The organism is Herbiconiux oxytropis (assembly GCF_024979315.1).
GTDB classification, from domain to species: domain Bacteria; phylum Actinomycetota; class Actinomycetes; order Actinomycetales; family Microbacteriaceae; genus Herbiconiux; species Herbiconiux oxytropis.
Genome location: NZ_JANLCK010000005.1, coordinates 171,475 through 260,521, shown reverse-complemented (window position 1 = coordinate 260,521; position 89,047 = coordinate 171,475). Strand labels below are relative to the sequence as shown.

At 69.4% G+C, this 89,047-nt stretch carries 80 protein-coding genes; 42 read left to right on the top strand and 38 right to left on the bottom strand.

The window, feature by feature from the left end; all coding sequences use genetic code 11:
• The 3 genes from N1028_RS11725 to N1028_RS11715 form a co-directional block, all read left to right on the top strand.
• Positions 1-477: cell wall-binding repeat-containing protein (locus N1028_RS11725; protein WP_259529091.1), on the top strand; the 477-nt coding region annotated here is incomplete at its 5' end.
• A 94-nt stretch (positions 478-571) separates the two neighbouring features.
• Complete coding sequence (locus tag N1028_RS11720) at positions 572-1,042, top strand: hypothetical protein (RefSeq protein WP_259529087.1); 471 nt, start codon at positions 572-574, stop codon at positions 1,040-1,042.
• A 50-nt stretch (positions 1,043-1,092) separates the two neighbouring features.
• Positions 1,093-2,370: an MFS transporter gene (locus N1028_RS11715; protein ID WP_259529085.1), complete on the top strand. Its 1,278-nt coding sequence runs from the start codon at positions 1,093-1,095 to the stop codon at positions 2,368-2,370.
• A gap of 200 nt (positions 2,371-2,570) precedes the next feature.
• Here the strand turns inward: N1028_RS11715 and N1028_RS11710 are convergent, their stop codons facing one another.
• Together N1028_RS11710 and N1028_RS11705 are read right to left on the bottom strand one after the other, a co-directional pair.
• On the bottom strand, positions 2,571-2,795 hold the full coding sequence (locus N1028_RS11710) for a hypothetical protein (protein WP_259529084.1): 225 nt from the start codon (positions 2,793-2,795) through the stop codon (positions 2,571-2,573).
• Positions 2,786-4,429, bottom strand: a complete 1,644-nt coding sequence (locus N1028_RS11705) for an MFS transporter (RefSeq protein ID WP_259529082.1) — start codon at positions 4,427-4,429, stop codon at positions 2,786-2,788. Before N1028_RS11705 ends, N1028_RS11710 begins: the two co-directional genes overlap by 10 nt.
• A 124-nt stretch (positions 4,430-4,553) precedes the next feature.
• Here N1028_RS11705 and N1028_RS11700 point away from each other — a divergent pair, with 124 nt between their 5' ends.
• The 4 genes from N1028_RS11700 to N1028_RS11685 all read left to right on the top strand — a co-directional run bounded on the left by N1028_RS11700 (position 4,554) and on the right by N1028_RS11685 (position 7,525).
• Positions 4,554-4,958: a VOC family protein gene (locus tag N1028_RS11700; RefSeq protein WP_259529080.1), complete on the top strand. Its 405-nt coding sequence runs from the start codon at positions 4,554-4,556 to the stop codon at positions 4,956-4,958.
• Entirely contained in the window at positions 4,955-5,236 is a 282-nt protein-coding gene (locus N1028_RS11695) for a winged helix-turn-helix transcriptional regulator (RefSeq protein WP_259529078.1), read from the top strand. Before N1028_RS11700 ends, N1028_RS11695 begins: the two co-directional genes overlap by 4 nt.
• Before the next feature lie 277 nt (positions 5,237-5,513).
• Complete coding sequence (locus N1028_RS11690) at positions 5,514-6,500, top strand: putative oxygenase MesX (RefSeq protein WP_259529076.1); 987 nt, start codon at positions 5,514-5,516, stop codon at positions 6,498-6,500.
• The gene (locus tag N1028_RS11685; RefSeq protein ID WP_259529074.1) at positions 6,497-7,525 is read left to right on the top strand and encodes a methionine synthase; all 1,029 of its coding nucleotides are present in this window, start codon (positions 6,497-6,499) and stop codon (positions 7,523-7,525) included. The genes N1028_RS11690 and N1028_RS11685 overlap by 4 nt, the downstream gene beginning before the upstream one ends.
• A gap of 16 nt (positions 7,526-7,541) precedes the next feature.
• Here the strand turns inward: N1028_RS11685 and N1028_RS11680 are convergent, their stop codons facing one another.
• From N1028_RS11680 to N1028_RS11670, 3 genes are all read right to left on the bottom strand, one after another.
• A complete protein-coding gene (locus N1028_RS11680) occupies positions 7,542-8,006 on the bottom strand; it encodes a hypothetical protein (protein WP_259529071.1) in 465 nt (154 codons plus the stop codon).
• Positions 8,007-8,847: 841 nt separating this feature from the next.
• Complete coding sequence (locus N1028_RS11675) at positions 8,848-11,457, bottom strand: DUF3696 domain-containing protein (protein WP_259529070.1); 2,610 nt, start codon at positions 11,455-11,457, stop codon at positions 8,848-8,850.
• Between the two features lie 506 nt (positions 11,458-11,963).
• Positions 11,964-12,461 carry a CGNR zinc finger domain-containing protein gene (locus N1028_RS11670; protein WP_259529069.1) on the bottom strand — a complete coding sequence of 166 codons (498 nt, stop codon included), beginning with the start codon at positions 12,459-12,461 and terminating at the stop codon, positions 11,964-11,966.
• Positions 12,462-12,666: 205 nt separating this feature from the next.
• Here N1028_RS11670 and N1028_RS11665 point away from each other — a divergent pair, with 205 nt between their 5' ends.
• The 3 genes from N1028_RS11665 to N1028_RS11655 are packed head-to-tail and all read left to right on the top strand — an operon-like array spanning position 12,667 to position 14,589.
• Positions 12,667-13,476 (top strand): alpha/beta hydrolase, encoded by an 810-nt coding sequence (locus tag N1028_RS11665; RefSeq protein WP_310795589.1) that lies wholly within the window; start codon positions 12,667-12,669, stop codon positions 13,474-13,476.
• 54 nt (positions 13,477-13,530) lie between these two features.
• Positions 13,531-13,992, top strand: coding sequence for a helix-turn-helix domain-containing protein (locus N1028_RS11660; protein ID WP_259529068.1), 462 nt, complete (start codon positions 13,531-13,533; stop codon positions 13,990-13,992).
• 21 nt (positions 13,993-14,013) lie between these two features.
• Positions 14,014-14,589 carry a PIN domain-containing protein gene (locus N1028_RS11655; RefSeq protein WP_259529067.1) on the top strand — a complete coding sequence of 192 codons (576 nt, stop codon included), beginning with the start codon at positions 14,014-14,016 and terminating at the stop codon, positions 14,587-14,589.
• Positions 14,590-14,666: 77 nt separating this feature from the next.
• On the opposite strand, the gene N1028_RS11650 is transcribed toward N1028_RS11655, so the two are convergent.
• Positions 14,667-15,986: a serine hydrolase domain-containing protein gene (locus N1028_RS11650; protein WP_259529064.1), complete on the bottom strand. Its 1,320-nt coding sequence runs from the start codon at positions 15,984-15,986 to the stop codon at positions 14,667-14,669.
• Between the two features lie 10 nt (positions 15,987-15,996).
• A complete protein-coding gene (locus N1028_RS11645; protein WP_259529062.1) occupies positions 15,997-17,298 on the bottom strand; it encodes a M23 family metallopeptidase in 1,302 nt (433 codons plus the stop codon).
• Between the two features lie 284 nt (positions 17,299-17,582).
• On the opposite strand from N1028_RS11645, the gene N1028_RS11640 reads away from it, so the two are divergent.
• The gene (locus N1028_RS11640; protein WP_259529059.1) at positions 17,583-18,938 is read left to right on the top strand and encodes a serine hydrolase domain-containing protein; all 1,356 of its coding nucleotides are present in this window, start codon (positions 17,583-17,585) and stop codon (positions 18,936-18,938) included.
• Positions 18,939-18,964: 26 nt separating this feature from the next.
• Here N1028_RS11640 and N1028_RS11635 read toward each other — a convergent pair whose 3' ends face one another.
• Together N1028_RS11635 and N1028_RS11630 are read right to left on the bottom strand one after the other, a co-directional pair.
• Complete coding sequence (locus N1028_RS11635; protein WP_259529057.1) at positions 18,965-20,134, bottom strand: low temperature requirement protein A; 1,170 nt, start codon at positions 20,132-20,134, stop codon at positions 18,965-18,967.
• A complete protein-coding gene (locus N1028_RS11630) occupies positions 20,131-20,934 on the bottom strand; it encodes an SDR family NAD(P)-dependent oxidoreductase (RefSeq protein ID WP_259529055.1) in 804 nt (267 codons plus the stop codon). The genes N1028_RS11635 and N1028_RS11630 overlap by 4 nt, the downstream gene beginning before the upstream one ends.
• A gap of 122 nt (positions 20,935-21,056) precedes the next feature.
• Here N1028_RS11630 and N1028_RS11625 point away from each other — a divergent pair, with 122 nt between their 5' ends.
• From N1028_RS11625 to N1028_RS11615, 3 genes are read left to right on the top strand one after another with little or no spacing between them, the layout of a single operon-like run.
• Positions 21,057-21,950 carry an AraC family transcriptional regulator gene (locus N1028_RS11625; protein ID WP_259529054.1) on the top strand — a complete coding sequence of 298 codons (894 nt, stop codon included), beginning with the start codon at positions 21,057-21,059 and terminating at the stop codon, positions 21,948-21,950.
• Positions 21,951-21,983: 33 nt separating this feature from the next.
• Positions 21,984-22,340, top strand: coding sequence for a type II toxin-antitoxin system RelE/ParE family toxin (locus N1028_RS11620; protein ID WP_259529053.1), 357 nt, complete (start codon positions 21,984-21,986; stop codon positions 22,338-22,340).
• Positions 22,333-22,650 (top strand): XRE family transcriptional regulator, encoded by a 318-nt coding sequence (locus N1028_RS11615; protein ID WP_259529052.1) that lies wholly within the window; start codon positions 22,333-22,335, stop codon positions 22,648-22,650. The genes N1028_RS11620 and N1028_RS11615 overlap by 8 nt, the downstream gene beginning before the upstream one ends.
• 96 nt (positions 22,651-22,746) lie before the next feature.
• Here the strand turns inward: N1028_RS11615 and N1028_RS11610 are convergent, their stop codons facing one another.
• Both N1028_RS11610 and N1028_RS11605 read right to left on the bottom strand, forming a co-directional pair.
• On the bottom strand, positions 22,747-22,956 hold the full coding sequence (locus tag N1028_RS11610) for a hypothetical protein (protein WP_259529051.1): 210 nt from the start codon (positions 22,954-22,956) through the stop codon (positions 22,747-22,749).
• Positions 22,957-22,998: 42 nt separating this feature from the next.
• On the bottom strand, positions 22,999-23,274 hold the full coding sequence (locus tag N1028_RS11605) for a hypothetical protein (RefSeq protein ID WP_259529050.1): 276 nt from the start codon (positions 23,272-23,274) through the stop codon (positions 22,999-23,001).
• A 214-nt stretch (positions 23,275-23,488) separates the two neighbouring features.
• Between N1028_RS11605 and N1028_RS11600 the strand changes: the two genes are divergently transcribed.
• The gene (locus tag N1028_RS11600; protein WP_259529049.1) at positions 23,489-24,454 is read left to right on the top strand and encodes a formate/nitrite transporter family protein; all 966 of its coding nucleotides are present in this window, start codon (positions 23,489-23,491) and stop codon (positions 24,452-24,454) included.
• A 26-nt stretch (positions 24,455-24,480) separates the two neighbouring features.
• On the opposite strand, the gene N1028_RS11595 is transcribed toward N1028_RS11600, so the two are convergent.
• Genes N1028_RS11595 through nirB form a run of 3 tightly spaced genes read right to left on the bottom strand, consistent with a single transcriptional unit; the run spans position 24,481 to position 29,133 of the window.
• Entirely contained in the window at positions 24,481-25,647 is a 1,167-nt protein-coding gene (locus N1028_RS11595; protein WP_259529048.1) for a uroporphyrinogen-III synthase, read from the bottom strand.
• A gap of 1 nt (position 25,648) precedes the next feature.
• Positions 25,649-26,464 (bottom strand): uroporphyrinogen-III C-methyltransferase, encoded by an 816-nt coding sequence (gene cobA / locus N1028_RS11590; RefSeq protein WP_259529047.1) that lies wholly within the window; start codon positions 26,462-26,464, stop codon positions 25,649-25,651.
• Positions 26,461-29,133, bottom strand: coding sequence for a nitrite reductase large subunit NirB (gene nirB, locus N1028_RS11585; RefSeq protein WP_259529045.1), 2,673 nt, complete (start codon positions 29,131-29,133; stop codon positions 26,461-26,463). Before nirB ends, cobA begins: the two co-directional genes overlap by 4 nt.
• A 178-nt stretch (positions 29,134-29,311) precedes the next feature.
• Here nirB and nirD point away from each other — a divergent pair, with 178 nt between their 5' ends.
• Both nirD and N1028_RS11575 read left to right on the top strand, forming a co-directional pair.
• Positions 29,312-29,692, top strand: a complete 381-nt coding sequence (nirD, locus tag N1028_RS11580) for a nitrite reductase small subunit NirD (RefSeq protein ID WP_259529044.1) — start codon at positions 29,312-29,314, stop codon at positions 29,690-29,692.
• Positions 29,689-30,465 (top strand): sirohydrochlorin chelatase, encoded by a 777-nt coding sequence (locus tag N1028_RS11575; RefSeq protein WP_259529043.1) that lies wholly within the window; start codon positions 29,689-29,691, stop codon positions 30,463-30,465. The genes nirD and N1028_RS11575 overlap by 4 nt, the downstream gene beginning before the upstream one ends.
• Positions 30,466-30,499: 34 nt before the next feature.
• On the opposite strand, the gene N1028_RS11570 is transcribed toward N1028_RS11575, so the two are convergent.
• Genes N1028_RS11570 through N1028_RS11555 form a run of 4 tightly spaced genes read right to left on the bottom strand, consistent with a single transcriptional unit; the run spans position 30,500 to position 32,994 of the window.
• Positions 30,500-30,895 (bottom strand): type II toxin-antitoxin system death-on-curing family toxin, encoded by a 396-nt coding sequence (locus N1028_RS11570; protein WP_259529041.1) that lies wholly within the window; start codon positions 30,893-30,895, stop codon positions 30,500-30,502.
• Positions 30,892-31,107 carry a hypothetical protein gene (locus tag N1028_RS11565; protein ID WP_259529040.1) on the bottom strand — a complete coding sequence of 72 codons (216 nt, stop codon included), beginning with the start codon at positions 31,105-31,107 and terminating at the stop codon, positions 30,892-30,894. Before N1028_RS11565 ends, N1028_RS11570 begins: the two co-directional genes overlap by 4 nt.
• A gap of 59 nt (positions 31,108-31,166) precedes the next feature.
• Positions 31,167-31,898, bottom strand: coding sequence for an NADPH-dependent F420 reductase (locus tag N1028_RS11560; RefSeq protein ID WP_259529034.1), 732 nt, complete (start codon positions 31,896-31,898; stop codon positions 31,167-31,169).
• Positions 31,891-32,994: an LLM class flavin-dependent oxidoreductase gene (locus N1028_RS11555; protein ID WP_259529033.1), complete on the bottom strand. Its 1,104-nt coding sequence runs from the start codon at positions 32,992-32,994 to the stop codon at positions 31,891-31,893. The genes N1028_RS11560 and N1028_RS11555 overlap by 8 nt, the downstream gene beginning before the upstream one ends.
• 357 nt (positions 32,995-33,351) lie before the next feature.
• On the opposite strand from N1028_RS11555, the gene N1028_RS11550 reads away from it, so the two are divergent.
• On the top strand, positions 33,352-34,890 hold the full coding sequence (locus N1028_RS11550; protein WP_259529032.1) for a hypothetical protein: 1,539 nt from the start codon (positions 33,352-33,354) through the stop codon (positions 34,888-34,890).
• A 13-nt stretch (positions 34,891-34,903) separates the two neighbouring features.
• Here the strand turns inward: N1028_RS11550 and N1028_RS11545 are convergent, their stop codons facing one another.
• The 3 genes from N1028_RS11545 to N1028_RS11535 all read right to left on the bottom strand — a co-directional run bounded on the left by N1028_RS11545 (position 34,904) and on the right by N1028_RS11535 (position 38,858).
• Entirely contained in the window at positions 34,904-37,255 is a 2,352-nt protein-coding gene (locus N1028_RS11545) for a CocE/NonD family hydrolase (protein ID WP_259529031.1), read from the bottom strand.
• 170 nt (positions 37,256-37,425) lie between these two features.
• The gene (locus N1028_RS11540) at positions 37,426-38,217 is read right to left on the bottom strand and encodes an SDR family oxidoreductase (RefSeq protein WP_259529028.1); all 792 of its coding nucleotides are present in this window, start codon (positions 38,215-38,217) and stop codon (positions 37,426-37,428) included.
• Positions 38,214-38,858: a TetR-like C-terminal domain-containing protein gene (locus N1028_RS11535; RefSeq protein ID WP_259529027.1), complete on the bottom strand. Its 645-nt coding sequence runs from the start codon at positions 38,856-38,858 to the stop codon at positions 38,214-38,216. The genes N1028_RS11540 and N1028_RS11535 overlap by 4 nt, the downstream gene beginning before the upstream one ends.
• Positions 38,859-38,973: 115 nt before the next feature.
• On the opposite strand from N1028_RS11535, the gene N1028_RS11530 reads away from it, so the two are divergent.
• Entirely contained in the window at positions 38,974-39,420 is a 447-nt protein-coding gene (locus tag N1028_RS11530; protein WP_259529026.1) for a DUF6069 family protein, read from the top strand.
• Positions 39,421-39,456: 36 nt separating this feature from the next.
• Here the strand turns inward: N1028_RS11530 and N1028_RS11525 are convergent, their stop codons facing one another.
• Positions 39,457-40,410 (bottom strand): NADP-dependent oxidoreductase, encoded by a 954-nt coding sequence (locus N1028_RS11525; protein ID WP_259529024.1) that lies wholly within the window; start codon positions 40,408-40,410, stop codon positions 39,457-39,459.
• Positions 40,411-40,515: 105 nt separating this feature from the next.
• On the opposite strand from N1028_RS11525, the gene N1028_RS11520 reads away from it, so the two are divergent.
• The 8 genes from N1028_RS11520 to N1028_RS11485 all read left to right on the top strand — a co-directional run bounded on the left by N1028_RS11520 (position 40,516) and on the right by N1028_RS11485 (position 53,099).
• Positions 40,516-41,052, top strand: a complete 537-nt coding sequence (locus N1028_RS11520) for a MarR family winged helix-turn-helix transcriptional regulator (protein ID WP_259529023.1) — start codon at positions 40,516-40,518, stop codon at positions 41,050-41,052.
• Between the two features lie 82 nt (positions 41,053-41,134).
• Positions 41,135-42,784 (top strand): DUF4407 domain-containing protein, encoded by a 1,650-nt coding sequence (locus N1028_RS11515; RefSeq protein ID WP_259529022.1) that lies wholly within the window; start codon positions 41,135-41,137, stop codon positions 42,782-42,784.
• A gap of 187 nt (positions 42,785-42,971) precedes the next feature.
• Positions 42,972-46,718: a cell wall-binding repeat-containing protein gene (locus tag N1028_RS11510; RefSeq protein ID WP_259529021.1), complete on the top strand. Its 3,747-nt coding sequence runs from the start codon at positions 42,972-42,974 to the stop codon at positions 46,716-46,718.
• Between the two features lie 195 nt (positions 46,719-46,913).
• Positions 46,914-47,489, top strand: coding sequence for a PadR family transcriptional regulator (locus tag N1028_RS11505; RefSeq protein WP_375163431.1), 576 nt, complete (start codon positions 46,914-46,916; stop codon positions 47,487-47,489).
• 5 nt (positions 47,490-47,494) lie between these two features.
• Complete coding sequence (locus N1028_RS11500) at positions 47,495-49,210, top strand: ABC1 kinase family protein (RefSeq protein ID WP_259529011.1); 1,716 nt, start codon at positions 47,495-47,497, stop codon at positions 49,208-49,210.
• A gap of 73 nt (positions 49,211-49,283) precedes the next feature.
• The gene (locus tag N1028_RS11495; protein WP_259529009.1) at positions 49,284-50,108 is read left to right on the top strand and encodes an IclR family transcriptional regulator; all 825 of its coding nucleotides are present in this window, start codon (positions 49,284-49,286) and stop codon (positions 50,106-50,108) included.
• Between the two features lie 87 nt (positions 50,109-50,195).
• The gene (locus N1028_RS11490) at positions 50,196-51,908 is read left to right on the top strand and encodes a thiamine pyrophosphate-binding protein (RefSeq protein ID WP_259529002.1); all 1,713 of its coding nucleotides are present in this window, start codon (positions 50,196-50,198) and stop codon (positions 51,906-51,908) included.
• 48 nt (positions 51,909-51,956) lie between these two features.
• Entirely contained in the window at positions 51,957-53,099 is a 1,143-nt protein-coding gene (locus N1028_RS11485; RefSeq protein ID WP_259528999.1) for an LLM class flavin-dependent oxidoreductase, read from the top strand.
• A 69-nt stretch (positions 53,100-53,168) separates the two neighbouring features.
• Here N1028_RS11485 and N1028_RS11480 read toward each other — a convergent pair whose 3' ends face one another.
• On the bottom strand, positions 53,169-54,761 hold the full coding sequence (locus N1028_RS11480; RefSeq protein WP_259528993.1) for a carboxylesterase/lipase family protein: 1,593 nt from the start codon (positions 54,759-54,761) through the stop codon (positions 53,169-53,171).
• On the bottom strand, positions 54,755-55,912 hold the full coding sequence (locus N1028_RS11475; protein WP_259528991.1) for an LLM class flavin-dependent oxidoreductase: 1,158 nt from the start codon (positions 55,910-55,912) through the stop codon (positions 54,755-54,757). The genes N1028_RS11480 and N1028_RS11475 overlap by 7 nt, the downstream gene beginning before the upstream one ends.
• Before the next feature lie 165 nt (positions 55,913-56,077).
• Between N1028_RS11475 and N1028_RS11470 the strand changes: the two genes are divergently transcribed.
• The 3 genes from N1028_RS11470 to N1028_RS11460 are packed head-to-tail and all read left to right on the top strand — an operon-like array spanning position 56,078 to position 59,802.
• A complete protein-coding gene (locus tag N1028_RS11470; protein WP_259528990.1) occupies positions 56,078-57,217 on the top strand; it encodes a sugar ABC transporter substrate-binding protein in 1,140 nt (379 codons plus the stop codon).
• 3 nt (positions 57,218-57,220) lie between these two features.
• Complete coding sequence (locus N1028_RS11465; RefSeq protein ID WP_259528988.1) at positions 57,221-58,753, top strand: sugar ABC transporter ATP-binding protein; 1,533 nt, start codon at positions 57,221-57,223, stop codon at positions 58,751-58,753.
• Positions 58,750-59,802: an ABC transporter permease gene (locus N1028_RS11460; RefSeq protein ID WP_259528986.1), complete on the top strand. Its 1,053-nt coding sequence runs from the start codon at positions 58,750-58,752 to the stop codon at positions 59,800-59,802. The genes N1028_RS11465 and N1028_RS11460 overlap by 4 nt, the downstream gene beginning before the upstream one ends.
• A gap of 55 nt (positions 59,803-59,857) precedes the next feature.
• On the opposite strand, the gene N1028_RS11455 is transcribed toward N1028_RS11460, so the two are convergent.
• Together N1028_RS11455 and N1028_RS11450 are read right to left on the bottom strand one after the other, a co-directional pair.
• The gene (locus N1028_RS11455; protein ID WP_259528984.1) at positions 59,858-60,334 is read right to left on the bottom strand and encodes a flavin reductase family protein; all 477 of its coding nucleotides are present in this window, start codon (positions 60,332-60,334) and stop codon (positions 59,858-59,860) included.
• On the bottom strand, positions 60,331-61,017 hold the full coding sequence (locus N1028_RS11450; RefSeq protein WP_259528981.1) for an MBL fold metallo-hydrolase: 687 nt from the start codon (positions 61,015-61,017) through the stop codon (positions 60,331-60,333). Before N1028_RS11450 ends, N1028_RS11455 begins: the two co-directional genes overlap by 4 nt.
• 127 nt (positions 61,018-61,144) lie before the next feature.
• Between N1028_RS11450 and N1028_RS11445 the strand changes: the two genes are divergently transcribed.
• From N1028_RS11445 to N1028_RS11400, 10 genes are all read left to right on the top strand, one after another.
• Positions 61,145-62,020, top strand: a complete 876-nt coding sequence (locus N1028_RS11445; RefSeq protein ID WP_259528979.1) for an alpha/beta hydrolase fold domain-containing protein — start codon at positions 61,145-61,147, stop codon at positions 62,018-62,020.
• Between the two features lie 113 nt (positions 62,021-62,133).
• Positions 62,134-63,357 carry an FAD-dependent monooxygenase gene (locus tag N1028_RS11440; protein WP_259528977.1) on the top strand — a complete coding sequence of 408 codons (1,224 nt, stop codon included), beginning with the start codon at positions 62,134-62,136 and terminating at the stop codon, positions 63,355-63,357.
• Positions 63,354-64,835 carry an aldehyde dehydrogenase family protein gene (locus tag N1028_RS11435; RefSeq protein ID WP_259528969.1) on the top strand — a complete coding sequence of 494 codons (1,482 nt, stop codon included), beginning with the start codon at positions 63,354-63,356 and terminating at the stop codon, positions 64,833-64,835. The genes N1028_RS11440 and N1028_RS11435 overlap by 4 nt, the downstream gene beginning before the upstream one ends.
• A gap of 39 nt (positions 64,836-64,874) precedes the next feature.
• A complete protein-coding gene (locus N1028_RS11430) occupies positions 64,875-65,630 on the top strand; it encodes an SDR family NAD(P)-dependent oxidoreductase (protein ID WP_259528967.1) in 756 nt (251 codons plus the stop codon).
• Complete coding sequence (locus N1028_RS11425) at positions 65,627-66,325, top strand: class II aldolase/adducin family protein (RefSeq protein ID WP_259528965.1); 699 nt, start codon at positions 65,627-65,629, stop codon at positions 66,323-66,325. Before N1028_RS11430 ends, N1028_RS11425 begins: the two co-directional genes overlap by 4 nt.
• A gap of 39 nt (positions 66,326-66,364) precedes the next feature.
• Positions 66,365-68,491, top strand: a complete 2,127-nt coding sequence (locus N1028_RS11420) for a hydantoinase/oxoprolinase family protein (RefSeq protein ID WP_259528963.1) — start codon at positions 66,365-66,367, stop codon at positions 68,489-68,491.
• On the top strand, positions 68,488-70,806 hold the full coding sequence (locus N1028_RS11415; RefSeq protein ID WP_259528961.1) for a hydantoinase B/oxoprolinase family protein: 2,319 nt from the start codon (positions 68,488-68,490) through the stop codon (positions 70,804-70,806). The genes N1028_RS11420 and N1028_RS11415 overlap by 4 nt, the downstream gene beginning before the upstream one ends.
• Before the next feature lie 164 nt (positions 70,807-70,970).
• A complete protein-coding gene (locus tag N1028_RS11410) occupies positions 70,971-72,242 on the top strand; it encodes an MFS transporter (RefSeq protein ID WP_259528959.1) in 1,272 nt (423 codons plus the stop codon).
• Between the two features lie 49 nt (positions 72,243-72,291).
• Positions 72,292-73,317: an NAD-dependent epimerase/dehydratase family protein gene (locus tag N1028_RS11405; protein WP_259528956.1), complete on the top strand. Its 1,026-nt coding sequence runs from the start codon at positions 72,292-72,294 to the stop codon at positions 73,315-73,317.
• Complete coding sequence (locus N1028_RS11400) at positions 73,314-74,807, top strand: flavin-containing monooxygenase (RefSeq protein ID WP_259528948.1); 1,494 nt, start codon at positions 73,314-73,316, stop codon at positions 74,805-74,807. Before N1028_RS11405 ends, N1028_RS11400 begins: the two co-directional genes overlap by 4 nt.
• An 8-nt stretch (positions 74,808-74,815) precedes the next feature.
• Here N1028_RS11400 and N1028_RS11395 read toward each other — a convergent pair whose 3' ends face one another.
• The 11 genes from N1028_RS11395 to N1028_RS11345 form a co-directional block, all read right to left on the bottom strand.
• Positions 74,816-75,259, bottom strand: a complete 444-nt coding sequence (locus N1028_RS11395) for a MarR family winged helix-turn-helix transcriptional regulator (RefSeq protein ID WP_259529105.1) — start codon at positions 75,257-75,259, stop codon at positions 74,816-74,818.
• 36 nt (positions 75,260-75,295) lie between these two features.
• Positions 75,296-76,045 carry a maleylpyruvate isomerase family mycothiol-dependent enzyme gene (locus tag N1028_RS11390; RefSeq protein ID WP_259528946.1) on the bottom strand — a complete coding sequence of 250 codons (750 nt, stop codon included), beginning with the start codon at positions 76,043-76,045 and terminating at the stop codon, positions 75,296-75,298.
• Positions 76,046-76,048: 3 nt separating this feature from the next.
• Positions 76,049-76,885 carry a fumarylacetoacetate hydrolase family protein gene (locus tag N1028_RS11385; RefSeq protein WP_259528944.1) on the bottom strand — a complete coding sequence of 279 codons (837 nt, stop codon included), beginning with the start codon at positions 76,883-76,885 and terminating at the stop codon, positions 76,049-76,051.
• A gap of 32 nt (positions 76,886-76,917) precedes the next feature.
• Positions 76,918-77,994, bottom strand: a complete 1,077-nt coding sequence (locus tag N1028_RS11380) for a cupin domain-containing protein (RefSeq protein ID WP_259528934.1) — start codon at positions 77,992-77,994, stop codon at positions 76,918-76,920.
• 121 nt (positions 77,995-78,115) lie between these two features.
• Positions 78,116-78,835: a DUF6199 family natural product biosynthesis protein gene (locus N1028_RS11375; protein WP_259528932.1), complete on the bottom strand. Its 720-nt coding sequence runs from the start codon at positions 78,833-78,835 to the stop codon at positions 78,116-78,118.
• Between the two features lie 35 nt (positions 78,836-78,870).
• Positions 78,871-79,518, bottom strand: a complete 648-nt coding sequence (gene otnC / locus N1028_RS11370; protein ID WP_259528917.1) for a 3-oxo-tetronate 4-phosphate decarboxylase — start codon at positions 79,516-79,518, stop codon at positions 78,871-78,873.
• Positions 79,515-80,837, bottom strand: a complete 1,323-nt coding sequence (gene otnK / locus N1028_RS11365) for a 3-oxo-tetronate kinase (protein ID WP_259528907.1) — start codon at positions 80,835-80,837, stop codon at positions 79,515-79,517. Before otnK ends, otnC begins: the two co-directional genes overlap by 4 nt.
• On the bottom strand, positions 80,834-81,541 hold the full coding sequence (locus N1028_RS11360) for a hypothetical protein (protein WP_259528905.1): 708 nt from the start codon (positions 81,539-81,541) through the stop codon (positions 80,834-80,836). Before N1028_RS11360 ends, otnK begins: the two co-directional genes overlap by 4 nt.
• Positions 81,542-81,606: 65 nt before the next feature.
• Positions 81,607-83,079: a citrate:proton symporter gene (locus tag N1028_RS11355; protein ID WP_259528903.1), complete on the bottom strand. Its 1,473-nt coding sequence runs from the start codon at positions 83,077-83,079 to the stop codon at positions 81,607-81,609.
• A 52-nt stretch (positions 83,080-83,131) separates the two neighbouring features.
• Positions 83,132-84,547, bottom strand: a complete 1,416-nt coding sequence (locus tag N1028_RS11350) for an NAD(P)H-dependent oxidoreductase (protein ID WP_259528901.1) — start codon at positions 84,545-84,547, stop codon at positions 83,132-83,134.
• A gap of 163 nt (positions 84,548-84,710) precedes the next feature.
• Entirely contained in the window at positions 84,711-85,508 is a 798-nt protein-coding gene (locus N1028_RS11345) for a FadR/GntR family transcriptional regulator (RefSeq protein WP_259528892.1), read from the bottom strand.
• Positions 85,509-85,598: 90 nt separating this feature from the next.
• On the opposite strand from N1028_RS11345, the gene N1028_RS11340 reads away from it, so the two are divergent.
• Together N1028_RS11340 and N1028_RS11335 are read left to right on the top strand one after the other, a co-directional pair.
• Positions 85,599-86,294 carry a hypothetical protein gene (locus N1028_RS11340; RefSeq protein ID WP_259528890.1) on the top strand — a complete coding sequence of 232 codons (696 nt, stop codon included), beginning with the start codon at positions 85,599-85,601 and terminating at the stop codon, positions 86,292-86,294.
• A gap of 10 nt (positions 86,295-86,304) precedes the next feature.
• The gene (locus N1028_RS11335; protein ID WP_259528887.1) at positions 86,305-87,522 is read left to right on the top strand and encodes a cobalamin-independent methionine synthase II family protein; all 1,218 of its coding nucleotides are present in this window, start codon (positions 86,305-86,307) and stop codon (positions 87,520-87,522) included.
• Here the strand turns inward: N1028_RS11335 and N1028_RS11330 are convergent.
• Entirely contained in the window at positions 87,513-89,015 is a 1,503-nt protein-coding gene (locus tag N1028_RS11330; protein ID WP_259528884.1) for a PucR family transcriptional regulator, read from the bottom strand. The genes N1028_RS11335 and N1028_RS11330 overlap by 10 nt on opposite strands.
• Between the last annotated feature and the right edge of the window lie 32 nt (positions 89,016-89,047).

Below are 89,047 nucleotides of genomic sequence, written 5' to 3'. Positions count from 1 at the left end.
CTGTCGGCGGGTGCGGCGATCGATGGTGAGGGTCCGGTGATCCTGGTGAAGGGCACGGCGTCGGCGCTGGATGCGGCGACGAAGAAGCTGCTGGCCGAGCTCGATGTGAAGAGCATCGCGATCGCCGGCGGGCCGGCATCGGTCTCGGCGGGCATCCAGACGGATGCGGCCGCGATCACCGACACCGTCCGTTTGGGTGGTGCCGACCGGTATGAGGCGTCTCGCAGCATCAACGATCACTTCTTCGACACCGCGGATCACGTGCTGCTCGCGACCGGTCTGAAGTTCTCCGACGCCCTCGCGGGCTCGGCCTTCGGCCCCCGTCTCGACGCGCCGCTGTTCACGGTCAAGACGGACTGCGTCCCGGCGGCGACGCTGGCGCAGATCGAGGAGCTGGGGGCCACGAAGGTCACCCTGCTCGGTGGAACCGCGTCCCTTTCGGCGGGCGTGCAGGACCTGGTGGCCTGCACCCCCTAGCGATTCCCCCTGCCGAACCGTCACTTTCCACACGACCCCGAGGGGTTTCTCGTGGAAAGTGACGGTTCGGCACAGCCGTGGTTGGATCTTAGGCATGGATCTTCAGGGGGCAGGGGCAGGGGCGGTTGCGGCGGCGGGTGGCCCGGTGCGGCCGCTCACGCCGTGGACGATCGTGGTGGGCCTGCTCGTCGCCGGCCTCGGGGCCGTCGTGGCGATGCTGCCGTTGGCCGCCGCGGCCACGATCCTCGCCGTCTTCGCGCTCGTCGTGCCCGACTACGCCGCGGCCCTCGTCATCGTGCTCGTCTGGCTGGCCTGCACGGCGGGCTTCGTCGAGGCGATCGCCGCGGGCATCCGGGGCCGGGCGTGGTCGCGCATCCTGCTCGCGGCCATGGCCGTCGTGGTGGGAGCGCTGGCCGTGGCGACGTCGCAGGTGCCGGTGGGGTCGATCATCGTGGTGGCCGCGGTGGGGCTGCTCTGGCTGGTGCCGTCGCGCTGGTGGTTCGCGGCCCGGGCCGACCACCGTTCGCGCACGAAGGCGGAGGCCGCTCTTCCTCCTGCCTCGTGAGGCGACGAGCAATCGGGAAGGATGTGGCGCGAGGCTCGTTGTACTCCGGCATGACCTCGAACGAGTTCGCCGCGACCGGCGCGACCGCAGCCATCACCCTTCCGTCCCCGTCCGGGCCGAAGGCGCCCACGGCTGCGGGCGCCCGCACGAGCACGAACCCCGACGGCCCCGAGCGCGCCTCGTGGCTCGGCGTCGTGTCGCTGGGCCTCGGCGTCTTCGCCATCGTGATGGCCGAGTTCCTCCCCGCGAGCCTCCTCACCCGCGTCGCCTCCGACCTCGGCGTCACCGAGGGAGTCGCCGGACAGTCGGTGAGCATCACGGCCATCGTCGCCGCCGTCGCCGGACTCACCATCCCCGTGCTGCTGCCCCGGGTCGACCGCCGTCATCTCATGCTCGGACTCTCCGCGCTCGCCGTGGTCTCCGACGTGCTCGTGGCCCTCGCCCCCAACTACCCGGTGCTCCTCGCCGCCCGCGTGCTCCTCGGCATCTCGCTCGGAGGCTTCTGGGCGCTCGCGATCTCGATCACCGCCCGCCTCGTCCCCGCCGACCGTCTGGGTCGCGGCCTCACCGTGGTCAACATGGGGGTGTCGCTCGCCACCGTCGCCGCCATCCCACTGGGCACCTGGCTGGGGGAGCTGTGGGGCTGGCGCGCCGTCTTCGTGCTCGCGGCCGGGGTCGGCGTGGTCGCGGTCGTTGTTCAAGCGCTCGTGCTCCCGTCGGTGCGCTCCATCACCGCCACCGGATTCCGCCCGCTGCTCGCCACCCTGCGCTCGCGCCTCATCCTGATCGGTCTCGTCGCCACAGCGCTCATCGCGGCCGGCCACTTCACGGGCTTCACCTACATCCGCCCGGCAGCCACCGACATCGGCGGCCTCGACGCGTCGCAGCTCGCCGTGCTGCTCGTGGTCTACGGAGCAGCGGTCTTCGCGGGCAACCTCGTGGCGGGCCCCCTCGCCGACAAGCGGATGCGCGTGGCGGTGCTCGTCTTCCCCGTCGCGATCGCGGCCGCGATGCTGACCTTCGCGCTGGCGGGTTCCACCACGGCGGGCATCGTGGTCGCCGTGGCTCTGTGGGGCCTCGGCTTCGGAGCCGTGCCCACGACGCTCACGACGTGGCTGGCTCGGGTCGAGCCCACCCGCCTCGAGAGCGTCGGCGGGCTCCAGTCGGCCACCTTCCAACTCGCGATCGCGCTCGGCGCCGTCGTCGGCGGACTCCTCGTCGACGGGATCGGGGTGCAGACGGCGTTCCTCGTGGGAGGAGCCTCGGCGCTCCTGGGCGCGATCCTGCTCGTGTCGATCAAGCCGCGGCCGGCTGCCTTCCGGGCCTGACGGGGACTGCTGCTGCGGGCCGCTGCCGGCCTCGCTCGAGACGGTCGACGCCGCTCGGGGTGGCCGGCGCGGGATGGATGATCCGGTCGAGGCGCGATCCCGCATCCGCTTCGCGGACGCCCGCCAGACCCGAGCCAGCGCCTCGACCGGATCACCCATCCCGCGCCGGCCGGTACAGTCGGGTGCTGAGTGGTCGGGGCTTAGGCTGCTGCTCGGGTGGCTTCTTTGAGGAGCTGGCCAGCGCGCTGCTTCGAGATGTGGAGGACGGCGCCGATGTCGTCGAGGGTGAGTCCGCCCGCTCGGAGCTCGAGCACCGCTGCTCTGGCCTTGGTGGCCGCGAGGGCATTGTAGTGGCGGGAGAGTTCGCGGGCCTCGTCGGCGCTCTCGATCTCCGTGGCGGCGGCCTCAGGAACGATCAGTCGCAATCGATGTCGCTCTCGCGATCTGTCGTAGGGAACGACTGCACTCTATCCGCGGAGCGCTTGCGGGTCGGGGTCCCCCCGAGCGAGAGGGTCGCGGCGAAGCCCACGGCGAGGAAGCCTGCCGCCGAGAATGCGGCGAGACGCGTGCCGTCCGAGAAGGCGGTCTTCGCATCCGCCACCACTCCGCTCATCGACGGATCCTCTTCGAGTCCCATGATCGCCGCCCCCGAACTGTCGACGACTTGCGACACGAGCTGCGACCGGGTGTCGTCTGCGACTCCGCTCTCGGCGAGCAGGGAGTCGAACTGCACCGCCGTCGACGTGAACAGCACGGTCCCGAGCACGGCGATGCCGAGCGCCGAGCCGATCTGCCGCGCGGTGCTCTGCGTGCCGGAGCCCTGCCCGCTCTGTTCCACGGGAACATCCTTCAGCACGACACCCGTGAGCTGAGCGGTCGCGAGTCCCACGCCGAACCCGTAGACGAAGAGGAGCGGGATGAGCACCCACCATTCGGTGGAGGGCCCGATCACGAAACCGAGCCCCGCGACGCCCACGATCTCGGCGGCGAGTCCCACCCGCACGATCGCCACGGCGGGGATCCGGTTGCCGAACGCGCCGGCGAATCCGGAGGCGACGAACGACCCCACGGCCAGTGCCACGAGGATGAGCCCCGTCTGCAGGGCGTCGAACCCCAGCACGTTCTGCAGCCACAGCGGCAGCGACAGGATGATGCCGAACTCGCCGAGCGACACGATCATGGCGGCCAGGTTGCCGTTGCGGAAGCTCGGGATGCGGAAGAGGTCGAACGCGAGCATCGTGCTCCGGCCTCGTCGCATTCGGTGCCGCCCCCAGAGCACGAACCCGACGCCCGCGACGATCGTGACGGCGAAGGCCACGGGGACGGGGGAGAGGGCGAACGGCCACGTCCACCCGCCGATCGTGGGTGCCGTCTCGGTCAACCACCAGCCGTAGGTGCGCCCCTGGATGAGCCCGAAGACGAGGGCGGCGCTCGTGACGACGGAGAGGACGGCGCCCACGACATCGATCCGCTGCGTCGCATCGCCCGCCGTCGACTCGCGCGACTCGCGCACGAAGACGAGCACGCCCACGATGATCACGATCCCGAGCGGGATGTTGATGCCGAACGCCCAGCGCCACGAGAAGTAGGTCGTGAGCCACCCGCCGAGCAGGGGTCCGACCGCGGTCATGCCGCCGATGGTCGACCCCCACACGGCGAAAGCGATCGCGCGCTCGCGGCCGCGGAAGGTGGCATTGATGATCGAGAGCGTGGTCGGCAGGACCATCGCTCCGCCTACGCCCTGCACCACCCGGGCGGCGATGAGCAGGTCGCCCGTGGGGGCGATGGCGGCGAGTACGCTCGCACCCGCGAAGATCGTGACGCCCAGGATGAGCATGCGGCGCCGCCCGAAGCGGTCGGCGAGCGTTCCGAACACGAGCAGCAGCGCGGCGAACACGAGCGTGTATGACTCCTGCACCCACTGCACCTGGGTCGACGAGATGCCGAGGTCGTCGATGATCGACGGGATCGCGACGTTGACGATCGTCGAGTCGACGATGATCAGTGCCACCGCGATGCTGGTGAAGACGAGGCCGAGCCACCGTGTTCTCGACGACATCGCAGTTTCCCTTCGCTCACGTTAACTAGATCGCTAACCAGCTTAGCTACTTTTCGCGCGATCGAGACGGTACCAGCCTGAAACCGCCCTTGACGCCGTACTTGCATTTTGCAAGTGTTGAGCTATGAGCCTCTTCATCACCTGCCCGGTCGAGAGCGTCGACCGCGCGACCGCCTTCTACACCGCCCTCGGCTGGACCCTCAACGCCGAGATGTCCGATCACAACGTGTCGTGCTTCTCGATCGCGCCCGAGCAGTACGTCATGCTCGGCAGCCGCGAGATGTACGCGAGCGTCGGCGCCACCGAGGCGTTGATCGGCGGGCCCGACACCCCCTCGAAGGTCACGGTCTCGTTCGATCTCGGCAGCCGCGAGGCCGTCGACGAGCTCGTCGAGCGCGCAGGCGCGGCGGGCGGGCGGATCGGCGACACCGACGACTACACCTTCATGTACCAGCGCCAGTTCGACGACCCCGACGGCTACCACTACTCACCGTTCTGGATGAAGCCGGACGTCGATCCGGCCGCGTGAGCGATCTCGCCGCAGCTCTCGAGATCGTCGGGGCGCGGTGGGCCCTGCTCATCGTGGGGCGCCTGATCGACGGGCCGCAGCGCTACGGCGACCTCCAGCGCGACCTCGGAGTGCCCACGAACATCCTCGCCACCCGCCTGCGCGAGCTCGAGGCGGCGGGCGTCCTCACCCGCCTGCCCCTCCACCACAACACCCGCGCCTACGCCCTCACGCCCCGCGGCCTGGCCCTCCGCGACGCCATCGCGGCGCTCGAGCGCTGGGGCGCCGACCAGACGTGATGGTCCTGCCTCGTTCACGGACGAGCTCCGCCACCCACCCAACACACCCCGTAACGGGAGGTCATCCGCCCCGCAGATCCCGCCACCCTGCCCTAGCCTGGTGGAGCAGTGCGCACAACGAAGCCTCGCGTCCCCACCAGGACACGCCTGCGACACCCCCAGTCCGTGGAGTCGCGCCGTCGTGGCTTCCAGAATCGAGGAGCACCGCCATGGTCACCATCACGAACACCCCCATCGTCGGCGGAGGCCCCGCCCGAGCCCGGGGAGGATTCTGTCGATGACGAACCTGACCTTCTCCCTCGACAGCACCCGTTTCGACGAGGACTACCGCCCCCTCGCCAACTCCCGCATCACCACGAACTTCGCCAACCTCGCCCGCGGCGAGAAGCGCCAGGAGAACCTCCGCAACACCTTCGCCATGATCGACGGCCGCTTCAACGACCTGGCCCGAGACGGCAGCGAAGACGGAGCGCGATACTCGCTCGAGCTCGACATCATCTCGGTGAGCGTCGACATCGACGGCGAGGGCCTCCGCGACGCCGTCCCGATCATCGAAGTGCTGCAGACCACCATCGTCGACAGCCGCTCCGGCGAGCGCACCCCGGGCATCGTCGGCAACAACTTCTCCTCCTACGTGCGCGACTACGACTTCAGCATCGTCCTCCCCGCCGGCCGGCCCGCCGACTTCGGAGACCTGCACGGCAACCTCTTCAAGGCCTTCCTGGCCTCGGATGCCTACGCACAGCACTTCGACAAGCCGCCCGTCATCTGCCTGAGCGTCTCGACCAGCAAGACCTACCGGCGCACCGAGAACGAGCATCCGGTGCTGGGTGTCGAGTACCGCCAGAGCGAGTACTCGCAGACGGATGCCTACTTCGCCAAGATGGGCCTCGGCGTGCGCTTCTTCATGCCGCCGAACAGCGTTGCCCCTCTCGCCTTCTACCACCTCGGCGATCTGCTCGCCGACTACAGCGACCTCGAGCTGGCGGCCCTCATCAGCACGATGGAGACGTTCCAGAAGATCTACCGACCTGAGATCTACAACGCGAACGAGACGGCGGGGGAGTCCTACCAGCCGAGCCTCACGAACCCGGACTTCACGCCCCTCCCGATCGCCTACGACCGCGAAGAACGCAGCCGGCTCGCGCGAGAGCAGGGCGCGTTCGCCGAGGAGCACTTCATCACCCCGCACAAGACGGCCCTCGAACAGTGGTCGACGGCCTTCGCGGCACAGGATCTCGCACTGCAAGGAGAACGTTCATGACCAAGCTGCTCCCCACCTCCACCGCCGGCAGCCTGCCCAAGCCCTCCTGGCTCGCGGAGCCCGAGAAGCTCTGGTCGCCATGGAAGCTCGACGGCGACGTGCTGGCGGAGGGCCGGCACGATGCCCTGCGACTGTCGCTGACGGATCAGCAGCAGGCGGGCATCGACATCGTGAGCGACGGCGAGCAGACCCGCCAGCACTTCGTCACCACCTTCATCGAGCATCTCAGCGGTGTGGACTTCGAGAAGCGCGAGACGGTCCGCATCCGGGATCGCTACGACGCCTCGGTGCCCACGGTCGTGGGTGCGGTCACGCGTGAGAGGCCGGTCTTCGTCGACGACGCCCGCTTCCTCCGCTCGCAGACCGACCAGCCCATCAAGTGGGCGCTGCCCGGCCCCATGACGATGGTCGACACCCTCTACGACGCCCACTACGGCAGCCGCGAGAAGCTGGCGTGGGAGTTCGCGACCATCCTCAACCAGGAGGCCAAGGAGCTTCAGGATGCGGGGGTCGACATCATCCAGTTCGACGAGCCCGCCTTCAACGTCTTCTTCGACGAGGTGAACGACTGGGGTGTGGCCGCGCTGGAGAAAGCGATCGAGGGCCTCACGTGTGAGACGGCGGTGCACGTCTGCTACGGCTACGGCATCAAGGCCAACACCGACTGGAAGGAGACCCTCGGGGCCGAGTGGCGCCAGTACGAGGAGATCTTCCCCAAGCTCCAGGCGTCCGACATCGACATCGTCTCCCTCGAGAGCCAGAACTCCCACGTGCCCATCGACCTGATCGAGCTCATCCGCGGCAAGAAGGTCATGGTGGGAGCCATCGACGTGGCCACCACCGACATCGAGACCCCGGCGCAGGTGGCCGACACCCTGCGCCAGGCCCTCCAGTTCGTCGACCCTGAGAACCTCTACCCCTCCACCAACTGCGGCATGGCCCCCCTGCCCCGCAGCGTTGCCCGCGGCAAGCTCGCGGCACTGGGAGCGGGAGCGGCCCTCCTGCGCGCGGAGCTTCAGGCGTAGGCCTCCTCAGTCGTCCTCACTCCCCGGGTGGTTCGGGGTAGAAACCCTTGGGAGGGCTGTAACTGACCCGGACGGCGATCTCTGTGCCGTTGGCGACACACTGCAGGTTCAGCAGCGCTTGAGCCGACTCGATCGTCTTGACCCCTGTTGAGTCGCCATCGCTGAGCGGGGGGATCGACTGAACTGCGGTCGCGAGGGCCTGGGCTGCGGGAAACGACGCGTACTCGTTGAGGACTGACGCGGCCACCTTGGCCTCGGCCACGCGTTCACCCCACCTGGCAGCCGTGTCGTATCCGTACATCAGGGCGAGATCGGCGTTGGTGATCTGTGACGCCAATTCGCCCGCGTCGCTGCACGCGGCAGCCAGCACGTCCGGCCACGCAGTGGCCGTCGGGTGTGACGGTTCGCTCGCCGAAGCAGTCGTCGTACGTTCGGGCGTCGCGTCGCCTGCGCAACCGCAAAGGCTCACCACGATGAACATCCCGGGGATGGCTAGGGATCGAGAGTTCACATGGTTCCTCAATAGACGATCCGGCCGGAGAAGTACATCTCGCTGGAAGGGACTGCGCTGCACGTGCCGATGAGTCGGCCGTTGAGGTAGAACGTGGTTGCCGTGATAGTCGACGACCCGTTGCTAGACATGTAGAAGCTCTTCGTGTTGAGACCATTCCAGGCCTGAGAATGCGTGAACTGGGTCCCATTCCCGTAACGCAGTCCCAGGCGCATCTCGCCGCCACAAGGCTGAAGATGGGTCATTGAGAACGTGACACCAGTGTTCGTCCTGTGCCCGTACGCGTAGCTGAATTGGTACAGAGTGCTCGGAGACGCGGTGCCCTGCCAGACGGCGGCGCTGGCGGCGCTCGCGGAGATCGTGGGAGTCAGAGCTATCGCGAGGGCCAAGGTGCCGGCGGCGATCAGCTGACTTAGTTTCGTGCGCCCCATCTTCAGTACACCCTTCCGTTCTCCGCGGAGTAGATTCCGCAGTTCGACCGATAGTCGAGCTTGATCGCCTCTATATCGCCGCTCTTGGCGGCTGGCACGATGACAGCTGTTACAAACTAGAGCGGGGTTAGCGATGCGAATGCGGCCTTCGGAACGGAGTTGGGCGAGCACCGCTTGCCAGTTCCGCTGCTCAGTAGGACTGAGGCTTTCATCTCGGGCAAGAGCGGCGACTGCACTCACATCCTCCCGCGTGGCGAAAACAATCGAGCCATGGGCTCGCAAGGCGTTCCACAGACTGTGGTTTAGCGTCTTCGATGACGGCCCCCGAAGTTGCGCAGAAATTTCAACGAGCGTGCGGGGTGACAATCCCACCTCCACTATCATGCGAAGTCTCCGAACAACTCATCGAATCGTTCAACGAAGAACCCGTGCGGCCAGTTATCAATGAAGTCGCCCTCGTTATCCAGGCGTAGCTCTCGGATCAGCGCCGATCCGTCTTCGCTTTGGTCAACGTACAGGACAGCTACAGAACTCGAGTCGAGCACTCCCTCCCGAATTCGGCGTTGAATCCTGAGCATCAGATTCTCGCTATGTGTCTCCGCGATCACCTGATTTGCCCGACCATTTTCGTCCACCGACTCAATCAGAAGATCGGCGAGGTCAGCTTGCATCGCCGGGTGCAGATGAATCTCCGGCTGCTCTATAAGAATGACGGACTTTGATCGCGCCGAGAGCTCGGTGACTATCGGTAACACCTGAGAAATGCCAAAGCCGACGTCGGCCGTACTCATTTGAATTTTCGTACGCGTGTCCGTCAACACCAGCGCCGCCATGTCACCGAACAGGTTTCGGTCGTTCGGGTCTGAGACAGTGACCGCGTCGAGCTCGTACCGAACACCAAGACGCTGAAGTCGTTTGGACACTTCCTCGCGTTCGGATGTGTTGTCCAGGAGGAAGAACGGGATATCCAGTCCGGATCCGGTCTGGTCGCGCAAACTGATTCGTTCTGGAGCGTGGCGGAGGGGTCCGAGGTAAACGACTCGATCTAGCACATGGCGAAGCTCGTCACCGACCGCGCCGAATAGGGTTGCGGAAGTGCGAAGGGCTCCTTCTACTAGACCGGAGCGACTCGTTCCGGTCGTGCGTTGGCCGATATCGGCCAACATTTGCAATGAAACGGGCCCGGGAAGCAGGCCTTGCGAATCGAACGCGACTGATTCGAAGCCTGCGCGGATGAGTTCGCGCATAACGCGCGAGCGTTGCTGATCGGAAGGTCGGCGTGGTGGATATACCGAGTCGGCTTCATACGCGAGGGCAACCATTTCGCCCACCTCCTCGACCGGCATGACGTATGTAGAAGAGCCATCTGATGAGCGGCGCCAACTGAGACGATGCTCGCCCAGCGCTATGTCAGTGCGTAGAACAATCCCATCGCGACCGCTATTAGCTGCTCCGAAGGAGAAGTCGATCGATCGCATGCGACGGGGGTCCGGGAGCACCGAGCTCGAATCGATTTCTGCCCCCGAGGCGAAGGTCACTCCAATGCCGATATTGCGTTCCTCCTCATGATTATGAACGAGGCTGGAATAGCTGCCCAGGTTCATGAGAGGCCCGTTTACGTTGAGCGTCGGCCCGGCTAAGGATTGTTTTAGCAACAGGAGGGACTGTATAAGCGTGGATTTGCCGGCCGAGTTCTTTCCGTAGATCAGAGTCAGTGGTCTTAATGTAATCGCGGCGACATTGTCGACGCTCTTAAAACTGGACAACCGCAACTCGGCGAGAAGTCTTCCAGGCGCGGCCGTTCTTGGCTTAACTTCGTTTGGGGGAACGCCCAAGTGCCGAAGTGGGCTGGCGTCTCCGTCATTCAACAAAGTCTCTAGGTCAACGACTCGCGCAAGCCATCCGTCGACATCAGGTGCTTGGCCGTGGTCTAGCCATTGATTACAGATTTGACCCAATGCGCTGGCGAGGTCGGAGGGGACTTTGTCTTTTCCCGAAACCGGGCTCGCTCCATTCACGAGAAGGACGCGCGAGCGCTTTGCTGCGTCAATTGCCCCGCTCACGACCCACATGCTGGTTGCAATGCCGGAATAGGCGAGGGCCCCAGCTGGAATGGAAATTATCGCTTCGACTCGACCGCTTCGGAGGAGCTGAGCCCTGCTTTCGCCGACTCGGCCACGACGGCTGGCGAAGCTGCTCGGTAGCAGAACTACACCCCGACCGATTGGTGACAGCGAATCGACAACCGACTGCAACCAAATCGTGTCACCGTCGGTCATGCTCGGCCGCGGGCTTTGTCCAGTTGATACGGCCGTTGAGGTCGGAGGCGGCAGCTTCATGCCCATCGGCGGCTCCGCTACAATCGCGTCCCAGATGGGCTTGTGCTCCGCCGCAAGCCAGTCGGCTACCTCGATTTCCGCATCGACTCCGGCAAGGGAGAGTCGCCTCATCGCAAAGGTGGCTGCCTCCGCGCTGATATCCACGCCGGCCACCACTAGGCGTTCCCTCTTATCAGCGACTGCAGAAAGGGACCCGCCAAAGCCGCAGGCAGGATCCAGCACCCGTTCGCCTCGCCCGACAATCGTGGCCATCAGGTTGCTGATCTGTGACGAGCTTGAGAAGCTGAGTCCAGCGCGGGCTAAGCGGATTGACCGAACCGCTAAGAGTTCTTCAAAAACCGCATGATGCTCGTCCCGGCCGTGCTGCACATTCCGGCGAATAGCCTCTGCGATATCTCGGGCACCCTTTCGTGAAACGAGGCGCAGCGGATCAGTTTGACCGTCAGACGATCCCCATCGGTCAAGTACGTCTTGCACATTGCCATGATTCAGCCAGTCAAAGTAGATCAATTCGCACGAGGCTGCAATCGCAGCCTCGATGGACTCTCCACGTACGGCCTCAAGAATTCGAAATGCAGCTTTTCGCGGTTCTACGTCGGGTCTTGACCCGAAGAATCCGCCGTCGTCAAGTTTATTCTCGTCATCGAACACATGGGCAGTCTGTCATTGTTCAAGTTGCGGCGCGAAGACGAGACCGATGACAGCGCTCGGGTCGCACACCGCCCTCGATAGGGGCACGTGACGGAGTTGGCCGAAGAGTTGGTGCCCATCTTTCGGTTGGCGAATGGGCGAGCGCCGAGGGCTTGAGTGAAGTTCACTAGCAAGACGGCTTCCAAGCACTCCGAGTCGTAGAGCGGGGTTTCGAACCACGCCACGAGCAGCTTCTCGGTGTCGGCGAGCTGCCAGAGGTAGCGTCCACCCCAATGGCCGACCGGAAGGCCAGCGCCATGCTTGCGGTACTCGTCGAGCCGCTTTCGGAGTCCTCGGCGACCGGAGGTGCCCGCCGCTGCTTTACCGATGTGGAGGACCTCGGCTTCTCCGACCCATGCTGCGCGCAACTTATCCGCCGTCACTGAGGGGCCAAACTCAACACAGTGAGCTGACCCGCAGCAACCCTACCGGCGGAACCATCCCCACTCGGTGACGAGCGGTTCCGTTCAGCTCTTCGCGCGGCGGGCGTGCGTGCGGGCCTTCATCCTGTTGCCGCAGACTGCCATGGAGCACCACTTCGCGGTGCCGGGGCGACTGTGATCGACGAGGAACTGGCTGCATTCGTGATTCGCGCAGGCACGGAGGCGACCGGGGAACTCGGTGATGACGGCCGACCACGCCAGCACGGCCCCCGCCGCAAGCCGGTCGTCTTCGGGGACCTGGAGTTCCCAGATCACGCCATCCGGGGTCACGCGTGGCGTGCGCACGGCATCGTCGAGGATGCCGGCGAGCTCGCTGACGGCTCCTCCATCACCGTCACGGACGATGGTCTGCAGCGCCTGTCGCACACGTCTCAGGCGCGCTAGCTCGTCCGCGGATCCTGTGCCGCCCCAGCTGCGCGCGAGGTCTTGCCCAGCTGCGCCATCGAGACCGTCTGTCGGCACGCCCTCGATGACGGGCGCGCTGTTCAGCAGGGTCAGCAGCAGCTCCTCGTCTCGAAGCATCTTTCTCCGTTCTCTCGCGCCGTCTGGCGCCGTGTATCCATGCTACCGTCTTGCTAACCAGTAAAACAAGTCAAAGAGGTTAGTAATAGTCACTGTCCATCACCGCACCGTCTCCGTCGACGGGCTCGACGTCTTCTACCGCGAAGCCGGCCCCGTCGACGCCCCCGTGCTTCTGCTCTTGCACTGGTACCCGACCAGCTCCCACATGTTCCGCCACCTCATCCCGGCGCTGGCCGACCGCTACCGGGTCATCGCTCCGGACCACATCGGCTTTGGTCGCTCCTCCGCCCCCTCGGTCGACGAGTTCGAGTACACCTTCGAAGCTCTGGCGCGCATGACCGCTCAGTTTCTCTCGACCATCGGGGTCGCGCAATACACGATCTACGTCCAGGACTACGGCGCTCCTATCGGCTGGCGTCTGGCCCTCAACGACCCCACTGCCGTCGTCGGAGTGATCTCCCAGAACGGCAATGCCTACGAAGAGGGCTTCGTGCCGAGCTTCTGGAACCCGATCTGGGCCGACGCCACCGAGCGGACCACCGAGACGCGTGACGCGCTCCGTCCAGCCCTCGGCCGGGATGCGGTCGAATGGCAGTACACCCACGGCGTGCCGGACCCGACGACCGTCGATCCCGACGCCTGGGAGCACGACCTCGCACTCCTCGCCCGTGCCGGACAGGACGATGTGCAGCTGGCGCTCTTCCGCGACTACACCACCAACCGAGACCTCTACCCGGCGGTCCACGCCTGGCTCCGCACCTCCCGCGTGCCGGTCCTTGCCATCTGGGGCGCAACGACGAGATCTTCGACGCCGCCGGCGCGAGGGCGTTCACCCGCGACGCCCCCGATGCTCGCATCGAGCTCATCGACGGCGGACACTTCCTCCTCGAATCCGACCTCGACCACGTGGCCGCCACGATCAAGAACTGGCTCGGGTAGTGAGTGGCGAGTGCGAACGGGAGGGTGGGGCTGGAGATGCATCCGGTTGGTTGCACTTATAACTGCAACAAACTAAGGTTGGGGGACACCGGATTCTCGGTGGTTACCTCGGTCTATTGGAGTCGATCCCATGTCTGCCACGCTCCTGTCGAATGGAACCGTTCTGGTTGACGACGATCTTCGTCACCAGGCGGAGACCCTGGTTGCCGAGGCTCGAGATCGAACCCTCACGGGGCTGTTCGTCGCGTTGGATGATGGGCAGCAGATCAGGGTGAGTGCCGATCTCGGACGGTTCTTCGTCGGAGTTCTCGAGCGGCTGGCTCACGGCCCTGTGTCGGTCACGACGCTCCCAGACGCACTCACCACGACGACCGCGGCCGAAATGCTCGGGATCTCGCGACCGACGTTGATGAAGCTCGTCGCTGCGGGAGATATCGCGTCCACGAAGGTCGGGTCTCACACGCGCCTCGCAACGGCTGACGTGCTCGAGCTGAAGAAGATCCGAGACCATCGGCGCGCTGCGTCGTTCGACGCGCTGCGCGCAGTGGACGACGAGATCGATGACCTTGGGGATATCTCCAACGGCGTCTAGCGTCCTACTACTGTGTGGCGCGTGCCTCAGCGAGTATTTGTCGACAGCAACGTTCTCTTCAGCCGGACCCAGAGGGACTGGCTCTTCTTGTTGCGCAACGAAGCCGGCGGCATGTTCCAGGTTCATTCGTCGATCGATGTCGTTGTCGAGGTCGTGCGGGCAGTAAGGCGACACAAGCCTCACCTTGATGGAGCAATCACACGAAAGCTCCATGACCTCTTGATCGCCAATCTCGACGAGATCCTGCCGGACTACGACGCAAGTGTGGAGTTCGCGGGGACTGATCCGGATGACCGTCACGTTCACTCAGCCGCGGTCGCCGCGCGCGCAGATCTTCTTCTCACCTCCAATCAACGTGATTTCGGGGATCCAGGGGCTCTCCCGTACGAGCTCTATGAACCTGACGCGTTCTTCGTGCTCGTGGATGACGGTTCGGAAGCCACGGTGCGCCGAACTGTGATGAAGCAGCTTGCGTATTGGAGGAGTCGGTCTGAAGCGGGTCGGCAGGTCAAAGGCCTCGTGCAGGCGCTCGACGAAGCACACTGCCCGCAATTCGCTGGGCGAGTGCGTGGTCATCTGCAGCGTCTCTCCGGCTAGTCGAAGCGGGCTACGTTGCGGTCGAGGGGCATCTCCTTCTCGCCGTCGGTCGGTTCGGTGGGGCTGACCCACCCGGGCTACCGCTTCTGGCCCGGGCCGACGTAGGGGTTGCCGAGAGCCGTCGTGATTGCCGTCGCCACTCGCAGTGCGGGCGAGGAGCAGGGGAGGTCGGCCGTCGGGTTGTCGGTGATCGTGGCACCCTCCGGGCAGTCGCCCGAGGCGATGTCGCTGTTCGTCATGGTGATGAGGGTGATGTCGTTCGCCGTGTCGTAGAGCATCACGGTGTTGAAGCCGGGCAGCTCGCCGGTGTGGCCGATCCAGCCCCCGGCGCACGTGATCGCCAGGCCGTAACCCGAGTAGTCGTCGAACCCGGTGAGGCGCTCCCGCTGCAGCTCGGGTGACACCAGGCCCGATCCGGTGGCCTGGTGGCGAGCATAGGTGGCGAGGTCGGCGGCGGTGGTGATCAGCTCGCCGGCGGTCCAGCCCCACGACGGGTTCCAGTCGGTGGCGTTCGCGGGCGCATCCGGTGTGGCCGTCTCGCCCTGCAGCGTGAAGCCCTGCGCGTGCGGCTGGGGGAAGTCGGCTGAGGCACCGGGCCAGTTCGTGTTCATGAGACCGAGCGGCTCGATGATGCGCTCGTCGATCACCTCGTCGAAGGTCTTGCCCGTGATCTTCTCGATCACCTTGCCGATCAGCAGCGTGTTGGTGTTGGAGTAGTCGAAGCTCTCGCCGGGCGCGAACACGGGCGGCAGTGCCAACCCGGTCGAGATCAGCTCGTCGGGCTCCCACACCTTCAGCGGGTCGCCGAAGAACGATGCCTGCCAGGCCTCGTCCTTCGTGTAGCTGGCGAGCCCGCTCGACATGTCGGCGAGCATCCGGAGCGTCACCTCGTCGCCGTTCGGAACGCCCTCGAGGTAGTCGGAGACGGGATCGTCGAGCCCCGCCTCGCCCTCGTCGACCAGCTGCAGCAGCAGGGTGCCGGTGAACGTCTTGGAGATCGAGCCGACCCGGTGGTGCATGTCGGTGGTCATCGGGGCGCCGGTCGCCGGGTCGGCTGTGCCATAGGCCTGCAGGAACAGGCCGTCGGGCGACTGCACGGCGACGATCGCGCCGGGCGCAGCCGCATCGGCGAAACCCTGGCGGGCGGCCTCGTCGATGGCGGTTGTCGCGGCCTCCGGCATCGGCGAGGTCGGCAGCTCCGCGGTGCGGGCCATCACGGCATCCGGGTCGGTCACGCAGTCGGATGCTGCGGCAGGGGTGGCGCCCGTGTCGGCGGTTGCCGGGCTGCTCGTCGCCGGCGCGGGGGAGGAACTCCCACCGCCGGCCGAGCAGCCCGCCAGGAGGAGCGATCCGACCATCAGAGTGACCAGCGAGGCCGTCGTTCTCGTCAGCGTCATCGTCGTCTTCCTAGTCGAGCCGCACGACGTCGCGGTCGAGGGGCATCTCGTTCGTGCGGTCACTGGGGTCGGTGGTCTCGATGGGGAGCCGGCCCGTGGGCTGGAGGCCGAGGTCGTCGTCCCAGATCCGCTCGGTGATGGTGCCGAGGAGGGTGAACTCGTCGAACGCCCACGGCAGGCTGTCGGTGGGGAAGAACGTGGGCTCGGTCTGCAGCTGGAAGTGCAGGTGCGGGGTGGTCGAGTTGCCGCTCGTGCCGATGAGTCCGAGCTCCTGCCCCACCTCCACGGTGTCGCCGACCTTCACGGTCACCGACCCCGGGTCCATGTGCCCGTAGAGCAGGTACTTGCCCGGCTCGATCTCGACGACGACGTGGTTGCCGACGGTCTCGATGATCGGCGGGATGGGCGGCGGCTCGGGGAGCGAGGTGCTGTTCTCGAACTCGTCGACCGCTCGCACGACGGTTCCGGAGGTCGCCGACACGATCGGCTCGCGGTAGGAGAAGTAGCTCTCCGGCTTGCTCGGGTCGCCCTCCCAGGTGACGCCCTCGGCATCCACCTTGTAGAAGTCGACGGCGAAGCGCTGCGGCACGAGGCCCTGGCCGTTGATGGGCGCGAAGCCGTTGCGGTGGTGGGTGTAGTTGCTGCAGCATCCCTCGCTCATCAGCCAGTCGCCCGCGGCCACGGGTGAGGAGACCATTTGCGCCTCCGCGTCGCTGATGGTGGTGGTGTTGATGACGGCGTCGACCGGGACGGTCTGGCCGTCGGGGCGCTGGATGGCGCCGTTCGCGGTGTGCTGCAGGCGTGTGGGCACGGCATCGGGGTCGACGGCGACGTCGATCCAGGCGATCCACGTCTCGGACTGGTCGATCGTGATCGGGCCGGTCTCATCGGTGCCCTCCGCGTCGTCTCCCAGGCGCGTGATGGAGCTCTGGATGTCGTCGGGGCCGATGGTGAGGAGTGTGTCGCCGGTCTCGGCATCGGCGATGTCGAGCGAATCGACGGCATAGGGCAGCGAGACGGCGTTCGTGAGGAACAGCTCGTAGGCGAGGTGCACCTTGCCGTCGGTGCCGAGCACGGGGGCCGGGGTCGTGGTCGTCGAGGCCATCAGGGGGGTGAACGAGGTGTCGGGCGTGAGGTCTTCGCCGTCGGCGACGGGTGTCGGGGTCGGCGCGCCGGGCGAGGGCGTTGCTGCGGCCGGCTCCGATGCGGGGCTTCCGGCCGTGCAGCCTGTCAGCAGCAGGATGCCGGAGAGCCCCAGCGTGAGCGCGCTTGCGGCGGCCGCACGCGGTGGGCGGAGGGGGGTGCGACGCATGGCGACTCCGATGTTCGGCCCGACGAAGACGGGTGCTGGTGGTGGATGCGGACGGCCCGCGGAGGCGGGCTCGACTCCCTCCACGACAACTGTGGCGTGCGGGCCGAGGCGGCACCATGGACCTGAGTCCCTCTTGGCGGGAGTGACATGACCTGGGTCTATGGACTGCCTGCCGGGCCGCGATCAGACTGGCGTCGCCGCACTCCACGGCCGTGCGCGACACCTCGCGTTGCGCGCCCGGGAAGGCCTGCGCTGCCACCACGAACCCCGATCGAAGGACCACCGTGATCGCTCCCACGACCACCGCCCGCGCCGCCGCTCTGGTTGCCGGGGTGCTGCTGCTGGCAGGCTGCACCAGCTCGACGCCTTCGGATCCGGCCGGCACGGCCGACGCATCCGCCTCCACCCCGTCCTCCTCGTCGACTGCGGATGCTGCGCTCGCCGCGTCGACCTGCGTCGCGGATCCCGATGCGGCGATCGCGGCCGGCAAGACCGCTCAGCCGACCGGGGAGCTGCCCGCCGATCTGGTGAGCTCGCTGGACGCCGCAGCTCAGGCCGCGTTCGATCTCGGCGCCTCGCCCGGCGCCATCGTGGGGGTGCAGACCCCCGAGGGGAAGTGGACGAAGGCCTACGGGCTCGCCGATCCGGTGGCCGGCACGCCGATGGAGGTGGGCATGCACACGCGCATCGCGTCGCTCACGAAGATGTACACGGGCACGATCCTGCTGCAGCTGGCCCAGGAGGGGAAGCTGTCGCTCGACGACACGATCGACACGTACGTCGACGGCATCCCGAACGGCGACAGCATCACGCTCACCGAACTCGCGAACATGACGAGCGGGGTCAACACCTACACCGCGAACGAGGCCTTCATCACGGAGTACTTCGCCGACCCGACGGCGAGTTTCACGCCCGATGAGCTCGTGACGGCGACCGTGGACGTGTCGCCGGCGGCTGAGCCGGGGGAGCGGTTCCTCTACTCCAACGGCAACACGGTCATCCTCGGCGAGGTCATCGAGGAGGTCACCGGGCGGGCGTTCGCCGACGAGCTGCAGGAGCGCATCCTCGACCCGTTGGAGCTGACCTCGACGGTCTGGCCGGGGGAGTCGGCGGCCATGCCCGAACCTTTCGCTCGGGGATTCACCCTGAATGGGGATGAGGCGGAGGCCACCGGAGCGCCCACGGACTCGACCGACTGGAACCCCTCGTGGGCCTGGACGGCCGGCGAGCTCATCTCGACCACCGACGACCTGCTCACGATGGGGCGTGCCCTCGGGACAGGGGCCGGCATCCTCGACGACGCGACGCAGAAGCTGCGGCTCGAGAGCTTCCTCGATCCGTCGCAGAGTCCGCCGGCGCCCGGTGCGGGTGGGTACGGGCTGCAGATGGGATGCGGTCAGGGGTGGGTGGGGCACGCGGGGGAGCTGTCGGGGTACAACACCACGCAGTTCTACGACACGGCCACGGACACGACGGTGAGCGTGCAGACCAACAGCGATGTCGCATCCGGTGGATGCGAGAACTCGCCGACGCTGCAGGACGACCCGGGGGATGAGATCTGTGCGGTGTCGGCGGTGCGGATCTTCGTGGGGCTGTCGGGGGTGCTGGGAGAGACGTACCAGCCGCCGCCGCGGTCGTAGGAGCCGGGCAGCCTGCGGGTAGCCGGTCAGCGTGCGGGGGCGGGAGTGACTGATCGTTCGGACACGAACAGCGCGATGAGGACGCCCACCACGCTCGCCAGTGCGGCGAGAGGAGGAAGCGCGCTGAGCGCGGGTGTCAGGGCGACGAAGATCGTGGCGATCGCGAGGCGGGGGACGTTCCAGGTGCCGAGCAGGCGGCGGGCGAAGGCCGCGGTTCCTGCCAGGTAGCACGCCACTCCTCCGCTCAGGGCGGCGGCTCCGAAGAGGCCGAGCGGGTCGGGGTCTTCGATGTGCGCCATGGCCACCTCGAGGCCCAGGGCGGCCAGCACGATGCCGGCGACCAGGAGCAGGTGGAGGTAGGTGTAGGCGGTGGTCGCCGTGCGGCCTCGGGAGGGGGCGGGAACGGAGAGGAGGGCGTGCTCGGCCTCGCCGCTCAGGCGGGTGAAGTAGGCCCACCAGAGGGCGATGCAGATGAGCATCGAGAGGATCACTCCGGCGAGGATGCCGACGCTGATCGGCTCGGTCGCTGCGCCGGCTCCGATGCCGAGGATGGATTCGCCGAGGGCGAGGATGACGATGAGGCCGTGGCGCTCGGTGAAGTGGGCCGTGGAGCGCACGGGCCAGGCGACGCCGACGCTCGTGCGGGAGGAGACGAGGGGCTCGATCGCGACGGCGGCGATGGTGCACCAGAGCTGCCAGGTGCCGCCGAGGAGGGCTCCTGCGATGAGCAGCGCTCCGGATGGCACGACGGAGAGTGTGACGGTGAGGAGCGTGCGGCGGCGGAGCTCGGGCTCGGCGAGCCAAACGAAGACGATCGCGTGGGTGACGCGAGCGACGAGGTAGGCGCCGACGAAGACGAGGGGGCCGACGAGGCCGCCGGGCAGGTCGTCGTAGGCCTCGAGGACCACGAGGCCGGCGACGAACATCGCCGTCATGCCGACGATCATCGCCACGCGGACCACGCCCCGGTCGGCGTGGGCGATGTTGGTGAGCCAGCCGTACGAGGTCCACGCCCACCAGAGCAGCGCGAGGATGACGAGCGCCTGCAGGATGCCGAGGGCGTCGTGCTGCTGCGCCATCAGGCGGCTGAGCTGGGTGAAGGCGAACACGAACGCGAGGTCGAAGAAGAGCTCGAGGGTGGTGACGCGGTCGCCTTCGCGGCTCGGCACCGCGACGGTTCCGAGCCGGGCGCTCACAGTGCGTACCCGCCGGTGGCCAGGATGTCCTCGCCGGTGATCCAGGCCGAGTCGTCGGAGACGAGGAAGGCGATGACCTTGCCGATGTCGGACGGCTCGCCGATCCGGCCGAAGGCGGTCTTGGCGGCCAGGCCGTCGATCACCTCCGGGAAGCGCCCGAAGGCGTTGTCGCCGAGACGGGTGCGGGTGGGGCCGGGGGAGACGGAGTTGACGCGGATCGACCGGCCGCTGAGCTCCTTGGCGAGGAAGCGGGTGGCGACGGTGAGACCGCCCTTCATCGCCGCGTAGCCCGAGTAGCCGGGCTCGGTGTCGCCGGGGCGCACGGAGCTGCTGGAGGTGTTCACGATCGCGCCGCCGTGCTCGATCAGCGGCAGGAGGGCCTGGGTGAGGAAGTACGGGCCGCGCAGCAGCACGCGGTAATAGGCGTCGAAGGCGTCCTCGGTCATCTCCTCGAAGGCCATGCCGCCGCCGAAGCCGGCGTTGTTGACCAGGGCGTGGAGGCGATCCGTGCCCCACTCGCTCTTCAGCGCGGCGGTGAGGGCGTTCGTGAAGGCGGGGAAGGTGTCGGTGCGGCTGAGGTCGAGCGGGAGGGCGACGGCGGTGCCGCCGTGCTCCCGGATCTCGTCGACCGTGCGCTCGGCGCCCTCGGGGCGGGCGTGGTAGGTGAGGATGACGCCCATGCCGCGGGCGGCGATCTCGAGGGCGGCGCCGCGGCCGATGCCGGAACTCGCTCCGGTGACGACGACGATCTTCTCGTCCGTGGCGGGTTCGGTGATCTGTTCGCTGGTGTGTTCGCTCATGCATCCAGACAACCGTCGGCGGTGCCACGGGAGTTAGGGGTATCCGGTCGACTCCTTGCACAGAACTGCTGCGCTAGCGAGAAATGGATGACCTCGGACGGTGTTGCTGGTTCACTCGTCTCATGTCGTTCGAGGAGTTCCGCACGCTCGTGGCGCAGCACGCCCCGGGCGGTATCAGTGCGACCGCCATCCCGGGGGTGCTCGTGTCGCGGATGGACGACGGCGGGTCGCAGGACGAGTCGACGACGGGCACGATCCTCGCGGTCGTGGCGCAGGGCACCAAGCGGATCTCGGTCGGGGGGACGGTGCACGACTACGGGGCCGGGCAGTACCTGGTCGCCTCCGTGGACCTGCCCGTGTCCGGGCACTTCACCGACGCGACGCCTTCGCATCCGGCGTTGGGGTTCGGGCTGGAGCTGCGACCCGCCGTGATCGCGGAGTTGATGCTCACGGCGGCTGCGGGGGAGTTCCCTCGGTCGGCTCGGGGGTCGTCGCCGTCGGCGATCGCGGTCGGTGAGACCTCGGCGCGGCTGCTCGATGCCGTGCTGCGGATGCTTCGGCTGCTCGAGCATCCTCGGGACATCCCGGTGCTGGCGCCGATGATCGAGCGGGAGATCCTGTGGCTGATCATGTCGGGGGAGCAGGGGGCGACCGTTCGGCAGCTCGGGCTCGCCGACAGCAGCCTCAGCCGGGTGCGGCACGTGGTGAGGTGGATGCGGGAGCACTTCGCGGAGTCGCTGCGGGTGGACGAACTCGCCGAGCTCGCCCGGATGAGCCCGTCGGCGTTCCATCGGGCCTTTCACGCGGTGACGTCGATGAGTCCGATCCAGTACCAGAAGAGCATCCGGCTGCAGGAGGCGCGGCTGCGGCTGCTCGCCGATCCTGGGGGGATCGGTGCGGTCGCCTACGCCGTGGGGTATGAGAGTCCGTCGCAGTTCAGCCGGGAGTACCGGCGGGAGTTCGGGGCGTCGCCACGTGAGGATGCCGCTGCTCTTCGGGCGGCGGGGCGGGGGTAGTTTTTAGAACTCCAGTGTTCTAGACTTACCGCTGTGGAGGACGACTGGGACATCCGCCTTTGGCCCGACGTTGAGGCGCAGATCCTGGCTCTGACCGACTCGGATCCTGATCTGTGTGACGAGATCACAGCTCGCATCGACATGCTCGCTGAACACGGCCCCGCCCTCGGCCGACCCATCGTCGATCGAGTCAAGGGCAGCTCGATCCACAACCTGAAGGAACTGCGAGCGGACTCGATGCGAATCCTGTTCGTGTTCGACCAGAGGAGTCGCGGAATTCTCCTGGTGATGGGCGACAAACGCGGGGATTGGAAAGGCTGGTATTCGCCAGCGATCAAGACCGCAGAAGAACGATTCCATGAATGGCAGAGGAGTGAAGACGATGACTGAGAAGCCTGTGAGTTGGAAGAGCACTCGCGCGAAGCTCGATCGCGACCCGGACCGCGTCGCTGCTGCACGCAGCGCTGCGGAGGCCGAGGTGCTCGCCTATCAGCTTGTGGCGCTGCGCAAGGAAGCCTCACTGACCCAGTCCGAGCTCAGCAAGACCATGGGTGTGTCGCAGCGGCGGGTGTCGGCGATCGAGCGCGGGCAGCTCGACTCATTCGAGCTCGACACCATCAAGAACTACGTCGCGGCGCTCGGTGGACATGTTCGAGTAGTGGCCGACTTCGGAGACCGCACCTTCACTCTCGCCAGCTGAGGGTTTGGCTGGCAGCGCGCCGAGAAGTTGTTCGACCGAGCGCGTGCCGATTGGTTGGCCGACGATGAGAGAGGCATTACTCGGCCGATCCACGAGTCAGCGATTGTCACTGCGAAGCCGTACCCCGAGCACGAGCAGCACGATGCCGACCACCGCCAGGGCCAGGCCGATGTAGAGCCAGGTGTGGTCGCCGGTCATGGAGCTTCCCGGGATGAGGTTCGCGCCCTGGCCGGCGAAGACGGCTCCGAAGAGCAGGGCGACGACACCGACGACGATGAGCGTCAGGCGCCCGGCTCTGCTGTTCATGGTGGTCACGCTACTCCGTGAGCCGTCATTCGCCTCTCCCTCTCAACGAGGCGCTCCCAGGGTGCGCGCGAGGAACCCGGCACCGATCAGGACGAGGCCGAGTGTCATCGTGATCTCGCGGAGGAGAAGTGGGATGGCGCCCAGGACGACGAGCGGGATGCTGACGGCGTGCAGGTCCAGCCCCAGCCATCCGTCGGCCACAAGAGACACCGCGGCGCTGGCAATCGTGAGGACGACGCCGGTGATGAACAATTGACGTGCGGTCAGGCGTGGGGGCATCGGTGTTCCCGTCGATCGAGGGGTGACGAAGGTTGTCACCGCCCCTCCATATTATGAGCGATCGTCAGGAAAGGCGATCGCCTCACACGTGAGGCGCGTGGCGTCACCCGCCTCACACCGCCTCGGCACCCGCGTGAGAGAACGGTAACGCAACCGCACACGGGCCGACACGGGGGTGAAACGGCGGGCGCATAGCGTCGGAGGCACCCGCCGAGAGCGGGGTCCGCTGCACGTCGAATGGGGAGGCCGTTCCATGTCCTACGTCAAGCCCGTCGAGCTCGTCTCGACCATGATCGACGCGGGGGAGACGAAGATCTTCCTGTCGACCCGCGACACCATCGTCCGCTCCATCATGGGCGGCGCACTGCTCACCATCGCCGCCGCCTTCGCCATCACCGTGAGCGTCACCACCGGGGTCCCTCTGCTCGGTGCGCTGCTGTTCCCGGTCGGGTTCATCATGCTCTACCTGCTCGGCTACGACCTGCTCACCGGCGTGTTCGTGCTGGGGCCGCTCGCCTGGTTCGACAAGCGGCCCGGCGTCACGATCGGCGGCATCCTCCGCAACTGGGGGCTCGTGTTCGTGGGCAACTTCATCGGGGCCTTCACGGTGGCGCTGCTCATGGCGATCGTGGTGACCTACGGGTTCTCCGTGCCGCCGAACGAGGTGGGCGAGGCCATCGGGCACATCGGCGAGGGCCGCACCGTCGGGTACGCCGAGCACGGCGCGGCGGGCATGCTCACGCTCTTCATCCGGGGCGTGCTGTGCAACTGGATGGTGTCGACCGGCATCGCGATGTCGATGATCGCGAAGGACGTGCCCGGCAAGGTCATCGCCATGTGGATGCCGATCATGCTCTTCTTCTTTATGGGGTTCGAGCACTCGATCGTGAACATGTTCCTGTTCCCGGCCGGCCTCCTGCTCGGCGGCGACTTCACGATCGCCGACTATCTCATCTGGAACGAGATCCCCACCGTGCTCGGCAACCTCGTGGGCGGACTCGTGTTCACGGCCATTCCGCTCTACCTCACCTACGCCCGCACCAAGGCGCCGCGCCGGCCGACCGACCGCCGACTGATCGCCGCCGCCAAGGTGGCAGCGCAGGCGGCCTCGGGCGAGCCCACCACCGGCATCCGTCGCCCGGTCGCCTCACGTCGCCGACAGGTCGTGCGGTCACAGGATGCGGTGCTCACGAACGATGCAGCACTCGCCGCCGAGTGACGGGGGCGAGGCGGGGTGAGGCGGGGCTACACGTCGAGACGGTAGCCCCGCTTCACCACGGTCGCCACGATCTTCGGATGCGGGAGCGCCTGGCGCAGACGGCTCAGGGCCATCTCGAGGGCGTGCTCGTCGCCACCGGCCGCGAGGGTCTCGGCGAGGACGGCCCGCGAGACCACGGCACCCTCGGCCGCCATGAGCGAGCGGAGCAGCGCCAGCGCGGTGGGTGGCAGCGTGACGGCCTCCCCGTTCACCGAGGCCGTGCTGCCGCGGAGCTCGACGAGGCCGTGCCTGGTGTCGACGCGGACCACCTGGTTCTGCTCGAGCCACTCGCAGACGAGGCGGATGAGCGCCCCCATGCGGAAGCGCTGGGGCTGGATCGGCTGCACGCCGAGGGCGATCAGCGGAGCCGCCGTCACCGGCCCGACCACCGCGGCCACGACGGGCCCGCGGAAGGCCTCGAGCACCGGTTCCAGCTGCCCGAGCACCTCGGCGGCGTTCAGGAGCGCGTCCACAGCAGGAGCGCTCGTGAAGGTGACGCAGTCGAGCTGGCCGGCACAGATGGCATCGACGAGACGGGTCACCCGGTGGTCGTCGTTCTTGGGGGCCGACCACTGGTACGGCGCCACCGTGAGCACCGCGTAGCCCGCGTCGCGCAGCCGGTCGAGCTGCTGCTCGTCGGTGGAGCCGTGCAGCTGCACCGCCACCGTGATGCCGGGCGGATGCTCGGCGAGCACCTTCGAGACGAGTGACGCCGTGGTCTCCTCGTCGCTCATGCCGGCGTCGTCGAGGTCGGCGGCCCGGATCGCACCTCGCGCCTTCGGACCGCGGACGAGGATGTCGGCGGCCTCGAGGGTCTCGAGCAGCGGCTGGCCGAGGCCCGTCGAGTCGGCGATCTCGAACCAGCGCCTGAGCCCGTAGCTCGTGGTCGCGAGCAGGAGCTCCGGTCGCGCGGCGATGATGGCGCGGGTGTCGGCGATGATCACCTCGTCGTGCGGCGAGTGCGTGATGCGGATCGTGGGGGCGTGCACGACCGTGGCGCCGCGGCGCTCGAACGCGTCGATGAGGTCCTGCGAGCGGCGGTCGCTCGTGACCCCGATCCGGAAGCCGCTGAGCTGGTTGGGCCGGAACCCCGGGACATCCGCCTTGTCGAGGGGTCGGTCGCTGGCGCGGCCGGCCTGCGTCTCGTCGCTCACGTCAGCTGCCGGCCAGGGCCACGAGCGAGTCGATCCTGGCGGCCGCGGCGTCGTCGCCGTCCTGCGCCACCGCGACGACCTCGCCGATCACGAGCACAGCGGGCGAGGTGATGCCCACGGCGTGCGAGTCGTGCAGGATGTCGGCGAGCGAGCTCACCGTCGTGCGCGAGCTGGGGCTGAACCCGCGCTCGATCGCCGCCAGCGGGGTGTCGGCGCGCATCCCGTGCCGCACGAGGCCGGCGGTGATCGAGGGCAGGTTCGTGATGCCCATGAGCACCACGATCGTGCCGCCGAGGCCCGCGAGGTGCTCGAACTCGCTCTCGGTGAGGGGTGCGTGGCCCGAGATGACGGTGAAGGCGTGGCTGACGCCGCGGTGGGTGAGCGGGATGCCGGCCGACGCGGGCACGGCCAGGGCGCTCGAGACGCCCGGCACCACCCGGGCCGGCACGCCCGCGCGGCGGCAGGCCAGCAGTTCCTCGCCGCCGCGGCCGAAGACGAACGGATCGCCGCCCTTCAGGCGCACCACGCGGCGACCTGCCAGGGCGTGGTCGACCATGAGCTGCTCGATCTCGGCCTGGCTCACCGGGTGGTGGTGCGGGCGCTTGCCCACGTCGATCAGCAGGGCGTGCGGGGCCAGCCGGTGGAGGTTCGCGTGCGGCGCGAGACGGTCGTAGAGCACGACGTCGGCGCGCTCGAGCTCGCGCACGGCGGCGAGGGTGAGCAGCTCCTCGTCGCCGGGGCCGCCGCCCACGATCGCGACGGTGCCCGTGCCCGTGCCAGTACCGGTGCCGGGCTCGGATGCTCGTGCGGGGTTCATGCGGTCTCCTCCGGTCGGAAGGCGGATGGCTGATCTGTCGGTCTCCCGACGGGGATGCGGGTGCCCGCCAGCAGCACCGTGCCCGCCGTCGCGCCTCCCGGGAGAGCCGTGCCCGCGGCGCGCTCGGCGTCGGTGGCGGGGCGCAGCTGGCCGCGCTCCTCCACGCGGGCGAGCGTGGGGTCGCCCTCATCCGGAGCGTTCACGAATGAACGGAAGCGCCGCAGCCGGTCGGGGTCGGCGAGCGTGGCCGCCCACTCGTCCTCGTAGCCGTCGACGTGGGTCGCCATCGCGGCCTCGAGCTCGTCGGCGAGCCCGAGGGAGTCCTCCACCACGACCTCGCGCACGTGGTCGAGGCCGCCGTCGAGGTCGTCCATCCACCGTGCGGTGCGCTGCAGCCGGTCGGCGGTGCGGATGTAGTACATGAGGTAGCGGTCGATGTAGCGGATGAGGGTCTCGTCGTCGAGATCGCTCGCGAGCAGCTGGGCGTGCGCCGGCTGGAAACCGCCGTTGCCACCCACGTAGAGGTTCCAGCCCTTGTCGGTCGCGATCACGCCCACGTCTTTGCTGCGGGCCTCGGCGCACTCGCGCGCGCATCCGGAGACCCCGAGCTTGAACTTGTGCGGCGCCCGGAGGCCCCGGTAGCGGAGCTCGAGCTGCACCGCCATGCCCACCGAGTCCTGCACGCCGAAGCGGCACCAGGTCGATCCGACGCAGCTCTTGACGGTGCGGAGCGACTTGCCGTAGGCCTGCCCCGACTCGAAGCCCGCGTCGACCAGCTGCTTCCAGATCTCGGGCAGCTGCTCGAGCCGGGCACCGAACAGGTCGATGCGCTGGCCGCCGGTGATCTTCGTGTAGAGCTTGTAGTCGGTGGCGACGCGGGCGATCACGCCGAGCTTCTCGGGGGTGATCTCGCCGCCCGGGATGCGGGGGACGACCGAGTAGGTGCCGTCTTTCTGCATGTTCGCCAGGGCGCGGTCGTTCGTGTCCTGCAGGGTTCCGCGACCGGCGTCGAGCACGTACTCGCCGCGCTGGCTGGCGAGCACCGAGGCGACGACGGGCTTGCAGATGTCGCAGCCCCGGCCCGTGCCGAATCGGGCCACGATCTCGTCGAAGCTCGAGAGCTCGAGCACCCGCACGGAGTCGAAGAGCTCCTGGCGCGAGAGCGGGAAGTGCTCGCAGAGGGCTCGCGAGACCGAGACGCCGCTCTTCTCGAGCTCGGTCTCGAGGATCTTCTTGACCAGGGGCACGCACGAGCCGCACTGGGTGCCGGCGCGGGTGCAGGTCTTGAGGGCGCCGAGCTCGGTGCAGCCAGCTGCGTGACCATCACCGGGCCCGTCGCCGCGCACGGCGCTTCGCACGGTGCCGGCGGTCACGTTGTTGCAGGAGCAGATGAGGGCGTCGTCGGGCAGGCCGTCGCCCGCCGGGGGCTCCGCACCCGCAGCCGAGAGATAGGCGGCGGGCTCCGCGTCGAGGGTGCGGCCGACGAGCGGGCGGAGCGAGGAGTACGGGCTCGCATCACCCACGAACATGCCGCCGAGCAGAGTGCGCGCGTCGTCGCTCACGACGATCTTCTGGTAGAGCCCGCGCGCCGGATCGGCGTAGACGATCTCGAGAGCGCCCTCGCCCGTGGCCATCGCGTCGCCGAAGGCGGCGACCTCGACGCCCGAGAGCTTGAGCTTCGTGGCGTCGTCGACGGTCGTGAACTCGGCGGCGCCACCCAGCAGCCGGTCGGCGAGCGTCTCGGCCATGGCGTTGGCCGGGGCCACGAGGCCCACGCAGCGGCCGTCGACCGACGCGACCTCGCCGATGGCGAAGACGTCGGGATCGCTCGACCGGCATCCGGAGTCGACGGCCACGCCGCCCCGCGGACCGAGCTCGAGACCGGCGTCGCGGGCGAGCTCGTCGCGCGGCGCGATGCCGATGGCGAAGACCACGAGGTCGGCCGGGAGCTTCTGCGCGTTCGTGAGTGCGACCCCCACGACGGCGCCGTGCTGCACCGTGAGGGCGCGCGGGCGGGTGCCGAGCTCGAGGGTGATGTGCTGGGCGGTGATGAGGCGACCGAGGGCCTGCCCGGCTCCCTCGTCGAGCTGCGCCGACATGAGCCACGATCCGGAGTGCACTACGGTCGACTCGGCGCCGAGGCGCTGCAGCCCTCCCGCGGCCTCGAGGCCGAGCAGACCGCCTCCCGCGACCACGGCGCGGGGTGCCCGGCCGAGTCGCTCGGTGAGGGCGGCCACCTCGGCGCGGAGCGCATCCACGTCGTCGATGGTGCGGTAGACCCGCACGTGCTCGCTGCCCGGGATGGCGGGGACCGGGGCGCTCGATCCGGTCGCCAGGACGAGCTGGTCGTAGGGGAGGCGCTCGCCGTCGGCCAGGGTGACGCTCTTGGCGGCGGTGTCGAGCGACACGGCGCGGGTGCGCCGGCGCAGCACGACCGAGCTCTCCGCCCAATGCGACGTGGGCTCCAGCACGAGCGAGTCGGCGGGGTCGTCGAGCCGGCGGGTGAGGGCCACGCGGTCGTAGGGGAGGTGCGGCTCCTCCGACACGACCACGAGCTCGACGGTGCGGCCGCCGTCGCGCGCCAAGAGGGAATCGACGAGACGGTGCGCGGCCGGGCCCCCGCCGACAACGACGACACGGCGGCGGGAGAGTGAAGGAGTCGACGTCATGGGGCCGAGCCTAGGCACGGGCGGTTTCATCGCGATTACCCCTGTGTAACAGCCGATTACATCGACCGCACGCTCGCCGTCAACGGCTGTGAGGGAGGTTTCACGCACTCGAAACACGCAGGCTGCGGCGGGCGAAACATCCGGTTCCTAGCGTCGGAGGAGACGAAGGAGAGATGCCATGAGCCTGTTGATCGAACGAAGCACCGCCGTCGAGACCCCGGAGCCCGCCACGTCGTCGACCGTCTGGGAGCGGGCCTGCCGGCTCGGCGACCTCGAGCCATACTGGGGCGAGGCCGTGCTGCTCCGGGCCGAGCAGATCGCCCTCGTGCTGCTCTCGCCGCGCGAGGTCTACGCGGTCGAGCACCGGGATCCGGCGACCGGGTCGTACGTGATGGCCCGCGGCATCGTCGGCTCGAAGGGCGACCGCCCCACGATCGCGTCGCCCCTGCACAAGCAGGTCTACGACCTCGGTACCGGGGAGTGCTTCAGCCACCCTGATCTCGCGCTCGGCACCTTCCGCACGCGCATCGTGGGCGGATTCATCGAGGTGGAGGTGTGACCACGCCGCAGCTCGTCCTCGCGTCGCACGGCACGTCGTCGATGCTCGGCCAGGCCGCGGTCGCGCAGCTGGTGGCCACCGTCGCCGAGGCGCTGCCGCGGGTGGGCGTGCACGGCTGCCACGTCGACGTGCAGCAACCGGATGTCACCACCACGCTCGACGCCATCGCCGACGACTCGGCGGCGATCGTGGTGCCGCTGCTGCTCTCGGCGGGCTTCCACGTGTACGTCGATCTCGCCGAGGCCGTCGCCGAGGCCCGACTGCGCATCCCCGCCGCGGCCACACCGGCGCTCGGGCCCGACGTGCGGCTTGCGGAGCTGCTGGCCCGGCGTCTCGCCGAGGCGGGTCTGGCACCGGCCGACAGCGTGGTGCTCGCGGCGGCGGGGTCGACCGATCCGCGTGCCGTGGCCGACTGCGAGCGGATGCGACGACTCCTGGCCGCGCAGATCGGCAACCCGGTCACGCTCGGCTTCGTCTCGGCGGCGCAGCCCGAGCTCCGTTCCGCGGTGGCGTCGGCTCGGCGCGAGCTGCTGCCGGCCGGCCGGGTGGTGGTGGCCAACTACCACCTCGCCCCCGGGCACTTCTCGGACCGGGTGGCGGCGGCGGGCGGCGACCTCACCACGCGCCCCTTGCTGGACGGCGTCGAGCCGCCGGCGCCGGAGCTCGTCGACATCGTGGTCGACCGGTACCTCGATCAGCGGCGCAGCTGGTCGCTCGCGATCGTGTCGGCCGGTACTGAGATCTCACCGCAGGCGACCATGAGTGTCGGTTAGTTCGTGCGCAGCGAGACCGCACCGGCTGTCTCGTTCATTCCGCCAGTCGGAAGCGAGCGCTCAGCCACGCTGCGATCTCGTCGATGGACTCGATCTCGTTCGACGCCACGGCGAGCATGAACTCGTACTCCGCTTCGATGTCGGTCGTGTTCCAGTAGCCGTTCTTGGCGTAGAGATAGAGCGTGGTCACGAGTGCGAGGCGCTTGTTGCCGTCGAAGAGAGCGTGGTTCTTCGTCAGCCCGTGGAGGAGGGCTGCCGCCTTGTGGTGGATGCCCGGGTAGGCCTCCTGGCCGAACATCGAGGCCGACTGCCGATCCAGAGCCGAGAGCAGCAATGCGGAGTCGCGCACCCGCTGCTCGGGCTGGTCGGTGCCGAAGAGACGGCCGATGATGTGGAGTGCCTCGGGAAAGGTGACGACCGCGACGCTCACGTACGGGAGAGGCGATCGATGATGTCGCCGTGCTCGGTCAGGAGGCGGTCGAGGATCTGGTCCATGGCGTTGGTGCGCACGGACGCGTACTCGTCGACCGCCTCGGACACGATCGCCGTGAACGTCGTGCCCTGGCGCGTCGCGAGGGTGTTGATCGCGGCCACCTGCTCCTCGGTGAAGCCGATGAGCTTCTTCGTCTTGGCGCTGGGCATCGATCCTCCTGGTATATCGAGACTGGAAACGAGTATATACGTTCTCGTCGTTTCGTCCGTCAGGCTGCGTCCTCGTCGGCACGCGCCGCCGCCACCTCGCGGCCGCGCTCGGTCTCAGGGAAGCGGGCTGCCGCATCCTGCACGCCCTCGGCCGGGAGGTTGGCGCCGAAGAGCTCGCTGCCGGGCTCGAGGAGGATGCTGTCGCGGAGGGTGCCGACGGGCACCGGATCGAAGCCGGCGGCGTTCACGAGAGCGGCGGCGGCGGCGAGGTCGGGGGCGTCGTCTCCCGCGATGCCGATCGCCTTGCGACCCGGGGCGCCCTCGGGGCGGGGACCCTCGTCGAGGTCGTGGTAGCCCATGTGGTTGAAGGCCTTCACCACGCGGGAGGCGGGGAGGAACGACTGGATGAGTTCGCTCGTGGAGGTGCGAGGGTCGCTGAGGTCGGCGCGGTGGCCGTCGATCTCCCACCAGTAGTTCATGGCGTCGATCACGAGCTTGCCGGCGAGCGCATCGGCGGGGATGGTGCGGTACTTGCCGAGGGGGAGCGCGAGGATGACGATGTCGGCCTCGCGGGCCACCTCCTCGGAGGTCATCGGGACGGCGCCCGGGGCCAGGACGTCGATGATGAGGGCGATCTTCGCGGGGTCGCCGGAGCCGGAGATGAGCACGGGGTGGCCGGCGGCGAGGAGGAGGCGGCTGAGGACTGTGCCGACCTTGCCGGCGCCGAGGATGCCGATGGTGGGGAGGGCGGGCGTGGGCCCGGCAGGCTGGTCGGGCTGGGTGTCAGGCATGGGTCGATCCGATCCGGTACAGGTCGTGGGAGTCGTGGTCGTCGTGGTGTGCCTCATCGCCCTCGGCGGCGAGGAGCTCCCGCACTCGGGGTGCGACCTTCGTGCCGAAGAGCTCGATGGTGCGGGCGCGGGCGTCGACCGGGAGGCCGCCGATGTCGTACTTGAGGTCGAAGCGGCTGATCTGGAGCTCCTGGGTCATGCGCACGATCTTCTGGGCGACGGTCTCTGGCGAGCCCACGAAGAGGGCACCCGTGCCGAGTTCGAGCTCGTAGCGCTCGCGAGTGGGCGGGTAGAAGCCGCGCTCACGGCCCATCTGCGTGACGAGCGGCTCCCACGAGCGCCACCAGGTCTCGGCGGCCTCCTCGTCGGTGTCGGCGATGAGCCCGAGGGCGTGCTGGCCCACGGGCTGCCGGGGCAGGCCGAACTGGTCGAGGGCGCGGTGGTAGAGGTCGACGTGGCCGGCGAATCGGTGGGGCTCGCCGCCGATGATGGCGAGCATGAGGGGGAGGCCGTAGCGGGCGGCGCGGATGACGGAGTTGGGGCTGCCGCCGACGCCGATCCAGGTGGGGATGCCGCCCGGGCGCATGGTCGGGTGAAGGGTCTGCTCGACGAGGGGTGCGCGCACGGTGCCCTCCCAGGTCACCGGCATCTCGCGCTGGAGCTTCATGAAGAGGTCGAGCTTCTCCTCGAAGAGGGTCTCGTAGTCCTCGAGGTTGTAGCCGAAGAGGGGGAACGACTGCGTCTGCGAGGCGCGGCCGAGCACGAGCTGGGCGCGGCCGTTCGAAAGAGCATCGAGGGTGGAGAACTCGTTGTAGAGGCGTACGGGGTCGTTGGTGCTGAGCACGGTCACGGCGGTGCCGAGGCCGATGCGCTCGGTCGCCGTGGCGATGCCGGCGAGGAGCACCGGGGTGGCGGAGTCGACGTAGCCCTCGCGGTAATGCTCGCCGAGGCTGAAGACGTCGAGCCCGACCGCCTCGGCCTGCTTGGCCTCGTCGACGACCAGGCGCACGGTCTCGGCGTCGGAGAGGGTGCGGGAGCCGTCGGTCGGGACGTCGCCGAAGGAGTTCAGGCCGAACTCGATGGGGGTGGTGGGCATGACATGCTCCTCTGCTCGAGCTTCTTATTGACGTGTCAACTAAAATGAGCTTGCGGGCATTCCCTTAGCGGGCGCGGACTGCGTGGCCTTAAGTCGAATAGTGTCGGCTGCCGGTCGGGGAGTCTCACCGGCACATCGTGGAGGTCGCCGCACTGATCGATCCGGGTCTGGCTGAGTGGATCAGAGGCAGTACCGCGATCCCGGAGCTACTAGACCGCCGCCCACTCTCGGCCGCTGCATCGTTGAGGCTCTGACGGGCGGAAACAGCGCGCTCCAGGGAACGCTGAGGGGGATGGGGTAGTTTCGCTCCTCGTGTCGGAGAACCATGGTGTGGAGAGAGCGTCGGCTGCGCCCATCGTGAGCAGTCCGAGCCTCGGCAGTGCGTTCCGGGTCGTGCTCGAGGGCGACCTCGGCGCCCGGGGCCGGATCGGAGGCGGGGCCGCGACCGAGGTGGAGCGGGTCGAGGCGTTCACCGTGCCCGGGTATCACGGCGGGCTGGCGTTCGTGCGGGTGCGGGAAGGGGCCGCCGCGCACTGGCATCCGGAGCAGGTCGCGAAGCTCGCCGCATGGCGGGCGGGGCTCGGCAGACGCGAGCGGGACGTGCTCGACGGGGTCGCCGCGTGGCCGCTGGCCGGAGTTGCGAACGAGGGCGGCGACGTCGTGGGATGCCTCGTGCCGCTGGCGGCGCATCCGTTCTACTTCATCGCGACCGCGGACGACGGCGAGGGCGCCGGCGTGGGGAAGACGGCTCGGAACGCCCGATGGCTCGTCTCCGCCCCGAAACGCGCACGGCGCGTGGGCGCCGGGAGCGTGGGCGAGCGCGACCTCGTAGCGCGGTGCACCGTGCTCGCCCGGGTGTGCGTGCTGCTCGAGATGCTGCACCGGAGCGGGATCGTGTTCGGGGATCTGTCGGAGCGTTCTCTGCTGTACAGCGCCGACGACGGTGACGTCGCCCGAGCCTTCGTGGTGGGGTGCGAAGGCGCCGCCTTCGAGCGCGACCGCGTGCTGCAGCGGAACAGCGCCGGATGGGCCGCACCCGAGACTCTCGAGAGCTCAGAGGGCCCGGATGACGACACCGCGGATGCCTCCCGTTCCCGCGCCCCGTCGGTGCAGACCATCGCGAGCGACCGCTACAAGCTCGGGCTGCTGATCCTCCGCGTGCTCGCCCCCTCCGGGGACGGGCTCGAACGGAGCAGGGACGCGGACCGGGTGCTGGGTGTGCTCGATGAGGTGGGGCGCCTCATGCTCGCCGACGCCCTCGGCGGCGAACCCGCCAAGCGGCCGAGCGCCGCCGAGTGGTACCAGTACCTGCGCGGTGTGATCGTGGAGAACCTCGCGCCCCCCGTCATCCGGAGCGTCGTCGTGAGTCCCGCGCTCGTGGCCGAGGGCGACGAGGTGCGACTCGACGTGAGCCTCGCCGGTGCCCGACGGCTCACGATCGAACTGCCCGGACGCGCCGACATCACGCGCGAGGTCGGCGGCCGCGTGGTGACCGAGCGGATCACCGCGCGCCAGAGCGGCCGGATCGCCGTGCGCGCGACGAACGAGCACGGCGAGACCGCGGCGCTGTCGAATCAGGTGCGCGTGCTGCCCGTGCCTGCTCCCGCACAGGTGGCGGTCGCAGCCCCCGACGTCTCGGGAGTGCTGGGGGCACAGGGCGTGCTGGTCGACCTCGAGCCGCTTGAAGCGGCCGTGGCGATCTCGAGGGAGACCGCCGGGGCCGGGTCGCCGTTCGAGCACGTCGCGAGGGCACGCGAGCGGCTCGACGCCGATGCGCTGCCGCTGCACGACGTGCTGCGCATCGGTGTCGAGGCCGAGCGGGCGTCGCGGGAGAAGCTGTTCCCGTCGTTCGAGGAGTTCCTGGGCGACATCACGTCGCCGAAGCGGCGGAGCTGAGGAGCGACCGCGATCAGCGCTCTGCGGGCCGAGCCCGGCGACGGAGCAGCGCGAGCGCGAGGCCTGCGAGCAGGACGAGGCCCGCGCCCGCCGCGATCGCCGGCACAGCTTCCGTGGTGAGGCCGGTCGCGGCAAGCGACGCGGTGGCCGACCCCGATCCCGCCGGAACAGGCGCGGGTGACGGCGGCGCGGGTGACGGCGGCGTGGGCGTCGGCGGCGTGGGCGTCGGTGTCGGGACGACCGCCGCCACCGTGACGTCGAACGCCGAGCGGCCGCCGTCCTCCGCCACCGCCGTGACCGTGGCGGTGCCGGTCGCGGCCGATGCGGAGACGGGGACCGTCAGGCTGAACGCGCCCGACGCATCCGTCGTGGGAGTCGCGAGGCTCTCGCCCCGCCAGGTCACCGTCACGGGCGCGCCCGGGTCGTAACCTGCACCGAGCACGACGAACGACGAACCGGTCTCGACCGTCGTGGCATCCGTGCCGATGCTGCCGAGGGCGGCGCTCAGGGTGAAGGTCTCGGGGGAGTCGGGGAAGGGCTTCTCCGACGTGAAATAGCGGAGGTACTGGTCGAGGTAGGGGGCACGCGCGCCCTCGGTGGCGACATCCGCCGTGGTCGTCTCGACGGCGATGCTCACCGAACCTCCCGTGACGACGACCTCGGCATCGCTCGGCTGGGGCACCCAGTAGCCCCAGTCGATGGTGCCGACCGTCACGGCGAGGCGGTGCCCGGCCTTCAGGGTCCAGTCGGTGCCGAGCATCGTGAAGCGCGTGGCGCCGTCGGCGGAGAGCTTGGACACGGTGCTGTTGATGGTCACCGCGTTCGCTCGGTCGGGAGCGACGTCCCACAGCTGGATCGACGCGTTGCCGGCGCCCTGCGTGCGCAGCTCGACGGCCGGAGTGCCGGTGAGCCGCGTGTCGGCGCGCACGGGGTGCGAGACGGAGAGGATGCCGAGCGAGTCGTCTGTCGAGGTCGGGGCGTCGACGTCTTCGCCGTCCGCCACCGCGAGCAGCGGGTTCGGGCTCGGATTCGTGCCGGGCTCGCCGCCGCCGTCGCCATCGTCGTCGACCATGCCGCGACCCGTGTCGAGGTAGCGGCCGGGCTGGAGGGGTACGACCGCCGTCTTCGCCGTCGTTCCCCAGGTGTCCTGCGCCCGCCACCGGCCGAAGTTGTCCTGGATGACGAAGCCGGTCGTGATCTCGGTCGTCTGCTCCACGAGGTGCGCGTCGTAGAACGCGGTGACCTCGTCGAACCAGCCGGCCCTGCCCATCTGCAGGCGACCCTCGGCATCGACCTCGTTGCCGCGCACGTGATCCCACGGGCCCAGCCAGCCGCGCTGCTCGCCCGCGTGGTTCGACAGGTAGCGCTGCATGCCCTCGGGCTTCGTGTTCTGCTCGGTGAGGCCCTGCGTGAACAACAGCGGCACGGTCGAGCCGTCGACGTGCGAGGGCGCGTCGCGGTTGATCCAGAAGTCGCTCGCACGGTCGATGGCCAGGGCTCCCGATTTCAGTGTCTCGGCGCACTCCGGGTGGGTCTTCTCGTAGGCCGCGTTCTCGAGGTAGCGGGAGGTGTCGGCGGGGATGTCGTAGCCGTCCTGCTGGTAGGCGCGATCGACGCCGGGGAGGGCCGCGATGCCGATGTACGCCAGCGGGGTGTCCACCTGGTTCGTGCGCGGAACCTCGTTCGTCACGAGGTAGTCGTAGCCGCTCCACGCCGGCTCCTGCGCCACGACGGCCTTGAGGGCCTCGGGCTGCTCGTTGATGCCCGCGAGGCCGGTCGATCCGTCGTAGGACTTGCCGTAGAGGCCCACCGAGCCCGTCGACCAGGGTTGCGCGGCCGCCCACTCGATCGCGCTCACGACGTCGGCCTGCTCGCCCGTGCCGAGCCAGTCGGTGCAGCCCGTGCTGCCGCCGAAGCCGCGGAGGTCGACGTAGACGAAGGTGTAGCCGCGCCCCATGAGCTCCGCGCCGTCGATGAGGTCGGTGAAGCGGCCCGAAGGGCCGGTGTGCAGCGGATGCGTGTCGGAGTTCATGCCGGAGTGCGAGAAGTAGGGGCCGATCGACATGATGACCGGGGTCTTCACGTCGGCTGCGAGGCCGGCGGGGCGGAGCACGTCGGCGTGGAGCTCGACGGGGTCGCCGTTGTTCGAGGGGGCCGAGGAGGGGAAGTAGTGCTCTGTCCAGGCGGCACCCTCGGGCACGCTCGGGTTCTCGGCGTGGGTGACGCCGATGGCGAGGTCGACGGGCGCGGGCGCGAGTGCGGGCGCGGCTTCCGCTGTCTCCGCGAACGCCGGTCCCGCCGAGAGCGACACCGCCACGAGCACTGCGGCGACGCCCCATCCCGTTGCGCGCCTGAATGCCGACATGGTGCCCCCTGGTGCTCTGGTGCGAGGCCGTCCCCGTCTCGCCACCGATCTCGATCCGTCATCGCGATGCTAGCGGCGGCGGGCGTCCGGATCGGGGGCGGGCGGGTGGATCGGCCGGAAGGGACGTAGATCCTCGTGGGTAGAGCCCGGGATCCGCGGCCGCGCGTGCTCTAGGGCCGGCCGTGGGGCTCCGCGATCCACTCGGCGAAGGTCTGCGTGCCGCGGTCGGCACCGGGGGCCGGCAGGATGGTGCCGTCGCGGAGCGCCTTGCCGAAGCCGCCGGGGAGCGGGAGCTCGAGGGTCGGGCCGGGTCTGCCTGGCCTGCCGGGTCTGCCGGGTGGGTTGGCGCGGTCGCCGGTCGCCGCCGCGTAGGCCCGCACCATGTCGCGCATGCGCAGCACCTCGGGCCCGGCGAGGTCGGCGGCGAGACCGGCCGGGTCGCGCTCGGCGAGGTCGACCAGGCGCTCGGCGACCTCGCGGGCGGCGACCGGCTGCGAGACCATCTTCGGCACGAGGCCGACCGGGCCGAGCTTCACCTGGCCGAGGATCTGCGCGGCGAACTCGTGGAACTGGGTGGCGCGGAGGATCGTCCACGGCACGCGGCCGGCCCGCACGAGCCTCTCCTGCTCGGCCTTGCCGGCGTAGTAGCCGAACGGCGCGAGGTCGCTGCCGACGATCGAGAGCGCGATGTGGTGTGCGACCCCCGTGGCCTCCCCGGCCGTGAGCAGGTTCGTCGTCACCGCACCGAAGAACGCCCTCGACTCGTCGGCCGACTGCGTGGCGGTGGAGGCGGCATCGATCACGACCTCGACGCCGGCGAGGGCGGAGGCGAGCTCGGCCCCGTTCGTCAGGTCGACGCCTTCGGAGCGGGAGAGCACGACGGCCTCATGATCACGCGAGCGGGCGATCTCGACGATGTGGCGGCCCACGGTGCCGGTGCCTCCGGCGACGGCGATCCTCATGAACCGGTCTCATCCCGGGCAGCAGCGTTCGTGGTGCGGAGGGCCGGCAGCAGGACGAGATCCACCAACTGGGCGACCGTCTCGGGCTCGAGCGACCGGCGGCGAAGAGTCACGCTGCCGAATGCTGCTGTGGGCACGATGTTCGCGATGAGGTCCACGGGAACGTCGGGCGGAACGACACCCCGCCCGATCCAGCGCTCGATCACCGCGACGAGAGCAGCCACCGGCGGACCGCCGATGCTGCGGTAGGCCGCCGCGCGCAACTCGGCATCCTTCCCGAGCTCGCCCAGCACACTCGCCAGCACCGCTCCCGACCGGCTGTCGGATCCGCCGAAGTGCATCGCCGCCGCCAGCAGGTCGCCCCGCAGGTCACCGGTGTCCGGGAGTTCCATCGGGGTCTGCAGGTGCAGCACGGCGGCCACGACGAGCTCGGTCTTCGTCTCCCAGCGGCGATAGATCGCCGACTTGCCGCAGCGGGCCCGAGCGGCCACCGCGGCGATCGTGGTTCCGGGGAAGCCGCTCTCGATCAGGAGGTCCTGCGTGGCGGTGAGGATGCTGCGCTCGACGTCGGGATCGCGTGGTCGCCCTGCCGGGCGGGGAGCGGTGGCGCCCTCGAGATCGAGGTCCTGCGGGGAGTTCACGACGCCATTGTATATTCCGGTTCCGATCAGTACCGTTACATATATCGGTACCGATCGGAACCGAAACAGGTGTCGCGGTCCGTTCCGTCCTGTCCGTCGTTCAGAAGGAGTCACCATGACCACGTCCGTCAGCTCGTCTCACACAGCTTCCGGCACCCGGCTCCGTGTCGCCGGGATCCTCCTCGCCACCGCGGTCGTCGTCATCGCGGTGAATGCCGGTGCGGCCGCCGTGGCCGTCTCCCTCGGCGCTCCTGCCGACTACGGGCCGCTCACCCTTCCCGCCCACGCTCTCTTCGCCGTGCTCGGTATCGCCGTCGGGTGGATCGGGTGGTCGCTCGTCGTGCGCCGTGCCCGGCATCCGCGTCGCGTGCTCGCGGTGCTCGTCCCGGCCGTCACGGCGGTGTCGTTCGTGCCGGACCTCCTCCTGATGGCGTTCTCCTTCATCCCCGGCACCACGATGGTCGCGGTCGTCGCACTCATGGTGATGCACGTCGTCGTGGTGGCGGTGGCCGTGCCGGCCTACGTGCTCGCCTCGCCTCGGGGGAGTCTGGCTCGTGGGTGATGCGGAGCGCCCCGGAGGAAAGGGCGCTCCGTCACATCAGGCGATGATCGGCAGCACGACGACCTTGCCACGCAGGGTGCCCGCGGTCGCCTCGGCGTGCACGGCAGCCAGCTCGGTGAGCGGCACCCGGCGGGCGACCTCCACCCGCACGTCGCCGCTGTCGACGAGCGACACGATGCGGGCCAGCTGGTCGCTCTCGCTCCGCACGTAGACCACCACGGAGCGCACCCCGCGCGAAGCGTCGTCGGGCGCCGGCATCCACGCCGTCGTGCTCACGACCACGCCGCCGTCGCGCACGCGCTCGACGAGCGCCTCGAACTCCTCGGGATCGATCGGCGCGAGGTTCAGCAGCAGGTCGACCGGTTCGCCGATCGATTCGGGCACCGTGGTGGCGGTGTGGTCGATGACCTCGTCGGCCCCCGCGTCGCGCACGCTCCGGCTGCTGCGGGGGCTCGCCGTGGCGATCACATGCGCTCCGGCCTGCTTCGCGAACTGCACCGCGAAGCCGCCGACCGTGCCACCCGCGCCCACGACGAGCACCCGCTGGCCCTGCTCGAGGCCGGCCTCGTCGAAGAGCGCCTGCCGGGCGGTGAGGGCGACCGAGGGGATGGCCGCCGCATCGACCAGCGGGATGCTCGTCGGTGCCGAGACCAGGGCGGACGCCGGTGCGATCACGTATTCGGCTGCCGCTCCCGGTGCGGTCATGGGGAGGAAGCCGATGACCGCGTCGCCCTCGGTGAAGGCCGAGACGTCGTCGCCGAGCGCGTCGATCGTGCCGGCGACGTCGTAGCCCGGGGTGTGGGGGAGCGACACGGGGATGGGGAGGAAGCCGGCGCGGATGCCGTTGTCGGCGGGGTTGAATGCCGACGCGGCGACGCGGATGCGCACCTCGCCGGCTGCAGGGGCGGGGATCTCAACGTCCTCGATCTGCAGGACGTCGGGGGTGCCGTGCTGGTGGAATCGTGCGGCCTTCATGGTCTTCTCGCTCATGGTCTTCTCGCTTCCGTCGTGATGTTCTCGCGCATTGCTTCGATGTCGAAGCAACTGAGAGCGACAGTAACACTGCTTCGATATCGAAGCAAGTAGAATGAGTGCATGACCGACGAATCCGCATCCCTCGACCCCGTCGAGCTCGGCGCCTACTTCGCGCTGATCGAGGTGGGCAGCCTGTTGCGTCACGCCGTCGAGCTCCAGCTGAAGGAGGCGGGCGGGCTCAGCTACGTGCAGTTCCAGCTGCTCGCGGCCCTCGGCGATGCGCCCGCCGGCAGCAAGCGCATGACCGACCTCGCCGACGGCGTGGTCTACAGCCGCAGCGGCCTCACCCATCAGGCAGGGCTGCTGGAATCGGCCGGGCTCGTGACCCGCGCGCCCTCGCTCGACGACGAGCGGAGCGTGACCGTGACCATCTCCGAGGCCGGGCGGGCCCTGCTCGCAACCGTGTTCCCGGGGCACATCGACGTGCTCAAGAAGCTGTTCCTCGCGCCGCTCGGCCCCGACGACGTGGCGGAGCTCGCCCGCTCGCTCACGGCGGTGCGAGACCACATGCGGTCGACGCCGCCGCGCTCGGCGGCACCTCGGCGGCGCAGCGGCGGGCGCCCCGGCGGCGGCCGGCCGGCGGCCGGCGACGCCTGATCCGGCGCAGGACGACCCGGTACGGCATGCGCACAGCGCTGTGCCAGGGAGCGCAGAGGCGCATGGGGTAGCTTCGCTCCTCGTGTCTCGTCGCTACAACTCCAACGCCGTCTCGAACTTCATGTCGTGGCTCGGTGGCGCTCGGCTCGACGTGCTCGCGGATGCCCCGGGCGACCGTGCGCGCTTCGTCGCCATGGGCGGCGTCATCCTCAGCACCGCGTTCCTCTCGGCGGTGTCGGCGACGTTCGCGCTCGTGATGGCGGTGGGCGCACCGCTGCCCGTGGCCATTGTCGTGGGCGTGTTCTGGGGCGTCATCATCCTGAACCTCGACCGGTTGCTCATCATCGGCATGGCGAAGCAGAAGGGCGTGTGGCGGAACGTGGCCCTCGCCATCCCGCGCATCGCCCTCGCGCTCATCATCGGCACCGTCATCTCGACGCCGCTCACGCTGCAGATCTTCCAGGCCGAGATCAACTCGGAGATCCAGGTGATGCAGGCCGAGGACAAGGCGGCGTTCGAGGAGCGGATGGCGACGGATCCGCGGTTCGCCCAGATCCCCACCCTCGAGGAGCGGATCGCGTCGAACCAGGCGATCGTCGACCAGGGGCTGCAGACCGACCTCGCCTCCGACCCCAACTACGCGGCGGCGGTCGCGGCGACCGCGTCGGCGCAGGCCGCCTACGACGCGGCGCAGGCTGCGTACCTCGCCGAGATCGACGGCAGCGGCGGCACCGGGGTGCGGGGCGACGGGCCCGTGACCGCTTCGAAGCTCGCGGCCTTCGAGGCGGCCGAGGCTCGGCTGACGGCTGCCCAGGCCGCCCAGGCCGCGGCCGAGGAGGCGGCGTCGACCAACCTGGAGGCATCCGCTCAGAGTCGACTCGACGCGGCGACGGATCAGCTCGAGTCCGATCAGAAGGCCCTCGCGACGGCCGAGGAGCAGCGCTCCGCCGAGCAGGCCGCCTACGCGAGCGCTGTCGACAACAGCGCCGGGCTGCTCTCACGGCTCGACGCACTGTTCCGGCTGGGGGAGACGAACGCCCTGCTGAACTTCGCGCACATCATGATCGCGCTGCTGTTCATCTGCATCGAGCTGCTGCCCGTGATCGTGAAGGTGCTCGGCAACCTCGGCGGCCAGACCGCCTACGACCGCATCCTCGACGTGCGGGAGGACGGCGAGGTCTCCGGTGGCGAGATCTGGGCGGCCGAGCGCACCAGGGCCATCGCGGCCGAGGCCTCGGTGCAGGTCTCCGTGGCGGAGGACAGGGCCGAACGGCAGGTCGAGTTCGGCAAACGCGTGAACCAGACCGTGCTCGAACAGCAGGAGGCCGTGATCACGCGGGCCCTCGAGACCTGGGCGGGGTACGCGGCGGCGCGGGCCTCGGAGCGCATGGAGGAATGGGAGAAGCAGCTCGAGGAGGAGGACGCGGCCCCGCGCTCCGAGCAGGCGACGGATGTCGCCGCCTCCGCCGGACAGCGTGCGATCGGTCGTGACGCACCGGCGTCGAAGCGCTTCGCGCCGCGGAAGCCCGCCGTGCCGCGCACCGCCGCAGAGGAGCCTGCCGTGCGCGAGCCGGCCACCGCCACGGCCGAGCTCTCGGCTCTCTTCGCCGCGGCCGACACCGGTGCCACCGAGGTCATCCGCACCCCCGACACCACGGCGACCCAGCCCCTCCCGAGGAACGCCGACCGCGCCGCCTTCCTCCGCCGGGCAGGGCTTCCCGACCAGATTTGAGGCTCGTGTGAGCGCGGGAACACGGGTGTAAACATCCCGTTTCCATCGTGTTACCCCACCGGATCGGGGGTCTGCTCACAGCTAGCGTGAAGACTCGGCCGACGCGGGCCGTGCGGCTCCTGCACACTCCGCGGGACTCCTCACGGTCGGTGGACGTCCATCCGTCACCCTCACACTCAGGAGCACAGTGCCCAGATCAACCGAGCGCTGGAGGGCGGCGGCCATCGCCACCGCTCTCCTCGTGGCCGTCTCGCCGGCCCTGGTGGGAGTCCCCGCGTTCGCGGCGACGAGCCCCGCCACATCCACCACCCCTCTCACCGCCACGCCACTGACCGCAGCCGGGCCCGTCGCCGTCGGTGACGACTGGACGGTGGAGGAGATCCCGGGCGGTTACGAAGTCACCAAGACGCTCGCTGAGCCCCTCGAGATCCGGAGCGACGCGGCCACCCTCTGGGCCGACGGCATCGAGCTCGGCATCGCGAAGGAGTCGCTCGACGGGCTGACCCTCACCGTGGTGACCACCGATCCCGCGGTCGCCGACGCCACCGTGATCGACCAGGGCTGGACCGGTTCGGGCGACCCCGCCGTCGAGGCCGCTGACGGCACCCTCGACCGCGGCGACACTGCCCGGCGCTTCGCCGAGGAGGTGCCGCCGGCCGCCGCGGACGCGCCGATCCTCGCCGACGACCCCTCCGCCCGCGGCGAGTACGCCGTGACGCGCGCCGACTACGACCTCGGAGACGAAGCCGTCGACATCCGCGACTTCGGCCGCAAGGGCGAGATCCGCGCCGCGGTCTTCCTGCCCGAGGGCGCCGAGGGCGAGCGCCCCGTCGCCGTGTTCCTGCACGGCCGCCACACCTCGTGCGCCGGCGGAACCCGCAACCCCGCTGCTTGGCCCTGCAACGCCGACCAGGTCGACGTCGAGAGCTACCTCGGCTACAACGAGGCCGCCGAGATCCTGGCCAGCCAGGGCTACGTGGTGGTCTCGATCTCGGCCAACGCCATCAACGCGCTCGACGGCTCGCTCGCCGACGACACCGGAGCAGCCGCCCGCGCCCAGCTCGTGATGGACCACCTCAACCTGCTGCGCCAGGCGAACGCAGGCACCGACGTGGGCTTCGGCACCGCGCTCACCGGCCGCCTCGACCTCGACAACGTGGGCCTCATGGGTCACTCGCGCGGTGGCGAGGGCGTCATGCGCGCCGCTCTGCTCAACTCCGAGCAGCCCGAGCCGTTCGGCATCAAGGGCGTGCTGCCGCTCGCCCCGACCGACTACACGCGCATGACCGTCCCCGGCGTGCCGACCGCGGTCATCCTGCCGTACTGCGACGGCGACGTCGAGGACCAGATGGGCCAGAAGTACATCGACGACTCCCGGCACGCCTACGGCGACGACGTGTTCCGCTCGTCGGTGCTCGTGATGGGGACGAACCACAACTACTTCAACACCGCGTGGACCCCTGGCCTCTACCCCGTGGCCACGAGCGACGACTGGGCGATCATGGATCGCAACCAGACCGACCCCACCTGCGGCCAATCGGCTCCGACCCGGCTGAACGCGGCCGAGCAGTACGCCGCGGGCAACGCCTACATCGCCGGCTTCTTCCGCCTCACCCTCGGCGGCGACGAGCAGTTCATGCCGCTCTTCGACGGATCCGACGCCAAGCCCGCCTCGGCCGGCCGCGCCGACATCCGCGTGAGCGCGAGCCTCGCGCCCTCCGACCGGGTCGACGTGAACACGTTCACCGAGCCCGAGACGACCACCCAGGTCGTGGGAAGCGGAACGTACCAGTACTGCGAGAGCATGAGCCCGCTCGACGTGCCGGCGACCATGCCGTACTGCGTCACCGAGCTCGAGTTCGCCCAGGCCCCCGACTACGGGTTCCTCAGCGCCACCTACGGCAACGGCCGCGCCACCTCGGTGCCGTCGACCCCGTCGCTGCACTTCACCTACACCGAGCCCTCGGGGAGCGCCGCCCCCGGCGAGCTCCGCGTGCAGGTGCCGGCGCAAGCCCGCGACTTCACGGCCGCCTCGAGCCTGTCGTTCCGGGTCTCGCCCGACGACTCGGTCGCGATCGGCGGCAGCACCGACCTCACGGTCACGCTGCTCGACTCCACAGGCGGAACGGCCTCGGTCACCGCCTCGGAGTTCGGTGATGCCCTCAGCGTGCTGCCGGGGTCGACCAACCCGCTCCGCAAGGTGCTGCTGCAGCAGATCGCCGTGCCCACCACGGCCTTCACGGGCGTGAACCTCGCCGACGTCACCCAGGTGCGCTTCACGGCTCCCCGCGAGACCGGCGGCGTGCTGCTCTCCGACCTCGCGCTGCAGTCGGCAGCCACCCTCGGCGACCCGTCGATCTCGACCCTGCCGGTCGCGTCGATGCCCGACGTCACGGTCGAGGAGGGCTCGGGCGTCGGCTCCGTCGACGTCCCCGTCGTGCTCTCCCGGCCGGCCGAGCAGGCCGCCACGGTCTACGTGAGCTCCATCCCGGTGAGCGGCAACAACCGCGTGCTCTCCTCGATGCAGGAGCTGTCGTTCTCGGCCGGTGAGGTCTGCAAGGTCATCACCGTGCCGCTGCAGGGCGACGCGAGCACGTCGACCTCCGCCTCCACGTCGTTCATCACCAACACCACGAACACGCAGCAGGGCGTCACCATCGGTGACAGCTTCGGCCGCATCGTGGTGCGGGAGGACGACGGGGTCGTCGACCGCGCGGGCGCCGTGCTGCCGTCGCTGCCCGAAGTGGGTGTGCAGGGTGACGCGTGCGCCGAGGCGCAGGCCGCTCCGGATGCGCTGACGCTGTCGGCGGGCTCGGTCTCGCCGGGCGACACCGTCACAGTCACCGGATCCGGCTTCCGCGTGGGCGAGTCGGTCGAGCTCACCGTGGGCGGCGTCAGCGCCGGCAGCGTCGTGAGCACCGACGGCACCGTCTCGTTCGAGGTCGTGGTGCCGGCGGACGCCGCGCGCGGCCCGCTCGAGATCATCGCGGTGGGCTACGGATCGGGTCGCACCGCGACCGCCACCCTCACGGTGGCGCTCGACGCCGACCGCATCGCCGGCGCCGACCGCTACGAGGTCTCGGTGAACACGTCGAAGGAGGGCTTCCCCGACGGGGCGGACACCGTCTACGTGGTCTCGGGGGAGAAGTTCCCCGACGCGCTCTCCGCGGCGCCCGCCGCGGCGACCGACGACGCGCCGATCCTGCTCACCACAGCCGCCTCGCTGCCGCCCGTCGTGCTGACCGAGCTCACCAGGCTCGATCCGTCGTCGATCGTGGTGGTCGGTGGAACCGCGAGTGTGTCGCCCGCGGTGCAGAAGGCGCTCGAGAAGGTGGCTCCCGTGAGCCGTCTCGGCGGCGCCGACCGGTTCGCGGCCTCCCGTGCCATCGCCGCCGATGCGTTCCCGGACGGAGCTCCGGTCGCCGTGCTGGCAGCCGGCGCGACCTTCCCCGACGCCCTGTCGGCCGGAGCGGCCCTCGACGGCACCGGTCCGCTGATCCTCGTCAACGGCGGGGCCACCGGCCTCGACGACGCCACGGCCGCGCTCATCGCGCGACTCGGCGTGGCGGAGATCGTGGTCGCCGGCGGCGAGAGCTCGGTCTCGGCCGGGGTCTTCGCCGACGCGTCGCGGATCGCGGAATCCGTGCGACTCGGAGGTGCCGACCGCTACGAGGCGTCGCGTTCGATCAATGCGCACTTCTTCGAGTCGGCCGACCGGGTGCTGCTCGCCACGGGCGCCAAGTTCCCCGACGCCCTCTCGGGCTCGGCGCTGGCCCCGCGGATCGACGCGCCGCTGTTCACCGTGCGCGGTGACTGCGTGCCCGCCGAGACGCTCGAGCAGATCCTCGCCCTGGGTGCCTCCCGGGTGACCCTGCTCGGCGGCGAGAAGACGCTGACGCCGGCGGTGGAGAGCCTCACCGTCTGCGCCGGGTAGATCCCCGCACCACCCCCTCACGAACTGCGGCGCCGAGTGATCGGCGCCGCAGTTCGTGCGTTCACTGAAGGTCTCCTGCAAAGGGTGTCGGGACTATGTCGTTCACAGTCGGGCGGGCATATCGTTGAGTATCGTTCGGGGTCAACAACGGAGGTCATCATGGGCAACTCATTCGGCGGCAGCGGGTTCGGGAACATGTTCGGCGGAGGCGGCAACGGCGGCGGCATGGGCGGCGGCCTGGGCAACGGCGCCGGTTTCAACGTCGACGGTGTCTGGGAGGCCATGGAGCAGTTCCGCTCGAAGTTCGAGAAGCGCACCGGCACCGGATCGCGGGTCGGCCGTGGAGACGTGCGCGCCGCGGTGCTCGCCCTCCTCTCCGAGCGCGCCATGCACGGCTACCAGATCATCCACGAGATCGAGGAGCGCAGCGGCGGCAGCTGGAAGCCGAGCCCCGGCTCGGTCTATCCCACGCTCCAGCTGCTCGCCGACGAGGGGCTCATCGCCGCGGAGGAGTCCAACGGGCGCAAGACCTACGCGCTGACCGAGGCCGGCCGTGCGCAGTACGCGACCGCCGGGAACGACGCCCCCTGGGCATCCGGAGACGAGGACGACGCCAAGCGCGACCACACCGCGCTGCCCAAGGCCGGCTTCGAGCTGGCCCAGGCCGCCGCGCAGGTGGGCCGCACAGGAACGCCCGAGCAGATCAAGCAGGCCGTGGCCGAGCTCGAGGACGCCCGTCGTCGGCTCTACTCGATCCTCGCCCAGAACTGACCCGGGTGTCCGAAGCTCGACCCGACCGGGGGGATTCCGTCCCCACCTTCCGGGAGGCCCGCGCGCGGTATCGGCGCATCCTGCGGTTCGCCGGGTGGAACCTGGCGGTGACGTGGTGGTACGAGCTCGTGCTGCCGAAGTTCGGGCTGCTGAGCATCGCCGAGCGCACGCGCACGCGGCGCATGCAGAGGTTCGCGCGGCGCTTCCACGTGCTCGCCGTCGACCTCGGCGGTCTCATGATCAAGGTGGGGCAGTTCATGTCGTCGCGCCTCGACGTGCTGCCGCCCGAGATCACGAAGGAGCTCGAGGGGCTGCAGGACGAGGTGCCCGCCGTGCCCTTCGACGCCATCCGGTCGCTCGCCGAGGCTGAGCTGGGTATGCCGCTGAACCAGGCGTTCGCGTGGGTCGACCCGACGCCGGTGGCCGCGGCCTCCCTCGGGCAGGCGCACCGTGCGCGGCTCGTGCCGCGCGACGCCGCCGACACCGGGCTCGACGCGGTGGTGCTCAAGGTGCAGCGGCCCGGGATCGACGAGATCGTGCGGGTCGACCTCGCCGCGCTGCGGAAGATCGGCGGCTGGCTGAGCCACGTGCGGATCGTGTACTCGCGCGTGGATGCTCCCGCGCTCGTCGAGGAGTTCGCCGCGACGAGCCTCGAGGAGATCGACTACCTGCACGAGGCGGCGAACTCGGTGCGGTTCGCGGCGGACTTCGCCGACGACGACCGGGTGGGGCTGCCCGAGGTGGTCTGGGAGCGGTCGACGCGGCGCGTGCTCACGCTCGAGGACGTGACGGCGATCAAGATCAACGATCACGCGGGGCTCGTGGCCGCCGGGATCGATCCGGCCGAGGTGGCGCCGGTGTTCGCGGCGGTGATGTTCGACCAACTGTTCACGAACGGGTTCTTCCACGCGGATCCGCACCCGGGGAACATCTTCGTGACGCCTCTCGCCGCCGGCGAGCCGGGCGAACGGCCCTGGAAGCTCACCTTCATCGACTTCGGCATGATGGGCGAGGTCGGCGTGAACACCCGGAGCGGCCTGCGCAAGATGCTCATCGCCGCGGCCTCGCGCGACGGCAAGGGGCTCGTGGCGGCCGCGCAGGATCTGGGCGTGCTGCTGCAGTCGGCCGAGACCGCCGAGCTCGAGCGGGCGCTGACTCAGCTGTTCGCGCGGTTCGGCGGCATGGGGTTCGCCGAACTGCGGGAGGTCGACCCGCGGGAGTTCCGCGAGTTCGGGCTGCAGTTCGGGCACGTGGTGCGCTCGCTGCCGTTCCAGCTGCCGGAGAACTTCCTGCTCATCATCCGCGCGATGTCGTTGACGTCGGGGGTGAGCAGTGCGCTCGATCCGTCGTTCAACCTGTGGAACTCGGTCGAGCCCTACGCGCAGCAGCTGATCCGCGAGGAGCGGGGCAACCTCGCCCAGGACCTCGGCAAGCAGGCGCTCGAGAACCTGCAGATCGCGTGGCGCCTGCCGCGCCAGATCGACGCGATGCTCACGAAGCTCGACGAGGGGACGGTCTCGTTCCGCAACCCGGAGCTCGAGCGGCGGGTCGAGGGGCTCGAGCGTGCCGGCCGTCGCGTCGTGTCGGCGCTCGTGTTCGCGGCGCTGCTCGTGGCGGGCGCAGTGCTGCGCGCGGATGACGCGGTGCTGGGGACGGTGCTCATGGTCGCCTCGGTCGTGCCGCTCCTGCACGCGGTGTTCTCGGGGCGCGGGGTGCGCTAGCGCCCTTCGTCGCCCGGAAGAGCATGCGTTCAACCATTGTCTCGGGAGCGCTTCTGATCAATAATCTTCCACTGTGAAGAAAGATCAGATCCAGCAGAAGCCACCGTACCCGATCGAGTCGGTCGACAACGCTCTGCGCATCCTGCAGATGATGAGAGACGAGGGGGAGGTGCGCATCACCGACGTCGCCACCGCACTCGGGGTGGCCCCGAGCACGGCTCACCGGCTCATGGCGATGCTGATCTACCGGGGATTCGCCATCCGCGACGACTCCCGCCACTACTCGGCGGGCCCCGCGCTCGGCGCCGCCGCCATCGGATCGTCGTGGACGAAGACCCTCAAGGTGGCCGTCGAGCCGACCCTCGAGATCTTGAGTTCACGCCTCGCCGAGACGGTCAACCTCATCGTGCGGGTCGGTGTCAGCGCGCGATTCCTGCTGTCGATCGAATCCAGCACGCTCTTGCGGATCGGCGACCGCACCGGCTCGGTGCTGCCTGCCCGATCGGCCTCAGGAGGCAAGGTGCTGCTCGCCTTCGAACCCCTCGCCCAACTCGAACGGCTCTACCGGGGCAAGAGCGCCGAGCTCGGCGGCGACGCCCTGGGTGACGAGGACTTCGCGGCCCTGGTGGCCGACATGGCGGCCATCCGCCGTCGCGGCTACGCGCTCAACCGCGAGGAGACCGAGACCGGCGTGGCCGCGATCGGGTTCCCCATCCTGACGCCGGCCGGGCGGCCGCTCGCCTCGTTCTCGGTGGCGACACCCGTGGGGCGCCTCGAACGCCTGATCACGCCGCAGCGCCTCGAGCTCATGTTCGCGGCGCGAGACGACATGACCGAGGCGCTCAGAGGAACGACCCTCGACACCCCTCGTCAACCGGGCGCGGCCACGGAGGTGTGAGCTTCTGCTGAGCAGAATAGTCTCGGCCATCGGTCGCGTCGGCGAATAGCCTGACGTCGACGTGACATGGAAAGCGGAGTTGCTGCAATGAGTCGTACAACGGAGTCGATCAACGGTGCGGAGCTCCTGGTGCGCACCCTCGTGCGCTTGGGGGTCGAGGACGCCTTCAACATCGTGGGGCTCGGCCTCTTCCCCCTCGCCGAGGCGTTCTACCGCCACCGTGCCGAGGTGCGCTACATCTCGGCTCTCAACGAGACCAACCTCGGCCTCATCGCCGCCGGGTACGCGCGCGCCAAGCGGTCGGCGTCGTTCGTGAACGTCTACCACGCCTCCGGCACGGCGCTCGGCATGATGGCCGTCACTACAGCGTGGGCCGAGAGCGTGCCTCTCGTGTTCACCACGACGACCTCCAGTCGCAAGCTCGAGGGGCGCGATCAGTACGCAGCCGTTCCCCGTGCCGTCACCGAGATGAGCGCGCAGTTCACCAAGTGGAGCGCCGAGATCCCGAGTGCCGACCGCATCCCCGAATTCGTGGAGCGCGCCTTCCAGATCGCCAACACTCCGCCCTACGGACCGGTGCACCTCGCCTTCCCGATGGACGTCTGGCTCGAGCAGACGAGCGACACCTCCGCCGGCGTCGCCCCCACCGAGGTGCTGGCCGACTTCGGCCCTTCCGAGGCCGGGGTGGCGAAGCTCGCCGAACTGCTGCGCGGCAGCGAGAAGCCCCTTCTCGTAGCGGGCAGCGAGCTCGCCCGCTACGGCGGCGTCGCGGCCGCTGTCTCCCTCGCCGAGACCCTCGGTGCCGCCGTGGTGAGCGAGGACAAGATCTCCGACCTCGGGTTCCCCACCACGCACGAGCAGTTCGTCGGCAAGCTCAGCATGAACCGCGGTCTCGTGGCCGAGAGCGACGTCGTGCTCCTGCTCGGCGTGGAGCTCACCGAATCCGGACTCACCGCCCCCGTCGACTTCGGCGATGCCGCGGTCGCCGTTCTGAGCGTCGACCCGCTGCTGCTCACTCGTCAGCTCCGGCCCGAGGTGGCCGTGCTCGGGCTGCCGAGCCCCACGCTCGAAGCGGTCGATGCCGCGCTCACCGACGACCCGATCCCGGAGGAGCGGCGCGCCGCGGGCCTCGAGGCGGCCAGGGCGCGTCACGCGGCGAGGGCGATGCGCAACGAGGAGATCCGCGCCATCCGCTTCGACGATGCGCCGCTCGCGATCGGCCGCATCATCACCGAACTGCAGGCGGTGATGCCGCCCGGAACCATCGTGGTGAACCACTGCGCCTCGGGCGAGCCGTTCGTGGAGGACCTGATCCCGGTGGAGGACACCGACACGTTCTTCGGCATCTCGAGCAAGGCGAGCGCGCAGGGCTGGGGCGGGCCAGCGTCGATCGGCATCCAGCTGGCCCGACCGGATGCGCGCGTGGTCGCGATGCTCGGTGACGGCGGCTTCATGTTCTCCTCCACCGCCATCTTCGCCGCGGCGCAGTTCGACGTTCCTGTGATCTTCGTCATCCTCAACAACGGCGGGTGGCGCGACATCGGCGCGCTGGCCCGCGTGGCGAAGAGCCCCCTGGCCGAGGCCGAGGCCGAGTTCGGCTGGCTCTTCACGGAGCCCACCATCGACCACGCGGCTTTCGCCGCGAGCCTCGGCCTCGCGAGCCACCGTGCCGGCACTCCCGACGAACTGAGGCAGGCGCTCGAGACCGCGTTCGCGAGCGGCAAGACGGCGCTGATCGAGGTGATGAACTCGCCGGAGGACGCGAACGAGTTCTCCCGCGTGTTCACGCAGTCCGACTGATCACCCCACGACCCGAGCAAGCAGAAACCCCACAGCGAGGAGGACGCGATGAAGCGTCGACGGCAGAACACCGAGGAGCTGAGCTTCGGCTACTTCTTCCCGACCGGCAGGACCAATTTCCTGTTCAGCGACGAGGCGTCACGCCGGGTCCCGGACCCGAACGGCGCCAACCTCACCTCGCTCGCCCGGACCGCCGAGGAGGTGGGCTTCGACTCCCTCTTCATCGCCGACAACTGGTCCGGCCACCAGCGGGTGGCGGAGGAGTTCGGCCACCAGTCGCCGGCCTACAACGCGTCCCTCCTGGCGATGGCGATGCTCGCCTCCACCTCGACGATCGGGGTGATCTCGACCATCCACACGACCCACCACAAGCCGGCCCACGTCGCCCGCATGGGCGCCACCCTCGATGACTTCAGCGGAGGACGATGGGGCTGGAACATCGTGACGGGCTTCAGCGCCGACGAGGCCGCCCTGTTCGGCGAGGAGTTCGTGGAGCACGACCTGCGCTACACGATGGCCGCCGAGTTCGTCGACATCGTGCTCGCGCTCTGGGCGGACACCGAGCCCATCGACGTGGAGGGCGATTTCTACCGGGTGCGCGGCCGCATCAAGCTGCCCCGCCCCGTGCAGCGGCCGCATCCGCTGCTCGTGAGCGCCGGAGCCTCGCCGGCCGGCGTGGAGTTCGCGGCCCGCTACTGCGACCAGCTGGTGACACTCGCCATCCAGGAGGAGAAGCTGCAGGCGCTCGACGCCCAGCTCGCCGAGCTCACGGGCGGACGCCGCACGGTGGCGCCCACGCCGTTCTCGATGGCGATCGTCCGGGAGGGCGACGGCGAGGCGGAGGAGGAGCACGCCCGGCTGCTGACGTCGCTGAACCGTGCCGCGACCTTCGAGATCGCCGGCGACGTGCTCGGCTCGATCGAGACCGCGCGCTCCATGTTCGAGAAGATGGGGGAGGAGCAGGCCGCATTGGCGTTCGGCTCCGGGGGATCGGTGCTGCAGCTCATCGGCACTCCCGAGCAGGTGGCCGAGAAGCTCCTCTCGGTGAAGCGGAACACCGGATCGACGAACGTGCTGATCAACTTCCCGCTCTGGAGCGACGACGAACTGCGGTCGTTCCGCCCGGTGCTCGAGATCCTCCGCGAGGCCGGTGTGTGGACGCCGCCGAGTGAGCGCGACTTCTCCTGGTGAGCGCCCACGGCAGATGAGAAAGCCCGGCCCCCGCGAGGGGAACCGGGCTTTCTCCGCGTGCGGACTCGGCTAACCGAGCTGCGAGGCGATGCCGTTGCGTCGATCCCAGAACGCCATCCGCTCGCCGTCGGAGACGTCGTCGATGCGGGACTCCGCTTGCCAGATGCGGCTCGACGGGCGGGCGGGATCGAATTCGGGCCACTCGAGGGCGCCGCCGTCGGTGGGGTCTCCTGTGCGCGCGAACGAGACCCACGAGCGCTGGATGGCGTCGGAGAGCCTTCGGTCGTCGTCGGTCCAGTCCCACGCGCGCGAGTCGAGCGTGCCGAAGATGTAGGGCACGTCGGACCCGTGGAACGCCCCGGCGTAGTCGCCCTCGATGACGCCCGCGGATGCGGGGACGGCGGGCTCCTGCAGGAAGCGGTAGTGCCACACCGGCGACGACAGCCGTGCGCTCTGGAGCCGCGCGGCCGTCCAGTTCGACCAGACGAAGATCTGGTCGGCGACCAGCTGCCAGCTCGCGGCCTGCGCCGAGGCGTCGTCGCTCGCCGGGTAGAGCCTCAGCACCTCGGCGGCGTCGACTCCGAACTCGTCCTCCACGTACGTCTCGTAGGCGGCGAGCGTCGGCAGGTACGGAAGGCCGGACGCCTCGTTGCCCGCGTTGCCCGCGATGAACGGGACGTCGATGGCCGTGCCGTCGGCGTAGGCCTCGAGCGGGGTCTTCGGCAGCACATGGCCGTCGATCACCGGATAGCCGGAGTCGAAGACGTGCAGGCTGATCGCGGCACCCGGGATGAGGTCGAAGGCCCAGGGGCCACCGGTGCGAGGCAGCTGCACCTCCATCAGCCGGTCGACCGGGAGCGAGCGCAGTTCGGCGAGGGTCGAGATGCCGAGGAGATCGAACAGCTCCTCACCCGCCTGCTCGCCGGCGGCGAGGGTCGAGGCGTTCGCCGGGTGCCCGAAACCGTCGAGGGCCGGTGCCACCCCGGGCGCGCTCTGGGCTATGGCCTTCGCGAAGAGCCCCTCCGCGAGTGGCGACGAGCGGAGGTTGTGCACGCTGTTGCCACCGGCCGAGACTCCGAAGAGCGTCACATTCCGCGGGTCGCCGCCGAAGGCCTCGATGTTCCGCTGCACCCACTCGAGTGCGGCCACCTGGTCCATCAGACCGTAGTTGCCCGATCCGCCGTAGCCGGATTCGGCGCTGAGGTCAGGGTGGGCGAGGAAGCCGAGTCGCCCGAGTCGGTGATTCACCGAGACCACGGTGAGCCCGGCGGCCGCGAGGGCCGTGCCGTCGTAGAACGGGTTGGAGGCCGATCCGAACTGGTAGGCGCCGAAGTGCAGCCACACCACCACCGGTCGCCCCGAGTCGCCCTCTGCTCCGGTCCAGACGTTGAGGTTCAGGCAGTCCTCGCTGAACTCGCGTTCGCCGCCGAAGTAGAGCGAGCCCTCGGCAGGCGGGGCCTGGATGGCGCTCGGCCCGAAGCTCTTCGCCGCTCGGACCCCCTCCCAGGGTTCCAGGTGCTGCGGCGGCTTCCACCGGAGCGGGCCCACCGGCGGCGCCGCATAGGGCACACCCAGAAAGCTCCGGGCGCCGGTCGCGGGATCGACGACGCCGTCGAGCTCCCCGCTGTCGACGCGCACCGTCGTGATCGTGTCGTTCACCATGAGTAGTTCCGTTCGGACGGGGGAACCCACACTCCGGCGTCGCGCAGGTGATCGAGCACCGTGCGGAAGCCCTGCACTTCCCCCGGGTTCCAGAGGGGGAAATTGATGAGCACGTTCGTGGTGGAGGTCTCCGCCTTCAACGCGATGAGCTGCTCGGCCACCTGCTCGGAGGTGCCGAAGAGCTTGAGGATGCCTTGACCGCTTCCCCAGGCGCGCGCCGCCTCGGCTGCACCCTGGCCGGCGAACATCGACTTGATCGATTCGATGTCGCCCAGGATGTCGGCGGCGAGCTCCATGGTGGCCTCGGTGTTGAGGCTCTTCGTGAGGCGCTCGTACTCCTCCTCGGCCTCTCCATCTCCCTCCCGCACGATCGTGATCGTGAAGGGGGTGGTCGAGAGCGGGACGGTGCGTCCGGCATCCCGGAGCACGGTCGCGAGGCGCTCGTCGACGGTCTGGATCTTCTCGATCGAGTTGCCGGCCACCACGAGCTGATCGCAGTGCGCTGCCGCGAACGCCATTCCGGCCGGTGACGCTCCGGCGCTCACCAGCAACGGATGCGGCAGCTGCGCCGGACGAGGCTGCTTGAGACGCCCGCTCGCGGTGTAGTACTGCCCGAACACCTCGAAGGCATCGTCTTCACTCCAGAACTTCTTGACGATCTCGACGAACTCACCGGCCATCGCGTAGCGCTCGTCATGAGGCACCATCGAGGGCTCGCCGAACAGTCGGGCTTCGGCGTCGCCGAAACCCGTGACGACGTTCCAGCCCCAGCGCCCCTCACTGAACGCGTCGAGGGTGGCACCCATGCGGGCCACGTGGGCGGGCTGGTGGTGGGTGGTGTGGAACGTCGTGATGACACCGAGGTGCTCGGTCACCGCGAACAGGGCCATGGCGAGCAGAGGTGCGTGGTACTTCGGCGACTGGTGGCCTGCCCTCTCGGCTGCGCGCTGGTGTCCCGACCAGGTGTCGGCGATGAAGAGCGAGTCGAAGCCCGCCTCCTCGGCGGCCCTGGCCATGTCGAGGAACACCTGGCGCGACAGCGTCGGTGTGCTCCGAGCGGCCTCGTCGCTCCACACGTGATCCGTCTGACCGGTGGGGAAGAAGTAGGAGAAGCTCAGCTGCTCCGGGTCGTGCATACGTGCTTTCGGCATGGAACATCCTCGTTCGTCGTGCGTGCAGGTTCAGCATGAATCGGCGGCCGCCGGGCCTCCAACGACATTCTGTCCTCCGGAATTGCGTTGCCGCCCTTCCGGCGCTCGCAGCACCATCGACCAACCCTCGCCCGCACCATCCCGGCGACCGATGAAGAGGACACAATGACGTATCCACAGCGCACGATCCCGGCTGCCTTCGTGGCGGCCACCGCCTTGCTCGCCCTGGCGGCGTGCTCCGGGTCCGGCGAGACCGGATCGACCGACGGCCCCGCTTCCGCGGCCGACTCCGCGGCGGTCGACGCCGCCGCGGAGAGGGTGGCCCAGTACTCCGCCGAGCAGGATCCGATCGAGATCGAGCCCCTGCCGGCGCCTCCCGAGGAGGGCCTCACCGTCGCCATCACGAGTTGCACGCTCCCCGTCTGTCACACGCTCACGGATGCCGCGGCGGAGGCTGCCGAGGCGATCGGCTGGACCGTCGTGCCCTACGAGTCCGAACTCACCCCCGAGTCGTACGTGGCGACCTGGGATCAGATGATGCAGTCCCCTCCCGACCTGATCGCCTACATCCCGTTCGCCCCCGACGCCCTGATCGAGGACCATCTCGCGAAGACGAAGGAGCTCGGCATCCCCGTGGTGGTCGCAGCACCCGCGGGCGACCGACCAGACAAGGACGGCCCCGTGTTCGCCTCCTACAACGGCTACACCGAGTTCTTCCAGAGCGGTGGCCTGATGGGCGACGTGGTCGTGGCCGACGGCGGCACGGGAGAGAGCACCGTCTTCGTCTGGGACCCCGCGCTCTCGCTCATCTGGGATCCGATCAAAGCCGGGTTCGACGAGCGGATGCAGGCGTCCGGCTCCGTGGCCGATGTGCTCGAGGCGTCGAACTCCGGGATCGGGACGGCCGTGCCCGGCCAGCTCGTGAGCTACCTGCAGAGCCACCCGGATGTCGAGTACGTCGTGCTGGCCCTCGCGGACTACAGCGCCGGCATCCCCGAGGCTCTGGAGTCGGCCGGTCTCGCCGACCGAGTCAAGATCGTGTCGCGGGCACCCCAGGCCGCCAACCTCGCCAACGTGAAGGCCGGCAAGGAGTTCGCATCGGTGGGGGAGGAGAACTCCTCCAACGGCTGGCGCGCAATCGACGGCCTCGCACGGCTGGCTCAGGGGATGACACCAGACGACACCTGGTTCGAACCCGCCGGCTGGGCTCAGATCTACACGGCGGACACCGTGACGCAGACCACCGAGCCGCCGACGACGCCCGGTTCGCCCGAGGCCTTCCTCAGCGCCTGGGGCGTCGAGTAGCCGATGACAGCCCTGCAGATCACGGGCCTCAGCAAGTCGTTCCCGGGTGGCAAGGGGCTGAAAGACGTGACTCTCGACCTGGCGCCGGGAACCGTGCACGCCCTGCTGGGGCAGAACGGTTCGGGCAAGTCCACGCTGATCAAGATCCTCGCGGGGGTCTACCAGCCCGACCCCGGTGCCCGCGCCCGGGTCGGCGGCGCCGCCCTGGAGCTGGGTTCTGCCAGGAGCGCACGGGAAGCCGGTATCCGCTTCATCCATCAAGATCTCGGGCTCATCCCCGAGCTCGACGTGGCCGAGAACCTCGCGCTCGGAGCCGACTACTCCTCGCGGGTGTGGCTCTCCGATCGGCGTGAGCGGCGTGCGGCGGGAGCGCTGCTCCAGAGGTACGGCATCGACATCGATCCGGGAGCGACCCTCGGCACGTTGAGCCCCGCGCAGCAGACGCTCGTGGCCATCGCGCGGGCGCTCGGCGACGACGAGGGGAAGGGTGATGCCGGCAGCGGTGCCGGCTCGACTCGCGTGATCGTGCTCGATGAGCCAACGGCCGCCCTCCAGAGCGCTGAGGTGGCGCACCTGTTCGCACTCATCGAGACCCTGAAGCGCGAGGGCAACGCGATTCTCTACGTGACGCACCGGCTCGAGGAGATCTTCGCGATCGCCGATGACCTGACGGTGCTGCGCGACGGCGCGGTCGTGACAACCCGTGCGGTGGAGGGTCTCGACCACGACTCCCTCGTGGAGCTGATCGTGGGCCGCAGACTCGAGGAGACCCTCACCCGGCGCGCTCCGGTGCACGCCGCGATCGCGCTCGCCGCACGAGGTATCACAGGGGGATCCGTCGATGGCGTGGATCTCGAGGTGCGCCGCGGCGAGGTCGTCGGCCTCGCCGGCCTCCTCGGCTCGGGGTATGAGCAGCTGCTGTTCCTCCTGGCCGGGGGAGAAGCACGCGAGGGCGGCGACGTGCTCGTCGACGGCAGAGCCGTGCCCGGCGGAGACCCGCGCGCTGCCATCGCGGCCGGCATCGCGTTCGCACCCGCGGATCGCAAGCGTCTGAGCGCCATCCAGAGCTGGTCGCTGCGCGAGAACGTGACTCTTCCCGCCCTGCGTGCCGGAACGGCCGGATGGTTGAGCGATCGTCGCGAGGCCGTCGACGCCCGGGGCTGGCTGGCGAGGGTCGAAGTCGAGCATCCCGCTCGCGCCCTGCTCTCCACTCTGAGCGGCGGCAATCAGCAGCGCGTGGTGATCGCGCGATGGCTGCGCACGGGAGCCACGGCGATCATGCTGCAGGAACCGACCAACGGCGTCGACAGCGGAGCCAAGCAGGCCATCTACGCCTGCCTTCGCGAAGCCGCAGACGCCGGTACCGCCGTGCTCTTCTCCTCCTCCGACGCCGAAGAACTGGTCGCCGTGTGCGACCGCGTCATCGTGTTGAACGGCGGGCGGATCGGCTCCGAGCTGAGCGGCGATGCGCTCACGGTCGACACCCTTCTCCGCGCGTGCCTGGCCGCGCCCGAACTGAAACGAGCCTCACCATGACCGTCACGACCGACCCCGCCGATCGCGCTTCCGCCGCCCCGCCACCGGACGGCGCCCTCCCGGCGGCCCGCCGACGCCGGGGTGAGGGCGCGTTCATGCGCTTCAGCGGCCTGTACATCTGGCTCGGCATCATCGTGGTGTTCAGCCTCTGGATCCCCGGCACCTTCCTCACCCCGCAGACGGCCGTGAGCATCGCCGGAGACGAGGCCGTCACGACCATCGTGGCCGTGGGGCTGCTGTTCTCGCTCGCCGCGGGCGGCTTCGACCTCTCGATCGGCCAGAACCTCGGGCTGAGCGCCGTGGTCGTGTCGACCCTCTCGACCGTGGGCGGGTGGGATCCGTTCGCCTCGGCGCTCGCCGCGGTGCTGATCAGCACGGCCGTGGGCGCGATCAACGGCTTCTTCGTGGCACGGGTGCGGATCAACAGTCTGATCGCGACGCTCGGCATGACGTCGATCCTGCTCGCCGCCACCAGGATCGTGTCGGAGCAGCAGTTCCGCGGGCCGCTGCCGGACGAGCTGCGGGCGATCGCCGGCTGGCAGCCCCTCGGCATCCCTGCCGTCACGCTCTACGCCCTCATCGTGGCGGTCCTCGCCTGGTACGCCCTCGAGCACACCCCCTTCGGGCGCAGGCTCTACGCCACCGGCGCCAACGCCGACTCGGCGTTCCTGGCGGGGGTGCACACCTCGAAGCACCTGTTCCTCTCCTTCGTGATCACGGGCTTCGGTGCGGGGCTGGCCGGTGTGCTCATCGCCGCCAAGATCGGCAGCGTGGGCCCCGACATCGGGCCGGCTTACCTCCTGCCGGCCTTCGCGGCCTGTTTCCTCGGCACCACGCAGCTGAAGCCGGGGCGATTCAACGTGTGGGGAACGGTGCTGGCCATCTTCCTGCTCGCCACCGGTGTGAAAGGGCTGCAGCTCGTCGGCGGCCAGCAGTGGATCACAGATGCGTTCAACGGTGTGGCGCTCATCGCCGCCGTCTCGATCGCGGTGGTCGCGGCTCGGCGGGCCGCGGTGGGAAAGAACCGGCGCGCGGCGAAGCGCAGGTGACGACCACGGAGAAGGCCCCCGGCTTGAGCCGAGGGCCTTCCTCGTGCAGCACGGCTCAAGCGAGTCGGGCGTAGCCGCCGCGGTGGAACACGAGCGGGCCGCTCTGCTCGGCGGCCGACAGAGCGAGCACGGTGCCGAGCACGAGCGTGTGGTCGCCGGCCGGCAGCTCGTCGTAGAGCTCGCAGGCGATCCAGGCGGCCGCGTCGTCGATGACGGGACCGGCCTCGCCCTCGTGCCACGGAACCGCGGCGAAGCGGTCGATGCCCTTCTGCGAGAACGCGCGGGAGAGCTCCTCGTGGTGGTGGGCCAGCACGTTCACCGTGAACCGGCCGGCCTCGCGGATGGCGGGCCAGGTGGCGGAGGTGACCGCCGGGAAGAACCCGATGAGCGGCGGGTCGAGCGACACCGAGGTGAATGAGCTGCACGACATCCCCACGGGCCCGTCGGAGCCCATGGCGGTCACCACCACGACACCCGATGGCCAGTGCCCGAGGATGCGCCGGAACTCGCCCGGCTCGATCACGGCGCTCACGCGCGCACCCCGCTCACGGGGGATCCGGCCGTGAACTCGACCGCCTCGCGCGGTTCCGGATCGAGGGCGGTCACGCCCTCGCCGACGAGCATCGGCACCCACGACCAGAAGAGCTGACGGCCTGCTGTGCTGAGCAGCGCGTCGTGGATGGGGATGATCGTGGTGGGGGCCACGGCCGTCACGAAGTCCACGGTCTCGCCGAGTCGGCCCCAGGGTGAGGAGAGCGGCACGGCGAGCACGTCGATCCCCTCGGGCACCGATTCGTAGCTGTCTCCCGGGTGGAAGAGCCGGGTGCCGTCGCCGCCCGCGACGACGAGTCCGACGTTCTCGATCCGCGGCATCCGCTCGTGCACCTCCTGATGCTCCGAGCCGATCGGATCGATCGTGAACGAACCGACCTGCACGGGCGAACCCTCCACGAGTGGAATGCCCGGGACGCCGATGGAGCCGAGGGCGTGGGCGACAGCGGGAGCGCCGTAGAACGCGGCGCCCGGATTCCGTGCGGCCGTGGCTCCGAGACGCTCGGGCTGGAAGTGGTCCGGATGCTCGTGTGTGGTGAAGACGGCCTGCAGCCCCTCGAGCGCGAACGCCTCCGGCAGCGAGAAGCTGCCGGGATCCACCAGGATCCTCGTGTCGTCCTCCTCGAGGAGAAGGGTCGCATGACCGTAGCGGGTGATCTTCATCTCGGCTCCTTCGCTGAACAGCCTCCAGGTTCGGCCGATCGACGACCGCCCGCCATGAACTTCTGCCAGCGAGAAAAATCGTCTCCCTGGCAGGACTCGCCCTAGCCTGGAGTGCGGAGGTGAGCCGATGTCGGACATCGAGGGGGTCATCGCTCTGCTGCGGTCGGCCCCGGTGGATTTCACGGCAGATCTCGCGTCCCTCCGGGCACGGTTCGCCACGCTCGCCGACACGGACCGGCCGAGGCCGCCTGCGACCGTACGGTCGGCGACGACGGCCGGCGTGCCCGTGCTGGAGATCACCCATCCGGATGACGCGCCCGGTGTCGTGATCTTCGTGCACGCGGGCGGGTACATCGCCGGTTCCGCGGAGGCCTCGCTGCCGCTGGCCGCCCGCATCGCCAGGGCGGCAGGTCGACGGTTGATCTCGGTCGACTACGCCCTGGCGCCGGAGCATCCGTTCCCGGTCGCCCGCGACCAGCTCGCGGCGGTCTACGACGCCGTCATCGACGAGGGGGTGCGCCCGGCCGAGATCGCCCTGGTGGGGGCCTCCGCCGGAGGAGGCATCGCGCTGCAGTTCCTCGTGGCCACGACCGCCCCACCGCCCGGAGCGCTCGTGGTGCTGTCGCCGTTCGCCGACCTCGAGCTGCTCGGGGAGTCGATGGAGCGGAACGCCTCCGACGATCCCTCGCTCACGCGATCCGGCCTCGAGCGATGCGCCGGAGACTACCTGGGGGCGACACCCGCGGTCGAGGCCGATGTGCTGCACGCGTCCCTCGAGCACTTCCCGCCGACCCTCATCCAGGTGGGCGCCCTCGAGATCCTGCAGGACGACTCCGTGCGCCTCGCGGCGGTGCTCGCCCGCGCCGGTGTCGAGGTGCGGCTCCAGAGCTGGGCCGGCATGGTGCACGTCTTCCCCACCTTCGCCGGCGCCTTGGCCGAGGGGCGCGAGGCCATCGAGGGGATCGGCGCCTTCATCACGCGCTACGCGCGACAGCCGGGGTGAGAGTTTTCTTCAGTGCAGAAGAGCGTTGATGAGCTTTCCGGCTGCGGCGACGATTGAAGAGACATATTCGGTAGCCATCCCGAATGCTCATCGTCGAGTGAAGGACACCGTACATGACAACGCTTCGAGACCAGAGGGTGACGATCGTCGGCGGCGGGATGGGCGGGCTCGCCTCGGCGCTCGTCCTGCGCCGTCAGGGCGCTCAGGTCACCCTCTTCGAGCACGCTCCCGCATTCGGAGAGGTCGGAGCCGGCATCCAGCTCGGCCCCAACGCCACCCGCATCCTCGGCGAGTGGGGGCTGCTCGACGAGGTGATCGCCCGAGGCTACCGACCCGAGAATCTCGTGCTCAAAGACGCCATCACGGGCGAGGTGCTCACGAAGCAGTCGCTCGGCCGCGAGTTCGTCGAGCGGTACGGTGCCCCGTACGTCGTGATCCACCGGAGCGACCTGCACGCCATCCTGCTCGAGGCCGCTGAGCGCGAGGGCGTCGAGCTCCTCGTCGACAGTCACGTGCAGGGGATCGACGACGACGGCGATGGCGTGGTCGTGACGCTCGCAGACGGGAGGACACACCGCTCCGATGCCGTGCTCGCAGCCGACGGGCTCGCCTCCCTCACCCGTGACCGCATCGTGGGTGATGCACCCGTCGCCTCCGGCTACGTCGCCTATCGCGGGACGCTGCCCGAGACCCGTGGCCACGGCAACGACGTGGTGGCCTGGCTCGGACCGCGCTGCCACTTCGTGCAGTACCCCATCCGCCGCGGTGAGATGCTCAACATGGTCGCCGTCTTCCAGTCGCCCGCGTTCCTGCGCGGCGAGACCGAGTGGGGCGGTGTGGACGAGCTCGACGCAGCCTACGAGGCCTGCTCGCCCGAGGTGAAGGAGGCCGTGCAGCATCTGTGGCGCGACCGCCGGTGGCCCATGTTCGACCGGGAGCCCGCCACCACGTGGGGCGATGGCCGGGTCACGCTCATCGGCGACTCGGCGCACCCTATGCTGCAGTACCTCGCTCAGGGCGCCTGCCAGGCGCTCGAGGACGCCCACAGCCTCGACGTCCTCGCCGCGCGCACGCCGGGCGACTGGCCGGCCACGTTCGGAGCCCTCGCAGACCTGCGGCAGCCCCGCACCGCCCGGGTGCAGCGCACGGCTCGGGTCTGGGGTGAGATCTGGCACGTCGACGGCGTCGCCCGAGTGCTGCGCAACGAGCTGCTCGAGCAGCGCGACGTGGAGGACTACCGGTATCTCGACTGGCTGTACGGTCGAGGCGTGGGCGAGCCGGCTGCGCAGGACGCAGAGGACCGGCGCGCCCTCCTCACCGAGGAGGCGGCACGATGACGGACCTCACGATCACCCCCAGCACCTCGCACGACGGCGTGCGTGACCGGGATTGGCGCCTGCTGATCGGGGGCGGTCTGCGCGCGGCCGCCGACGGTCGCACCTACGACCGGGTCAGCCCGTTCACCCGCGAGACGATCGCGGTGGTTCCGGATGCGGGCCCGTCCGATGTCGATGACGCCGTCGAGGCCGCCTGGGCCGCACGGCGGGAGTGGAGGCTCACTCCCGTTCCCCAGCGGGCGGCCCTGCTCTCCCGGGCCGCCGACATCATCGAGGAGCACGGCGAGGAGCTCGCCTACCTCGACTCGATCGACGCAGGCTCCCCCCTCATCAACTCGCGGATGGACGTGCAGCTCACGCTCTCGCACGCCCGCCTGTTCGCGGGCATCGCCCTCGAGATGAAGGGCACGACGGTGCCGGCCAGCCCCGGCCTGCACCTCACGGTGAGGGAGCCCGTGGGCGTGGTGGTGAGGATCGTGCCGTTCAACCATCCGCTGATGTTCGCCGGCAAGGTCTTCGCACCGCTGATCGCGGGCAACCCGACCATTCTCAAGCCCCCGGAGGTCGCGCCGCTCTCGGCGCTGCGACTCGGCGAGCTCCTGCAGGAGGTCTTCCCGCCCGGTGTCTTCCAAGTGGTCGTGGGGGACGGGCCGGCCGTTCCCGACCGTCTCGTGCGGCACCCCAAGGTGCGCCGCATCGGCTTCATCGGTTCGGAGCGCACGGGCATGGCGATCCAGAAGGCGGCCGCGGAGTCGGGAATCAAGGAGGTCTCGCTGGAGCTCGGTGGCAAGAACGCCATGGTCGTGTTCGCCGACGCCGACCTCGACGCGGCAGCCCAGGCGGCCATCAACGGCATGAACTTCACCTGGTCGGGGCAGTCCTGCGGCTCCAACTCCCGCCTGCTCGTGCAGCGCTCGGCGCACGACGAGCTCGTGGCCCGCATCGTGCAGAAGCTCGAGGGGCACCGCCAGGGCGACCCGCTCGATCCGGAGTCCCGCCAGGGCACGATGATCAATGAGGCCCAGTTCGGCAAGGTGATGGGCTATCTCGAGACGGCGCGCGAAGAAGGCGCGACCGTCGTCACGGGAGGCGGCAAGCCCGACGGACCGGCCTTCGAGAAGGGATTGTTCATCGCGCCCACCGTGCTGACCGGCCTCGACAGGTCGAAGACGGTGGCGCGCGAGGAGATCTTCGGCCCGGTGCTCTCGGTCATCCCGTTCGACGACGAGGACGACGCGATCGACATCGCCAACGATTCCGTCTACGGGTTGACCGCCGCCGTCTGGACGAAGGACATCTCCCGGGCGCTTCGCCTCAGTCACGAGATCGAGGCGGGTTTCGTGTGGGTGAACGACTCGGCGAAGCACTTCCCGAACGTGCCCTACGGGGGAGTCAAGGCCTCGGGCATGGGGCGCGAGGAGAGCATGGAGGAGCTCCTCAGCTACACCGCCCTGAAGTCGATCAACATCGCGTACTGAAGCCGCCCCGCGGCACCACATCACTCGAAGAGGAGAGAAATGTCCTATCAAGGGCTCGACAGCAAGGTCATCGTGGTCACGGGCGCCGCGCAGGGGATCGGGGCCGCCTACGTGCGCCGACTGGTCCTCGAGGGCTGCACCGTCATCGCCGCCGATCGCAATCTCCACGGTGTCGAGGTGCTCGCCGCCGAGCTCGGCGACTCCGTGGTGCCGGCAGCGGTCGACGTCTCGTCCGCCGTCTCCTGCGCCGAGCTCGCCGCCGCCGCGATGGAACGGTTCGGGCGGGTCGACGGACTGATCAACAACGCCGCCATCTTCTCGACCATCGCGATGCATCCGTTCTGGGAGATCCCGGAGAAGGAATGGGACGCGATCATGGCGGTGAACATCAAGGGCCCGTGGCTCGTGACGACGGCACTGCTCGAGGCGCTCAAGGCCTCGGGCCGGGCGAGCATCGTGAATATCGGATCGGACGCCGTGGCGCTCGGTCGCACGGAGTACCTGCACTACATCGCCAGTAAGGGAGCGGTGGCCGCGATGACGTTCTCGATGTCGAAGGAGCTCGGAGGCTTCGGAGTGCGGGTGAACACGCTCTCGCCGGGCCCCGTCTACACCGAGGTGTCGCGGGAGACCGTGACCGAGGCTCAGCGGGAGGCCATGCTGGCTCGTCAGGCCGTGCCGCGCACGGCGGGGCCGGACGACATGACGAGCCTCGCGGCCTTCCTCCTCTCGGACGACAGCGGCTACATCTCGGGCCAGACCATCAGCGTCAACGGCGGGCTGGTGCACCGGTGAGCACCGACCGTCTGGCGCTGACCGAGCTGGTCTCGCTCTCGTCCCGCATCCTCGGTGCCGCCGATCAGGGCGACTTCATCTGGGGGCACAGCTCCGCCCGCGACCCCGAAGGGCGCGGGGTGTGGATCAAGGAGAGCGGGATCGGGCTCGCCGAGGTGGGCCCGGAACAGGTGCACCTGGTCTCCCCGGAGGGCGAGGTGCTCGAGGGATCGGCCGGACCGCGGCACATCGAGTTCCCGATCCACACCGAGATCATGGCGGCCCGTCCCGATGTGGGCGGCGTGGTGCACACGCACTCGCCGCACGCGATCGCACTCGCAGCCGCCGGGGTCGAGCTCCTGCCGGTGAGCCACGCGGCGACCCACTTCGTGCCGCCGCACGTGCCGCGGTTCACGCAGACCGCCAACCTCATCCGCTCCCGCGAGCTCGGCGCCGCGCTCGCAGGCACCCTCGGCGGCGGCAACGCCGTGTTCCTCGTCAATCACGGCATCGTGACCGTGGGGCCGGACCTCGAGACCGCCACGGTCTCGGCGCTGCTGCTCGAGATGGCGGCGGAGCAGCAGCTCCTGACCATGGGCTTCGGCGGCCCGGCGTCGTGGTCGGACGACGAGGAAGCGCTCGCCAAGCGCGAGATCATCTACAGCCAGCCCGCGCTGCACACCGTGTGGCGGCACCTCGTGCGCCGTCTCGCCTGAGCCCAGCACCCCCGACCCTCAACGCAAAGGAGCGTGACCATGGGATATGTCATCGGAGTCGACGTGGGAGGCACTTTCACGGATGCCGTCCTCGCCGACGATCAGGGGAGGATCATCGGGGCGAAGGCGCCGTCGACGCCTCCCGACTACTCGGACGGCGTGCTCGACGTGCTGCGCGCGCTCGCCGAGCAGCTCGGTGTCGGCCTGGACGAGATGCTCGCCGACACGCACCACATCGCCCACGGCACCACGTCGTCGCTGAACGCCCTCGTGATGGGGAACGTGCCGGCGGTGGGCTTCATCACCACCCGGGGGCACGGTGACTCGATCTACATCATGAACGTCGAGGGCCGCTACCTCGGCAGCTCGCCGGAGCAGCTGCAGAGCGTGATCACGCAGACCAAGAGCCACGGCCTCATCCCCAAGCGAAGCACCTTCGAGGTGACCGAGCGCATCGACCGCGACGGCGGGGTCGTCGTGGCGCTCGACGAGGAGGACGTGCGCGGAGTCGTGCGCGAGATCCTCGGCCAGGGCGTCGCCGCCATCGCCGTGTCCCTGCTGTGGTCCTTCCGCAACGACAGCCATGAGCGGCGCATCCGCGAGATCGTGGAGGAGATCGCCCCCGGCACCTTCGTCTCGCTGTCGTCGGAGGTGAGCCCGCGCATCCGCGAGTTCGCTCGCAGCGCCACCACCATCATGAGCACCCAGATCGGGCCCGGTCTCGCGGACTACCTCGGCAACCTGGAGAGCACGTTGCGGGCCAACGGTCTCGCGGGCCCCCTGCTGGTGATGCAGAGCAACGGCGGCGCCATCGTGGCCGCCGAGGCGCCGGCCACCGCCATCAGCACGGTGGGCTCTGTGCTCACCGGGGGAGTCGTGGGGGCCGTGGCGCTCGGTCGTCAGCTCGGCCACCGCAACGTCGTGGCGACCGATGTGGGCGGCACCACCTTCCTCGTGGGCCTCGTGGTCGACGGCGAACCCGTGCGCTCATCGAGCACCGTGATCAACCATCACCCCATCAACGTGCCGACTCTCGAGGTGCACGCCATCGGCTCCGGTGGCGGGGCGATCGCCTGGATCGATCAGGGCGGCAACCTCCAGGTCGGCCCGATGAGCGCCCAGGCCGTGCCAGGGCCCGCCTGCTACGACCAGGGCGGGACCGAGCCCACGAACACCGACGCGAACCTCGTGCTCGGCATCCTCCCCGCCTCGGGCCTGCTCGGCGGTCGGAAGAGCCTGAACCTGGAGAAGGCGCGCGACGCCATCCGGGTGCGGATCGCGGAGCCGCTCGGACTCTCGATCGAGGACGCCGCCGCCGCGATCTACGCCGTGCAGAACGCTCAGACCGGCGACCTGCTGAGGAAGACCGTGGTGGAGGCCGGGCATGACCCCCGGGACTTCGTGCTCTATGCCTTCGGAGGCGCAGGCCCCGCCAACTGCGCCGCCTACGCCGCTGAGCTCGGCGTGAACGAGGTGGCGGTGCCGCTCGGCCCGGTGGCCTCGGCGTTCTCCGCCTACGGCCTCGCCACGAGCGACATCGTGCTCGCGGCCGAGCTGTCCGACCCCGTCACCCTTCCGACGGATCCGGCCGCGGTGGAACGCAACTTCCAGGGGCTCGAACGCCGCGTGCTCGACTCGCTCGGGCGGCAGGGCATCGCTTTCGAAAGTGTGGAGCTGCACCGCGAGCTCGACATGCGCTTCGCGATGCAACTGGCCGAGCTGCCCGTCGAGATCGCCTCCACGGTGACGGAATCCGAGCTGGTCGATGCGGTTCACCGCTTCGAGCACCGCTACGAGGAGCTCTACGGAGCCGGATCGGGCTTCAGCGCCGCCGGCGTGCAGGCCATCACCTACCGTGTGCGGGCGGTGGGAAAGCTCGCGCTCTCGCTCGAGTTGCCCATGATCGAGGCTGCCGAGACCGACGATCCGACGGCGGCGCAGATCGGCGAGCGGCCGGTGCGCCTCGACTCCTCCGGCTTCGCCGACACCCCGATCTACGACTACACCCGGCTGCGTGCGGGCCACCGCATCAGCGGACCCGCCGTCATCCAGGTTCCGACCACCACGGTGGTCGTCCCCGCGCGCATGGTCGGCACGGTCGACGCCCGCGGCAACCTCATCATCGACACCCGACTCGACGCACGTCAGAACGGAACGCACTCATGAGCATGACGATCCCCGGGTCCGAGGTCTACTCCAGCCGGCCGCTCACACCCGAGCAGCTCCGGCAGTTCATCCCCGACTCGCTGCAGATGCACAGTGTCACCCAGGAGCAGATCGACTCGGTCGATGCCCTCACCTACGAGGTCATCCGGCACCGGCTCTGGTCGGTGACGGAGGAGATGGGTGAGGCACTGAAGCGCATGTCGGGCTCGCCCATCGTGACCGACGCCAACGACTTCGACTTCGCGATCGGCGACGAGTTCGGGCAGGAGGTGCAGGTCGGCCTCTACAACACGATGCTCGTGGGAGCGGTCGACCTCGCGGTCTACTGGACGCTGCAGCACCGAGCGACGAACCCCGGGATCGCCGAGGGCGACATGTTCCTCTGCAACGACCCGTGGGTCGGAGGGGGGCTCCACCAGAACGACGTGATCGTCTACCAGCCCGTCTTCCACGACGGGAAGCTGTTCGCCTGGACCAGCGCCATCTGCCATGAGCCCGACCTCGGCGGGGTCGGGCTCGGCTCGTTCTCACCGGCGGCGCAGGACGTGTTCAGCGAATCGCTCCCGACCCCGCCGGTGAAGGTCGTGCGCGGTTTCGAGCTGCAGGACGACATCGCCGACCTGTGGACGAGGCGCTCGCGCGTGCCCCTGCTCGTGGGACTCGACCTCCGCGCCAAGATCGGCGCGAACAACGTGGGGCGCACCCGCCTGCTCGAGGTGATCGAGCGCTACGGGGCGGACACCGTCAAGGCGGTCATGAAGCGCATGATGGCCGACGCCGAGTCGAGGCTGCGCTCGAAGCTCGGCGAGCTGCCGGACGGCACCTGGAAGGCCACGGGGTATCAGGACCAGTCGCACGAAGGCGACAGGAGCCTGCACAAGATCACCCTCGCGATGTCGAAGACCGGCGATCACCTCACCTTCGACTTCACCGGCACCGATCCGCAGGCGGGAGTGATCAACTGCACCTACGCCGGGATGCGCGGCGGCGTCATGCTCGCCCTGCTGCCGATCCTCGCGAATGACATCCCGTGGTCGGCAGGCGGGCTCATGCGGTGCTTCGACCTCGTGGCCGAGGAGGGCACCATCAACAACGCGACGTTCCCCGCGGCCGTGGGCCGTGGCCCGATCGGTCCGGCCTGGCTGACAGGCACACTCGTGGCGGAGTGCCTCTCGCAGATGCTCGACCGCTCGGTCGATCTGGGGAAGAGCGTGCAGGCCGCCTGCTGCGGCACATGGGACACGGCGGTGATCGCCGGTCTCGACGAACGCGGCGAACAGCCCGTTCCGTTCCTCAACATCCTCATGGAGCCGATGGCCGGTGGCTACGGAGCGCGTCCCTCCGTCGACGGCATGGACACCGGCGGCCTCTTCTGCATCCCGATGGGTCGCATCCCCGACACGGAGATGTCGGAGTTCCTGTACCCCATGCTGGTGCTGTGGCGGCGGGAGGAGGTCGACTCCGGCGGGCCGGGACGACAGCGTGGCGGCGTGAGCGCCTCCCTCGCCATGACCCCGCTGGGCACCTCGTTGCCCATGGGACTCGTCTTCGCCTCAGCGGGCAAGGCCGTCTCGCAGAACAACGGGCTGGCGGGGGGTTATCCGGGCAACACCGGGCTCGACGTGCTCGTGCGCGATGCCGACGTGCTCGAGACGCTGCGGGCTGGCTCGATGCCGGTCGGCCTCGAGGAGCTCGGCGGCCGGATCGAGATCGGACAGTGCTACGCCGAGAGCCACGTGGCGCCCGGCGAGGTGCTCTACATGCACTGGCAGGGTGGCGGCGGCTACGGTGACCCGTTGTCGCGGGACCCGCAGGCGGTGGTCGAGGATCTGGCCGCGGGCAAGGTGTCGGCCGAGTCGGCGCGCTCGACCTACGGCGTGCGTGTGGACGACGCCGGAGCGGTCGACGCCGAGGGCACCGAGACGCTCCGCCGGAGCCTTCGCGATGATCGGCGGGTCAGGTCGGTGCTCGATGAGTCGGCGGAGGGCTACCCCGTGCTCGACGTGACCGGTGGGCGCAGGATCGACGACAACCTCGTGCAGCTGCTGCGGGAGGGATCGAACCTCGTGGCGTGCGCTCACTGCGGCAAGCTGCTCGCCGACGCCGCACGCGACGACCGTCTGCGGCTCGCCGCCTACGACGGCGCGCCCTCCGAGGCAGGGCCGCAGGTGACCTCCGACCACACCCACTACGTCGACGACGAGGTCGTCTTCCGGCAGCTGTGCTGCCCGGGCTGCTGGACGGCGCTCTACTCCACGATCGTGCCCGTCGACCACCCCGATCACGCGCGCATGATCGCCACGCTGGCGGGCTAGTTCCGCAAGACAGAATTGTGCGGCGTCCCGTGGGCGGGCGATCTATCGTCGATTCATCGGCGGACGGACGCCCGCTCACAACGGTGTGGAACAAGGAGACCTCGATGACGAGTTCGGTGCAGAATAAGCAAAGCGCGGCGGTGGACACCTCATCGCGAGCGCGAGTGAGAGCCACGGTGCTCGCCACCCTCGGGAACGTGCTCGAGTGGTACGACTTCACGGTGTACGGCTTCCTGGCCGTGTACATCGCAGCGAACTTCTTCCCTGGAGAAGACCCGGTGGCTGCACTTCTGTCGGCCTTCGGAGTGTTCGCCGTCGGGTTCATCGCCCGGCCCCTCGGCGCTCTCGTGCTGGGCCCGCTGATCGACCGCAAGGGTCGCAAATCGGTCATGCTGCTGTCGATGCTCATGATGGCGGGCGGCTCGCTCCTGGTCGGCATCGCCCCGAGCTATGTCACATTCGGCGCGTTCGGTGCCTTCGTGATCATCTTCGGTCGCCTCCTCCAGGGCTTCTCGGCCGGGGGCGAGTTCGGCAGTTCGGCGGTCTTCCTCGTGGAGTGGGCGAACCCCAAGCGCCGCGGCTTCTTCGGCAGCTTCCACCAGGTGGCCACTTACGGGGGACTCCTCGTGGGCGTGCTCTTCGTCGCCGGTCTCACCGCCGTGCTCGGCCCGGACATCATGAGCTCCTGGGGCTGGCGCATCCCGTTCATCGTCGGCTCGGCTCTCGCCATCGTGGTGCTCGTGCTGCGCCGGCGGGTCTCCGAGACCCCGGTGTTCTCCGAAGCCAAGGTCGACGCGGCCGCTGCGGGAAACGCCTCTGCTCCGTCGGCTCCGAAGCCCCTCGAGCTCAGCGCTGTCACGGGGTTCTTCCTCACCCTCGGTGTAGTCGCTCTGTGGGCCGTGACCTCCATGGTCACCATCAACTACATGCCGACATTCACCGCCAACTTCGCCGGCATCCCGCCCCAGGAGGCGCTCTGGGCGACCTGCATCGGATGCTTCGTGGCTGTTGCCCTGATCCCTCTCGCCGGCCACCTGTCCGACCGCTACGGCCGCAAGCCGTTCATCATCGGAGCGGCGATCGGCTACATCGTGCTGGCCTATCCGCTGTTCCTCATGATCGTGGAAGGGCGGGCCTTCGGTTTCGTCGTTCTCGCCCAGGTGATCTTCGCCATCCCGACCGCCGCCATCGCCGGCACCGGCAGCACCACCATCTCGGAGCTGTTCGCCACCAGACGGCGTGGCACGCTCGTCTCGATCGGCTCGGCCATCTCGGTCACGATCTTCGGCGGGTTCGGCGCGCTCATCTGCACGCTGCTCATCCAGACGACGGGCATTCCCACGGCCCCGGCGTTCTATGTGATCGGTGTCGCCGTCATCACCTTGATCGCGGGGATCGCGCTGCCGAACCTCGCCGGCCGCGAGCTGCGCCGCTAGAGGCCCCTGCCCTCGCCACCACCCATCATCGATCAGAAAGGGAGCACCCGTGAACCAGCGACACGTGCTCGTCACCGGGGCCGGCATGGTCGGCACGTACACGGCCAGGGAGCTGCTCGAGAGCGGCTGGCGCGTGACGCTCGTCGACCGGCGGATGCCCGAGGCCTATGTGCGGGACGTGCTCGGCGACGCCCCGGTCGACGACGGCCGGGTGCGGCTCGTCGAGCTGGACCTCACCGACTCCGGCGCGCGATCCGCCGCACTGCACGGACTTCACGTCGATGCGGTCGTGCACACGGCGGCGCTGATAGCGGCGCGCGCCCAGCAGGACGTGCAGGAGACCATCGACGTCAACGTGTCCGTGCCGCTGTGGCTCGCGGGCTGGGCGAAGGATGCCGGCGCCGGACGCTTCGTGCCGATCAGCAGCTGGAGCGTGTTCTCCGAGGAGCAACCCGCTCCGATCACCGATGACTCCCCGCTGATGACCCACTTCACGTCGTACTACATCGCGTCGAAGCTCGCGATGGAGCACCTCGTGAGCGCCTACGCCGCGTCGAGCGGTCTCGAGGTCGTCGCCATCCGCCCCACCGTCGTCTACGGCTACGGCCCGAATCTGGGCGGGAGCGTGGGGAGCGCGGCCCTCGAGGCCCAGGTGCTGAGGGCGTTGCGTGGAGAGGATCTGGAGCTGCCGGCGAACATCATCTCGCAGACCGAGCTGGTGTATGTGGGGGATGTCGCCCGCGCCGTGGCGTCCGCCGTGACGGCTCCCCTGGACGGCCTGTTCACCTGGTACACGATCGGGTCGCAGCAGACCACCACCACCGAGGAACTCGCCGAGACCCTGCGGGCGCTCTTTCCGGACGTCGCGGTGGAGGTGGGCACCGGAGCCGAGTTCTCCGTGAACCCGCCGCGGCAGGATGCGGCCACGGATCTGCGACGGACGCTGCGCGATCTCGGGATCCCGGAACCGCTCCGGCGAGACGAGGGCTTCGCCGCCTTCGCCCACGATCTCCGCCGCGCCCGCGCGCTGTCCGATCCCATGGGATCCCCGAGGACGACCGGAGCCCGCCGATGACCGCGCGCTTCACCGAGACGGTGGTGGCGGGCGTCGGCTTCAGCGGGCTCTCGGCCGCGCACGAACTGCTCGCGCACGGGCGCTCCGATTTCCTGCTGCTCGAGAAGTCCGACCGCGCCGGTGGCGTGTGGCGCGACAACGTCTACCCCAATGCGGCGTGCGATGTGCCCGCCCACCTCTACAGCCTCTCGTTCGCGCAGAGTCCCGACTGGTCGAGCAACTACGCCCTGCAGCCGGAGATCCTCGCCTACAACGAGCGGGTGATCGACGATCTGGGCATCCGTGACCGCATCCTCTTCGGCACCGCCCTCGAGCGCGCGGTCTGGAATCCCGGGCTCTCGCTCTGGCAGCTGGAGCTGTCGACAGGCGAGCGGATCGATTGCCGGTTTCTCGTCTCAGCACTCGGCACCCTGAACCAGCCGCTCGTTCCGGACCTCCCCGGACTCGACGAGTTCGAAGGCGAGGTGGTGCACACGGCGGAATGGCCGGAGGGGCTCGACCTCCGGGGCAAGCGGGTGGCCGTGATCGGTGCCGGCGCGAGCGCCATCCAGGTCGTGCCCCACGCCGTCGAGGTGGCCGCGTCGGTGCTCGTGTCGATCCGTACGGCGCCGCACGTCATGCCGAAACCGGAGGAACTCTACGACGACGCCGCGAAGCAGCACTTCCGCGACCATCCCGAGGAGCTGGTGGCGCGCCGCCGCGAGCAGTACGACTTCTGGAACCACTCCACGCACGCGCAGGCCGTGATGGACGAGGAGTTCCTCAGCACCGCCGAGCGCACCTGGCGGGAGCACATGGAGGCGGCGATCGAGGATCCACGACTCCGCCGCATCCTGACCCCCGGTTCGCGCTTCGGTTGCCGGCGGCCGGTGGTCTCGAACGCTTTCTACCCGGCCCTCGCCTCGCCGCGCACGACGGTGTTCGACACGGCGATCGTGCGGCTCACCCGTGACGGAGTCGTCTCGGAGAAGGGGGAGGCCTGGGCGGCCGATGTGGTGGTGCTCGCCACCGGCTTCCGGGCCACCGAGATGCTCTCGCACGTGGAGTTCGTCGGGGCCGGCGGCTGGACCCTCCTGGAGGAGTGGCGGGAGGGCCCGCAGGCCTACAAGGGCACGCTCGTGAAAGGTTTCCCGAACCTGTTCCTCATCACCGGGCCGAACACGCAGGCCTCGGGATCGATCATCGGCGTCATCGAGGCGCAGTCCCGGTTCCTGGCGCGATTGATGGATGACGCCGATGCCCACGGCGCCGCGGCGGTGGCCGTGCGCGCCGAGGCCCAGGCGTCGTTCGACGACGAGCTGACGCGCATGATGTCGCGGAGCGTGTGGGAGATCGGCGGGTGCGAGAGCTGGTACAGGCTCGGAGGCACGGGCCGGGTGGTCACGAAGTGGCCGGGCAACCTCGCGGAGTTCGAGCACGTGCTCGCTCGAACCGACGACGCGGACCTGGAGTTCTCGGGGCGAGCGGCGCGTGCGAGAGTCGAGGTCTGAGCGCGGGCTCAGTCGCGGGCGTGCAGCTGCTGCACCGACGGGGATTCCAGAAGTCGGCCGAGGATGCGGCGGAGAGTCGATCGATCCTTCTCGTCGAGCCCCCGGGTGAGCACTTCGTCGACCCGCTCCACGCGCGGGAGGAGGGTTGCGAGTTCGGTCTGGCCGAGGAGCGTCAGATGAAGGACGTTCCTCCGTTTGTCGGCGCCGTCACGGATGCGCTCGATCAGGCCCCGGCGTTCGAGTCGAGCGACGATGTCGGCGATGGTGGAGCGGTCGAGGTCGAGGCGTTCGACGAGGTGCTGCTGGCTCGCGCCTGGTGAGCCGGCGAGCACGTTGAGCACGCCGAACTGCACGCTCGTCACCTCCGCGGAGACCTCGCGCTGCCAGGCGGCGACGTGCGCCTGCTGCGCGCGTCGGATGAGGTAGCCGGTGTAATCGCTGACGTCGTGCATCTCCACGAACCCGATTGTGTCAGAGCCCCGCTCTCGTCAGAGCCAGCGCGGGGCACGGGGGGCCGGTCCGCCCGTCGAGGTCGACACCCCCTGTGTTCCGCGGCCTGTGGCCCAGCGCGTGAGAGCGGCGGCGGTGCCGCGGAGGGTGACGGCGCCCGGATGCGCCGCGGGCGGCGTCACGGCGACGCGGTCCAGCGGCTCCAGCAGGAAGAGGGGGAGGCCCTCGGCTTCGCGCCGACGATCCCACATCCTCAGCACGTCGGCGAGCAGGGCGTCGAGCAGCTCGGATGGGAAGTCTTCGAACCGACCGCCGTTGCCGAGGTCGACGGCATGGATCCACACCTCCCGGGTGCGCATCCACACGGTCTCCGACACGGGGACGACACGCCCTTGGGCCGTGCGCACCTCGTGGTCCCACGCCTCCTCGGGAAGGTCGCGCCATTCGACGGTGAGGTGGATCGCGGCGTGGTCGGAGAGATTGCGCAACGCCTGGGGGGGCAGAGTGGCCGAGAACGCGATCTCCTCGACGCGCGCCGCAGGGGAGGAGTACATGGGCGTCTCGATGCCGGTGGCCGCCCACTCGACCAGGCGTGTGACCGCCCGGGCGTTGAGGCCGACGTGGGCGATGAGATGCCGTCTGTCCCAGCCGGTCAGAAGAGAGGGCTCCTCGAAATCGGCGTCCGCGAGCTCGTTGAGCTTGCGGGAGAAGTAGGCCTGCCCGCGCCGCGCCAGCAGAAGGCTCGCGGTGATGGCCGGATCGGTGACCAGATCGGTGCGGGCGGCCACGGGTCAGCCCTCCACCCGCACGACGTTCCGCAGCGTGCCGATGCCCTCGACGCTCGTGCTGAGCACAGAGCCGTCCGCGAGGTACCGCGGAGGTTTCCGGGCGTGCCCGACGCCGCCGGGCGTGCCGCTTGCGATGACATCGCCCGGATGGAGGGTGACGATCTGTGAGATGTAGGAGACGAGCGCCGCGGGGTCGAAGACGAGGTCGCTCGTGTTCGAGTGCTGCATCACCTCGCCGTCGACCTCGGTGCGGATGTCGGTGTCGACGCTGTAGGCATCCGGAGTCACGAGCCACGGGCCGAACGGGGTGGTGGCCTCGAAGGTCTTGCCCTGGAACCACTCCGGAGTGCGGTACTGGAAGTCGCGCATGGTGACGTCGTTGAGCACGGAGTAGCCCGCGATCGCTCCGGCGGCCTGCTCCGGGCTGAGGCGACGGGCCTTCGAGCCGATCACCACGGCCAGTTCGGCCTCCCAGTCGACGGCGTGCGAAGCGTACCCGGGCAGGACGATCGGGTCGTGGGGCCCGATCAGGGCCTCGGGGTACTTCGCGAACAGCGTCGGGTGCTCGGGCAGCTCCCGCCCCATCTCGAGGATGTGGTTGCGGTAGTTCAGCCCGACGCAGACGATCTTCGACGGTGCGGGGACGACGGCGGCCCAGCTCTCGTCCGCGATGTCGTGGAGCGGGTGCGCGGTGCCGGACGCCGCGTCGGCGATGGCCTTCCAGTCGGGGTGGGCCAGCAAGGCGCCGACGTCGGCGAAGCCGTCGATCTCCACCGCGGAGGTCTCATCGACGCGGACGGCCACGGTGGTGCCGGTGGTGCGGAGGGTTGCGAGTCTCATCAGGTGCTTTCTGGTTCGGAATCCGGAGTGCTCTACTGCGCGGACGGGACGAAGGTGCGGGCGAAGTTCAAGCGCTCCATGATCGGACCGTCGTTGAATCGGAACAGGTCGAACTGAGTGTCGGCATGCAACGACCAGGGCACCCAGCTCGGCACCACGAACAGGTCGCCGGTCTCCAGCGGCGTCTCGACTCCGCCGAGCACGACCGTTCCCTTGCCCTCGAACACCTGCCAGACCGAGGATCCGACCTCGTGGGTAGCCGGGGTGGAGGCGCCCGCGCGGAGGCGATGGAACTCGCAGCGGATCGTCGACATCACGTCACCACCCGTGGTGGGGTTGGAGTATCGGATGGCCGCGTGGCCCTGCGAGACCGTCGCCGGGAAGCCTTCGTCCTCGAGCTGGAGCTGCTCGGTGAGCGCTGCATCGGTGTGCTCCCAGCGGTAGGCGCTGAGCGGTGAGGAGACCTTGTTCTCGAGCACCGAGAGCGGTCGGAGACCCGGGTGGGCCCACAGCCTCTCGGCCCTGGAGAACGGGGGGCTGGCCTCGTCCGTCACCCGCTCGGAGCCGAACTCGAAGAAGCCCACGTCCATCTGGCTGGAGAACGGGATGTCGAGGCCGTCGATCCAGGCCATGGGGTTCGGTGTGTCGTTGTGGTGGCCGTGGAAGTTCCAGCCCGGCGTGAGCAGCAGATCGCCGCGGCTCATCCGCACCGGGTCTCCGTTCACGACCGTCCAGACGCCTTCGCCCTCCACCACGAAGCGGAACGCGTTCTGGGAGTGCCGGTGCTCCGGGGCGGTCTCGTGGCCGCCGAGGTACTGGATGGCGCACCAGAGTGTGGGGGTGGCGTAGCCGGTGCCTGGCAGTCCGGGGTTCGTGAGGCCGACGGCGCGGCGCTCGCCACCGCGGCCCACGGGCACGAGCTCGCCGGAGCGCTCCGCGATGTCGTACAGGGTCTTCCAGCGCCAGACGTGGGGCACCGCCTGAGGCGCCGGCGTCATCGGCATCAGGTCGTCGCGCTGGGTCCACAAGGGGGCCATGTCGTTCGCCGCGAAATCGCGGTAGAGCTGCTCGAGCTCCGGTGTGTCCGCCGAGCCGTCCATCTGCTGCATCGCAGGCTCCTCTCGTCAGCGCGGCACCGATGCCGCGAGATAGTCAGTACCCCAACTATAGGGGAGAAGAGAGAAGAGAGCTAGGGCTGGATATCGCCTTCCGGCCCTGACGGAGAGCTGCTCAGGTGCCGGGGATCGTCACCGGCTCGCGTTCCCGCTCGGGCGGGTCGGGGAGGATGAGCTCGCGGTCGCCGAGAGGCTCATCGAGGGGGATGCGGACGAGGCGGAGCTCCTCCGCCGAAGGGTCGATGAGGAGCTTCGTGCCGCTCGCGCCGCAGGTGATGACCTCGCCGGAGGAGAAGGCGTTGCCGACGCCGGTGACCGAGACGGTCACCGAGGTGTCGGACTCCTCGACGAGCACGGGACCCGGTCGGCACCCTCCGGCGCGCACGGCGACGATGAGGTCGCCGTCCTCGACGTCGCCGCCGAGGTCGCCCACGGGGTCGACTCCCACGACGGCGGAGCGCCAGACACGCAGGCCCTGCTCCACGTCGGTGTAGCCGGCGAGCGTCGCCTCCACGCTGTCGACCCGCTCGACCTGCGGATCGAGGTCGATCTCGAGCTCATCGGAGGAGAGGTAGCGACCGATGCCCCAGGCCTCCTTCAGTGATTCGCGGGCCTGGCCCTGCCCCTGCGTCACGAAGTGGCCCACGGTCATCGCGGCGGCGAGCAGGAGGAGCAGCACTCCGGATGCACGGGTCCAGCCGATGAGCGCGGGGCTCGGCTCGGCCCGCTCGCCGTCCTGCAGCTGCCAGCGCGATCCGAAGAGCATGGCGCGGGGAGGGGCGAGGAGGCACCAGACGCCGGCGAGGGCGGCGAGGCCGGCGAAGACGAGCAGCATCCGTCCACCCTAGCGAGCCGTGCCCGCCCGGAGCGCTAGCGGGCGGGCGGGGCCAGCGCGGCCGCCTGGGTGGGAGTGAGCGGGCGGATGGAGCGGCCGTGCAGGAGGAGATGGAGCTTGGCCGTCTCCTCGAGCTCCTCGAGTGCGTCGAGCGCGGCCGACAGCGAGGCTCCCGCCACGACGGGCCCGTGGTTGCTCAGCAGCAATGCCACGTGGTCACGCGCCGCGGCCTCGGCCACGGGGCCCAGGGAGTCGTCACCGGGTGCATGGTAGGGCAGCAGCGGCAGACGGCCGATCCGCATCGCGAAGTAGGCGGTGAGCGGGGGCAGCGCGCTCGCCGGGTCGATGTCGTCGAGACACGAGACCGCTGCTGAATACGTGGAGTGCGTGTGGATGACGGCTTGCGCCGACGGCCTCGCCCGCAGCACAGCGGCATGCAGGAAGGCCTCCTTCGACGGGCGAGCGCCGCCGACGTGGGCCCCCCGCTCGTCGATGAGCGAGAGGTCGCCCGGCTCGACCGTTCCCAGACTGCTGCCGGTGGGCGTCACGAGGATGCCGTCGTGGGTGCGCAGGCTGATGTTGCCTGTGCTGCCGTGGGTGAGCGAGCGGGAGAAGATCGAGCGGGCGACGGCGACGATCTCCTCGGCGCCGGCGGCCCCGCCGGGGGTGAGGGCGATGCTCACGCGGCGGCCCCGTTCTGAGCGGTGGAGCGGATGGAGCGGGTGAGGAGCTCCGGGTCTCCGAAGTTGCCGGACTTCAGCAGCAGGTCGAGCGCGACCGGGCCGGTGCTGTGGATCCAAGGCACCCCCGGCGCCGCCTCCTCGCCGATGACCCCGCCGCCGACCTCGAGCGCGGTCACGACGGCGCCGGACGTCTCACCGCCGGCCACCACGAGGCGACGCACACCGCGCTCGACGAGTCCGCGGGCCACGCGGCCCATGGCGGTCTCGAGGATCTCGGAGGCGCCCTCGACCCCCAGCAGTCGCTGCACCTCGGCCAGCCGGTCGGACGGGATGGACGAGTAGATCAGCGCGGTCGAATCGGCCGGCTGCTCGTCGAACCACGCCAGGGCCTGTCGGGCCAGCGCCTGGGGATCGGGTGTGAGCACGGCGTCCAGCAGGAACGAGGGATGACGTTCCCGCATGTGCTCCACCTGCTCGAGGGTTCGAGCGGAGCAGCTTCCGGCCAGCACGGCGGAGCGGGACCCGGCCGAGATCGCGGGCGAGGGCGGGTGCGCCGACGCCGGCCTCCCGGCCGCGGTCCGAGCGCCCAGGCGGTGCATCCGAGCGGCGCCGAGGCCGCCGGCGAGGCCCGCGGCGCCCGTGACGAGCACGTCGTCGGCGCACGCCAGTCCTACCTCTGCGAGGTCGGAGTCGCTGAGCGCGTCCACCACGACGTAGCTCCGGTCGGGCGCATCGGCCACCAGCGAACGGACGCGATCGGCGCCGGCCCGCACCATCCGCAGGTCGATGAGGGAGACCGGCCGCGAGGTCTGCGCCCGAAGCAGTCGGGGCACCGAGGAATCGACCATGGGGGTGAGCGGATGGTGCCGCATGGGGGAGTCCGAGAGCAGCATCCGGTCGACGAAGAGATGCCCCATGTACTGGGTGCGCAGATGGTCCGGCGAGCTCGGTGCGACCACCACTCGTGATGCCCCCAGGAGCTCTGCCAGGGCATCGGCCACCGGGCCGATGTTGCCGCTGGGTCGCGAGTCGAAGGTGGAGCAGTACTTGAAGTAGAACTGCTCGGCTCCGCGCTCACGAAGCCACGTGGCGGCCTCGACCGAGAGTCGCACCGCCTCGGCCGGGGCGATCGTGCGCGTCTTCAGCGCCACCACGACGGCGTCGTGAGGGGGAAGCACCTCATCCGGCCGCGGAGGCCCGAACAGCAGGACGGTGCGCAGGCCCGCCCGGCGGAAGGCGACCGCTACGTCGGTGCCTCCTGTGAAGTCGTCGGCGATCGCGCCGATCGCACCGGGTGCAGGGGCGGAGGCGGAGGTCACGGCAGCCGACCTCCCTGCTCGACGGCCTCGCGGAGCGCGACCGCGGCGCGGTGGGGCGCCGTGAGCACCGGCAGCCCGATCCGTTCGGCCAACGCGGGTCCCGCGGGGGAGAGCGAGTACTGCCCGAGGAGCACCGCGTCCACCCCGGCGCCGTCGGTCAGGTAGGTGTCGTGCAGGATCTCGGCGAGCATCTCGACATCTCCGGCGGCGGCGGCCGCGGGAGCGCCCTCCGCCACCGCCGCCGTGATCGCGATGTCGACTCCCGCCGCGGTCGCTGCGGCCGAGAGCCGCTCGAACGAGTCCGCGAGCGGAGCCCGTGCCGGGGAGAGGAGCAGCACCGAGCGGTGACCGCCTGCCAGCACCGCCGCGAAGGCGGCATCGTCGGAGGCGAATGCCGGTACGGGGAGCCCAGCCGTCGCATCCGCTGCCTTCAGCGCGTGCACGACGCTGCCGTAGACAGAGCAGGTAACCAGCACGCCGTCGGCACCTTCCGTGATGGCGTGGCGGATGAGCCTCTCCATTCTCGACGCGAGCTCGGGAGTGAGCCCGCCTCGATCATCGACCTCGGCGAGCAGGCGATCGTCGAGGATGTTCCACAGCTCGGCCCCGGGGAACTCCGCCGCGAACGCGGCCTCCGCGGGCGGGATGGCGGCTCGGACGGCGCTGACGAGAGCGACGAGGGGGCGTCCGGTCTGCGTGGTCATTCTGATTGTCCTTCGCGTAATCGGCTGGGGGGTCGTGATGGATGGTCGACGGTCTGCGGGGCCGCTCAGCTGCCCGGTCCGCTCACCACGAGCGTGCCCGTGGCGATCGACACCAGGATGAGGATGATGAAGATGCCGAGAGCCCACTTGCCGGCCGAGCGCTGCCACTTCCCCAGGTCCTGGCGGGTCATGTTGAGCAGCAGGTAGATGAACGCCGTCAACGGGCTCAGCATGTGGAAGGCCTGACCCATGAGGGAGGCGTAGCCGATCTGGAACTCGGTGAAGCCGTACGCCTCTCCCGCCGTGGCGAGCACGGGCAGCACGCCGTAGAAGAAGCCGTCGTTGGAGAGGAAGAACCCGCCGGGTGCCGAGATGAGGGTGGTGATCAGCGGCCACTGCGAGGCGAGTGATGCCGGGATGACATCGACCATGCTCTGCGCCACGGCATTGGACATGCCGCTGTTGGAGAACAGGCCGAGGAAGACGCCTGCCCCGATCACCATGACGACCGTCTGCAGCACGTCGGGCGACACCGAGTCGATGAACGCCTTGAGCTTGTCGATCTTGGGGAAGTTGATCAGGAACGCCAGCAGGGTCCCGACCAGGAAGATGAACACCGGGGCGAAGACGCCGAGGACGAGGAGCGTGAGTGCCGCGATCGTGAGCACCCAGTTGACGACCATCACGACCTTGCTCTTCCTCACGGTGAGCACAGCCACTCCGCCGTCTCCGGCCGGGGCGGCTCCACCGGGGCCACCGCCGCTCGCGCCGCCGAGGTCGCCGTCCGCCTCGCCGGTCTGGTCGTAGGCGGCCATCATGCGATCGATCTCATCATCCGTGAGTTCGACGATGCCGAGGCGCTTGCGCTCACGGAAGCCGAGGAACACGCACACGAGCAGCACGAAGACGACGGACGCGATCATGCCGGGGGCGAGGGCCCGCAGCATCTCATTGGGGTCGATGTCGGGCATGACCGCGAGCACACGGGCCGTGGGACCGCTCCACGGGAGCAGGTTGAGGATGGTGTTCATGAGGATGAGCACCACGGCGAGATCGAGCAGACGCATGCCCAGGCGTTGATAGATGGGGATGAGTGCGGTGCAGACGATCAAGGTGGTGGTCGTGCCGTCGCCCGAGAGCGAGACGATCGCCGAGATGATGCCCGTGCCGACCATGACCTTCAGCGGATCGCCCTTGGCGATCTTGAGGATGGCCTTGGTGACCGGGTCGAACAGGCCCACGTGAAGCATCACCGAGAAGAAGGTGATGGCGAACAGGAGCAGGAAGGCCGTGGCCGAGGTGGTGACCATGCCCTCCTTGGCCCAGTCGCCCATAGCCTGCAGCTGGTCGAGCACGGAGACGTCGGCCGCAGGCTTCTCGAGCTGTTCGGCCACGGTGTTCGTGAACACGCCGAGGAAGACGCCCAGCACGGTGAACGCCACCGGGATGAAGGCCAGGCCGACGAAGGGATGGATCTTGCGAGCCATGATCAGCGCCATGAAGACGATGATCATGACCCAGGCGAGTGCGGTGATCATGCTGTGTTCCACGCTCCTTCACGTAGAGGTCCCGGCAACCGGGAGAGATGAGTCAGGCGAGGAACGCGGCGTCTTGACGCTCGCGCAGCTCCCAGAGCAGTGAGTCGGCGGGGCGCTCGACCAGGTCGTAGGTGATGAGGGTGCCGGCGGGGATGTCGACGGCTGCGCGGTTGCCGGTGAGCAGGTGCGCCGCGGCGGGATTGCCTTCGCCGATCGCCGCACCGGGGACGATGCGCGCCGTGAGCTGAGGGCTGTGGTCGTTGCCGAACACCTCTCCGGCGGCGATGTCGCGAGCCGCGACCTTCACGAGGTCGAAGCGTGGGCGGTAGTCGTCGCCGCCCGTGTTGAGCCCGAGCAGTCCCGCGACAAGAAGAGAGGTCGAGGTCTCGACGCCGCACAGATGGTACGGGCGGTAGATCACCGTCGCGCTCCCGTCGGCATTCGCGATCTGGCCCTTGGTCACCATGATGTGGTTGGAGTATGCGTTGTCGGCGCGCACCACGATGAAGACGCCGCCGCCGAGTCCGGACTCCGCGGGCTCCCGGAGGCACGTGGCGAGATCGATGGTCCCGTCCTGGCGGATGACCCCGCCGTCGGCCTCGGGAGCGTAGGCCAGAGGGATCTCCGTGATCCGGAGCGGGGCGTGGAGCAGGGTGTCGACCTGGGGTGCGAAGCCGGTGTAGTTCGCGGCCACCGTCATCTCGCAGAGGTCGTAGGAGCCAGGCTGGGGGAGGGCAGCGAGTATCCTCGCCCGTTCGGCGATGTAGGCGGCTGCGGCGCCCTCGGGGATCGGGCCGAGGAACTCCGCGTCCTCCGGCGAGATCTGCACGGTCTCCTGGAAGGGCGGGTGGATCGTCTTGTCGGTGTGGATGGTCACGGTGGCGGCGTCCGGGTCGTAGACGAACTCCCCGTCGGTGGCCTTCCCCGCGGTGATGACGCTCAGGCCGATGGACTTCGCCCATTCGACGAGCTGGATGAGGAGGCCATGCTGGTCGCCGTCGACCGGGGTGTAGACGACGCCCTTCTCGTCGGCGAGGCGGCGGAGGATGGGGCCGATGGTCACGTCGAGATCCTTCGTGACCATCGCGACGTGCTTGCCGTTCGCGATGGCGTCGAAGGCGTAGCGGGCACCCGCCTCGGGGACCCCGGTGCTCTCCACGACGATGTCGACGGCTCCGATCCGAGCGACGATCGCGGGCTGGTCGGTGTACACCCGTCTGCCCTGGGCGATCGCCGCCTCGGCCTCGGCCGCGGTGGCCGCGTAGGCCACGTCGTCGTCGGTCCAGCCCGCCTTGGCGAGGGCCTCGCGAGCGTTGGCGAGGTCGACGTCCGCCACGACCGTGACGCGGAGGTACGGCGTGTGGCGCTCCTGGGTGACGATCGCGGTGGCGTACTGGCCGGCGCCGATCACCGCGGTGCGCACCTCATCACGGATGCGGAACGTGTCGAACATCTGCCGGTAGATCACGTGCGATCTCCATTGATCGTGGCCACAGGGCTCTCCTTCGAGTGGATGGGGGGGTGCCGAGGTCCAGACCGATCGGCTGCGTCTCGTCCATTGTGACCGTAAGTGGTCAACTGGTCAACCACTTACGACAAATTGGTCGACCACAAATTCACTGTGAGGTGTCTCAGCGCTCGGACGCGCTCAGGGTGGAGAGGAGGCGACCGCTCGCTCGGTCCATGTGCGACTCCATCGCGGCAGTCGCCGCCACCGGATCACCCTCCCGGATCGCCGCCAGCACGGGGACATGCTCGAGGTAGGAGACCTCGAAGCTCGATTCGGCGTCCATCACGCGGTGGATCCACACGCGGAGGAGGGCGGCGATGCTCTTCAGCATGTTGGCCAGGGCCACGTTCCCGGATGCGTCGGCGATCGCGAGGTGGAACGCCACGTCGGCGTCGACGAACTGCTCGGTGGTGCGGGCGTCCCGCATGGCATCGAGGGCTGTGCCGATCACGAGGAGGTCGTGGTCGTCGCGGCGCTGGGCGGCGAGGCCGCTCGTGATGCGCTCGAGGTGCTGTCTCGCCTCGACGAGATCCGTGGTGTGGCGCTCGCCGAGCAGCAGTCCCCACTCGATCACCCGCGGCAGCAGGTCAGAGTCGGCACCACGGTAATAGGTCCCGCCGCCGTGCCGGAACTCGATGAGCCCCAGAAGGCCGAGCGACTTGAGCGCTTCACGGATGGTGGAGCGGCCCACACCGAGCGACTCGCTCAGCTGGCGCTCGGAGGGGAGCTTCTCTCCCGGGCCCACGTGGCCCGCGCGGATGTAGTCGATGAGGGCGCGGGCGATCTCGTTGGAGGCCGGTTCGCTCGGCACGATCACGATGGGTCCCAGCCCCTCGATGCCGACGTTGCGGGCTCTCGGTGGCCGACCCGCGCGGGGTGTCGTCGCACCCTGAGTGTCGGATCCATCGCTGGCTGCCACTGTCGCATCCTCCCACTCGTCGCGACTCCAGCGTAGCGACTGGCCGGGACGTCGCGGTGGCAGGCCGGGCGTCATGGCATCATCGAGGGCATGACCTCGCAGCCGCCGCCCTACCAGCCCGCTCCGCAGACGCCGCAGGGCCCCACGACGCCGGCCACGGCCGCAGCTGCCCGCAACCGCTTCGGGCTCGCCGCGCTGATCGCGGGGATCGTGGCCTTCGTGGGGGCCTTCATCCCGATTTTCAACTTCCTCGCGGTGCTGATCGCGCTGGCGGCCGTGGTGCTCGGCATCATCGGCATCATCCGCACCGGGCCGAAGGGCTCCGCCGTCGCCGGGGCGGTCCTCGGATTCATCGCGCTCGTGCTCTCGAGCATCCTCGCGATCGTCTACACCTTCCTGTTCTTCGGCAACCTGCTCGACCCCGCGGGCAGCCCGGACGGCGTGCTCGACACCACCGAGATCCCGCTCGTCTACCAGGTCGAGGGCACCGGATCGGACGTCGACATCACCTACACGATCTCGGCCGACGGCGTCGAGACCACCGAGCAGGTCACCTCTCAGAGACTGCCCTTCGAGGAGGACTTCGACGTGGCCTTCGGCGGCGCCGACACCTACGCGAGCTACACGCTCACGGCCGTGAACGGGGCCGACGACGGCACGGTCATCTGCCGGATCATCCTCGACGGCCGCATCCTCGTGGAGCAGGAGAGCTCCGGAGCGTACGCGACCGCGAGCTGCACCACCAGCGCCTCGGAACTGCTCGACCAGGAGGGCGGCTCGCAGTAGGTTGGGCGGCATGACCGAGCGGATCGAGACCACCCACGCCGGAAGCCTTCCCCGCACACCCGAACTGATCGCGGCGAACGACGCGCGGCGAATCGCCGATGACGGCTTCACCCTCGAGCGCACCGCCGAGTTCGACGCACTGCTCTCGAGCGCGGTCGCCGACCTCGTGGCGCGCCAGGCCGACTACGGCATCACCGTGCCGGGCGACGGTGAGTTCGGCAAGGCCATGACGAGTGCGGTCGACTACGGCGCCTGGTGGTCGTACTCGTTCCAGCGCGTGGGCGGCCTCTCGGTGACCGATGTCGACGTCTTCAACGAGGGACCCGTGCGCTCCGAGCCCGGGAGGGTGAGGCTCACGAGCTTCACGGACCGGCGCGACCGCCAGGAGTTCGCCGACGCCTACGCCGACCCCGACTCGGGGATCGCCACGGGCTCGCGCGCCACGGCGTTCCCGAGCACGACGGGCCCGCTGCGCTACATCGGGCAGGAGGCCATCGCCTCCGATGTGCGGAACCTCCGCGACGCGCTCGACGCCACGGGAATCCAGGACGGCTTCATCACCTCGATCGCGCCCGGATCGGGCGCCCGCATCCGCAACGACTTCCACTCCACCGACGAGGAGCACATCTGGGCCTGGGCCGAGGTGATGCGCGATGAGTACACCGCCATCATCGACGGAGGGCTCATCCTGCAGCTCGACGACCCGTCGATGGCCGAGAACTGGGACCAGATCAACCCGGCGCCGACCGTGGAGGACTACCTGGCGTTCACCCGCATCCGGGTCGAAGCGCTCAACCATGCGCTCCGCGGTCTGCCGACCGACCGCATCCGCTACCACCTGTGCTGGGGCAGCTGGCACGGGCCGCACACCACCGACCTGGAGTTCCGGCACATCGCGCCGCTCATGCTCGAGGTGAACGCCGGGCAGTACACGTTCGAGGCCGCCAACGTGCGGCACGAGCACGAGTGGAAGGTGTGGCGCGACGTGGAGCTGCCCGAGGGCAAGAAGATCCTGCCCGGGGTTGTGAGCCACGCCACGAACGTGGTGGAGCATCCGGAGCTCATCGCCGACCGGATCGAGAACTTCGCGTCGCTCGTGGGGCCCTCGAACGTGATCGCGTCGACCGACTGCGGGCTCGGCGGCCGCGTGCACCCGCAGATCGCCGAGGCGAAGCTGCGGGCGCTGGGCGAGGGGGCGCGGATCGCGTCGCGGCGCATCTACGGCTGAGGGTCGAGCGGCAGCAGGTGGCGGCCTCGGCAAGCCAGCTGCAGCGCGAGCCGCTCCTCGGGGTCGTCGAGTTCGGAGTCGAGAATGCGCCGGATCGAGGCCATACGATAGCCGACGGCGTTGCGGTGGATGAACAGCGCCGTGGCCGTGGCCGAGACCGAGCCCTGGTGGTCGAGGAACGCCTGCAGGGTCTTCATGAGCGTCTCGGCCTTCTCCGGGGGCAGGGTGCGGAACGGCGCCAGCAGCCGTCTGGCCGACTCCTGCGACTCGTCGAGCGAGAACCAGTCGACCAGGGCCTGATCGAGGCCGAATTCGTCGAACACGGTGAATGAGCTCCTCGACGCCTTCGGCGCCATCCGCAGAACGGAGCGGGCTTCGGCCGCCGCCCGGCGCAGACCCGCGACTCCCTGGTGAACGCGACCGACTCCGCTCAGCACGCCCGCGGAGGAGGTCTCGCTCTCGACCAGCGCGGAGTGCACCGCCCTGGCGCTCTCTCGTGCCCGCTCTTCGCCCGCGCGCCCGGGATCCCGGGGCCAGGTGCAGATGAGCAGGAGGGCAGCGCCGACTCTGGCTGCGCGCCAGGTGGCGCCCGTCGTGCGCGCGGTGCGGAGAGCCGTGATGCGCACCGCCTCCTCCCGGCGGATCTGCTCGAGCGTCGGTGACTCTCCGCCCGTGCTCGGGCCGGAGGCTCGGCGCAAGGTGACCGCGAGCACGAGGTGCCAGCTCTCCGGGTCGAAGCCGAGCGTGCGGCTGCGGTCGCCGAGCTCGGACGACTCGCCCGATCGCGAGACGAGGAGCTCGGTGATGATGCTCGACAGCGTGCGTTCGGGTGCCTCGTCGGCCCGCGCGGCACCCGCACCGAGCGTCGCGAGCACCCGGAGCAGCACGGCGTCGATGTCGGCGTGCGCCCCCGGCGCCGTCGGCACCGACCAGACCTCTCCCGCACGCGCCGGGTCGGCCGAGGGCACGGCGGTGCGGCCGGGGCGGGCCGCTCCGATCTCGAGACCGGGGAGCACGGCGACCAGACGCTCGGCGACGAGCTCGGGGCTCCGGATTCCGGACGCCTCCGCGTGCTCGAGGATCTCGATCCCCTGCCGCAGTCGTACGAGCACCGCCGACTCCTCTCCCGCGAGCACCTGCGACAGGTCTCCCACCACCCGCCCGAGATCGGTGTCGGGAGGCACCGTGACGACGCCGACCGCCGCGCTCGCCGCGTCGAATCGGGGCGGTACGAGGATGGCGGGCGTGGGCAGCACGAGCGCGACCACTCCCCGGTGAGCGGCGCGGGCCAGCAGCGCGTCGAAGCGGAAGCCCCGCACGGGCGAGGCGGCGGCCCGGGTGAGCACGGCGATCGATCCGGGCGCGCAGTCGTCGATCCTGCCGTCGTCCTCGAGCAGGTGCACGCTCGAGGCGGCGCGATCGGGCGGGCCGGGGGAGACGACTGTTCCCCCGCCGGCGACGAGCACGCCGACAGCCACTCCTGCAGTCGTCATGCTGCATTCTTGTTCGTGACGCACAGTTGTCG

What these genes read in the sequence shown, in the direction of transcription:
- N1028_RS11720 (WP_259529087.1), top strand. Translation starts at nt 572, where the DNA reads ATGGATCTTCAGGGGGCAGGGGCAGGGGCGGTTGCGGCGGCGGGTGGC.
- N1028_RS11715 (WP_259529085.1), top strand. Translation starts at nt 1,093, where the DNA reads ATGACCTCGAACGAGTTCGCCGCGACCGGCGCGACCGCAGCCATCACC.
- N1028_RS11705 (WP_259529082.1), bottom strand. Translation starts at nt 4,429, where the DNA reads ATGTCGTCGAGAACACGGTGGCTCGGCCTCGTCTTCACCAGCATCGCG.
- N1028_RS11700 (WP_259529080.1), top strand. Translation starts at nt 4,554, where the DNA reads ATGAGCCTCTTCATCACCTGCCCGGTCGAGAGCGTCGACCGCGCGACC.
- N1028_RS11690 (WP_259529076.1), top strand. Translation starts at nt 5,514, where the DNA reads ATGACGAACCTGACCTTCTCCCTCGACAGCACCCGTTTCGACGAGGAC.
- N1028_RS11685 (WP_259529074.1), top strand. Translation starts at nt 6,497, where the DNA reads ATGACCAAGCTGCTCCCCACCTCCACCGCCGGCAGCCTGCCCAAGCCC.
- N1028_RS11680 (WP_259529071.1), bottom strand. Translation starts at nt 8,006, where the DNA reads ATGTTCATCGTGGTGAGCCTTTGCGGTTGCGCAGGCGACGCGACGCCC.
- N1028_RS11670 (WP_259529069.1), bottom strand. Translation starts at nt 12,461, where the DNA reads ATGCTTCGAGACGAGGAGCTGCTGCTGACCCTGCTGAACAGCGCGCCC.
- N1028_RS11665 (WP_310795589.1), top strand. Translation starts at nt 12,667, where the DNA reads ATGTTCCGCCACCTCATCCCGGCGCTGGCCGACCGCTACCGGGTCATC.
- N1028_RS11660 (WP_259529068.1), top strand. Translation starts at nt 13,531, where the DNA reads ATGTCTGCCACGCTCCTGTCGAATGGAACCGTTCTGGTTGACGACGAT.
- N1028_RS11650 (WP_259529064.1), bottom strand. Translation starts at nt 15,986, where the DNA reads ATGACGCTGACGAGAACGACGGCCTCGCTGGTCACTCTGATGGTCGGA.
- N1028_RS11645 (WP_259529062.1), bottom strand. Translation starts at nt 17,298, where the DNA reads ATGCGTCGCACCCCCCTCCGCCCACCGCGTGCGGCCGCCGCAAGCGCG.
- N1028_RS11630 (WP_259529055.1), bottom strand. Translation starts at nt 20,934, where the DNA reads ATGAGCGAACACACCAGCGAACAGATCACCGAACCCGCCACGGACGAG.
- N1028_RS11625 (WP_259529054.1), top strand. Translation starts at nt 21,057, where the DNA reads ATGTCGTTCGAGGAGTTCCGCACGCTCGTGGCGCAGCACGCCCCGGGC.
- N1028_RS11615 (WP_259529052.1), top strand. Translation starts at nt 22,333, where the DNA reads ATGACTGAGAAGCCTGTGAGTTGGAAGAGCACTCGCGCGAAGCTCGAT.
- N1028_RS11610 (WP_259529051.1), bottom strand. Translation starts at nt 22,956, where the DNA reads ATGAACAGCAGAGCCGGGCGCCTGACGCTCATCGTCGTCGGTGTCGTC.
- N1028_RS11600 (WP_259529049.1), top strand. Translation starts at nt 23,489, where the DNA reads ATGTCCTACGTCAAGCCCGTCGAGCTCGTCTCGACCATGATCGACGCG.
- cobA (WP_259529047.1), bottom strand. Translation starts at nt 26,464, where the DNA reads ATGAACCCCGCACGAGCATCCGAGCCCGGCACCGGTACTGGCACGGGC.
- nirB (WP_259529045.1), bottom strand. Translation starts at nt 29,133, where the DNA reads ATGACGTCGACTCCTTCACTCTCCCGCCGCCGTGTCGTCGTTGTCGGC.
- nirD (WP_259529044.1), top strand. Translation starts at nt 29,312, where the DNA reads ATGAGCCTGTTGATCGAACGAAGCACCGCCGTCGAGACCCCGGAGCCC.
- N1028_RS11565 (WP_259529040.1), bottom strand. Translation starts at nt 31,107, where the DNA reads ATGCCCAGCGCCAAGACGAAGAAGCTCATCGGCTTCACCGAGGAGCAG.
- N1028_RS11560 (WP_259529034.1), bottom strand. Translation starts at nt 31,898, where the DNA reads ATGCCTGACACCCAGCCCGACCAGCCTGCCGGGCCCACGCCCGCCCTC.
- N1028_RS11555 (WP_259529033.1), bottom strand. Translation starts at nt 32,994, where the DNA reads ATGCCCACCACCCCCATCGAGTTCGGCCTGAACTCCTTCGGCGACGTC.
- N1028_RS11545 (WP_259529031.1), bottom strand. Translation starts at nt 37,255, where the DNA reads ATGTCGGCATTCAGGCGCGCAACGGGATGGGGCGTCGCCGCAGTGCTC.
- N1028_RS11540 (WP_259529028.1), bottom strand. Translation starts at nt 38,217, where the DNA reads ATGAGGATCGCCGTCGCCGGAGGCACCGGCACCGTGGGCCGCCACATC.
- N1028_RS11530 (WP_259529026.1), top strand. Translation starts at nt 38,974, where the DNA reads ATGACCACGTCCGTCAGCTCGTCTCACACAGCTTCCGGCACCCGGCTC.
- N1028_RS11525 (WP_259529024.1), bottom strand. Translation starts at nt 40,410, where the DNA reads ATGAGCGAGAAGACCATGAAGGCCGCACGATTCCACCAGCACGGCACC.
- N1028_RS11520 (WP_259529023.1), top strand. Translation starts at nt 40,516, where the DNA reads ATGACCGACGAATCCGCATCCCTCGACCCCGTCGAGCTCGGCGCCTAC.
- N1028_RS11505 (WP_375163431.1), top strand. Translation starts at nt 46,914, where the DNA reads ATGTTCGGCGGAGGCGGCAACGGCGGCGGCATGGGCGGCGGCCTGGGC.
- N1028_RS11490 (WP_259529002.1), top strand. Translation starts at nt 50,196, where the DNA reads ATGAGTCGTACAACGGAGTCGATCAACGGTGCGGAGCTCCTGGTGCGC.
- N1028_RS11485 (WP_259528999.1), top strand. Translation starts at nt 51,957, where the DNA reads ATGAAGCGTCGACGGCAGAACACCGAGGAGCTGAGCTTCGGCTACTTC.
- N1028_RS11480 (WP_259528993.1), bottom strand. Translation starts at nt 54,761, where the DNA reads ATGGTGAACGACACGATCACGACGGTGCGCGTCGACAGCGGGGAGCTC.
- N1028_RS11475 (WP_259528991.1), bottom strand. Translation starts at nt 55,912, where the DNA reads ATGCCGAAAGCACGTATGCACGACCCGGAGCAGCTGAGCTTCTCCTAC.
- N1028_RS11470 (WP_259528990.1), top strand. Translation starts at nt 56,078, where the DNA reads ATGACGTATCCACAGCGCACGATCCCGGCTGCCTTCGTGGCGGCCACC.
- N1028_RS11465 (WP_259528988.1), top strand. Translation starts at nt 57,221, where the DNA reads ATGACAGCCCTGCAGATCACGGGCCTCAGCAAGTCGTTCCCGGGTGGC.
- N1028_RS11460 (WP_259528986.1), top strand. Translation starts at nt 58,750, where the DNA reads ATGACCGTCACGACCGACCCCGCCGATCGCGCTTCCGCCGCCCCGCCA.
- N1028_RS11450 (WP_259528981.1), bottom strand. Translation starts at nt 61,017, where the DNA reads ATGAAGATCACCCGCTACGGTCATGCGACCCTTCTCCTCGAGGAGGAC.
- N1028_RS11445 (WP_259528979.1), top strand. Translation starts at nt 61,145, where the DNA reads ATGTCGGACATCGAGGGGGTCATCGCTCTGCTGCGGTCGGCCCCGGTG.
- N1028_RS11440 (WP_259528977.1), top strand. Translation starts at nt 62,134, where the DNA reads ATGACAACGCTTCGAGACCAGAGGGTGACGATCGTCGGCGGCGGGATG.
- N1028_RS11435 (WP_259528969.1), top strand. Translation starts at nt 63,354, where the DNA reads ATGACGGACCTCACGATCACCCCCAGCACCTCGCACGACGGCGTGCGT.
- N1028_RS11430 (WP_259528967.1), top strand. Translation starts at nt 64,875, where the DNA reads ATGTCCTATCAAGGGCTCGACAGCAAGGTCATCGTGGTCACGGGCGCC.
- N1028_RS11420 (WP_259528963.1), top strand. Translation starts at nt 66,365, where the DNA reads ATGGGATATGTCATCGGAGTCGACGTGGGAGGCACTTTCACGGATGCC.
- N1028_RS11415 (WP_259528961.1), top strand. Translation starts at nt 68,488, where the DNA reads ATGAGCATGACGATCCCCGGGTCCGAGGTCTACTCCAGCCGGCCGCTC.
- N1028_RS11400 (WP_259528948.1), top strand. Translation starts at nt 73,314, where the DNA reads ATGACCGCGCGCTTCACCGAGACGGTGGTGGCGGGCGTCGGCTTCAGC.
- N1028_RS11395 (WP_259529105.1), bottom strand. Translation starts at nt 75,259, where the DNA reads ATGCACGACGTCAGCGATTACACCGGCTACCTCATCCGACGCGCGCAG.
- N1028_RS11385 (WP_259528944.1), bottom strand. Translation starts at nt 76,885, where the DNA reads ATGAGACTCGCAACCCTCCGCACCACCGGCACCACCGTGGCCGTCCGC.
- N1028_RS11380 (WP_259528934.1), bottom strand. Translation starts at nt 77,994, where the DNA reads ATGCAGCAGATGGACGGCTCGGCGGACACACCGGAGCTCGAGCAGCTC.
- N1028_RS11375 (WP_259528932.1), bottom strand. Translation starts at nt 78,835, where the DNA reads ATGCTGCTCGTCTTCGCCGGCCTCGCCGCCCTCGCCGGCGTCTGGTGC.
- N1028_RS11360 (WP_259528905.1), bottom strand. Translation starts at nt 81,541, where the DNA reads ATGACCACGCAGACCGGACGCCCCCTCGTCGCTCTCGTCAGCGCCGTC.
- N1028_RS11355 (WP_259528903.1), bottom strand. Translation starts at nt 83,079, where the DNA reads ATGATCACCGCACTCGCCTGGGTCATGATCATCGTCTTCATGGCGCTG.
- N1028_RS11340 (WP_259528890.1), top strand. Translation starts at nt 85,599, where the DNA reads ATGACCTCGCAGCCGCCGCCCTACCAGCCCGCTCCGCAGACGCCGCAG.
- N1028_RS11335 (WP_259528887.1), top strand. Translation starts at nt 86,305, where the DNA reads ATGACCGAGCGGATCGAGACCACCCACGCCGGAAGCCTTCCCCGCACA.
- N1028_RS11330 (WP_259528884.1), bottom strand. Translation starts at nt 89,015, where the DNA reads ATGACGACTGCAGGAGTGGCTGTCGGCGTGCTCGTCGCCGGCGGGGGA.